Genomic DNA, 115,343 nt, shown 5'->3' with positions numbered 1-115,343 from the left:
GGGTACCCGGGTTATTGTATGGGATATTCGTTTGCCTTATGCCCTGATGGCGGTGGTGATTGGTTTGTCACTGGGCCTTGCCGGTGCTGAGATGCAAACCATCCTGAATAACCCGCTGGCCAGCCCCTTTACCTTGGGCGTGTCCTCCGCTGCGGCATTTGGTGCCGCACTGGCGATTGTCTCGGGGATTGGTATTCCGGGTGTACCTGATCAGTGGTTTATCTCCGTTAACGCCTTTATTTTTGCCCTGTTTGCCGCGCTAATGCTCGACGGAATCACGCGCTGGACACGAGTTGCGACATCGGGTGTGGTGCTATTTGGTATCGCGCTGGTCTTTACCTTTAATGCGCTGGTCTCAATGATGCAGTTCATTGCCAGTGAAGATACGCTACAAGGTCTGGTGTTCTGGACGATGGGCAGCCTGGCACGCGCTTCATGGACCAAACTTGGCGTCATGCTGGCAGTGTTTGTCCTGATGCTACCTTTGTCGATGATGAGCTCGTGGAAGCTGACGGCACTGCGCTTAGGTGAAGACCGGGCAATCAGTTTTGGTATTGATGTTCGCCGCCTGCGGTTGGGAACATTGTTGCGCATCAGTATGTTATCGGCGCTGGCTGTGGCTTTTGTTGGCCCGATTGGATTTATCGGGTTAGTTGCCCCCCATATTGCGCGCATGATTTTTGGTGAGGATCACCGTTTCTATCTACCTGCCAGCGCCCTAATTGGTGCGCTAGTGCTATCCATGGCATCAATAGCGTCGAAAAACCTGATCCCTGGTGTCATCATTCCGGTCGGGATTGTCACCTCGCTGGTCGGCGTGCCGTTCTTCCTGAGCATTATTTTGCGCCATAGGGGGAATGTATGACTTCTGGTTTATGTATTAAGCATTTTAATGCCGGCTACCCGAAACGCCCGGTGATTGAGAATTTGACGGTACCCTTGCTACCGCGTGGCAAGATTACGGTACTGCTTGGGCCGAATGGCAGCGGGAAGTCAACACTGTTGCGCTCAATGGCGGGTTTAAACCGTGCTCAAGGGCAGTTGTGGTTGGATAATGACGATTTGATGCAGATGCCATTTGCCAAGCGCGCCGAGAAAGTGGTGTATTTGCCGCAATCATTGCCGGCGGGTGTACATCTCCATGTGTTGGAGTCGATTATTGTGGCCCAACGGGCGTCGGGCGGGCGCAGCAATGCCAGCAGTGAGGCCGAAGTAATGACGTTGCTCGAACAACTGGGGATTGCCCACTTGGCATTGAGCTATCTGGATCAGCTTTCGGGGGGGGCAGAAACAGTTAGTGGGCTTGGCGCAATCGCTTATTCGCCAGCCATCACTGTTATTGCTGGATGAGCCACTCAGTGCACTGGATCTGAATTATCAATTTCATGTGATGGACTTGGTACGCAAGGAAACTCGCAAACGCAATATTATTACCGTGGTGGTGGTGCATGACATCAATATAGCCTTGCGTCATGGCGACCATGTGCTGATGTTGCAAAACGGTTCGCTGATTGCGGATGGTTTGCCGGAAGTGGTGATTACGCCGCAAAGTCTGGCCAAGGTCTATGGTGTGAAAGGGCGCATTGAGCGCTGTTCACAAGGGACGCCCCAAGTATTAATTGATGGGTTGGTGACGGAGCCAACTATTTAGTCAATATTTTTGATGCCTTATTATTGCTGTGGTTAATAGATATCCTAGGACGTAAGGCATCTGTTTCAGAAGTAACAGTTTTTTATAAAATAATAATTATGTATTAAGTGGAAATCGTTGGAAGCGCTATTTCTGCTTTGGTGAGCTATTGCCCGTTATTTATAAAAATAATATTTATCACCTGCCCGTCAGGCGGCATCGTTACAGGCAAAAGAACCTGATGGAAAAGGAACTGAATAAGTTTATACCTCATGGAGAAAGAACAATGACTTTCAAAAAATCGCATTCTGCGGTGTTAGTTATAGCGACAATTATCTCATCTCAGGCATCTGCTGCTGAAACCAATACCACTGCAACAGAGACTATGGTGGTAACAGCAACTGGCTTCCAACAACGTATTCAAGACTCGGCGGCGTCTATTTCGGTTGTGACCCGTGAACAAATCGAGAATAAAGCCTATACCGATATTACCGATGCGCTGAAAGATGTACCGGGGGTGGTTGTCACCGGCGGCGGCAGTCACAGTGATATCAGTATTCGCGGTATGTCGGCGAAATACACCCTGATTCTGGTGGATGGTAAGCGGGTTGATACTCGTGGCACGCGGCCAAACAGTGACGGCTCGGGCATTGAGCAGGGGTGGTTACCACCACTGGCGGCTATTGAGCGTATTGAAGTGGTGCGCGGCCCAATGTCTTCTTTATATGGTTCGGACGCCATGGGCGGGGTCATTAACGTGATTACCCGTAAAGTAGGTAAAGAGTGGCACGGCACCGTGCGTGCAGATGCCACCTTGCAGGAAGATTCTAATTCCGGCGATATTTATCAAACCAATGCCTACGCCTCTGGCCCATTAATTGACGGTTTATTGGGATTAAAAGTCAGCGGTCTGCTGTCTCATCGCAGCGAAGATAAAATTATCGATGGCTATAATGAGCAACGCCTGAGAAATGGGGCGGCGACATTTACCTTAACACCGGATGATAAAAACGAATTTGATTTTGATATTGGCCATTATGTGCAAGATAGAAATTCAACGCCCGGGCGTTCAGTGGCATTGAATGGTAAAAGCAGTGATGTGCAATATGACCGTAATAATTATGCGATGACTCACCACGGTTATTATGATTTTGGTAATTCAACCAGCTATATTCAGCGCGACGAAACTCGTAACCCATCGCGCCAAATGAAAAGCGTCGATAATGTCTTTAATAGCCAAACCTCCTTCCTGTTTGATAGCCACACGTTAATTCTTGGCGGCCAATATCGCTATGAAGAGTTATCTGATAAAGGTAATCAGTTAGCTTCAGCTAAAGATCTCACCAAATTAACGCGCTGGAGTTGGGCATTATTTGCTGAAGACGAATGGCAAATGACCAATGATTTCGCCCTGACCGGTGGTATTCGTATGGATCAGGACGAAAACTATGGTACTCACTGGACGCCACGGATGTACGGTGTTTGGCATTTAGCTGAACAATGGACATTAAAAGGTGGGGTATCCGGTGGTTATCGCTCACCTGATTTGCGTCAGGCAACTGATAATTGGGGGCAAATCACCGGCGGCAAAGGCGATCCAGCCATTATCGTCGGCAATGCCAACCTAAAACCCGAAAGAAGTATCAGCCAGGAAATCGGCATTCTCTGGGATGACCAGGAGGGTATGAATGCGGGAGTGACACTGTTTAACACTGATTTTAAAGATAAAATCACCGAAGTGCGCCGCTGTACGGATACCACCGGCAATGCATCAGGCCAATGCACTATCAATGGCACTCCTTACAAGTTTATCAGTGACCGCACCAACGTGGATAAAGCCATCACTCGCGGTGTGGAAGCGACATTTGGTTGGGATATCAATAAAGACTGGTCACTGACCTCAAACTATACTTTTACTCAATCTGAGCAAAAGAGCGGGCAGTTTTCCGGTCAACCATTGAACCAGATGCCAAAACACATGTTAAACGGCACGCTGAACTGGCAAGCCAATGAAGAGCTGGCAACCTGGGTCCGGGCTAACTACCGGGGTAAAACCTCGGAATACCTTAATCGTACCAGTATGGGAAAAACCACACCGTCATATACCTTTGTTGATGTAGGCGCTAACTATCAACTAACGAAAGAAGTTCGTTTGATGGGCGGTGTCTATAACGTGCTGGATAAGCGAGTGGATATAGAAGTGAATGATAAAGTTCTGGATGGTCGCCGTTATATGGTGGGAGCCAGCTACGATTTCTAATCTCCTTCGCACTTGAAGCCGCAGGGGTGTTGGCTGCGTTCACTTACCCGAATTACTTACTTGCGTAAGCTCATCGGGATGCGTTCGCTGGCCGCCTACCTGCGACTCCAATTGCTTTGGAGATAGGTTTTGTACTTGAAGCCGCAGGGTGAGCTAACGTAGCCCACCCTGTTTAATTAACTCAGCCCAATATCAATGACTTTCTGGAATGCCGCTCTTTCGGTCAGATGTTGATACCAACGCTGTAAGTGCGGTAATTCTGGGCGCTCGAGGGATAGATTGAACCAGGCATACGCCAGACAGCCTAATGGAATATCGCCGATGCCGAATTTATCGCCCGAAAGATAGGTTTGTTTGCTCAGGGTTTCATCGGCAATCGCCATTAATGTATTCCATTGCACAATACCCTGAGCAATTTGGGCTTGATCCTGTAATTCCGGCGCAGTGCGCACCAGCCCAATAAACACGGTCTTAAACGGGGCCGCTATATTGGATGTTGCCCAATCCATCCACTTTTCAGCGGCAGCCCGCTGTTTTGCATCCGGCAGGTAAAGCGAATTAGTGCCATATTGTGCCGCCAGATAGCGCACAATAGTGTTGGACTCCCACAGAATAAAATCATCATCTTGCAAGCAAGGGATCAGGCCATTCGGATTCAGTGATCGGTATAGTGGATCATTCAACTTGCCATATTGACCGCCAACATCTATTCGCTCATAGCTGATACCCAACTCTTCCAGACACCAAAGCACCTTTTTCACATTGGTCGAATTATTTCGACCCCAGACTGTCAGCATATCACTTCCCCTCCCAACACATGGTTAACGTCGTTGCCAATGATGGATATCCCAGTCATGTAAAATCGCCAAGTCTACCAATTCAGTACCCGGATTGATCACTGCGGCACGATCAACATATTCCAATAACGGTTTGTCATTGATTGAGTCACTGTAACCATAGGTGCGTTGGAAGTCTAACTGGGGTGATTCCGCTAGCCACTGTTTTAGCCGCTCGACTTTACCCTCGCGGTAAGTCAGGGTGCCGTAGGTCTTGCCGGTATAGCGATTATCTTCCACCGCAACGCCGATGGCCAATGCTGCATTAGCCGAAAAACACTGTGCAATGGGGTTAACTAAATGCTCGCCGGTGGCGGAAATAATGACAATGTAATCCCCTCGGTCACGGTGCCAGGCCAACAGTTTCCTGGCTTGAGGATAAATACGCGGCAAAATATCGCGCGCGATAAAGCGCTCAACCCAACCCGCCACTTCGACCGTATGTTTCCCAACCAAGGGCGATAAAGTCGATTCCATATAGCAGGACATCGATAAGTTCCCTTGATAATACTGTTTCATTAGATACTGTTCTTGTTCTGCCAGTTCAGGGGGCGCAAGCCCCTCATCCACCAGCCAGCGCAGCCATAAGCCAGAACTGTCATCGCTTATCAGCGTTTCATCGAGATCAAACAGGGCCAAATCCATTAAGCCACCCCCAGGTCGGTAAATCGATTGAAGCGAAACTTAACAGTGCGAGTGCTGGGCATCGGGTAATTCCCCACCGGAATAACGGGTATCAGTAGTTAAGCTAATACTTTCCACCCAAATAGGAAAGCGAATCAGCCTAGCGATTAAATAAGACAAAATAATGAAAGAAATAACATAGAACGGATTGATATTGGTGTGCTGCGGAGTTTCGGTGTTAATTATTTATATCGTTTGGATATAAATTGTTAAGTATCTAGTCGAGAATGCTCTTAAAAGTTTTTTAATGGCCCTAATAGCTCTAAATAATTCGAACTGTAGAAAAGCAACCAACGCACATGCAGCTTGAAGTATGACGGGTATTTAAGGCCACAGAGAGAGTGTTGTCGACTGTCTGCTTTCACCCCACAGCTCAGGAGCTGAATATGCTGATTATTCGTTTGTATGGTTGTCCAGTTTTCATTGGTTCTGAGCAGAAAAAACAGCCCACTGAACATTCTGGAGTGAAAAATGAGTCACCAAAACTTAAACAGTCCATTCCCGGTTAATGCCGATATCTTACCTTTATTGGATCTTTCATTGCTCAATGGCAGTGAGGCTGAACGTCAGGAATTTTTAGCCAATTTGCGCCATGCCGCACGAGATATTGGATTCTTTTATCTTACCGGGCATGGGATTGACCCCGCGTTATTACAGCAAATCCAAACTCTTTCACGTGAGTTTTTTGCTCTACCTGATGACGAGAAGCTGGCGGTTGCTATGGTGCGTTCGCCACATTTTCGTGGCTACAACCGTGCGGCCTCAGAACTTACTCGCGGTCAGCCAGATTGGCGCGAACAGTTCGATATTGGCGCTGAACGCGCTCCATTACCTCAAACACCTGGTACGCCAAGCTGGGCGCGGTTGCAAGGCCCAAATCAGTGGCCTGAAGCTCTACCTGAATTAAAACCGACCTTACTGCAATGGCAGCGGGAAATGACCGGCATGGCACTGCGCTTACTGCGGGCCTTTGCTGTGGCATTGGATCTGGATGAAAACGCCTTTGACGAGCTATACGGTGATAAACCCAACGAACATATCAAACTGATCCGCTATCCGGGGCGAGAAACCACTCAAAGCGGGCAGGGGGTTGGCGCACATAAAGACTCCGGTTTCCTCAGCTTCTTATTGCAAGACCAGCAGCGCGGTTTGCAGGTTGAGGTAGAAGAGGGGCGCTGGATTGATGCAGTGCCACGACCAGACACTTTTGTGGTGAATATCGGCGAATTGCTGGAGTTGGCCAGTAATGGCTATTTGCGTGCCACGGTGCATCGGGTGGAAACCCCACCTGCGGGGATTGACCGCTTGTCTATTGCCTTTTTCCTCGGCGCGCGTTTAGACGCGGTGGTGCCGTTGTACCCATTAACCGCAAAACTGGCTGCAGAGGCCCGTGGCCCAGCAAGTGACCCGCATAACCCGCTGTTCCGTGATGTCGGATTGAATTATCTCAAAGGGCGTTTGCGCTCTCATCCGGATGTTGCCGAACGTTATTATCCGGACGTGATTTCGCTATCAGAAACACCGGTGGAATATAGTTCAACTTATTGATTTTAAACTGTAAAAACTTATTTTTGGGATAATAATTATGACAAAGACAATAATGACTAAAACACGTGTTTCTGGCTTGGTGCGCGCAGCATTGTTGGCCGCTCTGGCCTCTACTTTCACTTTATCGGCACAAGCGGCTGAAGCACTGCGGGTGGCGGCAGACCCGATTCCGCATACAGAAATCCTGCAATTTGTGCAAAAGCTAGACCCGTCATTGAATCTAAAAATCATTGAAATCACCAATGGTGTGAACTCGAATGAGTTGTTAGCGCACGGTGATGTCGATGCTAACTACTTCCAGCATGTTCCTTATCTGCGTTCTCAAGAGCAAGCTCTGGGACAGAAGTTTGCTGTAGCGGCTACCGTGCACGTTGAGCCGCTGGGCATCTATTCTCATAAACATAAAACCTTTGCTGATGTGCCGGATAAAGGCACGATCGCCGTGCCAAATAACGTCACTAACCTCAGCCGTGCGCTCTATTTATTGCAAGATCAGGGCTTGATTACCTTAAAACCGGGCTTTACTGACCCGGCGCAACATCAGGCCACACCTAAGGATATCGCCGGTAATCCAAAACACCTGAAAATCCTGGAGATTGAATCACCGCAGATCCCTCGATCACTGGATGATGTTGATTTAGCTGTGATTAATGGTAACTATGCATTGGAGGCGGGGTTAAATCCGGCAAAAGATGCATTGGGACTGGAGAAAGCGGCCGGTAACCCTTATGCCAATATTCTGGTGACCACACCCGCGCTGGAAAATGACCCGCGCATCAAGCAGTTGGCGAAAGATTTGCAGTCACCTGAAGTGGCGAAGTTTATTACTGAGAAATATGCCGGTTCCGTTATCCCAGTAGCAGGCACTAAATCATGATTAGCATCGAACGCCTGAGTAAAACCTATGCGCAAGGGGGGCTGCCGATGGTGGCTCTGGAGGAGGTCTCGCTGGAGATCCCAACCGGCTCGGTGTTCGGTATTATTGGCCGCAGCGGAGCAGGTAAAAGTACCTTAATCCGCTGCTTGAACTTACTGGAACGGCCCACTTCGGGCCGTATTCAAGTAGATGGCCGCGAATTAACCACCCTGTCTGATCGCGAATTACGTCTGCAACGACAAAATATCGGCATGATTTTCCAGAATTTCCACTTACTACATTCACGTAATGTATGGGACAACATTGCTGTTGGGCTGGAAATTAAAGGTATTCCGAAAGCACAACGCCAAAAACGGGTGGCAGAGTTACTGGATTTAGTCGGATTAACGGATAAAGCCCAAGCTTTTCCCTCGCAATTATCGGGTGGGCAAAAACAGCGGGTCGGTATCGCCCGAGCGCTGGCGGCCAAACCGGCTTATTTATTATCTGATGAAGCGACCAGTGCGCTGGACCCAGAAACCACCGCCTCAATATTGGCGCTGCTTCGCGATATTAATCGCCAATTGGGGTTAACCATCGTGTTGATTACCCATGAGCTGGATGTGGTGAAATCCATCTGCGATACCGCCGCCTTATTGGAACGTGGGCGGGTGGTTGAAACCGGTGCGATAGCGGATTTACTCTCTTCTCCTCACTCCCGTTTAGGACGGGCATTGCTACCTGCGCGCGGCCCCGCGTCATTATCCGGCACCCCGGTGGCGGAGCTGACTTTCTTTGATACGCTAGCGGCCTCACCGGTACTCAGTGAATTAGCACAGCAACATGCGGTCGGAGTCACCCTGCTGGGAGGTGGGGTTGAATCTATCGCGGGTCAACGAGTCGGGCGTTTACAAGTTGATTTCAGCCACCCAGACGGCGGGTTGAATTTAACGGAAGTCTTACAATTCTTGAATGAGCGTGGTGTGAGGGCTGAACTGATATGAGCAGCGGCATGAGTTGGCAGGATCTATTGGAGTTGGTGGTCAATGCGACCGGTGAAACCATTTATATGGTAGTGGTTGCCACCTTTTTCACGGTATTGATTGGTCTGCCATTGGGGGTCTTATTATTTGTTTCGCGCCCTAATGGGGTGCTACCGGCTCCCCGCGTGAATACATTGGTCGGTGCCATGGTGAATTTGGGGCGCTCAATGCCTTTTGTGGTATTGCTGATTGCGCTCATTCCTATCACTCGTTGGATTATCGGCACGACATTGGGCAGCACCGCCGCCATCGTGCCCATCACTTTAGGGGCTATCCCATTTTTTGCTCGAGTGGTCGAAACAGCTTTGGATGAAGTTGATAAAGGGCGGATTGAGGCCATTTTATCTATGGGAGGGTCCGCGTGGCATGTGATTCAAAAAGTGTTATTGCCGGAAGCTTTGCCCGCTTTATTAGCTGGGGTGACATTAACTGTGGTGATGCTGGTGGGGTTCTCATCCATGGCCGGTGTTATTGGCGGTGGCGGTTTGGGAGATTTGGCTATTCGTTATGGTTATCAGCGATTTAATAATGAAGTGATGGTCGCAACATTAGTCATTTTAGTTATTTTAGTACAAGGCGTACAAAGCCTGGGCGACAGATGGGTGAGGTCATTAGCGCATCGGCGCTAAAATTTGTGGCTCTATAATGACAAATTAGCATTGAAGCTACAGGAGTGATTCCCCCTGTAGCTTTATTTTGCAAAGAACGGAACTCAAAAATAAGATAATTAGCCGTTCAATGCGTGAGCTAAGTCTGCAATCAAATCGTCGGTATCTTCAATCCCGACAGATAAACGCAAGAGCTGCGGAGTAATTCCGTGTTTTAAGCGGGTTTCCAGTGGGATTGATGCATGGGTCATGCTGTAGGGCTGGCTGATTAAGCTTTCGACGCCGCCAAGACTTTCGGCCAGAGTAAACAAATGCGAGCGCTTAATAACAGCGCGAGCAAACTCATCATCACCTTTCAGTCGCACTGAAATCATACCACCAAAACCGGCCATCTGTTTGGCTGCCAGTGCGTGTTGTGGGTGGCTTTTCAGCCCCGGATAATACACATTTTCCACCTGCGGCTGTTGCTCTAACCATTCTGCGATGCGCTGAGCGCTGTTATTATGTCGCGCCATGCGCAAAGCTAAAGTGCGCAAACCGCGTAATGTCAGGAAGCTACTGAAAGGGTCTAAAATCCCGCCAACCGCATTGTGTAAAAAGCCCAATTGTTCTGCCAGTTCAGGGTTATTCCCCACGGCGGCGACACCGGCAACCACATCGGAGTGACCATTCAGGTATTTGGTGGCTGAATGCACCACAATATCAAACCCTAAATCTAGCGGGCGCTGAATATAAGGAGAGGCAAAAGTATTATCTGCCACACTAATCAGTTGATACTTTTTAGCAATAGCGGCAATGGCAGCCAGATCTGTCAGTTTTAACAATGGGTTAGTTGGCGTCTCCACCCAGATCATTTTGGTCTCTGGCAAAATGGCTTGTTCCAATGCGGCGGTGTCCGCAGGTGAGACATAAGTGACTCGCAAACCGGCGGTGCGGCTGCGCACTTTCTCCAGCAGGCGGTAGGTGCCGCCGTATAAATCATCCACGGCAATGATATGGCTGCCTTGATCCAGCAGTTCCAGCACTGTTGAGCAGGCGGCCAGGCCGGAGGCAAAGGCATAACCGCGAATGCCGCCTTCCAATTCTGCAATCGCCTTTTCCAACGCGGTACGAGTAGGGTTGCCACTACGGGAATATTCATACCCGGTGTGCTCGCCGGGAGCGGGTTGCGCGAAAGTGGAGGTCGCATAAATTGCGGGCATCACTGCACCGGTGCTATCTGGGGTATAACCGGCATGGACGGTTAGGGTATCGAACTTTGCCATGATAAAAATCCTTAATAAGAGAGAATCAAGCCAGCTTTTGACGCCAGATATTCAAAACATCGGTGCGAGTAATCAGGCCGAGGAATCGCTCGCCATCCAGCACTACTGCTACATGACCATCATTAAAAGTTGCCAGTAGAGAGCGATAATCGGCCTCTTTCTGCAACGTATTCACCTGACGAGTCATCGCGCTGCTGACTGGGTGTTTGAAATGGGAAGCATCGGCTTGTACCGCATTCAATAAATCCCATTCGTCGATAAGCCCGACGACCTTTTCGCTGTCTAATACGGGTAACTGGGAGATGTCATACAGGCGCATCCGCGCATGAGCAACCGCCAGAGTGTCTTGCGGTGAAACCGAAATTGTCGCCCCATCCTCATGGCTATAAGTGATGTAATCGCGTAAATCGCCATGTTGAGGTTTGCTCAGTAGCCCTTGCTCCAGCAGCCAGTAGTCATTGAACATTTTGGACAGGTATTTATTGCCACTGTCACAGACAAAGGTGACTACCCGTTTGGGTGTGGTTTGCTCGCGGCAATAGCGTAATGCCGCCGCCAGCAAAGTACCGGTTGAAGAACCCGCCAGTACCCCCTCTTCGCGTAACAGGGTGCGCGCGGTGCTGAAAGCTTCAGCATCATCAATGCGGTAGGATTTTTTTACCTGCGAGAAGTTACTCAGCGGCGGGATAAAATCCTCGCCAATCCCTTCGACCAGCCAACTACCGGCATCGCCAATGTGGTCGCTATCGACAAAATCCGCCAAAATGGAACCGGCGGGGTCTGCCAGCACAAATTCAGTTGTCGGTGAAACTTCGGCGAAATAGTGGCTCAGGCCACTCAGGGTGCCGCTGGAGCCGACGCCCACCACGATGGCATCAATGTGTTCGCCCATTTGCTGCCAGAGCTCCGGGCCAGTTGAGGTGCGGTGTGCCGCAGGGTTAGCCGGGTTATTGAACTGGTCAATATAGAAAGATCCCGGCGTCTCCTGCGCCAGTCGCAGAGCATAATCTTGATAGTAGGCCGGGTGCCCTTTGCCCACATCGGAGCGAGTCAGCAACACTTGCGCACCTAGCGCCCGCAGATGGAAAATTTTCTCTTGGCTCATTTTATCCGGCACTACCAACATCAGCTTGTAGCCTTTTAGCGCGGCGACCAAGGCCAGCCCCAGGCCGGTATTCCCCGCGGTGGCTTCAATGATGGTGCCGCCCGGTTGTAGCAAGCCATCTTTTTCTGCCTGTTCAATCATCGAAAGCGCGACCCGGTCTTTAATCGAACCGCCGGGGTTTTGGTTTTCCAACTTCACAAATAATTGGCACGGGCCGGTATCAAAGCGGGTCAGTTCCAAAAGTGGGGTATGGCCGATAAGGTCAAGCACCGAGCGTGGGATAGCCATTATTGACTCCAGTAAAAATTGAGTTAACAGAATGAGTTTGGTTAACAACCTTGGCGGCGATAATAGCGCTAGCAGCTTACACACTAAAAAGAACAAATAACCCATCTATATTCCTTTTTGGAATATGTTTATGAGTCTTTAGACGTTTAGGTGCTTAGGTGTCGGGACGTTCAGACAGGAAGATGGTTAGCCGTATAGCCATCAATATTCAGTGAAAACAGCGTCTTTACAAAACAAAACGTAAAACTATGCCCAATTGGTGTGGCAATGGGATAAATTTAGAAAAGGGACTGGAATATAGTTAAGCTATTATTTCGGTGTTAGTTAAAAACGTGACTGTTTCGCTAATTGGACAGTGGTTTTTTCTGGGAATACCACTTATTTCCGATTACTTGCAAGGATACTCTGGCCACCTCATGATGAAATTTATCCTCCCGTTCAAGCTAAAAAAGCTGACTTTCAGTGCTGGTTTATTGTTCTTGTCACTGCCTTATGCACATGCCGCTGACTCTCCGGTGCCGCCTGCAATAGATGCCAAAGCCTATGTATTGATGGATTACAATAGTGGAAAAGTGCTAGCTGAGGGGAACAGTGACCAGCGCCTTGACCCGGCCAGCCTGACAAAAATCATGTCCAGCTATGTGATTGGGCAGGCGATTAAAGCGGGTAAAGTGCATCCGGACGATTTAGTGACTGTCGGTAAAGATGCCTGGGCCACGGGTAACCCGGCATTACGCGGTTCCTCATTGATGTTTTTGAAACCGGGCGATCAAGTAAAATTGTCCGATTTGAATAAAGGCATTGTTATTCAGTCTGGTAATGATGCCAGTATTGCGTTGGCTGATTATATTGCCGGCAGTCAGGACAGTTTTGTTGGTTTGATGAATAAGTACGCCAAAGCGCTCGGCTTGAATAACACCAATTTTATGACAGTGCATGGCCTGGATGCTCCGGGGCAGTACAGTACTGCGCATGATATGGCGGTATTGGGGCAGGCGCTAATCCGCGATGTTCCGGACGAATATGCGCTGCATAAAGAGAAAGAATTTACCTTTAATAAAATCCGCCAAATAAACCGTAATCGGCTGTTATGGAACACCAATATTAACGTCGATGGCATGAAAACCGGTTATACCACCGGTGCCGGACATAATCTGGTGGCTTCAGCGACTGACGGGCCGATGCGGTTGATTTCTGTCGTGCTCGGCGCACCCAGTGACCGAGTGCGTTTCAGTGAAAGTGAGAAACTGCTGACTTGGGGTTTCCGTTTCTATGAAACCGTGGTGCCGATTAAGGCCACGAAGCCTTTTGTGACGCAGAAAGTTTGGTTTGGTGATACTGGGCAGGTTGAGCTGGGTGTGGCCGAAGATGCCGCCATCACTATCCCTAAAGGGCAGATGAAAAACCTGAAAGCCAGTTATAAACTGAATGAAACTGAATTGCGCGCTCCGCTGGCGAAGCATCAGGTAGTCGGGACTATTGATTTCCAACTGAATGGGCAAACTATTGATCAGCGCCCGCTGGTGGTATTAAACGAAGTCAAAGAGGGCGGGTTCTTCAGCCGCATCTGGGATTTCGTAATGATGAAAATCAGCCAGTTATTTAGCTAGTTTTTAAAGTTATTGATTAATAAGAGAAAGGGCGGCTCGTCAGCCGCTTTCAGACAACTGATAGAGTCAATTGAAAGGGAAACGTGCCGTTGGGGCCGTAACGGCATGAGCCGTCGGAGCGCCCCGAGGTGCGGTCAACCTTTCATTCACTAAGTTATAACTCGCTTTATCCATAAGTTAAGGGCGACTATCAAGTCGCCCTTACTTTTCTATCCTAATAGCAATCAGTGGCAGACCACGATCAGTTACAGGCTACAATCTTGATGGCCAGGCCACCACGAGAGGTTTCGCGGTATTTTGAGTTCATATCTTTGCCGGTTTCATACATCGTTTCGATGACTTTATCCAGACAGACACTTGGCTCACTGGTGCGGCGCAATGCCATCCGTGCCGAGTTGACGGCTTGCACGGCAGAAATAGCGTTACGCTCAATACATGGCACCTGAACTTGCCCGGCCACCGGGTCACAGGTCAGCCCCAAGTTATGTTCCATGGCGATTTCAGCCGCGATACAGACTTGAGCCGGGCTACCCCCCATCAATTCAGCCAGACCCGCTGCGGCCATGGAACAGGCTACACCGACTTCCCCTTGGCAACCGACTTCAGCGCCAGAAATGGATGCGTTCATTTTATACAACGCACCAATGACACCTGAAACCAGGAAATAGCGACTGTAAGAGTTCTCATTCACTGGGCGAATGAATTTATCATAGTAAGCCAGTACCGCTGGGATAATCCCGCAAGCCCCGTTAGTGGGTGCTGTTACCACGCGCCCGCCAGCGGCGTTTTCTTCATTGACGGCCAAGGCATACATATTGATCCAATCGACAACCATCATCGGGTCGGCATTATGTTTGTCTGTAGTGACCAGCATACGGCGCAATGCCGCGGCGCGGCGCGGGACTTTCATTGGGCCGGGCAATAGTCCCTCAGTATTAATACCGCGCTCAATACCGGCCTGCATGACATCCCAAATAGCAGCAAAGTGTGCGCTTATCTCGGCTTTACTGTGCAAAGCCAGCTCATTTTGCATCACTAAGCCCGATAAAGATAAACCGGTATCTTTACAGTGCTTTTGCAAATCACGTGCAGAATTGAAGGGGTAGGGCACAGCAACCGCATTGCTGTCTTGCTGATTAAAATGAGTTTCATCGACAATGAACCCGCCGCCGATGGAGTAATAAGTTTTGCTGAAAATACATTCATCACCGGCGTGTGCGCTGATGGTCATGCCATTTTCATGCAGCGGCAAGTTGGTTTCATGAAAGTTCATCCCGCCATTTGTCGGGAAATCAACTTCATGGTGACCCTTTGCCAATAACAGGCGCTCGCGTGCTGCGACATCACGAATAAAGGCAGGAATGGCATCAATATCAACGGTATCCGGCATATTCCCTGCCAGACCCATAATGATGGCGATATCGGTATGGTGACCTTTACCGGTCAGAGACAAAGAGCCGTAGACATCAACAGTGATTCGGGTGACGGCAGAAAGATGCCCCAGTGTGATTAAATCATCGGTAAACAGCTTGCCAGCTTTCATTGGGCCGACGGTATGAGAGCTGGAAGGACCAATACCAATCTTGAAAATGTCAAAAACGCTGACCATATATTAGCCTCTTAAAGGTTCTAATTATTAAATTGCTTACATTGCAGTGGAATAGAATTTCAGTGGAATAGAGCCGGCGCGGGCGCACCAGCTTTTGAAACGATTATCAGTGGATGATAATTCGCTGGCCGTGGAGGTTGGCCAGCGTCAGTATCACTTACCGAACAGGCTGAACAAGATTGCAGAGATAGCAATAAGGCCCATGATGACGACGAATACGTTACTGACTTTACCGCTGTATTTGCGCATCGCTGGAACTTTATGGATGGCGTACATTGGCATCAGGAACAACAGCATCGCGATGATTGGGCCGCCCAGTGTTTCAATCATGCCCAGAATACTTGGGTTCATGGTTGCTACGATCCAGGTGGTGACCAGCATGAACACCGCAGTAATACGGTTCAGTTTGTCATGATTGATCTCTTTGCCTTTGCTGCGCAGAGATTTGATCATCATGCCATTGAAGCCTTCACGTGCACCCAGATAGTGGCCCAGGAAAGATTTGGTGATAGCAATAAAGGCAATGACCGGTGCCATGTAGGCAATCATTGGGGTATTAAAGTGGTTAGCCAGGTAAGACAAAATGGAGATGTTTTGGCTTTTCGCTTCTGCTAAGTCCGCTGGAGACAAGCTCAGGACACAGCTGAATACGAAGAACATGACGGTAACAACCATCATGATGTGAGCAAAAGCTAAAATGCGGGAGCATTTTTTTCTCAGCATCAACACCATATTCTTCGCGTTTTGCTACAGCAAAGGCGGAGATAATTGGGGAGTGGTTGAATGAGAACACCATCACCGGAATGACCAGCCACAGTGTCATCCACAGGCCGCTACCGGTGCCGTTGCCATCAATGGATACATGCTCAAAAATTGCACTTGACCAGTTAGGGATCAGGTAAACAGCCAGCAGCATCAATACCGCAACAAACGGGAAGACCAGAATACTCATTGCTTTCACAATGGCGTGCTCACCAAAACGCACGATAGTCATCAGGCCGATGATAAGGATCAGCGACAGAATGGCGCGTGGTGGTGATGGCAGATGCATCTGGTGGGTAATAAAGCTATCAACGGTGTTGGTAATCGCAACACTGTAGACCAATAAAATTGGATAGATAGCGAAGAAGTAAAGCAGAGTAATCAGCTTACCGGCGCCTTGACCAAAATGTTCTTCAACCACTTCAGTGATGTCTTCACCGGGATTTTTACCTGACAGCACGAAACGGCACAGGCCGCGGTGCGCGTAAAATGTCATCGGGAAAGCAATGATAGCCATAACAATGAGCGGCAGCAGGCCACCGATACCGGCATTGATTGGCAGGAACAAAACGCCCGCACCGATGGCTGTACCGTACAGACCCAGCATCCACATGGTGTCACTTTTACGCCATGTGCTTGATGAAGTTTTTCCCGTGGAGGCAATGGTGCCCGCTTGAGTAGTGTCCATGAAAAATCTCCAATGTGAACACGTTAATTTAAAATTAAGAACCGAAAGTTAAGTCCCTGTAATGCCTTATTTAGCGACACTATCAGGTAAAAAATTCAGTCAAAAACGATTTGTTTAAAATGGGTGCCCTGGTTATTACTTGGTGTCGTCGTTGTGATTTAACTCTAAACGTTAAAGTGCAAAATTTAACCGATTTTAAGTGAGTGAATTCGCTTCATCGGCTATTTTTGTTGTTCTGAGAGGAACAGTAGTTTTTGCTGGCGGCAAGATAACGATTTGTAGTGAAAACTACCGTGATCATGCTCGCAAATGCTCAATAAACTCGCCTTCCGTGATTTGTTGCGAATTTACAACTGATTGTTAGGTGAATGTTTAAAATTTATCAATAAGAGTAATAAAACGCGTTTTTTCTTATTGAACAATAAACAAACAACTATTTTTTTCATCCCCTCTTTCTTGGTGGGCAATATATTTTAACCACGCTTGTGAATCTAGTGAAAATCAAGTTTTTCACTGATTTATTGATGAATGTCATTAACGAAAAATAATCAATTTCAATTAACTTATTGATATTTATGGTTTTTGTATTTTGTTTTGATGCGCGCTGACAACAGGAATTTATGGTGATATAAACGAAGAAATAAGAATATAACAATATGTCTCATTACTCGGCAGAATAAATCAGAGGATGACTATTGGTACTTTATGATTTATTTGTCATATGAAAAATGACAGTGGGTAATTTGTCTGACAATAAGATAACGTTATTCTTTTACTCGAGCATATTAAAATAACACCAAATGTTAAATTAATTTACCTTAAACTAAAATATTATCGGATATTAATTCTACAATGGAATTGTGTTTTGAAAATATTATAAGTAAAAATGCCATATAACCATAAGTAAAGCATGGTTATTTTGCTTAAATATAATTCAGTTTTTATGTGAGTCATGTGCGGGGCGGATTACCCGCCCGGTGTTTAAGCGGCTAAGATTTTTGCTACCACATCAAGCCTAACAGTGGATTTTGATATTATGCTGCAAAAAAAACTGGCTAAACTCACTATCAGGTTGACGGTTGGTCACGACAGAGTCAAACAGTGTTAATGCGCCGATGCTGGCGGGTTTTATTTTGCCAAACTTACTGTGGTCAGCCACCAGGATTTTATGCTGAGATTTGGCAATGGCGCGGTGCTTCACCAGGATTTCGTCGAAGTTGAAACAGGTAGCGCCATACTCAATGGAAATGCCAGCTGCGGAGATAAACGCTTTGTTTGGGCAAGCATTATCCAGCTCATTATGCTGGCTGATAGGCGTGAAAATGTAGTTATTAGGCTTGAACTCACCACCACATAAAATCACTTTGCAATGAGGCTTATCTTGTAGGGACAGGAAAGTATTAAGGGAGTAACAGATGGCGGTAAAATGCAGTTCTTCGTCTATCTCGTCGATTATCGAAGGAATTGTAGTGCCACAGTCAAAAAAAACGGTGTCATTTTCCACGATAAGAGGTGCCGCCAACTGGCCGATTCGACGTTTTTCTTCGATTTGTTTGGCTTGCTGGTCAGAGACAAAATAGTTATTGGCATTGTTACTCTTGGGATCCATCACCACATAACCACCGAGTAAAATGACGGAGGTGGGCTCAGCACTCAGATCTCGCCGAATCGTCATTTCTGAAACATGCAGCAGATTGGCAGCGTCTTTCAGATGGATTTTGTCGGAACGCTTAAGGGCCTGACTAAGTTTATTGATGCGTTCTGCACGGCGAGTTTCCATAGCTTTCCCTGACGAGTTATTTTCAAGACCATTCAATGTAAAACAAAGAGTGCCAGACAGTGGATGACAAATACAGTACATCGCCAATAAATAAGCCCGGTAAAAACCGGGCTGATATCCATCATCGTTCAAGTTGCTAGCTTATTGACCGCCGCGTGCCAGCACCTTGAAATCCAATAGATATAGAATAAGTTAGTAGCTTGATGCGGATGCTTGCTGGCCTGAGACGATTGCCACCCCAGAGCTGGTGCCAATTCGTGTCGCTCCTGCTGTAATCATTGTTTCTGCTGTAGCGCGATCGCGCACTGCGCCGGAGGCTTTAACACCCATTACTGGGCCTACTGTGGCGCGCATCAATTTGACATGATCTTCTTTAGCACCACCGGTGCTGAAACCTGTTGAGGTTTTAACAAAGGCGACATCAAGCTCACGGCACATTTCACATACTTGTACGATTTGTGCGTCGCTGAGCAGGCAAGTTTCTAATATTACCTTCAACGGAGTGGAGGCACAATTATCGCGCACGGCCTTGATGTCAGCTTTCACCTCGGCGATTTTGCCACTTTTCAACCAACCGACATTGATAACCATATCAATCTCTTGCGCACCGGCTTTGATAGCCGCCTGAGCTTCAAAGGCTTTTGCTTCGGTCAGGCCAGCCCCCAGCGGGAACCCAATGACTGAGCACACTTTAACCGAAGTCCCCGCTAACTGCTGAGCCGCGACGGGAACATACCCAGAGTTAACACATACTGCATAAAAATGGTGCTGTTTAGCTTCTTCACACAGCTTAATAATTTGTTCTTCGGTGGCATCCATTGCCAGCAGGGTATGGTCAATATAATTAGCGTAATTGATCGTCATGATTATTATCCTTTATTTATCTGTAAGTTGGCTCTTCTGTTATAATAGTAACATTTACAGTAAAAAACAAAGCTATTTTCACATAATTAGCTGTTTTTGGATTTATTTTGTTATTTAAGTTACATTTATGAGCAATTAGCTAGCGTGTGAATATATTGGAAATGAATGTAATGAATTGTTTTTAATCAGAATTCTGGGCGGGCATTGCCAGCATTTAAGCTGCTGGCAATGTGAGATGAATAACGCGAAAGTATTAGCTTCTGACCCATCCCCTGCGGATAGGCATGGCAAAAAACACATAATAAATGCGCTTCAGCCCATCTGAAATAGCTTCGCCGAACAAGTTCCACACCAACTGTGCGAACAGGCAGCCGACAATTCCCAGCAATAATCCACCCACCATATCTAATGGCCAATGCACACCCAAATAAATACGTGACCATGCAATTGCGACGGCGATAATCATCATGCTGACAGCGGACCATAGTTTGTGCCAGAACACAAAGGCGAGAGCAAAAGTGAAAATGGCGGTGCCGTGATCACTGGGGAAAGAGCTATCAGGTGCATGGCTCAGAAAGTTATAGCCAAAACCGACGACAAACGGCCGGTCATGAGGAATAAGCATCCCGATGCAAGCGGCTGAAAGCATAGAAAAAGCCAGTGCGATGGCGGTTTTGGTCACTAAGGCTCGCTGTGAATCCATGGCGCTTTTCGGCCCCCATAACCACAATCCCACCAATGATATGGGGATAATCATAATCAAATCGCGTGCGATAAAAGTCGCAAAAGAAATCATCCATGGTGATGATGCTGGAGTCGCATTTATCATGGAAAAGAAAAAGTAATTTATTTGTTCAATCATTCTCTACCCTTAGCACGGTTGTAATAACCGCTTATCATCCAATACACAGCCAACTGACTAAGCCAAACCCACCAACCTGCCCACAAGTTATGGCTAAGAAAATGCGCTCCGCGCATGATTTGCCCAAAACCCATTAACATCCCAAGACTCACACCGGCGAACCAACACAATAAAGCCCACCGTGGACGCTCGGGGTAAAACAAGAAAAACAATGCCATTACTGCAAAACCACTGGATGCATGGCCGCCAGGAAAACAGTGACCAGGGCCAGCACCGACCGGCGCAGTCCCCATCAGCAGATAACTGAGGGATTTACCGCCATATTCCACCAGATCCCAAGGGCAGGAGTGCGCGCTGGTGGCTTTTAGAATCCCTATCACCAGCGGACCGACGCCACATAACAGCATCGCGGTCACTAAGCGCCTATTACGGTGATAAAGGCCCCCTAACAATGTGATGATGGCAGCACTGATAAGGGCGATTTTCAATAACCGATGATTCAGTAAATCCAGCCAATAATTATTTTCCCATGGAAAATGTTGTGAGGCAGGATCAAACCAATAATTACTGATAAGCCAATCCAACTGCTCGTTGCGGGATAACCAGAGAAACAGTAATCCACTGATCAACAATGCAAAAGCCTGCCAAAAATAAAAGGATAAGGGCAGCGAGTAAAGGGAGTTTGTCTTAATTGTCAGTGCTGTTGAGGTATTATTTAATGTCGACGCAATGACATCAGATTGAGAGGCGGATTTGTTAATCTTCACAAAATAGCCCAGAGCAGAAGTAGTGAGGGTCGTACTGTAATAATTTTGTCTTAAGAAAGCCTTAAGGGGGATGAATACGGGGGGACTCAAATTCCAGACAAGAAAAAACCCGATAGTCTAATTACTCTATACAAAACAACAATATACAATAAATACAATGAGTTGATTAGTTATTGAGGGGTAGTAAATACTAGGGAGGGGTAACCTCCGCCGCCACTTTGTCGCCAGCTTTCATGGTGGTTAGCGGGTTGAACTGTACAGCGGTTTCTAGGTGCTCTGGCGCGAAGTGAGCATAACGCATTGTCATCTGAATATCACTGTGGCCGAGGATGCGCTGCAATACCAGAATGTTGCCCCCGGACATCATAAAGTGAGCGGCAAAGGTATGGCGCAAAACGTGCGTAAGCTGGCCAGCGGGTAACTTAATATCTGTAGTGTTGATTGCGGCCATAAAGCGGAAATAACACTCACTGAAAAGACGGTCTCCCTCTAACGCAACTAACTCGTCATGAAGTTCTTTGCTGATTGGCACGCTACGGTTCTTTTTCCCTTTTGTTCTGATAAAGGTAATTTTATTCGGGCTGACCTGTGAGCGGGTGAGTTTCTCCGCTTCATTCCATCGCGCCCCGGTACTGAGACAAACTTTTACCACCATCGGCAAATCTGCCCGACCAGAACTACATGCGGCCAATAGCGTTTTAATCTGCTCATGAGTGAGCCACGCCATCTCTTTTTCTGCCACGGCGTACTTGCGCAGATTGTCTAATGGGTTCGGTAAGTTCCATTCACCTAATCTGGCCAGCTCGCTAAACATACCGCTCAAAAAACTTTGTTCCAGATTCACTGTTACCGGTTTTGCGCCTTTCTTCCATTTTTCAGAGAAGTAAATCTCGCCAGATAAACGCTTAGAGCGATAGTGAGCAAAATCTTTGCCACTCAAACTGTGAGCGGGGGGATTACCTAGCGCAGCAACTATCAATTTCAGTTTCTTATAAACCTTTTCACCGGCTGCCAGAGAACGACCATGCAGGTTGTACCAAAGTTCGGCAACCTCGCTTAACGTGCGGCGGTCTGGTGCGTCTCCTAACCAAGGTTTATTACTTACCTGATCCATGGTGTAACGTTCAAAGGCTAGGGCTTCACCTTTAGTCGCAAACATTTTTCTTACCCGGCGACCTGTACGGCCAGCCGGGTAGCACTCACATAACCATTGGCCTGTTGGTTGTTTGCGCACTGACATTGAGAACCCCCTTGGAAGATAAGGGAGTATTTAACTGTATGAATGAACAGTGGTCAATGTTTTGTTTCATGGTATCAAACATATAACATTGAAATTCATCCTTTAAAAATAGTTTGCTGACGTAAATATTCTGAGCCTAGTTCTCCGTTTAAATTAGTTGATATGCGATACCCTGTATTTTCTTTTGTAGCCAGTGTTTGCGTAAAGACTTCTTCGAAATAGTAGTAGTCGTTATTGGAAATTGCAGAATATATTACTGATGTAATGTTTATTTCTATTTCTATATTAATTATTAAACATACTTTCTTTATAAAGTAAAAAACAGAAGCTAAATATTTTTTTAATTCATTTTCATTATGATAAAAAGTGATTATTCTAGCTACTTTTTTATCATCCATTGCATATTTTACTATGTTATCATTGTCAGGGAATCTATTGGTTATAGCTAAGAAACTAGTTAGTTCTACAATGGATTTAATTAGCTTGTTAAGTTTCTTTATTTTTATAGTATCGCTAGTGGATTTTTCAGAAGCATTTTTTATTTCAGTGTTCACGTCATCTAATAACGTAATTATTTCATTGCGTGCAATGTTTATTCGTGATGTATTAACGCCATCATCATAAGATGATTCTTTGAAGAAAATATTATAAATCTGAAAAGGATCTTCAATTTTTAATTCACAGTATTTATTTGAAATTTTGACTTTCCTTGGTGCTACTTTTGTTAATGCGTCAGTAATGAATTTATGATGAGAAAAAAAACTATCAGCTATGTTTTTCTTTCTGGCTGCATTTAACTGTTCAGCAGTTTGAATTGTTCTATGAATATGTGCGACTATTGCAACTAATGGAATGGATAATGATAACACCCCGATTGGGAGTCTGTATATCGATAGGAATTTATTATAACCATTTGCCGAAATATCTAGGGTTGTATCTACCCACAAAGGAATGCTTAATAAAATTGAAATAATTAATGGGGAAAAAATAGAAATCCAAAATGGCCATTGTTTTGAAAGTCGGTCATGATCCAACTTGCATAAATTAGATGTAAATTTACGAAAAGCTAAATAATTTTTTGAAGACCTAGTAGCTTCAGTGGCTTCAGTTGATATTATTTTTTTCATGGTTTGAATCAAACGACCTCAGTTAGCAAATTTTGATAATAGTTATTCTTTACTCAATGATTTCATTGATACTAAGTTTTTGATTAATTGAGTTGGTAATGCTTCTTCTAATGCTTTTTGCAGTATGGCTTTGTTAGAATCTGACGATTCAGGTTTTGTGTGAAAAGCTGAATTAGAACTAATATTCCAGTTTTCAAATATATCTTTAAACTCTTGGCTTGAGACACTGTGGCCATAAATTTTCAGATAAACTTCCCCAAGACTTATTGCATGAATTCGATCACTCAGTTTCAATGATTCGTGCATATATGCTTTGGACAGGTTAAGGGCATAAGCAGCAACGCCGAAAAGTATCATTAATAAGCACGCTCCTTTTATCAATCCGAATGAAATCCACATCCATGTTATTTTTTCTGTGGGTAGTGCTGAAAATTCTTTATATCCCCAAACGATAGAAATTAATGAAAATATCACAGATAAAAAGAGTGAAACAAACCCAACCCAGCTCCATATGGTTGCGGTTTTTTTTAATCTAGATTCTTTCTCTGTTAACTGAGTTGTAGCATTTTCAACGTAATCAGGAACATTATTTTTTACTTTTTCTTGAATTTCTTTTTTATGTTTTTCCTGTAATTCATTAATTTGAAAATTAATTTTATCATTTATTTTTTTAAATTCTCTAGTTCTTCTACTCAATTCAGCTTGAAGTTTTTCATTTTCAATTTTTAACATTTCTAAGTGCGAAGTTAGATTGAAATTATTTTCAATATTACTATTTTTGTATTCGTCCCATGATAAGTTTTTATTTACTTCGTGATCAGTAAGATCTGAATCAGATAGAGATAATATATTGTCAATTGCACTATAATCACCTTCACGGATTAACTTTCTCAAATAATTATGATGAGATGCGGATATACGCTTTCTTTTCAATAAAGAGTCTATCTTTGTACTTAGCTCTGATTGGTACATCGCGTCTTGCATTGGTTGCTCCCAGATTAATTATTATTAACTTTTAAATTTGAAACAACTAACACAATGCTATGAATGAAGTTAATTTCATTAAGCAAACAATCAAAAGCAAACTTCCCGCCCTCAGCTCGCACTTTACCACCCGGAATACGAATAATGTCTCGCACACTAACCTTTCCCTCTATATCAACAACCCATTTGCCGTCCTGTACTTCATCGAACTTACGATCGGCAATATAGGTGGTATCACCATCAAGGATAACAACCGGGTCTTTCAATCCATCAGGCAAGAACGCCTTATCGAACATATAGAAATTTGAATCGTAGAGTTTGCCGTCTAACAATTTTTGGCGAGGAATCTGCACGATATCAAGCTGTTTAGCATTTTCGTACATCGCGCCCTCACCAGTAGTTAACCAACGCAGTGATGCGCCAGTCTCTAAAGCACACTGAATCACGAGGTCTGCGGGAAAAGTATCACGTAGATAACGGTTGGCTAATGTACTGGCAGATATGCCTAATTGCTCACATAAAGCCTGCTTTGTACTGAAGCCATAAGCCTCCAGCATCCGGTCAATTGCCGCTTGGCCACCACGTCGAAGATCCATGTTTATCTCGAAAAGTGAAGTTTATTGATTGACATTCACTTTTCGAGAGACTAAATTTATCTCGGAAAGTGAATAACCACCCGTTATTAATCTTTACTACCGCTCACCACAAGCGAATAGGGGATGTTGCATCATGAGACCTAATATTTCAATCACTCTTCTAACTCCTCACGTCACAGTTGAGAGATACGCCGAGTTAACCGGTCTGGATTCAGAAACTATCAAAGCGATGTTGGCCGATGGCCGTTTAACCCGTCATCGCCTCAGGAAAGATAAAGATATGAAGCGCGAAAAAGTCATGATCAACATGGCCGCACTTACCGTAGATGCTCTCTCGAATTGTGATATTGCAATCGCCTAGTTCGATATTGCGTTATTGGGAGGGTATCGACCATGTTTGATTTCCAGCTTTCTAAACACCCGCGCTTTGATATGTCATGCCGTGCTTTTGCCCGGAATAACAATTTAACGGCGGTTGCCGAGCAAATCGGTATGAAGCCGCAAATGCTGCGTAACAAACTTAACCCTGACCAGCCACACCAGTTGAGTTGCATCGAACTGTTGACGCTCACTGACATTACCGAAGATCCAACGCTGTTAGATGGCTTGCTGTCTCAACTGCAATGCTTGCCAGCGGTACCGGTTAATGAAGCCAATCCCGCTAATTTACCTATTCATACCCTGAGCGCTACGGCGGCAATCGGTGCTATTGCCGGTGAAACCGTAACAGCTGGGCCTATGACTCAATCCCGTAGAAACGCCATTCTTGACCGTGCGAATCAGGCCATTCGTGACCTGTCGCTGATTGTTGTATCGGTTGAAGCGCGTTTCCAATCCACGCCAGCTCTGGCCGCAGCGGTTGATTTTATCAGCGCCAGCGGGCTGGTTCCGGGCCTGAACTGAGGAACTTATGTATGAAAGTATTCGCTAACTACCTGAAACAACAATCACCCAGCCAACAATTAAACCATTTTGGCCACGGCTGGATTGAATTACCAAACGGCCAGCGCTGGCAACCTTGTACCAGCCGAGTGACGTTTCTAGGGGAATCACGTAAGCCCATTTTTAAAGGTAAACGCCGCCGGTGGTGGTTCCGTTTGATGGGTTTAAGGGGGTAAGCATGTCAGCCAATAACAGCAAATGGATAGCCATTATCCGCAACAAAGTGACCGGCAGTCACAGCCGGGCAAGGGTGATATGGGAAAAGCTCCCGGCACAGCACCGGGGAATTTTACTCCACTCCGCAGGTATGAAGTCAGAGCACTGCCGGTATCTGTGGGATGATTTTTCCCGTGAAGAATTACATCAGTTGCAGCGAGGGATTCAGCGACTACGGGCGTTGGTAGATACATTTGGCCAAGTCGGTACGTTGGATTTTGTGAAAGAGAGCAACAGTAGCCGGAAATCGCACAATCAACCGGCACCGGTAAAAACGTACGGCCCGGAAATGATTGCAGCCCAATCGATGGCCAATATGCATTACACCGATAATTAAGGGAACACGATGAAAGCAATAGCGGTAGATAGAAATGGCCTGTTAGACGACTTTAACCATTGGGGCGTAGCCCATAATTACGCGCAATTCTTCTTGGGTAAATGTCGTTTGGCGGGAAACAACGTCGAATTACAGCCAATTATGTTTAATGACACCATTCATCTGACCAACCCACACCAATGGTTTTCTGCTCATGCCGCATTTTGGTGTCGGGCATACCGTGAGGCTGAATCAAATAGTGATCAGGTCGAAGCGCTGGCCTCTATTCGCGCCATTTATCATATGTCCGGTTGGCTGGGATTAGGCTCTTTAACCTGCATGATTAATAACTGGTGGAATAGAACCATTGAGATCCACGGCTTGACGCAAATTAACCACTCTTGTGCATCAGCCAGCACTACCCAACAACTGCATTAATTAACCCAACACCATAAATACCAACGGCTTCCCATCGGTGGCCGGGGATTTTTATTACCTAAATTCGGAGCAAACAACATGAAAGTGAAACGTAATGATTTAAAAGAAGCACCTGCGTGCAAATTCAGCCTGACAGAAATGCTCAATAATGCCCGCCATGAGGGAATGCGCCTTGTTGCTGATAAGTGCTCATCCCGGTTAGATCGTCTGGCTGCTGAGGCGGCAAATAATAGAATGACGGCGACTGAAATAGTTGAGTTATTGCGACAAGAGTCGGAGTTCCTGAACAGCCAAGGCGGTGCAGCATGGAACTGACTCGTACTGTGCTTAAATGGGCTGGAAGTAAAGCCGGAATAATGGCTAAACTGCGGCCTCATTTACCTATTACCGCTCGGCTGGTTGAACCGTTTGCCGGTTCTTGTTCCGTGATGATGAATACGGATTACCCGGCTTATTTAATTGCCGATGCTAATCCAGATCTCATTGGCTTGTATCAGGTGCTAAAAGAAAGGCCGGATGAGTTTATTCATATGGCCCGTTCATTGTTTATTACTGCTAATACCGCAGAACAATACTACGCAATTCGACAGATGTTTAATTCATCAATTAACTCCTGCCCATTGTTCCGTGCGGTTATTTTCTTTTACCTGAACCGTCATTGTTATAACGGGCTGTGTCGTTACAACCAGTCCGGCAAATTTAATACCCCTTATGGGAAATACAAAAAGCCGTATTTTCCCGAAGCAGAAATCCGCGCATTTGCTGCTAAAGCAAAGCGGGCCACTTTTATCTGCGCCAGCTTTGAGGAATCGCTGGATATGGTGCAGCCCGGTGATGGTATCTATTGTGATCCGCCGTACTTGTCCGCTGATTCTCACGCAGATGAATTTACGGCCTATCACAGTGAAAAATTTGGTTATGACCAGCATCATCTATTGGCTTATAAGCTGCGTGGCTTGTCGGCGCGTGGTTTCCATGTTGTCGCATCCAACAATGACAATCATCTGGTACGAGATCTTTATCACGACTTCTTTAAAATCCCGGTCACTGCCCGCCGTAGTTGTGGCGGCAAAGCGGATAGCCGTAAGTCTGCGGAAGAGTTAATTCTAGGCAGAATACCCGAATCACTTATTTGGCTTGGTGTTGATTTTGCTGATGCTGTGGCTTGCGAATGACCGCCACCATCCAGCGCCCGGTAAATGACTTTATGGACGGGGATATTTTATCCCTGTCTTTACCTTTTAATGGCGAGTTCAGCCGGGAGCCGGAGGGGTTACGCCGCCCGCAAGATATCAGCATCACCGAAGACGAACTCTTTGTTCAGAACCCAACCGATCACCAATGGCGCAGCCAGTATTTAGGGGGGATGCCCCAATTTCTGGCCCGTTATTTTGGTGATCGCTACTCCAATCTGTACCAATCAAAAGGCCGTCGCCATGCCAATACATTCTTACGCACTACGGTGGGCGAGAATGTATTGCCACGTCTACAGATGGTTAACCGCCAGTATCAGCCGGTAATCAAAGCGCCCGGCTTTTTGCCATGGCCCTTTGTCGATGATTTAGAACGTCTGCCATCGTTTGGCCGGGATGAGTTACGCAACCTGTCCCACCGGGTGGCTGATTTTATGTCTGAAAGTTTTACCGACTATATCGAACGTAATTTCACAGGGCAAAGTAGCGACCCAAAAGAACTCTGGAAGCGTACCCAACGCGCTTATATCTGCCTTGTAAAACTCAGCAAGCAAGTGGGAACTGAACCGCCGTACTGGCGCGAATTCACTTCCAGCCGCAAGACAATCAACCCGCGAAAAATTGAATCTGGTCTGTTGCGCATGATGTCGCCGGATTGGTGGCGTGTGCGGTTAAAACGCCTGCGCGATGTGCGCCGGGAACATATGGCCATTGCGGTGGGGCAAGTACAGAAATCAGCGTCAGCCTATGTTAGCCGGTCAACCATGGCCGAATGGGTGGAACAGAAGCGGCGCAACCGTGAGTTTTTCAAAGCGTTTGAGCTGGAAAATCAGGACGGTGAACGGGTTTCGTTAGAAGACATGGTGAATGGCAGCAACGCCAATCCCGCAATACGGAGATGTGAACTGATGGTCAGAATGCGAGGTTTTGAAGATTTAGCCAATGAAATGGGCTGTGTGGGGGAGTTCTACACCATCACTGCGCCGTCTAAATATCATGCGGTGTATCACGGTGGCGGTTTTGTCACCAACTGGAATGGGGCCAGCCCACGGCAGACCCAAAAATACTTATGCAGCGTATGGGCCAAATCACGTGCCGCCATTGCCCGCGCCGGGATTAATGTCTTTGGTTTCCGGGTGGTAGAGCCGCATCACGATGGCACCCCACACTGGCATGTATTGCTGTTTATGTTGCCGCAGCACGTTGATCAGGTGCGCGACATTCTTTGCTATTACGCCCGGCTGGAAGATTCAGAAACATTACAAAGCCCCGAAGCACTGAAAGCCCGTTTCCATGCTGAACCCATTGATCCGGCCAAAGGCAGTGCAACCGGCTATATCGCGAAATATATCTCAAAGAATATCGACGGTTACGCGCTGGGCGAGGAAGAAGACGGCGAGACAGGCGGCAGTGCGCGGGATATGGCCAAAGCCGTTACTGCATGGGCCAGCCGTTGGCGTATCCGGCAGTTTCAGCAAATCGGTGGTGCGCCGGTCACTGTCTGGCGCGAGTTACGCCGCTTGCCCGGAGACGGGCAAATACTCCCGGATCAGGATATGGATAACGTGCGTTTTGCCGCTGATGTGGGCAACTGGTACGCCTACACCGAGTTTCAGGGCGGGCCGATGGTGAGCCGGGATTGTTTGACCGTGCGCCTGTCATATGAAATCACCGAAATGGGCAACATCTACGCCGAAGACGTTAAACGGGTTTTGGGTATCTATTCGCCGTTACTGGGAGAGGACTCTGCTGTTTGCACCCGTCTGGTTAAGTGGCAGATTGTACCGAAGTTGGCCGAAAGCGCAGCGCAGGCCGGGGGTTTGGCTTTTTCTGGCGGCAACGCCGCCGCTAGGAGTTCTGTCAATAACTGTACGCCGGAGTACCGGCAACGATTAACGCAGGAATTACGCAGTCGGGGTTTTGTTGGTGATGAGCAAGAAATAGCGATACTGGAACGGGGCAGCAGCCTGAAAGTTTACGGTGACCGCTCAGTAAGGCTAAATAATGGTCGGTTAGAAGAAGTAGCCCCACGGCCAGAACACCAGCGCGGGCCGGGCTGGAATTGATTTCGCTCATGAAATTCTGAGGAAACAGGCAGTTAGCTGTTTCCTATTTTCTTAATTTTATTATACTGTATATAAACACAGTATAAACATAATGAGTGGAGGGAGTCGTGACGGATTTATTTTTTGAATCTTTAGCGTTGCAGCGTATTGATTTGGTTGCAAGGTTGGTCACGAATAACCAGTGCAATGAAGAGGACAGGGATTTGGCATTAGTTTGGATTGCCGAAATGACTACCGCATTGACCATTGAACTGGATAAGCAGCAACAAAAAGGCCTCCATATTGGAGGCCAGTAGTCAGGCGGCTGATGCGCTACCTTGCAATAGGTTAAGCATCATTTGCCGCTGCTGTGGATTCATTGAATCGACAACGGTTTTAATCAGTTTATCCCCGGTTTTGGCGCTGGGGCTAATGGTATGTGAAAAGGTCACATTCATCACGAAAGTGTGACCACATTCCACATCATTACAGGCGCAATATAAATCTGAAATTTGCCGGTGTTTACGGTTGGTTTTCCGGATAATGGCCGCGCCACCGCATTCAGGGCATAAGACTTTCATCACTCGCATGTTTCTGGCTCCAAAAGTGGCGAACTTCTGGAATTTTAACGTGTTTCTGCTCATAACGCACCCGATTGTGTATCTTCAATGTCGAATTTAACGTGTAAATGTGCAGGGATCTGCGGGTCACTGTTGATAGCGTCCATAATCATGCGTTGCAGCGGAATAACTTCATCTTTTCGGTAGGTTGCCCGCGCCTTTTCCGGGTCACCCAATCCCGCGCTATTACTGGGAATAATGCCCGCCAGCCCTGCCGGGTAGCGGTGAGCGGTCAAAATATCCTGCGCACTGATATTTTTGATATTGGCAAATTCATCTTTGGCGCTGATATCGCCAATTGGGATAAATTTAATCCCCTCCGGGTCACCTTTCGGGATGTTCACAAATAAGGTGCTGAAATTGCCGATCCCCTTGCTCTGTTCCAGACTTTTTATAATCTCGTCTTCCACTTCGGTGCTGAGATTCGGGTCATTGGTGTAGATAATCCCGCCGGTGTGCGCCCCGTTGTGATAGTAACGGCGGCGAAAAATGGTGGCTTCGGAGTTAAGCAGGGCGGCATGGATACCGCCGATATAATCGGGCAGGCCATAAACTTGCTGCTGCGGGTCATACTGTTTGAGGTAAATCACATCCTCCTGGCTGTAAACCAGCGGCTCCCCTTTCTGCAAAATCACAATGCTGTCATCTTTACGCACCCGCAAATAAAGTGAGGGCAGCGGGGCCAGCGCCACCACGTCACCCCAGCCGTTACGCACTTTGGCAATGGCCACATCACCAAAGGTCAGATAATCGAACACCCCGGCTTTCAGTTCTTCATGGGTCAGACCGCCCCCCACGTAGTCAGCCGCCACCATATTACGCCGGGCATAGAGAACGCCGCCGTGCTGGCCATTGAGATTAACCAGTTGGGCAAGGGCCAGCCGGTCAATAGGTTGGCTGTAGTGGTCAAAATCACTGTCATACCAGATGTCTTGATAATCGGTACCCGTGGTTAAAACCGGTTCTGGCTTGCCCAAACTGATAATGCTCATTTTGCTGGAGGTATGGGTTACTGGGGCGCGGCGATACTGTTTTTTCTTCTTCATGCGGCTTTGCTCGTCTTCCATGTGGATTTACGTTTGTGCTCAAAGTTGAGCGGTTCGTTATCTATTGCGTGGGCGATGGCGAAAAACACATCGGCATGGCCGGTTTCTTTGGTACGGTCTGCGACAAAGGTCATGCCGCCGCCTTTGGCGGTACTGGTGCGGCGAATGGCCAGAAATGACGCCGGGATCTCTTTGGCTTCGGCGTCCCATTCAATGCGCTGGCTTTCAATCACATCTACCATTTTCATCACCAGCCGGTTCTTACTTTCCAGCCCGTAGTGAATGGCCACCGCTTGGCGCATGGCAAAGTTCTGTACCAGTTCAAACACGCCGTTGCCGATCCCGGTGATATCCACGCCGATGTAGGTCATGTTGTAGCGCTGAAACAGTTCTTTTATCTGGTTGGCCTGATAGTTAAAGTTAAGCCCTTGCCAGTAGAACGTGGCCAGCACCCGGAAGCGCTCCCCCTCAAACTGCGGTGGGGCAATAATGACAAAGGTTGAGGTATCACCGCTGCGGGCCGGGTCAAAGCCGCCCCACACCTCGCGGTTACCGAATGGCCGTGGCGCACTGAAATCATGGTCTTGCCACATCTCAATATCGACGCCGCATTTTTCCAGCATATGGAACTTAAATACGCTGTCGCCGCTGTCCACAAACACACACATATAGAGCATGTTAAAGGTGTCGCGGTTGTACTTATTGCGCAGGCGCTCGATATTGGCCAGATTAAAACCGCCGTCTATCGCGTCCTCTAACGTAATGACATAACGCCACTGGCCATCCGGGCAGAGCCGCCCGCCATCGCGGTACTCGTCGAATTCAGGGAACGTGATTTTGCTGCGCTGTTTGTCGCCTTGCTTCCACTCATCACCCGTCCAGAACGGATAGCCCTGATGAGTCTTGGCGCTGGGTGTGGAGAAATAAGTGGTGCGCCATTTATCATGGGTGGCCATGGCGCTGGCCGCTTCATTTAATTTGGCAAAATTCGGTACCCACAAATATTCATCGCAATACAGGTGGCCGCTGTAGGATTGGGCGGTGTTCTTGTTGGTAGACAGGAAACGTAACTCTGCGCCGTTACTGAGGCGTATTGGGTTACCGGTCAGCGTCACCCCAAAGAACTGCTGCGCGATATTGACGATATACGAGCGGAATACTTCGGCCTGCGCACGGGAAGCAGACAGGAATATTTGTGGGTTGCCGCTGATAATCGCGTCTTCCAGTGCTTCAAAGGAGAAATACCACGTTGCCCCAATCTGGCGGCTTTTCAGGATATTGCGGATAGCGTGGTGTTTATTGGCCCGCAGGTATTGCTGATAGAAAAACAGCGTTTCCCCGGCAAACAGTTCCAGCTCTTCCTGTTGAATGCCTGAAATATCATTTTTGCGGTATTTGCGTTTACCACCGCCATTCTCATCACGCGCGGCAGCTTCTTCACCGCTGGCATAACTGACCTGTGTCTGTGCTTTAATCGCCGCGAGTTTTTCAGCGTGTTTACTTTTCTGCGCCATTAATTTGCAGTGCTGGGCGATTAAGCTATCGACTTCTTTTAATTCCAGCTCGTTTTTATTATCGCGATTGGCCAGCACCAATATGCGGCGGTTGATTGCCTCCTCAATACTTTCATGACTGAGCATGTCAGCCCAATGCCATTTTTGTGCCCAATAGTAAATAATCCGCGCATTCGGCAGATTTAATTCGTTGGCGATTTCTTTCGGTGTCCACCTTTGCAAATAAAGTGAACGCGCCACACCGATAATAGTTTGAGAGTGTTTAGCCATGAATATCATTATGCGGGCTTTATTTTGGATAAACGTTATTAATAAACCGGTTGTGTTCGGCTAAAGGGTTATATCCGAATTGTACCGAAATAAGGTCAGTGCGCTAATTTAAATAATCCGCAATACTGCATATCTCGAAACAAACACAATATTTAAAAGTAGGGTTATGTCTAATTCACATTTAATGACTGGCTGGATTTGTGTTTGCGCTGAGGGGGAAACCGTTGATGGGCGTGAAATTAAACGAAAATTGCTTACTGACGCCGCAGAAACCTATAACCCGCAATTGTATACCGCATTGTTGTGGCCTGAGCATTCCCGCAATTTTGGGAATATGGGGCAGGTACTGGAATTAATGAGTGAGGAAGACGGCGAGGGCATTATGCGACTTTACGCCCGCCTCTGTCCTAACCTCTCTCTTATGCAGGCCAATGTGGCCGGACAACTGATTTTCTGTTCCGCTGAGTTTACGCCTGACGGCAACTTTCGAGGAACGGGAAAAAGTTATCTGGAAGGGTTAGGGGTGACAGATGAACCCGCCAGTGTTTACACCGAAAGAATGCGTTTTAACAGCCGTAATAAAAACAAACGTTATGGTGCGCTAAAGCCATTAGTTATTGATGAAGTCACACCGATTAAAGAGGCTAGAGAAATGGCAGCAGGTAAAAATAAAAGTAAATGGCGCAGTCTGTTTAATATTCAGGACGATGAACAGCCGGGCGAGGAAGCAGCCACAGCGCCAGACGATAAGATCCAAGTATTGGCACAGGCAGTTGCTGATTTAGAAGCACGAGTGTTGTCACTGGAAAATAAAACAGATGCGACGGACACCGCAGTAGAAGATGTTGTTGCCGATGTTGAAGTAGTAAAGGAAGTGGTGGATACCGAAGATTTTGCAAAATTGCGTAATAATCTTCCGGGTATTATTAAGAACTTTGGCAAACTGGAAAATAAAATCACTACATTGCCAAAACGTTCGCCTAATGGTGACGGTAAAAAACCGTTTAAGCACCTTATTTAATTTATACCACCTTTTAGAAAACATTTTATTTCACCGTAAAGGTGGGGGATAGCTATGCAATTAAATCAAAGGGCGCGTCAATATATTGACTCATACAGCGCTCAATTATCGCAGTCCTATAACGTCAATGATACGTCGCGTTATTTTTCACTCACCGATCCGAAAGAAACGCTGTTGCGGGATGCATTACTGGAGCGGGCCGATTTTCTGAACATGATCACCGTGGTCGATGTTGACCAGCTTCAGGGGCAAGTCGTCGCCGTAGGGAATCCGGGGATTTTTACCGGGCGTACAGAGGGTGGCCGTTTTATCCGTCCAACAGGTGTATCCGGTAACGAATATAAGCTGGTTGAAACAGACTCCGGTGCCGCACTGACGTGGGCCATGCTGTCCGTTTGGGCTAACGCCGGTGATGAAAACGAATTTTTCCAACGTATGCAGGATTTTACTAATCAGTCCTTTGCACTGGATATGTTGCGTATCGGTTTTAACGGCAAGAGTGTGGCCAAGTCTACCGATCCCACCGCGAACCCTAATGGGGAAGACGTCAACTACGGCTGGCATGAGTTGGTGCGTAAATACAAAGAGGGCCAGCAAATCATTTCGACGCCGGTCACATTGGATGAGCAGGGCGATTACAAATCTTTGGATGCGATGGCTTCCGACTTGATTAACACCAAAATTCCGCAGCAGTACCGTAATGACCCTCGTTTAGTGGTGCTGGTCGGGGCTGATTTGGTGGCGGCAGAGCAGTATCGACTGTATCAAAAAGCCGATCGCCCCACCGAGAAAATCGCCGCGCAGATGCTGTCTGACTCTATCGCCGGACGTCCGGCAATGGTACCGCCGTTTATGCCGGGTAAACGAATGACGGTAACCACGCTGGCCAACTTACATATTTATACTCAACGTGGCACACGTCAGCGCAAAGCTGAATTTGTGGAAGACCGTAAGCAGTTTGAAAACAAATACCTGCGTAATGAGGGCTATGCGGTTGAGTACCCAGAGTTGTACGCCGCAATTGATGAATCCGCCGTAACCATCGGTGAAATTAAAGAGCCAAGTGATCCGAAAGTAGGCGAGTAAGGGGGCAATCATGGCTTTATCACCGGCCCAGCGTCATACGGCCATGATTGAGGCGCAGCGCAAGCTAAACAATCATGAGGCACTGGCCGGTGTGGCCAGTATGCACCTGCAAAAGATGGCCATTGATAATGATGCCCAACGGCTGCACGGGCTGACTCTGGCTGAGAAAGTGCAGTTGAAACGCCGGGAACTGCTGCCCCGCTGGTTACCCAGTGTGGAAACCTATCTGGCGGCGGGTGAGGTCTACAGCAATCCAGTATTCACTTACTGCATTGCCTGGCTGTTTGATATCGGGGACTTTGATCAGGCGTTGGACTGGGCAGACATTGCGATAGGGCAGCGACAAATTACGCCTTTTGGCAAGCGGCGCAGCATTGCCCATTTTGTGGCTGATAGCATGTTGGCGTGGTCTGAGGCCAGCGCGGAACAGGGCCAGAGTATTGAGCCGTATTTCTCGCGGGTATTTGAGAACGTGCGCGATAACTGGCGTATCCCGGAGCAGGCCAGTGCCAAGTGGTTCAAGTTTGCCGGGCTGATGCTGCTGCGCAATGACAAGGGCGAGCCGTTACCCAGTGCCATACAGGATGTGGCCACGTTGCGGCAGGCTGATGCACTACTGGCACAAGCGAATACATTCCATTCGGGGTGTGGCGTCAAAACCCATCGGCAACGGATTGCCGCCCGGTTACGGGTGCTAGAGAAAGAACAATAACGACTACCGAGAGCCAAAGCGGGCGCGGTGGAGGCTGCAACATTCGTTCGCAGGCCGTGGAAACCGGTCTGCCCGCTTTTTTCGGGAGCTGTATGTTTAACGGAAAAGAAATTGATTATCAGGATGTTGAACTGACCAATGACGGATTTTGGCCAGACATCAATTTAAGCGAGTTTCAGCGTAACCGCAGTATTCCGGCTGATATTGATGCCGATACGCAAGCCGATGCGTTGCTGGCCAGCGTGGCAGAGGTGAATTTAGACTTGCGCCAGTTAGCGGCGGGTTATGTGGCCAAGGGATACCAACAGGCTATCGATGTGCCGGGCGTGGCGATGAACGGGCAAACGGCACTGATTAGCCAGTATAAAAAGGCGGTCTTTGCCCGTGCCAAAGCTGATTTACTGGGGGAGTATTCGACGCAGTTTAGCCGGGTACCCAATACCGGGCAGGAAAACCCCGAAACCCGCAGCCGTTTGCTGGCAGAGGCCAGCTCGGTACTGCGCAATATGAAAGGTGTGGGCCGCTGCACCGTGAGGCAGATATGAGCCAATTACAGTCATTAACCGCCTTTGTGCAGGGCAACTTGCCGGAACGGCTGCGCAAGCTGGAATTTAACAGCGACATGGACGAGTTGCGCTTTATTCCGGCGCAGCGAGATTTAGGGCTGGATCAGTATCAACTGGCGTTGATGCAGTTTGATGCGGTGCTGTCATGGGGCCGCTTCCCTTACCGTGATTATGACCCGCGCAATCTGTGCGCCTTGTTGCTGGTGTGGATGATTGAGAATGCCCCTGACCACGGCCCGGAGCCAGAATTGCCGAGCATTGATATCGATGTGATCGACGGTAAAACCGCCGTGGTGGTGGTATCGATGGGCCTCACGGAATCACTGAGCATTAAGAAAGATGAGGCCGGGGATATTCCCTTTATGGGGGCTAAATACCGGCTGACTGATCCGGAGTTATGGCTGGCTACCGAGGGCGCGATATTTGGCGCAGATGCGCAGGGTGCGCCGATTGGTGAACACGGATGATTATCAACGGTGAGCTGAGTAAAAAACAGTTAACCGAGCTGCAACAGGCACTTAAGCGGCTGGAGTTGCCGCCCCAAAAACGCCAGCGGTTGTTATGGCGGCTGGCCAAGTACGGGGTGATTGTTGCGGCCAAGCGCAATGTGCGTAATCAGCAATCACCGGACGGCACCCCGTGGCAGGGACGGCAGACCAACCAGCGCGGCAAGATGCTGCGCAACATGCCGAAGTTACTGCATATCCGTGAAATGCCGGAGATTAGCGCGGTCAGGTTGTATTTACAGGGCGGTGGCTACCGTAACGGTGAAAAACCGGTGCCGGCAGGTGTGGTGGGATATGGCCAGCAAAATGGTATGCACGTGACCATTAACCGCAGCGCAGTGGCTAAATCAGTCCCCCCGGAGCGGCCCGCCACTATCAAGCAGGCTAAGAAATTGCGGGCCTTGGGCTACCGGGTGAAAAAGGGTAAGCGCTGGCGCAAGCCACCTTACAAAGAAATTATCGAAAACATGCGTTCCGCCCAAGCGGGTTTGCTGATTAAAAAACTGAGTGGCAAGGCGGCTAAATCAGCGTGGACAGTGGACGTCCCGGCGCGTGAGTTCTTGGGCATGAGCGACGACGATTTTAACAAAGCCTTAGCGCGTCAGTTACAGGCCATCGGGTTTGGCTGGGACGTCAAAGCACAGGATATGAAGAGGTAACGATGAGTTGGCCACAAGTCAATGTTGACCAAAAAAACCAGCTACAGGGCGAAACCAAAGAGATTGAACGGGCCGTGCTGTACATCGGTACCGGCAAGGTGAACACCGGGAAAACGCTGGCTGTGAACACGCAGACCGATTTTGATGTATTGCTGGGAACGGACGCCAGCGCGATAAAAAGCTGCACTACGGCGGCGATGCTCAATGCGGGCCAGAACTGGAACGGTTTTGTGCATGTGCTGGCAGAGCCCGCGAAAGATGCCGAACTTGATCCACTGGCATGGGTGGAGGCCGTCAGAGCCGCCCAATTGGTGGCCAGTGTTGAGGGGGTGGTGGTGGTGTTACCCACCGATAAAGCCACCCTAACCGCCGCCGCCAGTTTGCGGGCTGAATTGCTGGCCAAGTTTGGGCGCTGGGTGTGGTTTGTGCTGGCCGTTGATGGCCCACAGGCTGATGAGGGCTGGCCGGAGTATTTAGCCCGTCTGGCAGCATTACAACAGGGTGTTGCCGCGTCTGCGGTGCAACTGGTGCCACGGTTATGGGGCAATGAGCCGGGGGTGTTGGCCGGGCGTCTGTGTAACCGCGCCGTGACCATTGCTGACAGTCCGGCCCGCGTGGCCACTGGCCCGCTTCTGGACATGGGCAGCGATGCGCAACCGGTGGACGGTAAAGGCGTGGCGCTGGATTTGGCTACCTTGCAAGCGCTGGAAACCCTGCGCTACAGCGTCCCGATGTGGTACCCGGACTATGACGGCATGTACTGGTCAGATGGCCGCACACTGGATGTGGAGGGCGGGGATTATCAGGCAATTGAGAGTCTGCGGATTGTCGATAAAGCGGCCCGCCGTATTCGCTTGCAGGCGATTGCCAAGATTGCAGATCGTTCGCTCAACAGTACCCCCGGCAGCATTGCCGCGCATAAAACCTATTTTTCCAAGGTGTTGCGCGAAATGGCCCGCAGTACGCAGATTAACGGCATTACATTCCCCGGCGAAGTAAAACCGCCGAAAGAGGGGGATGTGGTGATTACGTGGCGCACTGCCACCAAAGTGGAGATTTATATTGTGGTTCGCCCGTATGAATGCCCGAAAGGTATCACTGTCAGTCTGATGCTGGATACCGCGCTGGAGGATAGCCAATGAGTACCCGTATTTCTGGTCAGTCGGTTGATGTGAATATGGACGGTGACCTGATCCATGTGGAAAAAATGGGGCTGACAATTACCGACAACAGCGGTCCGGCACAAACCAATGGCGTGCCGGATGGGGATGTGAAAGGCGATGTTGGCGGTGAGGGGGATATTGAAGTCAGTACCAAGGTGCTGCAACAGTTGACCGCCAAAGCCTCACGCGCCGGTTCATGGCGTGGTATCCCGCCGTTTGACGTGTTGTTCTACGCCAAGGCTGGGGACGAAGAGTTAAAGGTGGAAGTGTTCGGCGTGAAATTGAAGTTTGATTCCATTCTGGATGTTGACCCGAAAGGCGGCGCGGTACTGACCCATAAAATTAAGTATTTCATTACCAGCCCGGATTTTGTGCGTATTAACGGCATTCCTTATTTGGAATCGGAAGCCACGCGCAATCTGATCGGCTAGGGGGCAAGGATGCAGGAACATGAAAAAGCCATTATTTCGCTGGGGGTTATCGGTGCCTTACTGGCTTTAGGCAAGATTCTGGCCAGCGATGAGCCGATCACCGCCCGGCTGTTTATTGGTCGCGTTATTTTGGGTTCGGGTACCTCAATGGCGGCAGCGGCGGCACTGGTCTGGGTGCCGGGCTTGTCACCGCTGGCCATCAACGGATTGGGGGCTGCGCTGGGCATTGCCGGTTATCAGGCGGTTGAGGTGTGGTTGCGCCGCCGGGGCAGCAGTTTGCTAAAGGGAAAGAAATCATGACATTAAGTGAGAAACAGCAGTTATTTACCCAACTGATTGCGCAGTTAATTAGTTGGGCTGGGGAACGGGGCTACCGTCTGACTTTTGGTGAAGCCTACCGCACCCCGGAGCAGGCCAAACTGAATGCCAAGGCGGGAAGCGGTATCAGTAACAGTCTGCATACCTCGCGGCTGGCAGTGGATTTTAATCTGTTTATCAACGGGGTGTATCAGACCAAAACCGAAGCTTACACCCCTTTGGGTGAATACTGGGAAAAGTTGGGCGGCAGTTGGGGCGGGCGTTTTAAATCCAATCCCGATGGCAACCATTTCAGCCTTGAGCATAACGGGGTTCGCTGATGGCCAAGATATTGGCGCTGATTGCAGCGGCATTTGTTGCCGGGTGGTATCTCAATGATTTGCAGCATGATCGTTTGGAACTGAGTATTACCCGCGCAGCCAACACAGCGGCAGAACAGGGCCGGACAATTTCGGAGGGCATAGCCAGTGATTCAGCCCGGCAACTGGAAGATAAGCTGGAAGCGTTGCGCCAGCAGGGGGATAAATACCAGCCGGTTATTCACACGGAAATTATTAAGCCGGTGTTTACTAACGTGTGTGCTACTGATGAATATGTCCGGCTGTTCAACGAAAGTAGTAATGCCGCCGAACGTGCCCTATCAGGAAAATCAGCTCACTAAATGCAGCACCCTTTTACCCCGATTAACCGGCACGACCGGTAATGATTTTGATAACGCATTACGCGCCTATCGCAGTATTTATACTTTATGCGCGGCGCGACACAATCAACTGATTAATGAAATATATCTGAGACAAGGAAATAAATAACATGGCTGACAAAAGCAAGATTGTATTAGTGGTAGGTGGCGTTGAACTTATTTTCGAACCGAACACTACCGCTTATAACGGTTTTATTAATGAAGTGGGGATGGAAAATAAAATTGCCCCGGCATTTAAATACCTGCGCCGTATTATCAGTAAAGAAACCAAAGAAGCCTTGGACGAGATTTTAAAAGCACCGGGTGCGGCGCTGCAATTAATTGAAAAGGTCAATAAGGTTTACGCGCCAGAGCTGGAAATCGAAGTAAAAAACTAACCCAACGGTTACGGGCGATTGAAAATAATTCTATTGAGCAGTTTCTTATTCTGCGCCGTCATTATTTACCACATGAAAATGACGATATAGAAAGTCTGGCCCGTGCCGTTTGGCTGGATAACCGTTATTGGGAAAATACCCGAATATCAACCGCCAATGGTATTGGCTTGGCATTTAAAGGCGATTAATGAAACACCTCGATTTTACTTTAAGCATGATTGATAAAATCACGCGCCCATTAAAGCAGGTGCAATCCTCTGTGAAAGGGTTCGCGGATTCATCACAGGCCGCTTTCGGTAAAATCTTGGTGGGCGGTGCGGCGTTATTTGGTGTGGTGCAGGGCCTCAAGGGGTCACTGGGGCCTGCGGCTGAATTTGCCGGGGCGCTCAATGAGGCCAGCGCCAAGGGGGTGAGTGATAGCGCCTTGCAAAAGATGAGCACTGACGCCCTGAAATTCAGTATGCAGTATGGGCGCAGCGCGGTGGATGTGGTGCGCTCAAGTGCTGATGTGCGCAGTGCCATTGGCACGCTGTCTGACCGTGATTTGCCCCGTTTTACGCTGGCCACCAATGTGCTGGCCGCAGGCATGAAAACCACCGGTAGCGAAGCCGCCGCCTACATGGGGCAAATGTATAACCAGTTTGACGGCTACGCAGACCGCATAGGCAAAGTGAAGTTTGCCGAAGAGGTAGCCGGTAAAACGGCGTACATGGTGCAGGCCTTTGGCGTCAATATGCAGACTATGGCTGACCTGATGCAGGGTTCCAAGGGGGGTGGCGCTAACTATGGCGTGGGCATGGATGAACAATTTGCCGTGTTGGGCCAGTTGCAAAAAACCTTGGGAACCGAAGCCAGCGGCAGCTATGAAACATTCATGAAAGGGGCGGCGTCCGGGGCCAAAACCCTTGGCCTGAGTTTTGTGAATGCTTCCGGCCAGATGTTGACCATGCCGCAAATGCTGGAAAAATTACAGGGGCGTTACGGGAAAACCATTGAGGGCAATTTAAAGGCACAGGCCGAGCTGGATAAAGCCTTTGGTGACGGGGCGAATGTCATTAAACAGCTTTATGGCAATGTCGATTTGCTGAAACGCAATATTACTGAGTTGGGCAGTAATGACGGTATGAAGCGGGCCGGTGAGATGGCCAAGAAAATGGCTGATCCGTGGGAACGGCTGATGGCTATCTGGACAGGGATGCGGGTCATTTTGGGCTTAACCCTGTTACCGGTGCTGTATCCGATCATGAACCGGGTGTCTGAAATTGGCGAGAAATTCGCCCGCTGGATGCAGCTATTCCCCAATATCGCCCGGTTGATCGGCTATGCCATGTTGGCGCTGTTGAGTTTTGCTGCCGCCGGTGCCATCGCCAATATGGTTGTGGGGATCAGCATGTTTATCTGGATGGGGCTAAAACTGCTGTGGGGTGCATTGTGTGCCGTAACCCAAATCCACACCGCTGCTATCTGGCTGTATAACAAGGCGATTATCGCTGCCAATGCCACCATGCGCATTATGCGCGGGGTATTACTGGCGCTACGGATGGCGGCAATCTCTGCCGGGATTTCATTTAGTTTTCTGACGTGGCCAGTGTTGTTAGTGATTGTGGCCATTGCCACGTTGGCGGCGGGTATCTATTACCTGATTAAGTATTGGGATGAGATAACCGCGGCCATTGCCGATACCGCCGCTTTCCAGTGGTTATCTGAAGTGGTAACCGCTGTGGGGGACGTGTTCAACGGGGTATGGCAAAAGATTGTATCCGGCTGGCAATGGCTGGTATCGGCTATTACGGGGTTATCGCCGCTGGCTGGGTTCAGTGCCATGGCTGACAGCATCGGCAATGTGTTCAGTGGATTATGGGACTGGCTGAAAAGTACCTTTGCCGAAACCTATAATTGGATCATCGATAAGCTGAATTATATTCCCGGTGTCAGTATTGAGGCGAAAACAATTGGGGCTGATCCGATGATGGCCCCGGCTTATAAAATGGCTTCCCCTGTGGATAATCCGATAATGGCCCCGGCCTATAAAATGGTTTCCCCTATGGATAATCCGATGATGGCCCCGGCCTATAAAATGGCTCCCCCTGTGGATAATCCGATGATATCCCCAGCGTATCAAATGCCATTACCCGCTGATAACCCGCTTAATTCAGCCAATAACTTATTAACCGGTGGCCAGATGCGGAATATTGAAAAAGGCGGAATTAATAAAGAAATTAATGATAATTCAAAATCGGTCACGGATAACAGCAAACGCATTGAGAATGTACATATTAGTATGCCGGGTGGCATGACGCCGGGTGATTTAATGGAATGGCAGGAATTAAATTAATGACGGAATTAATGTATATCGACCTGCTGATAAAAGACGGCGACTTTGTATTAAATACCGGTAATGAGCCAATATTGTGTAATAACCGGATTAGCATTGGTCAGGATTGTATCCATGCCATTATTGAAAGTGGCTTAACCACCCAATTAATTGCTGAACGTAGCCCGACATTACGCGCTGATGTTATCACCCAATTAATTATGTTGATTGAAGATGATGAACGCATTATTCCCGGCACGGTGTTAGTGAATGAAGAAAGCGCTACCCGGCTATGGGTCACGGCGGATACCTACGATTTCGGCCCCATTACGGTAAGTGCGGATTATGAATAATAAGCCTGAAATAGATTACGAACAGGTATTAAAAGACAGCGGGATGCCGACCACTGAAACAGATATTCGGCTGAAATTTGACGAACTGGTAGAAGAAGAGGGGTTAATTACCAATACCTCCGGCATGTCGCCGTTCTGGCGGCTGATTAAAACCATTGTCACCCGCCCGGTGCTGTGGCTCAACGAGGTGTTAATCAATACCGTGCTGGCCAATATGTATCTGGCCACTGCCAGCGGCTCTTTTTTGGATGTGTTTGGCTGGGGCGTCAATGCCAGTCGTAAACCGGCCACCGCTGCACAGGGCATAATCCGCTTCTATAAATCCGATACTCAGCAAGATGTGGTGATACCGGCCGGGACGATTATTCAGACCGAACGCATTAACGGCAAGGTCTACAGCGTGGTGGTGAGCAGTGAAACCCTCATTACAGCCGGTAGCGCCAGTGGACTGGTACCGGTGAACGCGGCGGAGGTGGGCGGGGCGTTTAATCTGGCTCCCGGCTATTACCGAATTTTGCCGCAAGCGGTACCGGGCATTGAACGCGCCCAAAGCGAGGGCAACTGGTTGACGGTGCCGGGCGCTGATAAAGAGTCAGATGATGATTTTCGCGACAGGTGCCGTAACCAGTTCAATCTGGTTGGCAATTATCACACCGATGCGGTGTACCGCAGCATGATAGCCGGGGTGGTGGGGTTATCCATTGACCGGATTTATTTTTTGCATGATGCGCCACGCGGGCCGGGTACCGCCAACGCCTATTTACTGCTGGACAGTGGCGAGATATCCCAACCGTTTATTGATGCGGTCAATGACCATATCACCAATCAGGGCCACCACGGCCATGGTGATGATATGCAGTGTATGCCATTGCCGGAAAGCCAGCATGATTTGCGCGTCACGTTGTATATCAATAACAAAGAGAACCTGAGCGCGAATGAACTGACCGGGCTACACAACGGTTGTGAAAACCTGATCCGTTGCGCTTTTCGTCAAAACAGTCATTACAAAGTGCTTAAGACGTGGCCCTATTCCCGTTACTCATTTTCTAATCTGGGGCGGGAGCTGCACAAGGCGTTTTCGCTGATTGAGTCGGTGAGTTTTTCACTGACCGATATTGTCAGTGGCCTGAGTGTGCCACGCCTGAAAAGTTTAACGGTGGTAATAGAAAATGCCTGATTTCATCACCCGCTTAAAAAGACTGCGTTTGCCCTCTTGGATGGACAAAGGCGAACCCAACAAGTTACTGCGTATTTGCCGTCGGTGGTGGCAATGGGTGCATGGCTGGCTGAGTTGGCCGCTTAATCAGTTGGATGCTGCCACTTGCACGGTGCCATTGCTTAACGTGCTGGCCTATCAGCGGGATATCAGCCGTTTTAACGGCGAGCCGTTGAGCTTATACCGCAAGCGGGTGCAGTACGCCTTTATTAACGCCGCTGACGCCGGTTCGGTAGCAGGTTTTATTGCCATCTTTGAGCGCTTAGGCATTGGGTATGTGGAATTGCTGGAGCGCCAGCCGGACATTGACTGGGACGTGATTCTGGTGCGCGTCAGTGATGGTCAGATAGCCAGTAACAGCGATTTGTTGATGCAGATTATTCGCCAGTACGGCAAAACCTGCCGCCGTTATCGCTTTGAAGTGATCACAGTCTTAGGGCTGCGTATTCGCGCTGGCTGGATGGGCAATGAATATGTGTGTTACAGCGCCAGCAGTGGCGTGGCAACCAGTGCCGCCGCAGCGGCCACCACTTTCACCGCCTCATTAACAGGGAAGAAATGATGTCACAATCGATTATCACCACCGCTTTTGAGCAGTGGAAAGCGCAGGAAGCCGCAGGCGGTAACACCGTGGTGGTGGATGAATTTGTATTGGCTTTTGTGCCGGGGTTAAATCCGAATACTCCCATCAATCGCAGCGAGGGGTTACCCCCTGCCGGGCAGATTGTTCACCGTCAGGCGGTGAATAAAACCGGGGTGGTTAATCAAAATGCGGTGGTGTACTCGGTCACTATCGGTACCGAAATAGGGGACTTTGATTTTAACTGGATTGGTCTGGTGAATAAAGCCAGCGGCACGGTGGCCATGATTGTTCATGCGCCGACCCAGCGCAAAATTGCCAATGCCAATGGCCAGCAGGGCAATGCCTTAACCCGCAGTTTTTTAATGGAATATGACGGTGCTGCCAGTGAAACGGGTATCACGGTTCCGGCAGAAACATGGCAGATTGATTTTACCGCCCGGCTGACCGGCATTGATGAGCGGCAACGCATGATTAACATTGACCACTACGGCCCCGGTGCATTCTTCGGTAATGGCTTTTTGGTGGCCAAGACCGGCCAGCAATATTACGTGACCGCCGGTAATGCATATGTGGGCGGGCTGCGGGCTGTGCTGGCGGCAAACAAAAATATTACGGTGTCGGCCAAGCCGGTGAAAGTGTGGGCAGACGTGAGTTTGCAGGGCAATGTGGTCAGTCAGTGGGAAAGCGTGGTATCCGTGAGCGTGGCGACAACACTGGCAGATTATCAGGACAATGCCGGGTTTATGCATCGGGTGTTTGCGGTGGCCAGCATTGATGCGGCGGGTAATATTACCGACCTGCGCCCGCAAGGTTCATTGACTGACGATGCGTTAGCAAAACATGAGAAATCCCGTAATCACCCGGACGGAACGCTGGCAGAAAAAGGTTTTGTCAAACTGAGCAGCGCGACAGATAGCAACAGCGAAACATTGGCCGCAACGCCGAAAGCGGTCAAGGCAGTGATGGACAGTGCCAGCAACAGCTTGGATCTGCATGAGAAATCGCGTGATCACCCGGACGGGACGCTGTTATATAAGGGGTTTGTCCAGTTAGCCAGCGCAACGGATAGTACCAGCGAAACACTGGCCGCCACGCCGAAAGCGGTAAAAATCGCCATGGATAATGCCAACGCACGGCTGGCAAAAGACCGGAACGGCGCGGATATTCCCAACGTGCCACTGTTCCGGCAAAACCTTGCGCTGAAAGGCGCGGCGCTGGTTGATATCGGTAAAACGGCCGGTACCGTTGCCGCAGGTGACGATAGTCGCATTGTGAATGCATTACCCAAAACTGGTGGGACGGTGACGGGTTGGCTGGCAGTCACCGGAATATTAGACGGGCCAATCGGCCCCGGTGGATATAAAAGTAATATTCTTGTTGGTACTGCGGGCGGTAACGGCGCGATAACGAACGCCGGGGGGACTGGGTTCGGTTTACATGCGAGCAATGTTATTTACTTCTGGAATGACAATTCCGGTTATGCAATGAGTATTAGCCCAACAATCCTCTCAGTGAATAGGCCGATTAGTATCTTAAGCGGTGCGGGTGCGGCGCTTTCAATAAAATCACAGAATGAAGGTGACGTGTGTTACATCATGTCTGTAAGCGATACTGCATCGAAATCAAAATGGTACATCGGCAATACTCAGGAAAATAACACCTCGTTTGATCTCGTTAATAGTAAAGCCGGTGTTGCATTGAAAATTAACGATACGATATCAACTACAGCCCCTTTTAGCGCATCAAAACTCACAAGTGCTGGCGATGTAATTGCCGGTGGCGGAGCCACAACATATCAAGCAAATGGAGATATTAAAGGCGCAGCATGGGCCAACGGGTTGCTATCAACGTACATCAACGCGATGCGCAGTACATCAGCGTTGAGCGGAAATGGGTGGTGGCGTGACCCGGTATCAAAAATGATTATCCAGTGGTGTACCGGCCCCGCGATTATTCATGAAACGCTGAATGTGGTGACTAAATTCCCCATTCCTTTTCCATCAGCCTGTTTAATGGCGCATGTGTCCACCAAAAACCCCGCGCAGGATATAAATAGTGATGTCTGGTATCAGGTCGCAAGCTGGGATAACACCAGCGCAACGTGCATATTGCAGCGGCCCGGCGGCGGTACAGCCGGTGCAGCAGTTTACCCGCTATTTATTGCGATTGGTTTTTGACAGGAGGTCACTATGTATTGTTTTTCAGCTACAACCCTGAGTTTTTACCCCAAAGAGTTGCTTGATGTTTATACAGACGCCGGGACATTACCGAGTGACTTGATCGAGATTGGCGATGATATTTATGCGCAATTTGCCGCGCAACAGCCAGCCGGGAAAATGCGCGGTGCAGATAAAAAAGGTAAGCCGGTATGGGTGAATGTTCCTGCTCCCGTGGTTACGGCTGATGCTGTAGCAGCGACGGCCCGCCGCTATCGTGATGCATTTATTACGGCAACCGATGCCATGACTATCATTGATTATTCAATTGATGATAAGCCTCTGACAGATGCACAGCGCAGTGAGTTAATGGCCATTCGTGCCGCTTATCGCGCATGGCCAACACTGGCCAACTGGCCATTAATCGAGTTGCCAGAATTACCGCAATGGCTTTTGATTGAAGCGGTAAATCAGGGCTATCGGGTGCCGGTATGGCCAGAGGTGCGGGATGTGGCGTAAAGCAACATTATCTATCCCCGGTAATATGGCCGCAGTCAATTGCGCCATGCTGCCGGTGCATCCGTGGGTTTATGGCGTAGGCCGTAGCGAGGAATCGGGCAGTTACCTTAGCCCGCAGAACGCCGTGGATCATCTGGCGGGAAAACTGGCAGGCAGCGGTGGCCAGCAGTCGGTGGTGGTATTTATGGTCTGCGCCGCTGACCATCCCACCTTTATGCAGGTGCTCACGCAATTCTCTGCGGTGCTGCCGTTGCCGGTGTTCTCGCAAGTGGCCCGCATGGCCAGCACAGCGGCCACACTGGCCACCACAAAAATGCAGTTACCGGCCAGTGCCGGAAACGGTTTACCGCTGCCGCAGCCGTTATCCACCGCAACCAGCCGCATGGCCATCAATGCGAAGCGTATTGCACAAGCCAAAGATGCCGCCGGGGCGGGGGCTAGCATGGCTGGATTGGGATCGGTGTTATCCGGTTTTGCCAGTGCCAAAGCGGCGGCACTGGCCAGTGTGGAAAATGCGTTAAATGGCTTACTGGCAGGCAGTGCGCAGGCATGGGTATTTACCGCCAACGGCAGCGCGGCCACGGTGGCCAGCGAAATGAAAAAGAACGTACCGCAGCAGGATGCTGTTTTTACTCTAGCCACCTTGTTTGCCGGAGAGGATTTAACCACGCTGGAGGCGATGATAAATGACACAGATAGTCATGCTGGCACTGGACGGTGAAGCCATCCCGTTAAAGGGGCTGACGGTAACCCCTACCATGCAATTTCAGGAAAAAGACCAATCCGGGCAGACATCGAGCACCGCCACGGCAGAGCAGGGTATCAAGGCAAAAGAGCTGCGCGTATCCGGGATGGTGCCATTCAGTACCCCGGAGGTATTAACCCGCATTTTTGCACTGGCTGAATCCAAAGACGCAGGCGGTGCACTGAAAAAATATCGGGTGGCCAATCAGGTGGCGCAGGCGATTAATTTCCGGCTGGCCACATTTACCGGGGCGATTGATGCGCCAAAACAGGATGGGAAAATGGCGTGGCTGGTGACTTTCACCTTGAAAGAATTTTTGAGTGTGTCAGAAAAACGCGAGGCCCGCGCCGGTGGCAAGACCGCCACTAAAAAACAAACGGCAGGCGGTACCGCTGCCGGTGGCAGTGAAGCGGGAGAGGATGCCGATAAATTAAGCTGGTTTGAGCGCAAGGTGTTGAAGCCGGTCAATGATGCTCTGGGGCCAGCCTCATGAAACCGATCCGCAGACTGATGCTGTCTGGCGATACGGTGCCACTGGTTGATGCCAATCTGGTGCTGGAGCTGAACGCCTGCGGGCGCGGCTTTATCACCGCTGAAACCACCACAGATTACACCGGCAAACTGGTGCGGCTGGATGCCGGTTACCCTGAATTGATATTGCGCTGGTTCACTGGTTATGTGGAACGTTCGCAACCGGCAGAGAACGGCGCTCAACGGCTTTTTGTACGTGAGTTAACCGGCGTTTTCGAGCGCATGTGGCCGGTATCGATGCAACACCCGACCCTGCGCCAGTTGGCGGAATGGCTGACTGACAACAGCGGGTTAACGTTCCAGCTTGCCGCCAGTGCTGACTATAACGACAAGCCAATACCGCATTTTACCCACAGCGGCAGCGGCTATCAGTTGTTGGCCAATATCGGCAGCGCCTTTGATATTGCGGATTATGTCTGGTACCAGTTGCCGGATGGCGCGGTCTATGTGGGCAGTTGGCAGCATTCATTATTTGCCGGTAAGCCAGTGGCTATCCCGCCTGAATTTAGCACCGCAGCGGCGGCAGGCAATACCATGACCGTGCCTATGATCCAATCGGTGCGCCCCGGTGTGGAATTGAATGGCCAGCGGTTAACCACCGTTCGGCTGAATAATGATGATTTGGTCTTAACGTGGACGCAGCGCAATAAAACCACCGGCAAGCCGTTGCAGAAAACCCCGATGCAGCGACAAATTGATAATGCTTACCCTGAGCTATCCGCCGGGTTACATCTGCCGAAAATGGCCCGTGTTGAGGGGCCAAGCGAGGCGGTGACCAGTGGTGATATGGCCGACCCGTTCAGGCCCCGCTATGCGGTGAATCTGCAATTGTTGGATGATGATGGCAAGGCCGCAGCAGATACGCCGGTTTATCCTGCGGTACCGTTACCTCTGCCAATGGCCGGGGCCGAGTCGGGCATGTTCCAGTTCCCCCCGGCAGGTACCTTGGTGGAAGTGGGCTTTACTGGCGGCAGGCCGGATAAGCCGTTTGTGCGTCAAACCTTATCACAGGGCAATAACCTGCCCACGGTGCAGCCGGGTGAGCAACTACAGCAACAGCGTGATGGGGTATCGCAGCGGGTGACGGTGGCGGGGGACTGGGAGCGTAAAACCGATCAGGTTATTCGTGAAGAATCCATGAGCCGGGTGATTACTGCTGACGATGAAACCCGCACACTGGTGGCCCGCGAAACCACCGTTCAGGCCACCGATAAAACCACGGTACTGGGAACGGCCACCTTACTGGCCGGTGCTATCCAGCAGATTAGCGAGGGAGACTACAGTCTGGCCACCCAAGCTAGTTACATGGCCAAAGTGGGCAAAACTTTAACCACCGATGTGGGGCAGGATTTGATAGAGAAGATAGGTAATATCCGCAGCAGCATAGCCGCCGTCCGGCAGGAGGTGATAGCGCCGGTGGTGTGGATTGGTAGCCAGCAGATTAACGTGATGGCCCTCATGCTGGATACGCTGGATGTGGTGAAAGAGCTGGCGCAGTTGACCGCAGCACATACCCATACCAATACCGGCGGCCCGCTCAATGCCGGGAGCATCACTGCCACTGGCACCAAGTCAGACGGACTACGCAGTAAATATTCCCCTGTGATCGGTTAATCGATCTCGCCCAATATGCCCGCCGCGCGCGGGCTTTTTTACGCCCATCTAAAAGCACTGCCAGCGGCCCAACACACCCCGCGATAAACTCACCACCACACCGCAATGCTCAAAATGGATCACGCTCGCCACGGCCCGCGCACGTAGCGGAACATGCCACGAAAGAAACGTCATCATGACGGAAACGGCACTACACCGCACCCGCCTGCACACTTTGCGTTATAAAGTTTTTTCAGTTTTAATTTTCTACAAAACACCCCGCCATCCCGCGCCGTGGCTGGGGCTTTGCGGCAACTCGCCAACTGAAAAGATTGAAAAGAATTTCAGCGTTTTTCAGTTTTTGGATCTCGAAGCGGATCGCGGGAAAATGTTAGTGCATTGAATTTAAAAGGGATTATGTGAATTACGTGGGTTTTGTGGATCTCTCTATGTGTTTGGGGGCGTAAGTAAAAAGGGGATAAGGCCAGCATTGATGCAGGTTCAAAAAAATATTACTTATTAGATGAACTGAAAAAGGGAAAACAGAAGCTTTCTGTAAAAGCCTTTTATTCGACCTTAAAGATAACAGCAAAAAGCGGAGCATTGCCCCGCAGAGGTATAGTTTCTTATTTTTTAGGTGGGTAATCATAACCACCATTCGGTGGCCTGCACCTATAAATTCTGGCTAGGCCTAGCTTCCAACCAGTAATAAACCCAAAACGTTTTAGAGAGATTAAAGTGTATTTAGAACATGATGGTGTGTGGCGGCATCGATCACGGATTTGCATCGGTGCATAGGCACGATAAAGCAGAACGAATCTAATACTTAGCCATTTGAGCACGTTACACTTCTTTCCTAAAAGTAATTACATAGTAATGCGTTAGTGTTGATTTATTTCCACCAAAACAGCCCGGTTTCTCATCAATACCTATGGTATCAACGCGCTGGAATTCCCAGCCCTTAGCGGCCCAAGAGTTCACAACCTCTTCAAGATACTGAGCAGCAATACCATTTTTGTTAGCTTTGGCAGTGACGGAAATATTTGGCGGAATTTGTACCATCTTGTAAGTAAACATTTGAACATCCCTATAGATAAGAGGGTTAAATACTAGGTGACTAAACCTAAAATTCAAGCATTCAAATGAAAAACTTCTTAGTGCTGCCGCCATTTCATCGCCAATGGCTATGCGAATCGGTTGTAAGGTATTGATAGGTAACGGCTTGAATTCCAGACAAGAAAAAACCCGATTAGTCTTGAACCTAAGAAGGCGGGACTATCGGGCTCCTCAATATGGGGACATCAAAGAAAAGCAGTGGCATTAAATCAGACCCCAGTCTAGTCAGAAAGTTCTAGGGAAATGAAAAAAGGTTAAAATAATGTTTAGCTTTGTCTTGAATGCCTCTTTTAGTACATTAGCCTAATATTCCCGGCCAGATGATGACGATTAACGAGCCAGCTAATGTCAGTAACACGTTCGCAATGGCATAAGTACCGGCATAGCCCAGTGCGGGGATGTTACTGCGAGCAGTATCACTGATGATATCCATGGCCGGTGCGCAGGTACGCGCGCCCATGATAGCGCCGAAAAGCAGAGCACGGTTCATGCGCAATACATAAGCGCCGAAGATAAAACAGATAACCACCGGCACTAAACTCACAATCAAGCCGGAAATCAGCATTTGCCCGCCCACGGCCCCCAGGCTGCTATTAATGCCGCCACCTGCGCTTAACCCGACGCCCGCCATAAAGACCATTAAGCCGAACTCTTTCACCATATTGAGCGCCCCTTGCGGGATATAGCCGAAAGTCGGGTGGTTGGCACGTAAGAAGCCTAGCATGATGCCCGCCATTAACAGGCCGGCGGCATTACCAATACCAAAGCTGAAGTTACTGAATTGGAAGGTAATCAGGCCAATCATTAATCCCAAAATAAAGAAAGCGCAGAATGCCAGCAGATCGGTGACTTGGCTATGAATGGAGATAAAGCCAATTTTTTCTGCCACGCTTTTGACGCGCCGTGCATCACCACTGACTTGCAATACATCGCCTTTATTCAACACCACATTGTCATCAATCGGCATTTCAATCTGGCTGCGGATTACGCGGTTAAGGAAGCAGCCGTGGTCGGTCAGTTTTAAATGGCTGAGGCGTTTGCCGACGGCATTGCTGTTTTTGACTACAATCTCTTCGGTAACAATGCGCATGTCCAGCAAGTCACGGTCGAACACTTCTTTCCCATTACGAAAACTGGGGTCAAGGCGGGAATGGGCATCTGGATAGCCGACCAGCGAGATCTCATCGCCAACTTGCAGTACCGCGTCACCATCTGGGTTCGCCAAGATGCCATTGCGGCGAATACGCTCAATATAGCAGCCAGTTTGGCGATAAATCCCTAATTCACGGAGATTTTTACCGTCGGCCCACGCCACTAATTCCGGGCCAACTCGATAGGCGCGGATCACCGGCAAATAGACTTTGCGCTGGCTGTCAGTGTCGAGGCCGCGCTCACGAGCAATTTGTTGGGCACTGGTCGGCAAGTCTTGGTGTTGAAGTTTGGGTAAATATCGCGCGCCTAAAATCAGGCTGACCAGCCCGATAAGATAGGTCAGGGCGTAACCCAGGCTGAGGTTATCTTGGGCGTGTTGCAGCGCCGGGTTATTGGCGATGGTATGGCGCAGGGTATCGCCAGCCCCCACCAACACGGGAGTAGAGGTCATGGAGCCAGCCAGCATCCCGGCCGTCAGACCAATGTCCCAGCCAAATAACTTGCCAAGCCCCAGTGCCAGCACCATCGCGCTGCTCACCATGACCAAAGCCAGCATCAGGTAGTTTTTGCCGTCACGGAAGAAAATAGAGAAAAAGTTTGGGCCAGCTTCGACACCAACACAAAAAATAAACAGCATAAAGCCCAGATTCAGGGCTTCGGTATTGATGGTAAAGTGCTGCTGCCCAAGCAACAGTGAGACCACCAACACCCCAATAGCGTTACCTAATTGAATCGGCCCTAATCGCAGTTTACCCAGGCATAATCCCAGCGCTAAAACCACGAATAACAGCAAGATGTAGTTGCCGTTTAACAAATTTGCGACGTTTATATTCACGAGTATGACTTTCTATTCAGCCAGGATAATCCACGATGTATATCCGTCATACTTCAAGCCGCATGTGCGTTGGCTACGTTCAATCACCCGAATCACTTATTCATTAAGCTCATCGGGACTCTCTCACTTGCCGCCTTCCTGCAACTCGAATTATTTTGGGTATATACACCCTTAATGTTAAATCAGAGCGACACATATCTTTTAATTTAAAAAGTTATCGCCGACAGGATATCAATGTAGGCAATAGCGTGGGTTATTCTAGTCGGTCTGCTGCGAGACAGCCAGTAGTAAGCGGGAAGTTTGGTGTGGCTGGTGGGATATACTTGATTGTTGGATAAATGAGGTGTTATGTGCTGCAAATAAGCAGCATAAAGTGATTTTGGTAGAGTGCGACGACTGCGTTGATATCAATGAGCGGTAAGAAAAAAGGGTGGCAAGCACCCTTTTTCGCATAAAACTTATCATTTCTGGCTTCGCCGCTGTTAGCTAGCGTGGCCCGTTAATAGATGAGTTTGTCAGCCGATTACTTGAACAGGCTCAGATTTTCTTTAGCATAGGCTTCGAAATCTGTGCAACCGCCAATGTGCTTCTCATCAATAAAGATTTGTGGCACGGTTTCTACCGGTTTGCCGACGGTTTTTTCCAGATCAGCTTTGGTGATCCCTTCCGCGTGAATATCGATGTAACGGAATTTAAAATCGTCGCGTTCAGTTTCCAGTTTTTCCGCCAGTTCTTTGGCACGAACACAGTAAGGACATCCAGGACGCCCAAAAATCACAGCAAACATGTAAAACTCCTTGATTAAATTGAGGTTTCCCGTCACCTTTCAAGCTGCAGGTGTGTTGGCTGTACTCGTTCACTCGGGTCACTGACTTGGGTCAGTTCGTCGAGATTCTCTTGCTTGCCGCCTTCCTGAATCTTGAAATCTATTGGGTGTAATCACTTCGCTAACAGTTCCTGATATATTCAACTGTTAAATAACTTCTAGCGTATTACTCACTCTCACTTGGGTCTACTATGCCCTGTGGTGGAGTGAAAAAAAAGCAGGATTTACCTGTTAATCTGATTAATCCTACCTATTTGCATCTTGATACTGTTACAAATAATGGGGATTCAATACACTAGTAAAAGTTTATATAGCCAAAGAACGGGGAGTTGCAGCCAGACGGCAAGCAAGAGAACCTTGATGAGCTTACATAAGTAAGTGATCCGGGTTATTGAGCGTCGCCAACATCCCTGCGGCTTCAAGTACTAAGGGTCGAGCCTATCGGAGGTAAAGATGCGCTCATTAGGAGATATGCCCCGTATTGTTATCGTGGCAGAAGTGCTGGGGATGCTGTTACTGGTTATTGCCTATTTAAGTATTAATGATTATTTGTCACTGCCAGGCTCCATTGGTACACCGGCAGTTGCCATCATAATGATTTTTATCGGAATTGCTCTGATGATCCCGGCGGCTGCTTGTATTGTTTGGCGCGTAGCCCATGGTTTTGGTCCGCTATTAGGCAGTGCTGATAGAATATCCAGGCCACAATCAAAGAAAGAGTTAGAACAAGCGCGAACCAAAAAAGAGAATGAATCTGAGTAAGCTCATGATTGAGTCTTATTGAGGACATTAAATTAGTCGGGATTGAAGTGGCGCTGTCGGCCAATATTCCGTAAGCTATTCCACTTTTCATATTATGAGAATCGTGAGGTAGGTAGTTATGGATTCACTCATCGTCCCGGATTTAGCCTTATTACGGCGTTGGCTGGATCAACTCGGTATCTCATTTTTTGAGTGCGATTCCTGTCAGGCACTGCATTTACCACATATGCAAAATTTTGAAGGGGTGTTTGATGCCAAAATTGATTTGGTTGATAACATCATCCTGTTTTCAGCGCTGGCCGAAGTGCGGCCGACCGCCTTAATCCCGCTGGTTGCGGATCTTAGCCAAATCAACGCCAGCTCACTGACGGTGAAGGCTTTTATTGATATTCAGGACGATAATTTGCCAAAACTGATTGTCTGCCAGTCACTGACTGTAGAGGTTGGGGTGACATTCGCGCAATTTGGTTATTTTATGCAGCAGTGCGAAGAGCAGATTTCGATGATCATTCTGGAGGCGCGCGCTAACGACTTACTGTTTATCGGTAACAGTGATGACGATGAGTTGCCGCAAACCGCCACTGCTTACCCTGTCATACATTAATTGACTCCCGTGCATCAATAATCAGAGTGCTGCTGATCATCAGCGGCACACTGTCATTCCCCCCCGTAAACCATAAGATATTCTGCTTTTTACCCTCCTTTGCCAGATATTTATCGCCGTTTATGCCATTAGTGGCGCATTACATAGATAGAATATGCATAAAAAATCGATAAAAGGCGTTTTTTACCCTAGAGTCTGGTGTGGATTGCGAACTGCGGTTATGCTGCTGTTTCTGCAAAGGGCATAATATTCCTCCGCAAAAGAAGTGATTATCCTTGTTGGATTAATCATCACTCTCGGTGCATAGTCATGCATCTGGTGTTTGTGGCAATCGCGCTCGGCAGGGCAAAGGCGTTGTATCCTACGGATGCAAATTTATCGCACCAATTTACCCCCTATTCTGGAGGAGTTAACGGATGTTCACCCAACGTAAAAAGTGGTTATCGGGTGTTGCTGCTGGCCTATTAATGGCTGCGTCCGTCTCAGCATCTGCTGAAGAAAAAACACTGCACATTTACAACTGGTCTGATTATATTGCGCCAGATACGCTGGCAAATTTCCAAAAAGAAACTGGCATTAAAGTTGTCTATGATGTGTTTGACTCCAACGAGGTGTTGGAAGGTAAATTGATGGCGGGGAGTACCGGGTTTGACTTGGTGGTGCCGTCAGCCAGTTTCCTCGAACGCCAATTGTCTGCGGGCGTATTCAAGCCGCTGGATAAAAGTAAATTACCGAATGATAAAAATCTTGATCCCGAGTTGTTGACCTTGGTCGGCAAGCACGATCCGGATAATAAATACGCCATTCCGTATCTGTGGGCGACCACCGGTATTGGCTATAACGTCGAGAAAGTTAAAGCGGCGTTGGGGAAAGATGCCCCGGTAAACAGTTGGGATCTGGTGCTAAAACCCGAAAATCTTGAGAAGCTAAAAAGTTGTGGCGTTTCCTTCCTGGATGCACCGAGCGAGATTTTTGCCACCGTGCTCAATTACTTGGGCAAAGATCCCAACAGTATTCAGGCCACAGATTACACCGGTCCGGCCACGGAATTGTTATTAAAATTACGCCCCAATATCCGCTATTTCCACTCTTCACAATACATAAATGACCTGGCAAACGGGGATATCTGTGTCGCTGTGGGTTGGGCTGGCGACATCATGCAGGCCTCTAATCGCGCCAAAGAAGCCAAAAATGGTGTTAATGTGGCTTACAGTATTCCGAAAGAGGGGGCATTAGCTTTCTTTGATGTCTTTGCCATGCCCGCTGATGCTAAAAATCAGGACGAAGCTTATCAATTCCTGAATTATCTGATGCGCCCTGATGTGATTGCCAATATCAGCAATCACGTGTTTTATGCCAATGCGAATAAAGCAGCGACCCCGCTGGTGAATGCAGAAGTCCGTGATAATCCAGGTATTTATCCGCCAGCTGATGTGCGAGCCAAAATGTTCACATTAAAAGTACAAGATCCCAAAATTGATCGCGTGATCACCCGGGCTTGGACCAAAGTGAAAAGTGGTAAATAAACCATTGGCGGAAATCAGCTTCAGGTGATGAGCTTGTCACTGATAATACACTGATGGATAAGTAAAATAGACTATGGTAGGGACAGGGAGGCATCTTCCTGTTCCTGTTTTTTTATTGCGCCGCAGCTTGAATGCGGCCTGTTCTGCTTTTACGGAGAGCACGCTGAGTGAATGATGTAATTCCCCGCCCGCAGCCAAAATCTCAGAAGGTGTTCACACCCTTGCTGGAGATTCGCAACTTAACCAAATCATTTGATGGGCAGGCCGCGGTAGATGATGTCAATTTGACTATCTACAAAGGCGAAATCTTTGCGCTGTTAGGGGCTTCAGGTTGTGGGAAGTCCACCCTATTGCGCATGCTGGCCGGTTTTGAACAGCCGACTCAAGGTCAGATTGTTCTCGATGGGCAGGATTTGTCGCACGTGCCGCCTTATCAGCGCCCAATCAATATGATGTTCCAGTCGTATGCATTGTTCCCGCATATGACTGTTGAGCAAAATATCGCGTTTGGTTTGAAGCAGGACAAATTGCCGGCTAACGAAATCAAAAGCCGAGTGGCAGAGATGCTGACACTGGTGCACATGCAAGAGTTTGCCAAGCGCAAGCCGCATCAGTTATCCGGCGGTCAGCGTCAACGGGTAGCATTGGCACGTAGCCTGGCTAAACGGCCAAAATTGCTGTTGTTGGACGAGCCGATGGGCGCGTTGGACAAAAAACTGCGCGACCGCATGCAACTCGAAGTGGTGGATATTCTGGAGCGCGTGGGGGCAACTTGCGTGATGGTGACCCACGACCAGGAAGAGGCCATGACCATGGCCGGGCGTATTGCCATAATGAACCGTGGCAAATTCGTGCAAATTGGTGAGCCTGAAGAGATTTATGAGCATCCGAACAGCAGATTTAGCGCGGAATTTATCGGCTCAGTAAATGTGTTTGAAGGCGTATTAAAAGAGCGACTGGATGATGCGCTGGTTATCGATAGCCCCGGCCTACGCCATCCACTGAAGGTGGATTCGGATGCTTCTGTGGTTGACGGCGTGCCTGTTTTTGTCGCCCTGCGGCCAGAGAAAGTGATGTTATGCGAACAGGTGCCGGAAGATGGCTGTAACTTTGCCGTCGGTGAAGTGGTGCACATTGCTTATTTGGGCGATTTATCCATTTATCACGTGAAATTACACAGCGGGCAGATGCTCACCGCACAGCTACAGAATGGCCACCGTTACCGTAAAGGGATGCCAACCTGGGGTGATGAAGTGCAACTCTGCTGGGATGCCGACAGCTGTGTTGTCTTGAGTAACTGATGACTTGGGTAACTTATAGCTTGGGTTGCTGATCGTTTGGGGAGCAAACATATTGTGATACCAGAATCCACCCGTGGGGCAGCAGAACCACCGACCCGAGCTGTAGGGCCGGTAAAAGTGCTGATCCAACGTTTCCAAATGTCGCATGGCCGGAAATGGGTCATTGGCATCCCTTATTTATGGTTATTCTTGCTGTTTATGCTGCCGTTCCTGATTGTTTTCAAAATCAGCCTGGCAGAGATGGCGCGCGCAGTTCCGCCTTATACCGACCTGGTGACTTGGCTGGACGGTAAGCTGGATATTTCGCTCAATCTGGGCAACTATCTGCAACTGCTTGATGATCCACTGTATATCGATGCTTACCTGCAATCATTGCAAGTGGCGGGGGTATCCACCTTATGCTGTCTGATTATCGGCTATCCATTGGCTTGGGCGATTGCCCATAGTAAATCATCCACGCGAAATATTTTATTGCTGCTGGTGATTCTGCCGTCATGGACATCATTTCTGATTCGGGTGTATGCCTGGATGGGGATCCTGAAAAATAATGGCATTTTGAATAACTTCCTGATGTGGACCGGGATTATTGATCAGCCGCTGATTATTCTGCATACCAATTTGGCGGTCTATATTGGCGTGGTGTATTCCTACCTACCTTTCATGGTGTTGCCTATCTATACCGCGCTGACCCGATTGGACTACTCGTTGGTCGAAGCAGCACTGGATCTGGGTGCTAAGCCCTTTAAAACCTTTGTCAGTGTGATTGTCCCCTTGACCAAAGGGGGGATCGTGGCCGGTTCCATGTTGGTCTTTATTCCGGCAGTGGGCGAGTTTGTTATTCCTGAACTGCTCGGCGGGCCGGACAGCATCATGATTGGCCGTATTTTATGGCAAGAATTCTTTAACAACCGCGACTGGCCAGTAGCCTCCGCCGTCGCGACAGTGATGTTAGTGTTACTGATCGTGCCGATTATTTGGTTCCACAAGCACCAAAATAAAGCAGCAGGAGGCGCGGTATGAATAACTTACCGGAAGTGCGCTCGGTCTGGCGTCGAGTTATCTTGATTGTCGGCTATACCTTCTTGTATGCGCCGATGTTGATGCTGGTTATCTACTCGTTTAACAGTTCGAAGCTGGTCACTGTGTGGGCGGGGTGGTCTATCCGCTGGTATATAGAGCTGTTCAATGATTCGGCGATGATATCAGCGGTGGGGTTGAGCCTCACTATCGCCGCGGCTTCTGCCACCATGGCGGTGGTGTTGGGGACGATAGCGGCGGTGGTCATGGTGCGCTTTGGCCGTTTTCGCGGCTCGACCGGTTTTGCTTTTATGCTGACAGCCCCATTGGTGATGCCGGACGTCATTACTGGTTTATCATTATTATTGCTGTTTGTCGCCATGGGCCATGCGATTGGCTGGCCAGCTGAGCGCGGTATGTTCACCATCTGGCTGGCACATGTGACCTTCTGTACTGCCTATGTGACCGTGGTTATTAGCTCCCGCTTACGCGAATTAGACCGATCAATCGAAGAAGCCGCTATGGATTTGGGGGCAACCCCATTGAAAGTGTTCTTTGTGATTACCGTGCCGATGATTGCTCCAGCATTAATCTCTGGCTGGCTACTGGCCTTTACTCTGTCGCTGGATGATTTAGTGATCGCCAGTTTTGTCGCCGGGCCGGGCGCAACAACCTTACCGATGTTGGTGTTCTCCAGTGTGCGTATGGGGGTGAACCCGGAGATAAATGCGCTAGCGACTCTGATTTTGCTGGTGGTCGGGATTATCGGCTTAATTGCGTGGTGGTTTATGTCCCGTTCGGAAAAACAGCGGTTGCGCGAATTACGCAAAGCTGCCCGCAGTTGATTATGAATGAATGGCTAATTGTTAATTAGTGGATAATTGTTAATAAATAGCTGATTAGCCTGAAAACTGTTAGTCTTTCATTATCTTTTGATGCCGCTTTCGAGCGGCATTATTATCAGGGATAACATTAGGTTACAAAACCCGAATCGGGAGACAAACTGGGCAATATGAGACTGTTATTTTCATCCGCAGCGTTTTCATCAGCCGCCACCACTCCCGTCCCGGTGTTAATCGCCGGAATCGCCATTATTGCGACCCGTTTCCTCGGCGTAATCCTCTTGGTGGCGACGTTGGGCTGGAGAGGCACTGGCAGTTTTATCGCTGAAAGCCTGCAATACTGGGATTCTGCCCTGATATTTATTGCCAGCATTTTGATCCTGTTGCTGGAAATAGTTTGTGGCGTAGCCGTCTGTTTGCGGCAAAATTGGGCACGCTGGTGCTATCTGGCTTGCCAATGGGTGGCCAGCATCTATTTGCTGATGGCGTCACTGGACTGGTTAGAGCTGGATGTCGATGTCTTCCGCATTGATGGCGCTACCGGAGCTGAAATTTTGCATAGCCTGCTGCTACAAAAAATCCCCGATGTGGTGATTCTCGGTTTGTTGTTTTTCCCTTGGCATCGCTATTTCCGCTCGTCAAAATGAGTGTTTAACGTCACACAGTGCTACAATTCGCCCTATCAACAGCCTCGGCTGCACATTCAATTTAATGTCTCAGAACGTTAATATCTAAGAACGGTTAATTATTAATGCATTGCGCACAATATACGGCGGGTAGCTGCCGTTCCTGTCAGTGGTTGGATAAACCTTATCCGCAACAACTGGCTGATAAACAACATCATTTAGAGAATCTGTTATCCGGTCACGCCGTCACTCAATGGCTATCGCCGGCTTTCGGACAGGAAAGTGCTTTTCGTAATAAAGCCAAAATGGTGGTCAGCGGCAGTGTTGAGCGCCCATTATTAGGAATGTTGCATCGCGATGGCACCCCGGTTGATTTATGTGAGTGTCCACTTTATCCAGTCAGTTTTGCCCCCGTTTTTGCGGTGCTGAAATCCTTTATTGCGCGTGCGGGTCTAACGCCTTATAACGTTGCGCGCAAGCGTGGTGAGCTTAAATTCCTGTTATTAACTGAAAGCACTTATCGCGGCGAGTTAATGCTGCGCTTTGTGCTGCGCTCATCCACTAAATTGGCACAGCTACAGGCGGCCTTGCCGTGGTTACAGCAACAATTACCTCAACTTGCCGTTATCTCGGCCAATATTCAGCCGGTGCATATGGCGATTTTGGAAGGGGAGCAGGAAATCCCATTAACTGAGCAACAGACACTGCCCGAGAGTTTTAATCAGGTACCGTTGTTCATCCGCCCACAAAGTTTTTTCCAGACAAATCCGCAAGTTGCAGCATCACTGTATGCCACTGCGCGCCAATGGGTGCGAGAGCTAAATATCAATAGCATGTGGGATTTATTCTGTGGGGTGGGGGGGTTTGGTTTGCATTGTGCGGATCCTGAAACTCAGCTTACCGGCATTGAAATCAGCGCCGAAGCTATTGCCTGTGCGCGTCAGTCAGCGAGTCAATTGGGGTTAAAAAATGTCAATTTTGCTGCGCTAGATTCGACGCGTTTTGCCACCGCCGAAACTCAAGTGCCGCAATTGGTCTTGGTTAACCCACCCAGGCGAGGAATAGGTGCCGAACTGTGTGAGTATCTCAGCCAAATGGCCCCTGAATTTATTCTCTATTCAAGCTGTAATGCCGAGACAATGGCGAAAGATATCAATTTGTTAGCGGACTATCACATTGAGCGGGTGCAGTTGTTTGATATGTTTCCGCATACCGCACATTATGAAGTTTTATCCTTACTTATTAAGCGCTAAACCCAAAGTCATTGGCGTTGCAGGTAGGCAGCCAACAAACGAATCCCGATGAACTTACACAGGTAAGTTCATCGGGTTCGTGAGTGCAGCGAACACCCCTGCAACGTCAAGTACAAAGGGTGGTATTACTGCGGGAACCACTTATCATTGATGGTTTTATATGTCCCGTCAGCTTTCACTGCTTCAATGGCTTTATTCAATTTCTCCAGCAACGCGGTGTTATCCGGGCGCACCGCAATACCAAGGCCAGTGCCGAAGTATTGTGGATCAGTCACATGTTCGCCCACTGATGCCAGATTTGGATTGGTTTTCAGCCACTCATTCACTACCGCTGTGTCACCAAACACCCCGTCAATACGGCCATTTTTTAGGTCAATAATGGCATTTTGGTAGCTGTCATAAGCCACGGTTTGAATTTCTGGATGTTTATCCTGCAAATATTTCTGGTGTGTGGTGCCGTTTTCCATCCCGATTTTCTTGCCTTTCAGGTCGGCGAAAGCAGTGAATTTACCTTTCGGGGCAATCACAATGGCCGAGTTGGCATAGTAGGGCTGGGTAAATGCTACCTGCTTACTACGTTCCGGTGTGATATCCATACCAGAGATAACAGCATCATAACGTTTAAATTTTAGCGCCGGGATCAGGCTATCAAAGGCTTGATTGGTGAATGTACAGTTGGCTTCCATCTGCTTACATAATGCTTTTGCCAAATCCATATCAAAGCCGACGATTTCATTATTGGCACCGATGGATTCAAAAGGCGGGTAGGTTGCTGAGGCAGCGAAACGGATGGTTTCTGCGGCCGTTGCACTGAACACCATACCACTTAACATTGTCGCCAATAGTAACTTTTTCATGCTTAAACTCCTGTCTGAATTTTTTTAATAGAATATGTTCTTAATTATTGATTTTATTATGGCTTATGATTCTTCATCACGATTTATTCGGATGAATGATGAGGTTTACATTGCCATTTTATGAATTTATATGCAAGTAATGTGATTAAAAATTTAGTTTTTTTATTTTATTTACAGGAAGGACAAACTAGAGGTTTGGGTTTAGCTGACAGAAAGTCTGATCTAGTTTCGGTTGATAGAGCTTCATTGCTTCCCTGACCTCCGCAGCCTCAACCGAGCAGGAGGGCAAGCTGCCCCTCCTGCTCAAGCGCGCTTTTCGCCGCCGTTCATGGCGGCTCACTCGTACTATCGTCTTTGTCGGTAATATTCCTGATTGCGCTCAAGGTCAAAAGAGAAAATCAGAGCCATGGTTTTGATCTTGATGTTAAAAGCACATTTGAGCAGCCGAGTGAAGAGTGAAGGTAGGACGGGAGGCATGGATGCCGAGCGAGTCGTGCTTGAGCAGGAGCGAATCACGGCGTTCCGTCAGCGAAATGATGAGTCGAGGGCACCTGCGAAGCAGGCTAGCGATACGTGCGCAAGCGCAGGGGATCCAAGGGGGTTACGCGCTTGTAACCCCTTTGGCGGTTGAGGTATCAGAGGTCAGGTGAGCACAAGTTTCATGTCAACCGAACCTTATAACTAAACTAGCATCAACCAAAAACAATAATCCGAACTGGGTATTTAACCCTTAATTACGCCGCTCAAACGCCAGCGCCTTGCGCTCGACCAACCGCATCAGCAGTGTCAGCAAGCCATTTACCACCAGATAAACAATCCCCGCAGCACCAAATACCATCACATCATAGGTCCGGCCATACATCAATTGGCTGTAACCCATTACTTCCATCAATGTAATGGTGTAAGCCAGTGAGGTACTTTTGAACACCAACACCACTTCGTTGGAATAGGATGACAGCGCGCGTTTAAAAGCAAATGGCAGCAAGATGCGCAATGACTGGGCCTTAGACATTCCTAGTGCTTCACAAGATTGCCATTGACCCGCTGGAATGGCGCGCACAGCACCATAGAATAACTGAGTGGTATAGGCCGCGCTGTTCAATGCCAAGGCAATCATTGCGCACAGCCATGGTTGTGACAGCAGATTCCATAACCACGGATATTCACGAATAGCAGGGAACTGCCCTGGGCCGTAATAGATCAAAAAAATCTGGACTAACAGCGGGGTGCCAGTGAACAGCGTGATATAAATTTTAACCAGTGGCGTGACAATCGGGGTTTTCAGCGTCAATACAATGGTAAACAGCAATGACAGCACCAATGCGACCAACAAGGAGGCAATAGTCAATGTCAGGCTGGTATGGAGACCTTTCAGGATCTCAGGTAAGAATTCCAGCATTAGGATGGGCTCCGTTCAAAACGGGTCGTTCGGAGTTCAATCCACTTAAGCACATACTGGCTAAGTAGGGTCACCACCAGATAAATAGCTGCGGCAATCATATACCAAGTAAAGGGTTCTTGAGTTCGGGTGGCAATGCTTTTGGTTTGCAGCATCAAATCATTGACACTGATAAGCGATACTAGCGCGGTATCTTTCAGCAACACCAACCATTGGTTACCCAAGCCGGGTAGGGCATGACGCCACATCTGCGGCATAATCAAGCGGAAGAAAATAGCCGTTTGACTCAAACCCAATGCTTGGCCTGACTCCCACTGCCCGATAGGCACGGCTTTCAGTGCACCGCGTAACGTCTGTGATGCATAAGCCGAATAAAGCAGGGCCAGCGCAATAACACCACACAGGAATGGGCTGACCTCAAAATCATCAATATTGAGCTTAATCGGCAGCTCAAACAGATACAGATTTAAGGTAAAACCGTCTGACAGCATCATCAACAGCTGAGAGGAGCCAAAATAGATAAACAGCACCACCAGAATCTCTGGTAGCCCGCGTAAAATGGTGACCCAGCCAGTTGTCAGGTAACTGACGACTTTCCATCGTGATGATTCACAGACGGCGAACAGCATCGCCAGAACCAGACCGAGGACCAGTGCACAAACGGCAAGGCCGACGGTCATGCCGGCGGCGCTTGCTAAAGGTTGAAATTCATTCATGGGTGCTTAAATTACTGCTGGAACCATTTTTTATAAATTGTCTGATAGGTGCCATCGGCTTTAACTTTTGCCAGCGCAGCATCTAACTTACCCTGTAATTCGGTGTTGTTCTGACGAACGGCAATACCTAAACCTGTGCCGAAATAGTCAGCGTCAGTGACTTTATCACCCACCGCAGCCAATTGATTATTCTGCTTCAACCATTCATTGACCACGGCTGTGTCACCAAATACTGCATCCAGACGGCCATTTTTCAGATCAAGAATGGCATTCTGATAGCTGTCATAAGGGACGGCGGTAATTTCAGGATGTTTTTCCATCAGGTATTTTTGATGAGTAGAACCATTTTGCATCCCCACACGTTTGCCTTTCAGGGCGGCTAAATCAGCCACTTTACCTTTCTCGGCAATAAACAGCGCAGAGTTATCATAATAAGGCTGGGTAAAAGCCACTTGCTTTTGGCGCTCAGGGGTAATGTCCATCCCAGAGATAACCGCATCAAAACGCTTGAATTTTAAACTTGGAATCAAACTGTCGAAAGCTTGATTGGTAAAGGTACATTCGGCTTGCATCTCTTTACACAGCGCATTAGCCAGATCGATATCAAAGCCCTGCATTTTATTATTGGCATCAATAAATTCGAAAGGCGGGTAAGTCGCTTCAGCAGCGAAACGGACAGTTTCAGCGGCAGAGGCGGACAAACTGATACTGGCGAGGACGGCAGCAATTATTAATTTTTTCATCGCAAATTCCCAAATAGATATCAATGTGACAGATAGCTGGCAAAAGCTTCAGTTGTAGGTTGTGCAAAGTGGCTGGCATCGCCTTGCTCGACTACGTGGCCGTTTTCCATGTAAACCACGCGGCTGGCCGTTTTACGGGCGACTTCAACCTCATGGGTTACAATCACTTGAGTGATGCCGGTTCCTGCCAGTTCACGGATAATACTGACGATTTGTGCTGTAATTTCTGGATCAAGTGCTGCGGTTGGTTCGTCAAACAGCAAAACTTGCGGCTCCATCATTAACGCGCGGGCAATGGCCACACGTTGTTGCTGCCCCCCCGAAAGGTGTAGCGGGAAGCGGTCAACAAAATCAGTCAAACGCAGGCGGGTCAGTAATTTTTGCGCCCGCGCCATAGCTTCATCTTTTGACAGACCCAGCACGCGGCAAGGGGCTTCAATCAGGTTTTGCACCACAGTGAGGTGCGGCCAAAGATTATATTGCTGGAAGACCATCCCCACATTCTGGCGTAATTCGCGAATAGCTTTCGCGCCCGGAGCTTGGGAAAAATCGAAGTGATTGCCCGCTATTTGCAAAGCCCCTGAACGCGGCATCTCTAGCAAATTAAGTACGCGCAGCAATGAGCTTTTACCCGCACCACTTGGCCCTAATAACACTAAGGTTTCGCCCGCAGGACAGTCTAATGTAATGTCGAACAGCGCTTGATGTGCGCCGTAGTAACAGTTAATTCCGTTAAGTTGAATACTCATGCGCCAAATCTGAATAGCCAATGATGCCGTGAATGGTAACTTCCGCGGCATACTTATGCAATCTTTGTGCGTTAAAATTTATTAATAACCAGCATTAGGGGCAAAAAATAGCATAACATTTGGATTTGAATGCCATCACAGGGAATTTGTCATGCGATGAATAAATCTGACAGAGCAACTGCTGGGGTAGGTTGAAAAATAGCCAAAATGAGAATGTGTTTGCAAATCAAAGAGTACCGGTTTACTGGAACAAAACCGGTACATAGTCGTCATTGTTCAAATTGCAGGGGTTAGTGATCACCCAGAAGTTGACGCAAGCTGCTGGCCGGGGCTGAAACACCCATAAAGCGGATGTCATCGACAACCCAACAGGTTCCTTCGCGGATCATCAACACTTCGTCTTGCCACATCACTGACGGCCCACTTGCCGATTGGTGCGTCAAATTGACGCGTAATGGAATATTACGGGCATCAGTATTGGGAATGGTTGAAGCGCTGGCAACATCCGCGCTGGTGTTGCCTTCACGCAAACTGGTGAAAATATCACCATTGATGGTTTGTGTGGCATTCGCTGTAGCTGCCGGGCGATGGCCCGCTTGCTTTCTCGCTGTTTGAATTTGTTCATAAAGTGCCTGGCTCAGATAAGGGCGAAATTGAGCAGACAAATTATCATCGGGCAAGCCACTTTTATTGCCAATTTGCTGAATCCGCAGGTCATAGAATTTTTGCGCTACTGTGTCCGGCCCGCCGTCAATACAAGGCGAGGTGCGGCTGCTGATATCCTTGAATGCCGGGCTGACATTGCTGGTACAGGCACTCAATAAAATGGCAAGAGGAAGAATCAGGGCAATATTTTTCTTTTTCATATGATGACCTTAAGTGAAAGAATCTGTTATGAAAGCGATGGTAGTTATTAACGTTATATTAGTATAAACCTATTTTCCCCACAGCCTGATGCGGCAATTAATACGTTAAATAGTCAGTTATTGTTAATATTAATCTGAGATTTATATTTTTTGCTGGGTTTACCTTGCAAACCACTGATCCCAGCGGATGGATCTTTTCGGGCATAGCTGACAATTTTAGTGGCTGAATTTAGCCGCGCACTCCCTGCCATGACGGATTGATCTTTACCACATGCATGACAAATAGTGGTATTGGCCATATTCATGGAGCCACAAAAGGGGCACTTTATTTCCGGCAGATGTTTCTTAAGGTCTTTGTTAGATATTTCACCTAATGGCGCAACATCTGCAGATACTGACCAAACTAAAGCGGCGGCCCAGCCGATTAATGTCCAGCCAAACAGTAGGTTAGCTAAAAAAATAGATCCGGTTTTATTATGCTTGCGAGTTTTGGCGATAATAAAAGGGATAAAATAAAGAATAATAAGTATCAAGCTGTTGGTGATAGAAGACATAGTTTTAACGCCCAGAGTTTTATTATCTATTTAGTCACTTACCTTATCAGAGAAAGCTTGCGATGAATAAGTGTTGGCCCCCGTTATAACCACGGGGGAGGAATAAGCAATAACATGAGTCATGTGGGGTAAGGACAAACCCTGCGGGTTAAATTCGGGTATTATCCACGTAATTTACCGTGCTCTTTCAACCAGCGGGCGGTGCGAATAATCCCTTCATCCAATGATACCAACGGGCGGTAACCTAATTCTAATTCTGCCCGCTGGGTATCCAGTGTCAGGTCAAAATTAAGTTTAGCGACCCCATAATGGGTCAATATTGGCTCTTTTTCGGCTTTATTACCCAATTTCTCCATAGCTCGGGCCATGATATCCATCATTGGGTAGGGCACTGAGCGAATACGGCAGGGCATATCCAACTCTTCCAGCAGATGTTGCACGATGGTGCGCAGTGGGCGAGGTTGTTGATTGGTAATATTATAGGCTCTGCCAGACGGTGTATTTTGGCTTTGAGTCGCCAGCCACATGGCATGCACCGCATTTTCCAGATAGGTCATGTCCACCAGAGCATCACCACCACGGGGCAGCAGCAGGGTGCCATAATATTTAATCATTTGTAGCAGGCGCGGCAGCATCACAGTGTCGTGCGGGCCGAATAAGCCTTGCGGGCGCAAAATAGTAAAATGGGTTTGCGGATTAGACAGCGCTAATTGCTGAATAACCTCCTCGCCAGCGGCTTTGCTGCGCGCGAACTCATTGGCAAAACGGACTGGGCGGAAGTCTTCCTGAATATTTCGATGGTGGTGATAATCGAAATAAATGGCGGGTGAAGAAATATGAATGAAATTCTCCACACCATATGCGGCGGCCCATTCACCTAAACGGCGTGTCGCGCGGACATTGGCCAGTTCAAAAGTTTGCTCAGTGCCCCAGGGCGAAGTAAAACTGGAGCAGTGCCACAGTGTATCGACACCGGCCAGCATGGCTTTTGCCTGCGAGGAAACCAGATTCGTCAGGTCGGCATGAATAAATTCAGCGCCTATCTTTGTCAATAATGCGCCCATCGCCGGATTATTGCCGGTGGCGATGACTTTGATACCCTGACGACGGAGATATTCAACGGCATTTCGGCCTAACCCACAGGTTGCACCGGTGACCAATATCTTCATAACGAATTCGGTTCCCACCAAAAATCAGAATGCTAGAACTTTGAATTATTCGTCCAGCAAATAATATGCCATTCTTTCGTGAAATGCAGCGCTATGCAATCAGAAAGGGCTGACTAAATATAACAAATGTTGCAGTTGGCCGACAAATAACCGTTATTTATCGGCCTTTTGGTGTATTTCCCTACGGGTATTAAGCCTCTGACTTGGCATTTTGCTCGGGTGTGGGCAATTTCTGTTCATGAATAGATTGCTGTTCGCGATCATATTGCACCGCCAAAGTGGCAATACGTTTCGCCATACCCCGAAAAATAAACAGGTGTGCGGGCATCATCACAAACCAATACAGTAATCCGTTAAAGCCCGCCGGATGCCACCATGCCCGGACATCAAAGCTGCGGCGACCACCTAACTCCTTGATAGTAAAAGTGAGCCGCCCAAGCCCCGGCGCTTTCATGCCGAACATCATGGCTAACTGACGTAATGGTTTGAGAGTGATAACTTTCCAGCCATCAATCAGGTCACCCAATTCCAGCGTTTCTCTTTCCGGGCGGCCATAAACCACACCGCCACCGGCCAGATCATCCATCCAGGCGCGGGTTTTCCATAGCGGATTGCCATAGAAATAACCTTCTTTGCCGCCAATTTGCTGGACGACATGCCACAGCGCCTCGCTGGAAGCGGAGGTATAAAGTGTGCAACCCGCCTGTTTGGGATAAAAACCGTAACCCGGTCGCCAACGGGCGCGAGCTTCGGGGTCATAGCCCCAGTCGGGCGAATCCACCACTTCATCCTCGCGGCGCAATGTCTCTTTAACGGCATCATCAAAACTAATGAGTGATTGGGGAATTAGCGCCTGTAAAGCTTGGCCATCAGCCGGTAAATCGTGATTCAGCCCCTCAATCAAAGCACTGGCAATTGGCGTCGGGACTGAGGTCACCATATTGATGAAATAAACCGAGATAAAGCGGGTTGGGAGCGGAATAGGAATCAGCCAGCGCCGTTTACCACTGATTGCAATAAACCGCTCGAACATGGTTTGATAGCTAATATATTCCGGCCCGGCGACATCAAATATGCGATTTTCTGCTGATGGGTGCTTGAGCAATTCTGTTAAGTAAATCAGTAAATTTTCCAGCGCGACCGGGGATGATTTTGAGCGCACCCAGCGCGGCGGCGTCAGAATCGGCAGGTTATAAACCATATCGCGCATCACTTCAAAAGCGGCAGAGCCGGGGCCGACAATGATACTGGCGCGCAGTTCGGTCACCGGAATACCACTTTGGCGCAGCAGGTCACCGGTTAGTTTGCGGGCAATCAGATGAGGGGAACTGTTATCATCGGGTTGTAATGCGCTCAGGTAAATGATCTGCTTGACCGACGGGCTCTGTTGGAGCGCGGTTTTCATATTGGTGGCAGCCAGGCGCTCCTGCTCAATCAAATCCTGCCCGTCGCCCATGCCATGTACCAGATAATAGACGACATCAATATCTTGTAGCGCGGCGATAAGGGTTGAGGGCTGATAAAGATCGACAAAACGGCACTCGACCCCCGGCCATGGCTGCTCTTTTAACCACTCGATACGGCGTGCGGCGGCAGTGACAGCATGCCCTTGCTGGCGTAGTTTTGGCACCAGATGTTGGCCAATATAGCCACTGGCGCCCAGTACCAATATCCGTTGCGGTGTCATGAGCGCTGCTCGGTTAAAAACTCGCGCCATAACGCCACCACTTTTTCCAGGTCACTGCGGCTGATATTAAGGTGAGTAATCATTCTGGTGATTGGCCCAGCACTGATTAATACGCCATGCTCGCGCATCCAAGGGCCAAGTTTAGCGGCGGCCTCGACAGATTGCTGAATATACAGCACATTCGTTTGCGCCCCCGGAGCCACTATCTGCACACCTAATGAGCGCAGTTGTTGCTCCAGCCAGAGGGCATTATCGTGGTCATCTTTTAACCGGGCGACATTGTGCTCTAGTGCATACAGCCCCGCCGCCGCCAAAATTCCCGCCTGGCGCATACCACCGCCGGTCATTTTACGCCAACGGCGTGCGCGTTTAATGTATTCTGCACTGCCACATAATAGCGAGCCAACTGGGGTTCCCAACCCTTTTGATAGACAAATTGTCAGGGTATCGCAATATTGGGTAATGTCACTCAGGGGGACATTCAGCGCTACAGCAGCATTAAAAATACGAGCACCATCAATATGTAACGCCAGTTTTTTCTCGCGGGTCAATGCCCATGCTTGCTGCAAGTAACTCAGTGGCAAGACTTTGCCGCTGTGGGTATTTTCCAGACTCAACAGCCGGGTTTGGGCAAAATGAATATCATCGGGCTTGATAGCCGCCAAGACTTTATCCAGAGGCAAAGTACCGTCATCATTTGCATCAATAGGTTGTGGCTGGATACTGCCAAGCACTGCGGCACCACCGGCTTCATACAGATAATTATGCGCTTTTTGGCCGACGATATACTCTTCGCCGCGCTGACAGTGAGTTAACAGTGCGACCAGATTCGCTTGTGTGCCCGTCGGCAGAAATAATGCGGCTTCTTTGCCGGATAACCTGGCGGCCAAAGCCTCTAAAGCATTCACCGTCGGGTCATCGCCGTACACATCATCACCGACTTCGGCATTGGCCATGGCATTGCGCATCGCGACATCAGGTTGTGTGACTGTGTCACTGCGTAAATCGATCAGCATAATTTTCTCGCAGGTTGGAAAAGAGTGGCTTTATCATAGCGAGAATAGTGAAACAAAAAAGCCCAAGAATATATTATTCATTTAATTCCATGCGCAATGGCCAGTGCTTTATTCAGTTTCCCGAGTGATTTCCCTTGTTTATTAGTGAAAAAACGCTGCTCCAGAATGTTGGCATCTGCTTCGTCATACAGCTTTATATGGTATTTATTGAGAAATGTCGGCAAGCTCCCTTTTTCGATGCCAAAAACCCAGTGCTCACCGATATTTTTTAATCCTTCGAAAACCTCTATCGAACCATATGATGTGTTCTCGCCGGCGAGGACATCGGAATAGACATAATCGAAAATGATTTCACTGCCAGTAGGAGCATAAGTGCCGATGGCTGAAAAGATACGGTCTACCGTGTTGGACGAGAGATACATAATTAGCCCCTCCAGTATAAATAGGTTTTTTTCTCCTTTTTTGACGGGTAAATTTTGTAAGATATCGGTCAAATCCTGTTGATTAAAATCAATGGGAATATAATGTAAGTTTTGTGGGGTTGGGATACTAAGTTCTTGTAGTTTTTCTTTTTTATTGCTCTGGGATACTGGGTGGTCAAGCTCATAAACCCGGCTTTGCTGTAGTTGATTCTGAAAGCGAATAGCCCTGGAGTCAAAACCGGCCCCCAGAATAAAAATGTTGGAGAATTCACTGGCACGTAATTGAAAGAATTCATCAATGTATTTTATTCGGCTAATTAAAAATTCATAGCTGCCCGCAGGTATCTGCGGTGAGAGAATATTGCCTGGCATCAAAAATGATTTTTGTGTCATGGAAAAGAATGAGGTTAAAGAGTGTGAAATTAATAGCGAGATATAATCATCTGTTTTGTATCCTTCTCTTTTTTCACCATAAGATTTTGCTCTGAGTATGCAGATTAGCTCAGCCGAGGGTGAGAAATCTGACATAGTATTTTTTGTCATTTCATTTATCCCCAATACAAATTCGATTTTATTATAAATTTACGCCGTACATTATGAATGAGGATTTAAATAAAACAGTCCCATGCACTTGCTTAATTTTTATCTGTATATGATGTAAAAACTGTTAAGTGGATGGGAAAAACACAAGAATTATTGGCCTCAGAGACCGGTACAAAACCGGTCTCTGGAGTAGGGGATTGAGGTTTTTTGGCAGAATGAACAGTATGTTATTAACGCAGCCAGTTAGTTTTCGCCAATTCTACTACTTCATCACCTCGGCCATTAATTATAGCTCTAAGCATATAAAGGCTGAATCCTTTAGCTTGCTCAAACTTGATTTGTGGTGGCATCGACAACTCTTGCTTGGCAGTGACCACATCTAGCAAGACCGGCCCTGGGTGGGCAAAAGCACTTTCCAGTGCGATATCCAGCTCGGAGGCTTTTTCTACCCGAATGCCTTTAATACCCGCCGCATTGGCGATAGCGGCAAAGTCTGGATTATGTAGGTCGGTACCATCCGTCAAATAACCACCGGCTTTCATTTCCATCGCGACAAAGCCCAGCACACTATTATTAAACACCACAATCTTCACCGGCAATTTTAGTTGTGCCAGAGTGAGGAAATCCCCCATTAACATGGTGAAACCGCCGTCTCCGCATAATGCCACAACTTGCCTATTCAAATCAGTTGCTTGTGCGCCGATAGCTTGTGGCATGGCGTTGGCCATCGAACCGTGGTTAAACGAGCCGAGCAAACGGCGCTTTCCATTCATCTCCAGATAGCGAGCGGCCCACACGGTTGGGGTGCCAACATCACAGGTAAAAATGGCGTCATCGGTGGCATGGCGGCTGATTTGTTGCGCCAGATATTGTGGATGAATTGGCTGATTGTCATTGGCGGTTGCCAGCCCGTCGAGATCTTTGCGGGTGGTACGATAGTGCTCAAGCGCTTTGGTCAAAAACGTATTATCACTTTTAGCGTCTAATTGCGGTAACAGTGCGCCGAGGGTGGTTTTGATATCCCCGACCAGCGCCATATTGACCGGGCAGTGAGCGCCGATGCTGCCGGGGTTGATATCAATCTGGATGATGTTTGCATGGGTGGGATAAAATGCGCGGTAAGGGAATTGAGTCCCTAGTAGCACCAAGGTATCGGCATTCATCATGGCATGATAACCGGAGGCGAAACCAATCAGCCCGGTCATGCCCACACTGTAAGGATTGTCCCACTCAATATGTTCTTTACCCCGCAGGGCATGTACCACAGGGGCTTGCAGCATTTCAGCCAATTTTACCACTTCATCATGGGCATCTGCGCAACCACTGCCGCACATTAGCGTGATATTTTTGGCTTTGTTCAATGTTTCAGCCAATATATTCAACTCACTCATTAGTGGCTGAACCAACGGCAGTTTAGGGGTTTGCCACACCACGGCGGCGTCTTCTGGGGCGGGCTGGAGCGCGACATCGCCCGGCAGCACAATCACGGAAACACCGCGGTTAAGAATGGCTTTGCGCATGGCAATTTCTAAGACGCGCGGCAATTGTTCAGGATTCGAAACCAATTCACAGTAATGACTGCATTCGCGGAACAGTTCTTGTGGGTGGGTTTCTTGAAAATACCCGCTGCCAATTTCACTCGAGGGAATATGCGCGGCGATTGCCAGCACCGGAACATGATTACGATGGCAATCAAATAAACCATTAATCAGATGTAAGTTTCCAGGGCCACAGGACCCTGCGCAGACCGCGAGTTGCCCGGTGAGCTGTGCTTCAGCGCCCGCAGCAAAAGCGGCCACTTCTTCATGGCGAGTTCCCAACCACTCGATTGTTCCCATGCGGTGTAAGCTATCACTCAACCCATTGAGTGAGTCGCCGGTGACACCCCAAATGCGCTTAACACCTGCTTGCTCCAACGTTTTTGCGACCAGTGTTGCCACGGTTTGCTTCATAGTTGTTCCCTCAAGGATTAATAGCGAGTCATTATTCTATACCCGTCATACTTCAAGCTGCTGGTGTGTTGGCTGCTTTCGCTCACCCTGGTTACTTACTTATGTAAGCTCCCAGGGACTTGCTCAGTTGCCGCCTTCCTGCAACTCGAATTATTTAGGGTATATGAGGTCAAAGTATGGCGCGTTTGACGATTCCTGCCCTATTAACAACATGAATAGAGCAAGAATAATTCTATTAAGCCAGTTGGACATTTCCGTGTAACTGGCAACTGCAAGCCAGAACATAACCTTGGGCAATTTCGTCGGTTGTCAGGGTCATGGAGCTGGTGGTGGTGTATTCGCCGTGCAAAATACGGGTTTTACACGAGCCACAAACCCCCGCACGGCAAGCCGCCATCACTGGTACTTGGTGTTGTTCCAGTGCAAATAACAGTGAAGTGCCAACGGGAACTTTCACACTGCGAAGTGGGTGACTGATAGTCATCGTCAGTTCATTGCTGGTATCGATAACTTCATCAGAGGGTCGGAATTGCTCTCTCTGGAAATGGTGACTCGGAACAGCTTGTTCGCGGCAATACTGCTCAACCCAATCCATATAAGGCGCAGGCCCGCAAGTCATTACTCGGCGGTGAGCAATATCTGGAGCGACCTGTTGCATGATCTGAGCATTAATTCGTCCGGCAATAAATCCCTCCGTTGCACCTGATTCAGCCATCAATGTCAGTTGTAATTGCTGTGGATAGCGCTGTAACAACTGTTGCCAGGCATCTGCAAAAATCACATCTGCTGGTGAACGAACATTAAAAATCACGCGGATATCGGCTTTAGGGCGCTGAGCCAATAGATAGCGGCACATTGACATCACGGGCGTAACACCGCAGCCAGCGGCAAGCATCAGGTAGTGGTCATCATCAAAATTGGCGCAGGTAAACTCGCCCTGAGCATCCGAAAGCCACAGATAATCCCCCTTTTTGAGCTGCTGAGTCAGCCATTGTGAGCCTTCGCCACCGCTTAAGCAGCGCACGGTGAGTTGGATAAATGGCGTTAAACCGGGCGTAGAGGAAAGTGTATACGCACGCAAGGTTTCATCACTGTTACGAATGCTGACCAAAGCATATTGCCCCGGTAAATAAGGGTAAAAATCATGATTAATCAACAGCAAGCTCCACACATCAGGAGTTTCTTGCACCATGGAGTGAACTTGCATGCGGTTGGGGCAGAGGGCGGTTGGGCAATCAGTAGGGATAAAGTCAGTCATCGGAGCCTCACAACAAATCAGGTCATTTCTGGCAAAAATAGGATTGATGCCCAGCCAGTGGTAATAAAGCGCATTGGCTGGACATCAGGCGGTAACTTAATGACCCAGAATTGCGTTCATATCCTGTTCTACTGTGGTAATTGGGCGCATACCAAATTTCTCATAGAGGATTGCCATCAGATTGTCGGTCAAGAAACCCGGCGCAGTCGGGCCGGTGTAAATATTCTTCACACCCAATGACAACAAAGTCAGCAGAATAACAATGGCTTTTTGCTCAAACCATGACAGCACCAGGCTGAGTGGCAGGTCATTGACAGTGCAACCCAGTTTTTCTGACAACTTAACCGCCAGCATAATGGCAGAATAAGCATCATTGCATTGGCCGACATCCAGCAGGCGCGGCAACCCTTCTAAAGTCCCAAAATCCAGTTTATTGAAGCGATACTTCCCACAAGCTAAGGTCATGATGATGCAATCTTGCGGAACACTGCGGGCAAAATCAGTGAAATAGCTACGTTCTGTGCGGCTACCATCACAGCCACCGACCAAAAAGACATGGCGCAGTTTTTTCGTGGCAACCAGATCAATGACAGTATCCGCGGCATTGAGTAAGGTTTGGCGACCAAAGCCGACAGTAATCAGGTGTTCCAGCTCATTGTATGGGAACCCCGCCATACCCAGTGCTTGTTCAATAACGGGGGCGAAATCCTCACCTTCCAAGTGATTGACACCCGGCCAGCCAACAATACTACGAGTCCAAATGCGGTCTCCGTAATTCCCCACATTCGGGTCAATAATACAGTTGGATGTCATCAGGATTGGGCCGGGGAATTTAGCAAACTCTGTTTGCTGGTTCTGCCAGCCACTGCCGTAGTTACCGACCAGATGTGAGTAGCGTTTTAACTCTGGGTAACCGTGAGCGGGCAGCATTTCGCCGTGAGTATAAATATTCACCCCGGTTCCCTGAGTCTGCTCCAGTAACATTTGTAAGTCTTTGAGATCATGCCCCGAAATCAGAATAGCTTTACCGGCTACCGGGCGCACGTTAACGGCGGTTGGTTGCGGATCGCCGTAAGCTTGAGTTTCGCCGTGATCCAAAATAGCCATGACATTGAAGTTCATTTTGCCAATGCCCATGGCGTTATTCAGTAAGGTATCGACATCACGCGGTTGGGTACCTAACCAAGCCATATAGGCATGATAATCCGCATAAATTTGTTCATCAAACTGGCCCAATACATGGGCGTGTTCCATATAAGCCGCTGCTCCTTTTAGGCCATATAAACACAACATTCGCAGACCATGAATATCATCACCGACCTCGGCTTTATCAGTATTAAGAGCAAATTGCTGCGCTTGTTGTTGCAGGGTCGGGATATCGTCAGATAACAGTTGCAGTTCGGCCAACGGGTGATCGACCGCAATCTGGTGGTCAATGAGACGGCAGCGAATAGCTAATGATTGGCGTAATAAAATGGCTTCTTTGGCATAACCGACGATGCGGTCTGAGTCAAAGTTCACATTGGTCAGTGTGGAGAAAAAGGCTCTGGGTGCAAAACTGTCAATCTCATGGTCAATAATGCCCAGCTCGCGGGCGGTTAATGCCCAAGCTGAAAGGCCTTGCAACACAGCGACTAATAAGTCTTGTAAATCAGAGGTTTCGGCGGTTTTTCCGCACATCCCTTGCGCGTAGGAGCAGCCATTAGCCGCAGGTGTTCGGATGGTTTGTTCACATTGCACACAGAACATAATTATTTTTCCTTTTAAAGTTGCATTTGTAATGCGTGTTTAAAAGCATAGATGCGGACAGGAGGTTTAAAAAGGCTTTTTTAATGCAACTTTAACTTGTTTTGATTTGGCGCAACTTTTGCTGCGAATGAGAATTTATTCACAATGGGGTAGTGGAGTGCGCAGTAAACTCCGTGGCTCACTGCGCACAAGAAGATTAGGAAGAGAAGAAAGCAATCAATATTGGGGCGAGTAAACTCAGTAAAAAACCGTGTACGATAGCTGCTGGCACCATTTCCAGCCCACCACTGCGCTGCAATACCGGCAGAGTGAAGTCCATTGAGGTCGCGCCGCATAAGCCCAACGCGGTAGAACGACTGCTGCGCACCAGCGTTGGAATCAGCATGATGGCCACCAGTTCACGCGCCAAATCATTGAAGAATGCAGCACTCCCAATTACTGGGCCGAATGAATCAGTCAATAAAATTCCTGATAGTGAATACCAGCCAAAACCAGAGGCCATCGCCAGTCCGGTCTTAATCGGTAAATCCATCAATACTGCAGCAAGTATTCCGCCAGCCAATGCACTAAATGCCACGACAAAGGCCACAATAGCGCCACGGCGGTTCAATACAATCTGGCGTAGCGTCATACCACTGTTACGCAATTGAATTCCGACTAAGAAAAGTAACAAGATCAGCGCCAATTCACTGCCTTTCGCGGCAAATTGCAACCACTCCCATTGGCTCAATCCCAATAAGAAGCCGACAATCACTACGCCGCATAATTTCAATGATTCCAGCGCCATATGCAGGCGCGACGGTAATACTTCCTGGCGGTGGGTATTTTTCCAAGGTGCCTTGCGCTCAAGTAAAAATAGCGCCAATAAATTGGCACAAAAAATACACAGGAAAAAGACGCCGGTATATTGGAAAATAAGCAATAGATTCGCACTCAGGTTTTCCAGAAACGCCAGGCTGATACCCATAAAGAATAAAATAACGTAGACCATCCAGCTTAATAAGCGGTTGATCAATTGAATTAATGTTTTGCGGCTGAGTGGGATCAGATAACCCAAAATTAACGGCAAAAGAATGATCAACAATCCTGAATACACGAGTTATACCGTCCTGCTTTGCAGCTAAAGAAACACCCTTTTTGGGTATCATGAGCAGATGAATAATGGGCTGTGGCGCAATAAACTATCTAAAATCAAGGAAAGAGTAAAGCATACACACCTCCGTATTATTTGACCTATAAGGTTTTTTTGTCTCAGATAATCAAGTAATAGATTAACTCTGTAATCTGATAGTATCAGTATGAATAAATTCGCACCGGAGGCGTAGCATGTATCTTGAGCGTGTAGATATTGTCGGTTTTCGCGGTATTAACCGTATTTCATTGAACCTTGATGATAATACAGTGCTGATCGGTGAGAATGCCTGGGGTAAATCCAGCTTATTAGATGCTCTTACATTACTTTTGTCCCCCGAACCTCAACTTTATCATTTTACCTCGCAGGATTTTTATCATCCGGCAGGTGATGAGAATGCTAAAGAACGTCATTTACAAATTATTTTCACCTTTTGCGAGAAAGATATTGGCCATTGGCGCGCCCCCCGCTATCGCCAGTTAGCCCCGCTATGGATAAAAAATGACGATGATTTACACCGTATTTATTACCGTATTGAAGGTGAATTAGCTGACGATGGCACAGTGTGTACCTGGCGTACTTTCCTTGATTTAGACGGGCGTCCACTGGAGTTACACGATATCGAAAAGCTGGCGCGTGGGGTGATTCGGATTCATCCGGTATTACGCCTGCGAGATGCGCGTTTTATCCGCCGGTTGCGTAGCACTGCCACTGAAAATAACCATCAGCCGGATAAAGTAAATCAGCCGGATAAAGTGGCGTTGAACCAGCAATTGGACCAATTAAGCCGCGAACTGGTTCGTCGCCCACAGAAATTGACGAATGCCGAACTGCGCCAGGGCTTGGAGGCGATGCGCCAACTGCTAGAACACTATTTTGCCGAACAAGGTTCGCAGTCTGTGGGGCTGCGTAATCCTCATCGCCCGCAACCTGAACGCGAAGCCTGGCTCGCTCTCGATAGTATTAACCGTATGGTGGCTGAGCCAAACAGCCGCAGTATGCGATTGATACTTCTAGGAATGTTTTCAACCTTACTGCAAGCAAAAGGGCCATTGAGCCTTGATCCCCATGCCCGTCCATTACTGCTGGTGGAAGACCCGGAAACGCGTCTACACCCGATTATGTTGTCCGTCGCTTGGGGATTACTCAGCCAACTTCCCCTCCAGCGCATCACCACGACAAATTCGGGAGAGTTAATTTCATTAGTACCGGTAGAGAGTATTTGTCGATTGGTGCGCGAATCGTCCAGGGTTGCCACTTACCGCATTGGCCCTCGCGGTATGAGTGCCGAAGATAGCCGCCGCATTGCTTTTCATATTCGTTTCAATCGTCCCTCCGCTTTGTTTGCCCGTTGTTGGCTGATGGTTGAGGGAGAAACTGAAATTTGGTTGCTTAATGATCTTGCTCGCCAATGTGGCTATCACTTTGAAGCGGAAGGTGTAAAAGTGATTGAGTTTGCTCAGAGCGGCCTGCGTCCGTTACTGAAGTTTGCCAACAGAATGGGAATACAATGGCATGCCCTGACTGATGGCGATGATGCAGGGAAAAAGTATGCGGCAACTGTACGGACGATGGCGGATGATGGGCGCGATCACGAGCGGGATCGTTTGACCATTTTACCCGCCCCGGATATGGAGCACTTTTTATATCGCTCAGGTTTTGATGAGGTATATCACCGGATTTCCGGTATTCCGGCAAATGCTAAAATGCAGCCACGCAGAGTGATCGAAAAAGCCATTCATCGCACTTCGAAGCCGGATTTAGCCATTGAAGTGACCAGCTATGCCAGAGAGCGGGGCGTTGAGTTTATCCCTCCGCTGCTGAAAAAAATGTTTTCCCGCGTAGTCTGGCTGGCGCGTGGCCGAGCTGACTAGCGGGGGCATTTTAGACGTCTCTAGCCGCGCGGAAAATGCGTGGCTAAGCCCTGTTCGAGTTGCTCAAGGAGTTGATAACGGCGACGATATTCCGCGCGTTTTTTACTTGGAATATCCTCAATCGGCTTACGTGCAATTCTGGCGGGCAAATTGAAATAGCCTTCTGCGCTTTGTTCTCCGCCCAGAGAGAGCCAGAAATTGTCGTAATCAGCATGTAATTTATCTTTCTTTTTCGCCCGATAGCGCCAATTCTGATAAATATGCGTGCCGTTACCTACAGCCATAATCTGTGTTATCCCCATCAATTCTGCCAAGTAGCAAGTTGCCTCCAAGACTAAACGTTTCGGGAATAAACCATGACAAGCTTTAGTGCAGACCTGAATTTCGCTGTGTGGCGTTTCATGGTCCGCCCCCTGCAACCCACCGATAAACACTGTTTTTTTGTTTTGATAATAAGTGAGGCTGAATGTGAGTAATGCCAGGGTTTGTTGTTGCTCATTAGCGAGCATCAGCGTAATTTCACCCTCTTTATTGAGTTTGGGAATAACGCCCAAATAAAGGGCATACTTTTCCTCATTCTTGCCCGTTAACTCAGTGAGTTTATACGGCGAATGGTGTAGATAGTTGCGGCGTAATAATTCTGGCATACACTGATTTTCCAACTGGAAATGATCCTGTAGTACAGCCAGTTTTTGCCTATTATTTAGCGTGTTAGCCAAATAAGGGCGGTGCAATTTGCAAGGTAAATCCGGTTGAGCACGCAGGATGCTATTGAGAAACGGTTGCTTCACCAATACACCTAGCAAGCTAAAGGTCAGTTTGGGGCTGATTAAGGCACGGGCGATGAATTTAAGCCGAAACTGAGATTCTTGCCACGAACCGCCCAGCGCTTGATTGCCTTTGAATAGCAATGCGATTAACCCCCAACGGTTAATATTATCAGGGATTAATGCGGTGTTATTAATGTTGTGCATGATTAAGTCCGTTATATCAATGTATTTCCCGTGCTATTGGAACAAACGGGAACTAAACAGAGTCTCAATGCATCTTAGATTCCGACTGTAGCCCGGTGGGTGTTTATATGTTGTTTAGTTAAATGAACATTACCGATGCTATTTTCAGCAGGTGGATAATTTACAATTTAAGGAAGGTAATTGATTTGATGCAGTTTAGTAGACGTCAGCGCCGATGGCTTATCGCAATTACCGTTTTCATTATTGGCGGTTTTTTCCTTATTAGGCACCTCATGGCGCCAATACCGGTTGAATTTCAAACGGTAAAAGTTGCTAACCGTGATCTGCAACAGAATGTATTGGCAACCGGTAAACTTGATGCGGTACGCAAAGTTGATGTGGGTGCTCAGGTCAGTGGCCAGTTGGAAAAGCTGTATGTGGAAATTGGCGATCAAGTCAAGCAAGGGCAATTGCTGGCCATGATCGACCCGCAACAGGCGCAGAACCAAATCAAAGAAGTGGAAGCGACGTTGCAGGATTTGAATGCGCAATTAGGGCAGGCGAAAGCTGAGCTGCAATTGGCTGCGGTCACCCTACGCCGTCAGCAAGATTTGGCGAAATTGCAGGCGGTATCACGTCAGGATTTGGACCAGGCGAGCACCACACTGGCGGTGAAAAAAGCGCAAGTTGAGACTATTAATGCGCAAATTAATAAAGCTAAAGCCAGTTTAGATACTGCCAATATTAATTTGGATTACACCAAAATTTCGGCTCCGATGGACGGCGATGTGGTGCAAATCACCACTTTACAAGGCCAAACCGTCATTGCCGCGCAGCAAGCGCCGAATATTCTGACGCTAGCGGATATGAGTACGATGCTGGTGAATGCACAAGTTTCAGAAGCAGATGTGATTCACTTAAAACCCGGCATGAAAGCTTCATTTACTGTCTTGGGTGATCCTGGAAAGCACTTTGATGGTGTACTAAAAGACATCCAGCCCACACCGGAAAAAGTCAATGACGCGATTTTCTATTCAGCGCGTTTTGAAGTGCCTAACCCGGATCGATTATTGCGATTGCAAATGACTGCGCAAGTATCAATTCAGTTGGCTAATGTTCCGCAGGCGATAGTTATCCCTTTATCGGCATTAGGTGATGAACTGGGGACGAATCGCTATCAAGTTGCGGTACTGAAAGACGGCAAAGAAGAAAAACGCGAGGTGACTATTGGCATCCGTAATAACGTCGATGCGCAGGTTGTCTCAGGTTTGAACGTGGGTGAGGAAGTCATCGTTAGCCGCGGTGGCACGGAGGATGCGTAATGACGGCATTGCTTGAATTAAAAGGCATCCGTCGTAGCTATCAGTACGGCGAAGAAACTGTTGATGTATTGCAGGATGTCTCACTGACCATCAATGCGGGTGAGCTGGTGGCGATTATTGGCGCTTCTGGCTCAGGTAAATCGACACTGATGAACATCCTCGGTTGTCTGGACAAACCGAGCGCAGGGGTTTATCGGGTGGCCGGGCAAGATGTTGCAGCCTTAGATAACGACGCACTGGCAGCACTGCGCCGTGAGCATTTCGGTTTCATTTTCCAGCGCTATCACCTGCTACCTCATTTGAGTGCGGCCCATAATGTTGAAGTTCCGGCGGTCTATGCGGGGTTGGGTAAAAATGAACGCCGCGAGCGAGCGAACATGTTGTTAACCCGGCTGGGGCTAGGGGAGCGAGTCAGTTATCAGCCCAATCAATTATCGGGCGGGCAACAACAGCGCGTCAGTATTGCCCGAGCCTTGATGAATGGTGGCCAGGTTATTCTTGCCGATGAGCCAACAGGGGCGCTGGATAGCCATTCCAGTGTTGAAGTCATGGCCATATTAAAACAGCTTCAGCAGCAGGGGCACACGGTCATTATTGTTACCCATGACCCCACTGTTGCGGCTCAGGCTGAGCGGATTATTGAAATCAAAGATGGCCGCATTATGGCCGATTCTGGTTCGAAAACCACGTCAAACGTTGGCACTTCCGATGCAATTAGCCTGACACCACCGGCACCTTCATGGCAACAATTAGCGGGGCGTTTCCGTGAGGCGCTATTAATGGCCTGGCGCGCAATGTCGGCCAACAAAATGCGTACCGCCCTGACTATGTTAGGCATCATTATTGGTATTGCCTCGGTTGTTTCCATCTTGGTGGTTGGGGACGCGGCTAAACAGCTGGTACTGGCGGATATCAGAGCTATCGGCACCAACACGATTGATATTTATCCCGGTAAAGACTTTGGTGACGACGACCCCAGTACGCGGCAGGCATTGGTTTATGACGATATGACTGCGCTAAAAGCACAATCATACGTCAGCGCGGTGTCCCCGACTATCGCGGGTAGTATGCGGTTGCGCTATGGCAATATTGATGTGGCAGCCAGTGTCTCGGGGGTGAGTGAACAATATTTCCGGGTATATGGCATGAAGCTTGAACAAGGTACTGCCATCACCCGCGAGCAGGTTGAGCGTCAGTCACAAGTGGTGGTCATTGACCGCAATACGCAACGCCGGCTGTTTCCTCACCTCAAAGAGGTGGTGGGGCAAGTGATATTGATTGGCAATATGCCCGCTACAATCGTGGGTGTGGTGGAAGAAAAACAATCCATGTTTGGCAGCAGCAAAGCGCTGCGGGTATGGGTGCCCTATAGCACCATGGCGAGCCGGCTGATGGGCCGTTCCTACTTTGATTCGATCACTATTCGGATTAAAGAGGGCTATAGTAGTAAAGAAGCTGAACAGCAGTTGGTCAGATTGCTCACTATGCGCCATGGCAAAAAAGACATATTTACCTACAACATGGATAGCTTACTGAAAACTGCGGAGCAAACTACCCGCACCATGCAGTTGTTCCTCACATTAGTGGCGGTTATTTCACTGGTGGTCGGTGGGATTGGTGTGATGAATATCATGTTGGTCTCGGTCACTGAGCGTACCCGAGAAATAGGGATCCGCATGGCGGTGGGCGCGCGATCCAGTGATGTTATGCAGCAATTTCTCATTGAAGCTATTTTGGTCTGCCTGGTAGGAGGCGCACTCGGTATCTCGCTATCATTTGCCATTGGCTTGATTGTGGAGATGTTTTTACCTAACTGGCAAATTGCTTTCCCACCAGTGGCATTGTTCAGTGCGTTTTTGTGTTCAACTGTGATTGGCGTTGTATTCGGCTATTTACCGGCGCGCAGCGCTGCTCGGTTAAACCCTATTGATGCATTAGCGCGTGAATAGATTAGTCAGAGGATTGATCTTGGTTTATTTGGCCGCATATTAGAAGTGTTATACCCGTCATACTTCAAGCTGCATGTGCGTTAGCTGCTTTCGTTCACCCCAGTCACTTACTCGTGTAAGCTCTTGGGGATTTGCTCAATTGCTGCCTTCCTGCAACTCGAATTATTTAGGGTATGGAAATAAAAATGCCAGTCATTATTTGGCTGGCATTTTGAATCGTCATCGATGTTGCAATGCAACAAGCCGCGTTGCAAATACCTTTAGCACCATAGCGTTAGGTGATGATATGGCCAAGATGCTCTGGAAGATAAGTGCGCAGCTTTAGGCCAATGCAGCGAGTTCCTGCGGTACGGCTTCTTGCAATACTACATCTAACCCGAGTGGAACAATCAGGCTGGCATGGTTCCCTTTTGGCCCCTCATGGACATCAAAGTTAACCATCTGGCCCGCTTTTAACGTTCGGTAGCCATCCATCTGGATAGTTGAATAGTGAGCGAATATATCTTCGCCGCCGCCCTCAGGGCAAATGAAGCCAAAACCTTTGGCATTGTTGAACCATTTAACAGTACCCGTCTCCATACTTCTACGTTCCTCGCAAGGCTATTTTAGTTCGAGATGAGGTAATCACTGGTTAAAGTGAGCGCGAATTGGTTAAAACTCCAACAGCTCACGAAAATACACTCTAGTGGAAATGGCCTTAACGTCAAGAGGGCGGCTTTTGTCAACGTGGGGCAGTTCTTCAAAGTTTGATGCAGCTAACGCTATTATCTTTATTTGGATACAATTTAACTTTTATTAAAGTGAAAAGACCGACTTCTTTCTCTGGCGGCGTTATGGCATAAGTGATGTTAAAATAATAATAGATATCTGCATGAAATGGTCTTATAACCGGAGTGAGGTATTGCTCCTGTGTGGTTCAGTGAAACGATGGGCAGGCAATGGGTAAGAACAACGACTGGCTGAATTTTGAACATTTAGTCAAAGATAAACAAATCGAGGCGCTCAAACCGCCATCTATGTATAAAGTGATACTTAACAACGACGATTACACACCGATGGAATTTGTGATTGACGTTCTGCAAAAGTTCTTTTCTTATGATATTGAACGCGCAACACAACTGATGCTCAATGTGCATTATCAAGGAAAGGCGATTTGTGGTGTTTTTACTGCCGAGGTGGCGGAAACCAAAGTCGCGCATGTAAATCAATACGCCAGGGAGAACGAGCATCCGTTGCTTTGTACGCTGGAAAAAGCCTGATTAAGGCAACTATTGGGAGGTGCCTATGCTCAATCAAGAACTTGAACTCAGTCTCAACATGGCTTTCGCCAGAGCGCGTGAGCACAGACACGAGTTTATGACCGTGGAGCACCTGTTGCTGGCATTGCTAAGCAATCCAGCCGCGCGGGAAGCGCTGGAGGCGTGTACGGTTGATCTGGTGGCCTTACGCCAGGAACTGGAAGCGTTTATCGAACAAACCACACCGACCTTGCCGGTGAGTGAAGAAGAGCGCGACACCCAGCCGACGCTCAGTTTCCAACGTGTGCTACAGCGTGCGGTCTTCCACGTCCAATCGTCAGGGCGCAATGAAGTTTCTGGTGCCAACGTATTGGTTGCCATCTTCAGTGAACAAGAGTCTCAGGCGGCTTATCTACTACGTAAGCATGATGTTAGCCGTCTGGATGTAGTGAACTTTATTTCCCACGGCGCCCGTAAGGACGAACCGGGTCAGGCACCGAATGCAGAAAATCCGGTGAATGAAGAACAGGTAGGAGGGGAAGACCGTATGGAGAACTTCACCACCAATCTGAACCAACTGGCCCGCGTTGGCGGCATTGACCCACTTATCGGTCGTGATAAAGAGTTAGAACGTGCGATTCAGGTATTGTGCCGCCGGCGTAAAAATAACCCGCTACTCGTGGGGGAGTCTGGTGTCGGTAAAACCGCCATTGCTGAAGGTTTGGCTTGGCGTATCGTGCAGGGCGATGTTCCTGAAGTCATGTCAGAGTGCACATTATATTCCTTGGATATTGGGTCACTTCTGGCTGGCACCAAATATCGTGGCGATTTTGAAAAACGTTTCAAGGCGCTGCTGAAACAGTTGGAAAATGACAAAGATAGCATCCTGTTTATTGATGAAATTCATACGATTATCGGTGCGGGAGCCGCATCTGGTGGGCAAGTAGATGCCGCTAACCTGATTAAACCCCTGCTTTCCAGCGGTAAAATTCGGGTCATTGGTTCCACTACCTATCAGGAATTCAGCAATATCTTTGAAAAAGATCGTGCGCTGGCTCGGCGTTTCCAGAAAATTGATATTACTGAGCCGACGCCAGAAGAAACTGTTCAGATTATCAACGGCCTGAAAACGAAATATGAAGCGCATCATGATGTGCGTTATACCGCTAAAGCGATACGCGCAGCGGTGGAGTTATCGGTTAAATATATTAATGATCGTCACTTACCAGATAAAGCCATTGATGTGATTGATGAGGCTGGGGCTCGTAGCCGTTTAATGCCAGTCAACAAACGCAAGAAAACGGTTAATGTGTCGGATATCGAATCTGTGGTTGCCCGTATCGCCCGTATTCCGGAAAAAACGGTGTCTGCCAGTGACCGCGATGTGCTGAAAAACCTGAGCGACCGCTTGAATATGTTGGTGTTCGGTCAGGATAAGGCCATCGATGCGTTGTCTGAAGCGATTAAAATGAGCCGCGCGGGTTTGGGGCATGAACACAAACCTGTCGGGTCATTCCTGTTTGCTGGCCCAACTGGGGTCGGGAAAACAGAAGTCACGGTGCAATTGGCCAAAGCGCTCGACATTGAACTGCTGCGCTTTGATATGTCTGAATATATGGAGCGTCATACAGTTAGCCGCTTGATTGGTGCGCCTCCGGGATATGTTGGTTACGATCAAGGTGGTTTGTTGACCGATGCGGTTATCAAACATCCTCATGCAGTTTTGCTGTTGGATGAAATTGAAAAGGCGCACCCGGATGTATTTAACCTGCTATTGCAGGTGATGGATAACGGGACACTGACGGATAACAATGGTCGTAAAGCCGATTTCCGTAACGTTATTCTGGTGATGACTACCAATGCTGGTGTGCGCGAAACACAGCGTACTTCCATTGGTTTTAAACAGCAGGATAACAGTACTGACGCGCTGGAAGAGATCAAAAAAGTGTTTACTCCGGAGTTCCGTAACCGGTTGGATAACATCATTTGGTTCAACCACCTGTCTCCAGCAGTTATCCAGCAAGTCGTTGATAAATTTATTGTTGAGTTGCAGGCGCAATTAGATGCTAAAGGTGTGTCACTGGAAGTCAGTGAAGAAGCACGTAATTGGTTATCTGATAAAGGCTACGACAAGGCGATGGGCGCGCGGCCAATGGCTCGAGTGATTCAGGAAAACCTGAAAAAACCACTGGCAAACGAGTTGTTGTTCGGCTCTTTGGTTGATGGCGGTTCGGTCACTGTTGGGCTGGATAAAGAAAAACAGCAGTTGGCTTATGAGTTCCAAAGTGCGCAAAAACGCAAAACTGAAGGTGCCGTTCACTAAGTTAGCCAGTCGCTAGCTTTGCGGGAACTTCAAATTAAGAGCGAAATAAAGGGCGATAAGCTAATTTAGCTATCGCCCTTTTTATTTCTTTGCACATTTTACTTTTGTTTGTATGGTGAATAAATGCACTAAATAGACAAATAAAAGAAAACGCAAAACGCCCTAGCCATAAATGGGAAGGGCGCCGGAGGGGGGACTACATCCTCAGAGCTCGCCAGTCTTAAACTGGCGACAGATTAGCCGATTAACGGCTACGGAAGACAATGCGGCCTTTGCTCAGGTCGTACGGGGTCAGCTCTACAGTGACTTTGTCACCCGTCAGGATGCGGATATAGTTTTTACGCATTTTACCGGAGATATGAGCGGTTACCACGTGCCCGTTTTCCAATTCAACGCGGAACATGGTGTTCGGCAGCGTATCAAGAACGGTGCCCTGCATTTCAATATTGTCTTCTTTGGCCATCGAATCCTCTAGGTGTAACTACCTTAGTTTTTAACCGGCAAGATAATGCCGAAAAACCCACATTATGTAAAGAAGTGTTGGCGGTCATCGCACCATTTCAGCAAAATTAGTCTGCCGGTAAGAGGGGATAAAGCCTAATGTGGGGTTCTTTTCAACGGTTGAGCTTTACTGCATCGCGGATGAAAAATTCAACGATTGCGGTAACCAGCATTCAGCCGGTAGTGGACTAAACTGGAGTTGACTCAACTGCTGCAAAAAAAAGTTTCGTGGGATCTCAATCGCACCCAGCGACGCAGTGTGAGCGTTGAGGACCTGACAGTCAATCAGTTCTCCACCATGATGGGTAAAATGATGGCAAAAAACCATTAAAGCGCTCTTTGAGGCATTATTAGCCCGACTAAACATGGATTCACCACAAAAGAGTGAGCCCACAGAGATACCGTACAAACCACCAACCAGTTCATTTTCCAACCAAACCTCTACGGAATGAGCATTGCCCAGCGTATGTAAGTGGCAATAGGCTTGCTGTACATCATCGCCAATCCAGGTTCCTTCATTACGCTGAGTAGCACAGGCGCGAACAACATCTTCAAAAGCATGGTTGATTGTAAATTGATAAGGGCAGTGGCGTAGAAAACGCCGCATACTCCGGCTGATATGTAAATCTTCTGGGTACAATACAGCGCGGGGGTCGGGTGACCACCATAAAATCATTTCCCCTGGACTGAACCAAGGGAAAATTCCCCGTTCATAGGCTGCCAGCAAACGAGGAGGAGATAAATCCCCTCCTAAGGCCAACAATCCGTTTGGTTCGCGTAGCGCCAGCTCAGGTGAGGGGAATGCAAATGATTGAGAAGAGAGTTGTGTGATACGCATAAATCCCCTTGGTGACTCTATACAGGCCCAGCTGGGCAGACTCTGGTACTTGACGTCGCATTGTTGCTAGCAATACTCGTTACTCGGCCCATCTGCAAATTTCACTCTTACAAGGCCTTTGTAACTCATATTTAAATTGGCTGTTGGCGCTAAGTGTCAATAAGAAGTTATCACCCGAGTCTCTTGGCTGTTCAAGTCTATCGAGATTAATCAGCCACAATGTTAACCCATCAGGTTTGAAACCCACCAAGGATGGTATATACACCGTCCCAATCGATTTATCGTCTGTTTGGTATGACTACAACTTCAATGACTTTGTATATAATTATCTATAACAAGTCAGACTGCTTTGCTTTCAGTTTTTTACTTAATATTAGCTATGAATTGGTCGATTATCTGCCATTATTCAGTCGCATTACTCACAAAGAATCTTTGTATTAATGCCTTTGATGGAATTGGTAGTAGCGCCCCTTGTTTTGCAATAAGCTCTGATGGTCGCCTTGTTCAACTATCTTCCCGCCATCCATCACACAAATCCGATCCATATATTCCAACCCATACAAGCGATGAGTGACAATAATTAAGCTTTTATGCTGACAGTGCTGACGCAATAACATCAGAATCTGTTGTTCGGTTTCCGCATCTAACCCTTCGGTAGGTTCATCAAGGAGTAGCAGTGGCGCTGGATGTAGCAATGCGCGGGCAATTCCCAAACGGCGTTGTTCACCACCAGATAATGGGCGGCCACCATCCCCCAGCCAGGCATTCAGTCCTTCGCTATTATCTAACAAATTAGCCAAACCAACTTGCTCCAAAACAACTTTGAGTTGAGCATCGGATGCAGCAGGGTGGGCCAGTAGCAGGTTTTCCCGCAATGTACTGCTAAAAATATGCACCCGTTGGCTGACGACTGTCATCATTTGGCGTAGTACAGTTTCATCATAGTTGGCTAAAGGTTTCCCATTCAGTGAGATGATACCTTCATTTGCGTCCCATGCTCGGGTTAATAACTGCAACAGTGTAGATTTACCACAGCCAGTACGGCCCAATAGCGCAATATGCTCCCCTGCGGCTAGTGACAGCGATATATTTTGTAAAACGGGTAAAGGTTGCTGTGGGTAAGTAAAACTCAGCCCTGTCACTTCTAGCGCAGCTTGTTGGGCTACTGCCGGGCCGGTAACTGGGAATGTCACTTCGGGCTTTTGTTCCATTAACTGACCAACACGGGTTGCTGACGCGATAACTTGCCCCAAGTGTTGGAAAGCGCCTGCTACAGGTAACAGAGCTTCAAAAGCTGCTAATGATGTGAAAACAAACAGGGCCAATAATGCCCCTGGCTGGCTGTTACCATTTATCCCCGCAGCAGCGAGCCATAAAATTAATGTTACTGTCAGGCCTGAAGCGAGAATCATTAAAGCTTGGGCTAAACCAGCCAGGGATGCTTGCTGCTTCTGACGGATCATCCAGCGCTGTTCGATGTCCTCCAATGAAGCGCGAAAGCGTTGTAATGCGCCGAAAACCAACAGTTCGGCCTGGCCTTGTAGCCAAGAGGTTAGCTGTGAACGATAAAGGCCGCGCAGATCTGTTAAATCACGGCCAATAGGCTTACCGGCACGATAGAAAATCAATGGCACTAACAATAATAACCCAAGCAGAATGGCACCGAGTGTCAGGGCTAAACTGGCATCAATGTAACTCAGGCCAAATGTTACTGTTGCTATGATAACAATCGCGGCAACCAGCGGTGAGATGACTCGCAGATAGAGATGATCGAGTGTATCGACATCGGCAACCAGGCGATTCAGCAATTCGCTTTGGCGAAAGCGAGCAATACCAGCAGGGGAGAGGGGTAATATTTTCTGGAATGCAAAGATCCGCAGATGTGCCAGTACTCGGAATGTCGCGTCATGGCTGACAACTCGCTCGGCATAACGGCCGGCTGTTCGGATAATCGCAGCGCCTCGAACACCGGCGGCAGGTAGCAGATAGTTAAATGTATACAACCCCGCTGGGCCTGCAATCGCGGTCCCAGCCAGGAACCAGCCTGATAATGTGAGTAACCCTATACTGGCCAGTAATGTGATGATGGCCAACACAATACCCAGACAAATCAGGAACCAATGACGGCGATACAACGCCAGGAAGGGGAGAAGTACTCGCATGATTAAAGCTCCTCACTGCGGTGGGACAGCAGGTTGGCAAATGAACCGGCAGATTGACTCAGGCTGGAGTAATCACCTTGCTGAATTAATAAGCCATTATCCATCACCCATATTTGATCATACCCCAGCGTATCTTCCAACTGATGGGTGACCAGCAATGTGGTCTGCTTACGGGAGGCTTCCTCCAGCGCTTTCATAACTAACTGTTCGCTATGGGCATCCAAACTGGCAGTGGGTTCGTCTAGTAGCAAAAGTCGGCATGGGTTGAGTAATGCTCTGGCAACCGCCACTCGCTGGGCTTGCCCAACAGAAAGACGTGCCGAATGGTCACCGACTTCAGTATCTAATCCTTGTGGTAAGTCATTGAGGAATTCATTGATATATGCGCGCTCAATGGTCAGCTGCAGTTGGTTATTGTCAGCATTAGGTTGGCCTAGCAAAATATTGGCGACTAGCGTCTGTTCCGGTAAGTGCGGATTTTGGCCGACCCAACTTAACTGATTTCGCCAAACTTGCGGATCCAGGTCACGCAATTCAATGCTGTTGACTTTTAATGAGCCACGATAAGGTAAAAATCCCAATAACAAATTCAGCAAGGAGCTTTTACCCGCCCCACTTAAACCAACAATAGCAACTCGTTTGCCCGCAGAGAGAGAGAATGTTAATGGCCCAGCCAAGCGAGTCCCCGTGGGGGACAGAATTTCCAGCGCGTCAGCTTCAAGAGTGATGGCATCAGTGCCATCCAGAACTTTATCGCCACGACCAATAGTTTCACTTTCGCTACTTAAAAATGTTACCAATGATTCAGCAGCACCAACAGCTTGTGCTTTGGCGTGGTAAAACGTACCTAAGTCTCGTAGCGGCTGGAAGAATTCAGGTGCCAAAATTAAAACCAGAAAACCAGAGAATAGGGTGACACCAAGGCCGTAGCTACCAAAATTCAATTCACCTAAATAGGAAAAACCAAAGTAGACGGCAACCACTGCGATGGATATTGCCGCGAAAAATTCCAATACAGCGGAAGAGAGGAAAGCCATACGCAGAACTTCCATGGTGCGGCGACGGAAATCTTCTGAGGATTCACGAATTTGGTCTGTTTCTGCTTTGGCGCGGTTAAATAACCGTAAAGTGTCCAGACCCCGCAAACGGTCGAGAAAGTTGCCACTCAGACGCGCTAGTGCGACAAAATTACGCCGGTTAGCATCGGCAGCGCCCATTCCGACCAGCACCATAAACAAAGGGATCAGTGGTGCAGTGACAAATAAAATTAAACCTGCTGCCCAGTTGATAGGGAAGACAGCAATCAAAATAAGCACTGGAATAAAGACAGCCAAGTACATCTGCGGCAGATAGCGAGAATAGTAATCCTGCATATCTTCAATCTGTTCCAAGATAATCGTTGCCCAACTTCCGGCGGGTTTGCCTTTTACCCACGCAGGGCCGAGTTGCTCTAATCGGTCTAACACGATTTTGCGAATCTGTTGACGTACTTTCATGCCGCAAATAAACCCTACTCGCTCACGTAACCAGCTGATCACGGCGCGCACGGCGAAGGTTCCGGCTAGCAAACCAAAATCAGTGATTAATTCCGTGCGCGGGACTTTGTCAATGATCAGCGCTTGCAGCAAGGTGGCCAATAACCAAGCCTGAGTAATAATCAGTAACCCACTGAGGAGGCCTAGTAGCATAGACAGGCGGAGCCAACGTTGCGCGGGGGCGCTTTGTTTTTTCAGCCAACGAATCAACTCATACTGTCGTGTTTTATTCATCGGATAATTTTCTGCGCAAGGTACGGGAAAGCTTCAAAAAATATTTGTCACCTTTGAAGATGGCAAACCAGCGAGGGGCAATATTACCTCGTCAAGCCATGAGGGGAAACCATAATGCTTGTGATAGTCGCCGCATTAGTCGATATCTATAATTTGCTGTTTTTCATTGACATGCCGATATGCAAAATAAAGGGCCAACAGAAATTAAAAACGGGCGGCTCACATATCTGTTAGCTGCCCGTCTGTATTAGGTGAAATGGTGATATCAATATCAATGTGGATTATTTGTCGTTAACTAATCCATCCAGATAGCGTTCTGCATCCAGCGCGGCCATACAGCCGGTGCCGGCGGAGGTGATTGCCTGGCGATAGATATGGTCCATAACATCACCTGCAGCAAACACACCAGGAATTGAGGTTTGTGTTGCATTGCCCTGAATACCGGACTGCACTTTAATGTAACCATTTTCCAATGCTAATTGATCACCAAAAATGGCAGTGTTAGGGCTATGACCAATAGCAATGAAGACACCGGCTACCGCTAACTCTTCAGTTTCGCTATTTTTGGTGGATTTCAGGCGCACACCTGTGACGCCCATATTGTCTCCCAGCACTTCGTCCAAGGTGCGGTCAGTATGGAGCACAATATTACCGTTCTTCACTTTTTCCATCAGACGGTCGATCAGAATTTTTTCTGAGCGGAAGCTATCTCTGCGGTGAATCAGATGAACTTCCTCGGCAATATTTGCCAGATACAACGCTTCTTCAACGGCAGTATTGCCACCGCCGACCACAGCAACTTTTTGGTTGCGATAGAAGAAACCATCGCAAGTTGCACAGGCGGAAACCCCTTTGCCCTTGAATGCTTCTTCCGATTCCATCCCAAGATAACGCGCAGATGCGCCGGTTGCGATGATCAGTGCATCACAAGTGTATTCAGCACTATCACCAAACAAGCGGAATGGGCGGTTTTGTAGGTCGACTTTATTGATGTGGTCGAACAGAATTTCTGTTTGGAATTTTTCTGCATGTGCATGCATCCGTTCCATCAGCGCCGGGCCAGTGAGGCCTTCTGGGTCACCAGGCCAGTTTTCGACATCGGTAGTGGTGGTCAATTGACCGCCTTTTTCCATTCCTGTAATCAATACGGGACTCAGGTTGGCACGTGCCGCATACACTGCTGCGGTATAACCCGCAGGACCAGAACCCAAAATAATCAATTTGCTATGTTTAGCGGTGCTCATGAATACCTCTTTCCCATATGACGGACAATGTTAACGATTGTAGGGAAGTTCGAGCATTAAAAAAAGCAGACAAAAATGTTGTTAGCGATTTGTTTGATAGGTAATGCCTATTTAATACACTAAATGTATCAAGAACCAGCAGTTAGGGGCAAAACGAAGTCGAGCTGAGTGCAAATGAGATAGAAATATCTTTTCAGGTGACGAGAAAGACAGCCTTAAAAATCTTTGACCCTATAAAAAATGTGGCTTGCAGAGCGATCGTTAAAAAAATATCAACAATTTAGATACATTATTTTGCATCATTTTATAGCATTTTTAGGATGAAAAAATAGCGAAGAGAAGCGCTCCTGATTTTTAATTCTGGCATGTTGTACTGATTTAACTTCTTTTACTTTGACAATCGGCTGTGCATTTGCGAAAACATCATAGGAAGAAGAAATTATCTGCGCGCCATAATTTCAGATTTGGTGTCAGTGATACCAAGCGAAAACCCTGGAATGTTTTCGATTAATGCTGGATGGCATGTGGAGTATGTTCTCGGATAACTGCAGGGGGGAGTTTCTGTTGTTGTTCGTGATGCGCTATCTCTTCCTCAACGCTAATAATCATCGAGTACCTCGCATACAGTTGGACAGACAGGGTGTGAGATAACAACGTGTTGATATATTTGCATAAAACAGGCTGCGGGTCGTGTCTGTAGCAGGCTCAAAATTTATAGTCAATGAGAGCATGTCGCAGACTCAAGGAAATTAAGAGAGATTATAAGATGATAGATAATAAAAAACGCCCGGGGAAAGAGCTCGATCGTATAGATCGTAACATCCTGAATGAATTACAAAAGGATGGGCGTATTTCTAACGTTGAGCTTTCAAAACGAGTAGGGTTATCCCCAACACCATGTCTGGAACGGGTTCGCCGCTTAGAGCGTCAGGGCTTCATTCATGGCTATACCGCACTGCTTAATCCACAATATTTGGATGCATCACTGCTGGTTATTGTTGAGATTACTCTGAATCGTGGCGCTCCGGATGTGTTTGAGCAATTTAATGCCGCTGTAAAAAATCTTGAGGAAATTCAAGAGTGTCACCTGGTTTCCGGTGATTTCGACTATTTGTTGAAAACTCGTGTACCTGACATGTCTGCTTACCGTACATTACTCGGTGAGACCTTGCTTCGCCTACCGGGAGTCAACGACACCCGCACTTATGTGGTCATGGAAGAAGTGAAGCAGAGTAACCGCCTTGTTATTAAAACGCGGTAAACAGGCAGGTGCAAAACCTGAGTAATTTGGTTACACTCCTGTTTATTCATACAGTTTCAACGCCGGGAGGGTTCTCGGCGTTGCTACTCATACCAGTTAACAGGAACCTGGAGAGCCTTTCTTGAGCCAGGAATATACAGAAGATAAAGAAGTTACTTTGAAAAAACTCAGCAGTGGGCGCCGTTTGCTTGAGGCTGTTTTGATTGTGGTAACGATTTTGGCAGCCTTCCTAATGGCCGCGCTGCTCAGTTTCAACCCTTCAGACCCGAGTTGGTCGCAAACCTCATGGCATGAGCCGATCCATAATCTTGGTGGAAGTGTGGGCGCTTGGATGGCCGACACATTGTTCTTCACTTTCGGCGTCTTGGCTTATGCAATTCCTGCCATCATGGTGATGTTGTGCTGGGCAGCATTTCGTCAGCGTGATGCCAGTGAGCATGTCGATTATTTTGCACTCTCGCTGCGATTGATCGGCACATTAGCCCTAATTTTAACGTCATGTGGTTTAGCTGCATTAAATATTGATGATCTTTACTATTTCGCCTCTGGCGGAGTGATCGGCAGTCTCTTTAGTAATGCCATGTTGCCATGGTTTAACGGCGTGGGGGCAACCCTGACATTGCTCTGTATCTGGGCTGTTGGCCTGACGCTCTTTACCGGTTGGTCATGGTTGGTTATTGCTGAAAAAATTGGTGGGGTAGTCTTAGGCTCGTTGACATTTATGACTAATCGTTCACGTCGAGAAGAACATTATGACGATGAAGATTACCACATTGATGAGGCGATGACTGCTGACCAAGACAAAGGTGTGACGCCGAATAAATCAGTTGCAGGCGTAACCGCGGCTACGGCGCTGGCGGCAAACTCTGCCCATGCTGATGACGATGACGTATTGTTCTCGGCACCATCTGTAACAGACGCGCCTGTCAGCCCGACATTGGATAGGGCAACACTGACTAGCGAAGTACCAACTGAAACTGAAGAGAACGATGAAGCATTAAATAACCATGACCCATTATTGAGTACATTACGTGCAACAAATAATGATGAGCAGTCTGGATTATCTCCTGCGGGTCCTTCGTCCGAACCTGTTATCAGTCACAGTACAGCACCGATGGCAGATAATATGGCCGCAATACCGCCGCTCTATTCTTTTGAAATTCCACAAGAAGCGACGTCTCCTGCGCCAACACGTGTAGCACCTCCGGTTGAAAGGCCTGAGCCTCAACTGGGTTCATGGGATAAACCAGCAACACCCGCTAGCCATTCTCCCTTTGATTTTTCAGCGGCGCAGCGTCATAGCGATCAGATAGAAAGTACGCCTTATATGAACCCTGGAATAGGCACAGATAGTGATGGTCTGGCCCCTATGGGTTCGCCAAGTCGCCCTGCGTCTACGGTCGGAATAGTGGCAGCCAGTGTCGCCACAGCCACGTTTATGCCCGCATTTACCGCTACCAGTGATAGCAGTTCGCAGGTTAAACAAGGTATTGGCCCTGAATTACCCCGGCCTAATCCTGTTCGAATCCCGACACGGCGTGAGCTTGCTTCCTACGGTATTAAACTACCGTCTCAGCGTATGGCAGAGCAGGAACAGCGAGAGCAAGAAGCACAAGCACCTCAAGTTACTGAAACGTTATTTACAGCGGCGGTTGCGTCTGAAGATGATGATGCATTACAGCAGGCAATCTTGCGTAAAGCTTTTGCTGACCAACAATCAGAGCGTTACGGGCAATCAGCCGATGAGGGAGTGAATACTTTCTCCGCAGCAGAGCCAGAAGATGAACAAGCTTTGCAAGAGGCGGCATTGCGACAAGCCTTTGCAGCGCAACAGCAACATCGTTATGGTTCTTCGGGTGATGAAAATCATGATGCTAGCGAATATAAAGATGCCGTTGTTGAAGAAACGCAACCCGTAGATACCCGGAGCGCCTTTACGTTCTCACCGGTTGCCGATCTGGTCGATGAAAGCCCACGTGAGCCTCTGTTCACGTTGTCGCCGTATGTTGACGAAGCTGCACAATCAACAACGGTGCAAAGTACTTCGGCAATTATGCAAAGTACTTCAGCACCTGAGCAGACTTCGGCTTATCAGCCATCACAAGCAAATCAAGCGTATTCAGGTCAATCAATACCAGCACAGCCGACGGTACCAGTACAGCCACAGCCAGTGCCACCAGCGCAGCCAACTCCGGCTATGGACAGTTTGATTCACCCCTTCCTGATGCGTAATGATCAGCCTTTGGTCAAACCGACAACACCATTGCCAACATTGGATCTCCTTTCTTCTCCGCCAGAGGAAGAGGAACCGGTTGATATGTTTGCTTTGGAGCAAACTGCTCGCTTGGTCGAAGCGCGGTTAGGTGATTATCGGGTGAAAGCAGAGGTGGTGGGCATTTCTCCGGGGCCGGTCATTACCCGCTTTGAGCTTGATTTAGCGCCGGGAGTCAAAGCTTCGCGCATTTCTAATCTTTCTCGCGATTTGGCTCGATCTCTTTCGGCTATTGCTGTGCGTGTGGTGGAAGTGATTCCAGGCAAACCTTATGTCGGGCTTGAACTGCCAAATAAACATCGTCAGACGGTTTATCTACGCGAAGTCCTCGATTGCGCCAAATTCCGCGATAATCCGTCGCCATTAGCTATCGTGCTAGGTAAGGATATTGCTGGTCAACCAGTTGTGGCCGATCTCGCTAAAATGCCCCACTTACTGGTGGCGGGTACCACTGGTTCAGGTAAATCGGTGGGCGTTAACGCCATGATCCTCAGCATCTTGTATAAAGCCACACCAGAAGATGTGCGCTTTATCATGATTGACCCGAAAATGCTGGAGTTGTCAGTGTATGAAGGCATTCCTCATCTGTTAACCGAAGTGGTTACTGATATGAAGGATGCGGCGAATGCATTGCGTTGGTGTGTCGGCGAAATGGAACGGCGCTATAAGCTGATGTCTGCATTGGGTGTGCGTAACCTTGCGGGATATAACGAACGAGTTGCTCAAGCTGAAGCTATGGGGCGTCCAATCCCCGATCCATTCTGGAAACCCTCTGATAGTATGGATATCTCACCGCCAATGTTGGTGAAATTGCCTTATATCGTGGTGATGGTGGATGAGTTTGCTGATCTGATGATGACAGTGGGCAAGAAAGTTGAGGAATTAATTGCTCGTTTGGCGCAAAAAGCCCGAGCTGCTGGGATTCATTTAGTCCTCGCAACTCAGCGCCCGTCGGTGGATGTGATTACTGGCCTCATTAAAGCCAATATCCCGACCCGCATCGCATTTACGGTTTCTAGCAAGATAGATTCGCGAACTATCCTTGATCAGGGCGGCGCAGAATCGCTACTGGGTATGGGGGATATGCTGTATATGGCACCTAACTCCTCAATTCCGGTACGTGTTCACGGCGCTTTTGTCCGAGATCAGGAAGTGCATGCCGTGGTTAATGATTGGAAAGCTCGCGGTCGTCCTCAATATATTGAGAGTATTCTCAGTGGTAGTGAGGAAGGTGAGGGCGGTAGCCTTGGTTTGGATAGCGACGAAGAATTGGACCCACTGTTTGATCAGGCAGTGAACTTTGTTCTGGAGAAACGCCGTGCGTCTATCTCCGGTGTGCAGCGTCAATTCCGTATCGGCTATAACCGTGCCGCACGGATTATTGAGCAGATGGAAGCTCAGCAGATTGTCAGTACACCGGGCCATAATGGTAATCGTGAGGTCTTGGCTCCGCCGCCACATGAATAGTCATATTTTGCTCTGGGGCAGTTAACATAGATAGGGCCGCTTTGCGGCCCTTATGCAAAGAAGCGTAAACCCCAGATTTATCAGATTAATATACTAACGCAACGGAAATGCTTCAGCTAAAGTGGACAGGTTTATGATGTGCATTCAGCTTACCGGTCATAGACTTAAACGGCACATAGAGTGACAATATAACTCGATCACTGAATTCGCCTTTGTGGCAGCCCGATTAGGGTGCATGAATTTTATAAGGTATTTAGAATAATGAAAAAACTGCTTGTTGCTTGCTGTCTTTTATCGGGTTTAATTTCAGCTCACGCGCTGGCAGATGCCAGTTCCGACTTACAAGGTCGCCTGAGCAAGGTAAATAGTTTCCACGCTAACTTCTCGCAAAAAGTGACCAGCTCAGAAGGGACTGCGATACAAGAGGGTGAGGGGGAGTTGTGGGTGAAACGGCCAAATCTATTTAACTGGCATATGACATCCCCTGACGAGAGTGTCTTGATTTCTGATGGCGAAACGCTGTGGTTCTATAACCCGTTTGTTGAACAGGCCACAGCGACCTGGTTGAAAAATGCTACAGGTAACACTCCATTTATGCTGATTACCCGCAACAATCCGGATGACTGGAAACAGTATAATGTGAAGCAAAAAGGCGATGATTTTGAACTGACGCCAAAGAGCGCCAGTGGCAATTTGAAGCAATTTGCTATCACAGTGACGCCAACGGGCACTATCAAAAGCTTTACTGCGGTTGAGCAAGATGGGCAGCGCAGCGCTTATACGCTGAAAGGTCAGCAAAATAGCTCTGCGGATGCCAGTAAATTTAAATTTACCCTACCAAAAGGCGTGACGCTGGACGACCAGCGGCAGTGAGGTCAGTGTGAGTAATATGTCCCTCGATTTTTCCCAGAATGAGTTTCAACCATTGGCTGCGCGGATGCGGCCTTTGACGTTGGAGCAGTATATTGGTCAGCAACATTTGCTGGCTCCGGGTAAACCGTTACCACGGGCAATCGTTGCTGGACAATTACACTCAATGATCCTTTGGGGGCCACCGGGAACCGGCAAAACCACCCTAGCCGAAATTATTGGTCGCTATGGACAGGCAGATGTCGAACGTATTTCTGCGGTGACTTCCGGCATTAAAGAGATTCGCGAAGCTATTGAGCGCGCGCGGCAAAACCGTGATGCGGGTCGGCGGACAATTTTATTTGTCGATGAAGTCCATCGCTTCAATAAAAGTCAGCAAGATGCATTTTTACCCCATATTGAAGATGGCACTATCACTTTCATTGGCGCCACAACAGAAAACCCGTCATTTGAACTGAATTCGGCGTTGCTCTCTAGAGCTCGGGTCTATTTGCTGAAAGCTCTCACCGCTGCCGATATTGAAAAAGTTATTGAGCAAGCAATGTCAGACAGCAGCCGGGGCTATGGTGGGCAGAATATAAAACTGCCAGATGAAACTCGCCGTATGATGTCTGAATTGGTGGGAGGCGATGCGCGCAGGGCCCTGAACAGCCTTGAAATGATGGCAGATATGGCAGAAATAGATGCCAATGGGGTGCGGGTATTGACCCCAGACCTACTGAAAGAAGTGTCTGGCGAACGTAGTGCGCGCTTTGATAATAAAGGCGATCGTTATTATGACCTTATCTCGGCAGTCCATAAGTCTATTCGTGGGTCCGCACCAGATGCCGCTTTGTATTGGTATGCGCGAATTATTACGGCGGGCGGCGATCCGCTCTATGTGGCCCGGCGTTTATTAGCCATTGCATCAGAAGATATCGGTAATGCCGATCCTCGCGCGATGCAAGTGGCTATATCAGCGTGGGACTGTTTTACCCGTGTTGGTCCGGCGGAAGGTGAGCGAGCCATTGCTCAGGCAATTGTTTATCTGGCTTGTGCGCCGAAAAGTAATGCAGTTTACACGGCGTTTAAAGCAGCCATGCAGGATGCGCGTGATAAACCTGATTTTGATGTGCCGGAACATCTGCGCAATGCGCCAACCAAACTCATGAAAGAAATGGGGCTAGGGGCTGAATACCGTTATGCCCATGATGAACAACATGCTTATGCTGCTGGTGAGAACTATTTCCCGCCAGAAATGGCCGCAACTCGCTACTATTTACCGTCATCCCGAGGTCTGGAAGGCAAAATTGGTGAAAAGCTGGCATGGCTGGCTGAGCAGGATCAAAATAGCCCGATAAAACGCTACCGCTAGCCTTGCTGTTGCGGTAAGGTTAGCGCTATATAGAACGGCTAAGCGGCTGTTTATGCTACTTACGTCGTTAAATTCTTTTCAATAACCATTTATACCCCCAAACCATGGCGTTGCTAACAACATTGCAATTCCAGTTCAAGGGTATAACCATAACTACAAGCACAGGACTAGCATGCTCGATCCCAATATGCTGCGCAATGAGCTAGACGCAGTCGCCGAAAGACTGGCTCGCAGAGGTTTTAAACTTGATGTTGAGATGTTGCGCCAACAAGAAGAGCGCCGCAAAGTTTTACAGGTTGAAACAGAAAGTCTGCAAGCAGAACGTAACTCCCGATCGAAATTGATTGGTGCGGCCAAGGCGCGTGGCGAAGATATTGAACCATTACGCTTGGAAGTTAATGTTTTGGGTGAAAAGCTGGATGCAGCGAAGGCCGAGCTGGACAAGTTGCAAAACGAAATCCGCGATCTGGCATTGTCCATTCCTAACCTGCCGGATGATTCTGTCCCAGTGGGTAAAGACGAAAACGATAATCTTGAAGTCAGCCGTTGGGGTGAACCTCGCAAGTATGACTTTGAGGTAAGAGATCACGTTTCTCTCGGCGAAATGGCCGGTGGGCTTGATTTTGCCGCCGCAGTGAAACTGACTGGCGCGCGTTTTGTGGTGATGAAAGGGCAAATCGCCCGGATGCACCGCGCATTAGCACAGTTCATGCTCGATCTGCACACAGAAAAACACGGTTACTTGGAAACCTATGTTCCTTATCTGGTTAACCATGCGACCCTCTATGGTACTGGCCAGTTGCCTAAGTTTGGTGGTGATCTTTTCCATACCAAACCATTGGAAGAAGAATCTGACAGCAGCACCTATGCATTGATTCCGACGGCGGAAGTGCCAGTGACCAACCTGGTACGTGATGAGATTCTGGAAGAAGAGTCTCTGCCATTGAAAATGACGGCACATACACCTTGTTTCCGTTCTGAAGCCGGTTCCTATGGGCGAGATACCCGTGGTTTGATCCGTATGCATCAGTTCGACAAAGTTGAGATGGTGCAGATAACTCGCCCGGAAGATTCTATGGCGGCGTTGGAAGAGCTAACCGGTCATGCAGAGAAAGTGCTGCAATTACTGGAGTTACCTTACCGTAAAGTGCTGTTATGTACTGGCGATATGGGTTTTGGCTCCAGCAAAACTTACGACTTGGAAGTGTGGCTGCCAGCGCAGGATACTTATCGTGAAATCTCCTCATGTTCCAATATGTGGGATTTCCAGGCGCGCCGCATGCAAGCACGTTGCCGTAACAAAACTGACAGAAAAACCCGTCTGGTTCATACTCTGAATGGTTCTGGTCTGGCAGTTGGGCGTACCTTGGTTGCCGTGCTGGAAAACTACCAGCAGGCTGATGGCCGTATTCAGGTGCCCGAAGTTTTACGCCCGTACATGGGCGGTTTAGAATTTATTGGCTAATAGCCGCGAGTCAATTTATCTCGCTTAGTTATCAGGCAGTTATAAAGCCCCCTCGGGGGCTTTTTCTTTTTGCGATTATCAGCGAATACCCGGGATAAGGGCGTAGAGATTTATCCAACAACATATCGTGCTATCCACTCTCGTGATGTAATTGACTTTTTTATCACCAGTGGCATGATGCGCTCACTTTCCTTGTCCCGACGGTTTCTGTCTTATTATGTCCGTATATTCTCGCCCGGTGCTGCTTTTGCTCTGTGGGCTTTTGCTGTTTACGATTTCTATCGCGGTTTTGAATACATTAGTTCCCTTATGGTTATCCCATCAACAATTGCCGACCTGGCAAGTGGGGATGGTTAGCTCGTCATATTTTAGCGGGAACCTAGTTGGGACATTGATTGCCGGGCGGTTTATCCAGCAATTGGGCTTTAATCGCAGTTACCATTACTCCTGCATTTTATTCGCGCTGGCGACTTGTGGGTTGATGCTGTCGGTTGATTTTTGGAGCTGGCTGGGGTGGCGCTTTTTTGCCGGTGTGGCGTGTGCATTAATTTGGGTCATAGTCGAAAGTGCGCTACTGCGTAGTGGTACGGTAACCAACCGTGGCCAACTACTGGCGGCTTACATGATGATCTACTATCTGGGTACCGTCACTGGGCAATTACTCTTGGGCGTAGTCTCGACTCAACTGCTCAATGTTATTCCGTGGGTCAGTACGTTGGTCATTACTGCCATGCTACCGTTGCTATTTGCGCATTTCTCGCATACAGGAAGCAGTGAGTTACCCCATATTGCCGTTTGGCCGATGTTAAAGCGCCGTAGCGCGCGTTTGGGGATTAATGGCTGCATTATCTCCGGTGTATTATTAGGTTCGCTCTATGGGTTGCTGCCGTTGTATTTATCCCATCAAGGAATGAGTGATGCCAGTGTTGGGTGGTGGATGGCACTGCTGGTCAGTTCAGGAATTATTGGCCAGTGGCCAATAGGTAAAATGGCTGACCGCTATGGCCGTTTGCTGGTGCTGCGCATTCAGGTGTTTGTTGTGATTCTCGGCAGTGTGGCAGTTTTGGGTAACTATGCGCTGGCACCGGCATTGTTTATTTTGGGATGTGCCGGCTTTACCCTTTATCCCGTTGCTATGGCGTGGGCATGTGAAAAAGCCAGTGCTGATGAATTGGTTGCAATGAATCAGGCGCTCCTGATGAGCTATACCATTGGTAGCCTGACGGGCCCAACTATGACGTCATTACTGATGCAGCGCTATTCAGACAATCTATTGTTCATCATGATTGCCGGGGTGGCTTTAGTGTATTTAATGATGTTACTACGCAAACCCGATCAACAAAAAACACCTTACGCAGCGGTATAACCGCCAAAAAAATGCCGCCAGCAGGGTAAACCTTGCATGGCGGCATGATTAAAAATCAACGTGTCATTGATGGCTATTAGTAGATCACTTTGTGACCATAGCTTTCCAGAATACCTTTCACACGATCCATAATTTCTTTGGTTGGGGGTTTTACCCCATCCAATTTGTACTCTTCACCCATGGCAATCCATTTGTGCTTACCCAATTCGTGGTAAGGCAGCAATTCGATTTTCTCGATATTGGTCATGTTCTGAGTAAACTCACCCAGCATATGGGCTGATTTATCATCATCTGACCAACCCGGCACCACCACATAACGGATCCAGGTTTTCTGATTACGTTTTGCCAAATAGCGGGCAAATTCCAACGTTCGGTGATTGGACACCCCAACCAGATTTTGATGCACGCTGTCATCCATCTGTTTTAAATCCAGCATGACTAAATCTGTGGCGTCTAATAGTTCATCAATCACCGGATCATAGCGGCGTACAAAACCATTAGTGTCCAGGCAGGTATGAATACCTTCTTCATGACAAGCACGGAACCAATCACGAACAAATTCTGCTTGCAAGATAGCTTCGCCACCGGAGGCAGTCACACCACCACCAGAAGCATTCATAAAGTGACGATAAGTAACGGCTTCTTTGACCAATTCTTCCACAGTAACTTCTTTACCGCCGTGGGTATCCCAGGTATCACGGTTATGGCAATACAGGCAGCGCATTAAGCAGCCCTGGAAGAACACGATAAATCGAATACCCGGGCCGTCAACGGTGCCACAGGATTCGAATGAGTGAATGCGGCCAAGTACGGACATTGCAGGTTACTCCAATACTGGATAAATAAAGGCCCCACTAAGGTGGAGCCTTTTAGTTTAATCTATTTTAGTTAGAACTTATATTGACTGAGTGAATGTACGTGTAATCACATCCTGCTGCTGTTCTTTAGTCAGCGCATTGAAACGAACAGCGTAACCAGATACACGGATAGTCAACTGCGGATATTTTTCCGGGTTTTCCATCGCGTCTAACAGCATTTCACGGTTCATTACGTTCACGTTCAAGTGTTGACCACCTTCGATGGACGCTTCGTGATGGAAGTAGCCATCCATCAGACCTGCCAGGTTAGCTTTACGAACTTCGTCATCTTTACCCAGTGCATTTGGCACGATAGAGAAGGTGTAAGAAATACCATCTTTCGCGTAAGCAAACGGCAGTTTAGCAACAGAAGTCAGAGAGGCAACAGCACCTTTCTGGTCACGGCCGTGCATTGGGTTAGCACCTGGACCGAATGGAGCACCAGCGCGGCGGCCATCTGGGGTGTTACCGGTTTTCTTACCATAAACCACGTTAGAGGTGATGGTCAGTACAGACTGAGTGGCTACTGCACCACGGTAAGTACGCAGCTTCTGAATTTTCTTCATGAAGCGCTCAACCAGGTCACAGGCGATGTCATCAACACGTGAGTCGTTGTTACCAAACTGTGGATATTCGCCTTCGATGTTGAAGTCGATAGCCAGGCCATCAGCATCACGAATGGTGCTTACTTTGGCATATTTGATAGCAGACAGGGAGTCAGCAGCAACAGACAGACCTGCGATACCACACGCCATAGTACGGTAAACATCACGGTCATGCAGTGCCATCAGCGCAGCTTCATAGCTGTATTTGTCATGCATGTAGTGAATGATGTTCAGCGAGGTAACGTATTGTTTAGCCAGCCAATCCATAAAGTGATCCATGCGATCCATGACTTTGTCATAGTCCAGCACTTCATCCATCATTGGCGCTTCTTTCGGGCCAACCTGGATCTTCATTTTTTCATCAACGCCGCCATTGATTGCGTACAACATGGTTTTCGCCAAGTTGGCACGGGCGCCGAAGAACTGCATTTGTTTACCGACAATCATTGGGCTAACACAACAAGCGATAGCATAGTCATCGTTGTTGAAGTCAGGGCGCATCAGGTCATCGTTTTCATACTGTACAGATGAAGTATCGATAGACACTTTAGCTGCATATTTTTTGAAGTTCAGTGGTAGCTTTTCAGACCACAGAATGGTCATGTTCGGCTCTGGAGACGGCCCCATGGTGTACAGGGTATTCAAGAAGCGGAAGCTGGTTTTGGTCACCAGAGTACGGCCATCAACGCCCATACCGGCCAGTGATTCAGTAGCCCAGATTGGGTCACCAGAGAACAGTTCATCATACTCAGGGGTACGCAGGAAGCGAACCATACGCAGTTTCATGACCAAATGGTCAATCAGTTCCTGCGCTTCGATTTCGGTCAGTTTACCTTCTTTCATGTCACGTTCGATGTAAACGTCAAGGAAAGTCGATACACGGCCGAAGGACATTGCTGCACCGTTCTGAGATTTCACCGCAGCCAGGTAGCCGAAGTAAGTCCACTGTACTGCTTCTTTAGCGTTAGTCGCTGGACCTGAGATATCGCAACCATATTTGGCTGCCATTTCTTTGATTTGACCCAGAGCACGATGCTGTTCAGCAATTTCTTCGCGCAGCTGGATAGTCATTTCCAGGTCTTTACCGTTTTCCAGGTCATCCTGCAGAGAGTTGAACTGAGCCAGTTTGTCTTTCATCAGGAAGTCGATACCGTAAACGGCTACGCGACGATAGTCACCGATGATACGACCGCGACCATAAGCATCTGGCAAACCAGTCAGCACACCAGATTTACGGCAGTTCAGGATGTCTTTGGTATAAACGTCAAACACACCTTGGTTGTGTGTCTTGCGGAAATCGGTGAAGACTTTTTTCAGTTGTGGGTCAAGCTCACGACCATAAACTTTGCAAGAGCCTTCGACCATTTTGATGCCGCCGAATGGGATCAGCGCACGTTTCAATGGTTTTTCAGTCTGCAAACCAACGATGGTTTCCAGATCTTTATCAATATAACCAGCATCATGGGAAGTGATGGTTGCGACTACGTCGGTATCGAAATCAACTGGCGCATGAGTGCGGTTTTCCAGTTTGATACCTTCCATAACCTTCGCCCACAACTTGTCAGTCGCTTCGGTAGAGCCGGCAAGGAAAGATTCATCGCCTTCATAAGGCGTGTAGTTTTTCTGGATGAAGTCACGAACGTTGACTTCGTTCTGCCAATCACCTTGGGTAAAACCTTGCCATGCTTTGGCTAATTTTTCATTAAGTTCGGTCATAATGCATCTACCTTTTAATGTGAATTTCTTCGAAACTTTGTGCGGCCACACTTAGTGTTGCTGGTCACCGCGCAGATAAATTATCCAGTAAGTCAACCCTACCAATAATCCGCCACCAATGATGTTGCCGATAGTGACCGGGATCAGGTTATCAATAATAAAGTTGCTTACGGTTAAGTGAGCAAATTGCTCTGGTGCCGCTCCTACGGATTGCCAAAACTCAGGCGATGCGAAGTTCTTAATCACAATACCCATAGGGATCATAAACATATTTGCAATACTATGCTCAAAGCCGCTGGCAACAAACATCCCCACCGGTAAAATCATCGCAAACATTTTGTCCATTATGGTGCGGCCAGAGTAACTCATCCAAACCGCCAGGCAGACCATCAAGTTAGCCAGAATACCCAAACAGACTGCTTCAACAAAAGTATGGTGCAATTTATGGTCGGCTGTTTGTAAAACATTCAAACCCCATTGACCATTTGCCACCGTATATTGCCCCGCAAACCAAATCAGGCACACGAAAAACAGCGCGCCGCACAGGTTCCCGATATAGACATTAACCCAGTTGCATCCCAGTTGGCGCCAGGTAATACGACCACTGGCTTTGGCTACGGTTGTGAGTACGGTAGAAGTGAAAAGATCACCACCACATACCACCACTAACATTAGCCCCAGGGAGAAACAAATACCACCCACCAACTTGGCAAAGCCGAAAGGCACGCCTGCGGTACCGGTAGTCGCTGTAATATAAAAAACAAACGCAATTGAAATAAACACACCAGCAGTAATCGCTAAATAAAAAGTTTTTAGCGGATGCTTGGTGGCTTTATAGACACCGGCATCTTCGGCTACTTTAGCCATTGCCGCAGGTAATAATGCATCGAAGGGGTTGTCAGCTTTCACACTAACTCTCTCTTAAGGGTTAATAAAGCACAACGAGATACTAGCAAAGCAGTATAGCGTGAAAATTGATATGGATCATATTGCGAGAGTTTAGTTCACTTTAAAACACTACAAAATGTGTGCTTAATGTAGTTAACTTTTTGATTTTTAAAATAAAAAAATATTTTAAGATTTACAAATATTTTTGATTGCACTGTTTTAAAGCCGTTGAGAACGTTAAATAAAAACAGTTTTTGTGCTATTTTTATTTACCACCGTCATTAAAAATTAACTATTTATTCACCTATTTATCTGTTTTATCTAATTGGCAAATAATGTTTGTTTAAAGGTGCTGTTTTTTACCCCAAGCGGCGTCAGAAAATAACGTTTTTTTATGACAAAAACAATTGTTGGTTGGTGTCATTGGTATTTATTTGGGTTGGGAATAATTGCAGAAATTAATAGCCGGAAAATTTGCGATAAAAAAGCGGCGAAATGCCGCTTGAGGTTAATGACAAAGTTGCTGGTAGTTCAGTGAGTGAAGGGTTTACCGCTCCTAGGGGCACTCCGGCGACTTACGTCGCTGCGACCCCAACGGCACGATTCCCCTTCAATTGGCTTTGTCAGCTCCGACAGATAATTAACTGAAATCTATAGGGCCAAGGAGTTACTCGCTTTTTGCCCAATAACGGCGTTTCGCCGCCTGCAATTTAGCGTAAGCACCCAGCAGCGCTTGGTGTGCTGGCAGGGCTTTGAGATCTTCATCGACACTGAACAGGCCATTAAAGCGCTCTTCACCGGCGATCGCCGCGGATGCAGCCTCTACAGCTTCCTGACCATACATTTTCACAAAAGCGCCATAATACTGAGCCGCATCACGCTCTGGTTCTTGGGTCAGCAACAGCAGAGTTTGCAGGCAACGGTAATAATTCGCCTGTTTAGCGGTGAAGACAGAAGAGTTGAAATCTTGTGTCCACTCGACCCAAATCAGCGCTTGCTCTAAATCACCGCCCGCCAAGGCCAGCATAGATTTCAACTCACCCACCCGCAGTGTGTACCAGCCGTTATCTTTACCGGAGGCAATACCCAACAACTCACGGACTCGGGCGAAATCATCCAAACCCTCATCATCCAAAGTCTGAATGAGTTCCAGATATTGTGCTGGTTGCCAATCAGTGTCCGGCAAGGCCAGTAAAGTGCTACGCAGATGTACACCCATGGTGTTGTTTGCCATCAACAAATCTTCGGCAGGGTAGATATCTGACCAGCCTGGCACCAGAATGCGGCAGGCATAGACACTTAAATGTTCATAATCAGCGATATACACTTCAGCATCTTCTTGCTTGAAGATAGCCATCAAGGTGGCGAACTCTTCTTCAGTGGTGCCTTTAAAGCTCCAATCCACGAAAGGATAATCAGCTTGTTGTTTAAACATATCCCAACTGATTAAGCCGCTTGAATCGATAAAGTGTGTTTCCAGATTGGTATGCTCAGCGACTTCTTCATCATCAAAGGTTGGCGCGGTAAACACATCCAAGTCTTTGAGGCTACGACCTTGTAATAACTCAGTCACTGTACGCTCAAGGGCCACACCGAAATCCGGGTGCGCACCAAATGAAGCAAAGCAAGTCCCGTTGGATGGGTTAAACAGCACCACACAAATGACCGGATAAGCGCCGCCTAAAGAGGCATCGTAAGACAGGATCGGGAAACCTTCCTCCTCCAGTTTGGCGATAGCTTCTACCACACCCGGATAGCGGTTTAACACCTCGGCCGGGATTTCTGGCAAGCTGATAGATTCGGCGATAATACGATTTTTCACTGAACGTTCAAACACTTCAGACAATGCTTGCACACGGGCTTCATTGGCGGTATTGCCCGCAGACATGCCGTTTGAAACATACAGATTGCCGATAATATTCATTGGAATATAGACGGTTTCTAAATCTGACTGGCGGATGAATGGCAGAGAGCAGATACCGCGCGCCGCATTACCTGACTGCAAATCCACCAGGTCACTACTCACCAGCTCATTTTCTGGATCGTAAAACGTCAACAGGCGCTCATCCAGAATACCTTCCGGCAACAAGTCATCTTCAGGGATGGGGAACCATTTTTCATTCGGATAATGAACAAAGTCACCTTCCGCAATGCCTTTGCCCAGATAGAAGTCCGCAAAGAAATAGTTAGTAGATAAACGTTCGAAATATTCACCCAAGGCCGAAGCCAATGCGGCTTTCTTGCTAGCGCCTTTGCCATTAGTAAAGCACAGCGGACAGTCACGATCGCGGATATGTACCGACCAAACGTGAGGAACCGGATTCAGCCAAGAGGCTTCTTCAATATTAAAACCGAGGTCGCTCAGTTTTTGCTGAAAGCGGGAGATGGAGTCTTCCAGCGCGGCGTCTTTGCCGGGAATAAAAGTTTGGGTCATTGTCTTCACTTTTTGGCGGTACTAAAAACGCGCAATCATACGGGGTTTTAGTTAATAGCTCCATGTATTCCGAAAGCGCAGTAAATGTCACAGTTTTGATATGGATATTCCGGATAATTCGCTAGCTCATAAATGATGGAGTCATAATATGAAGTCTATAAAGCTAACTGTCTTAGCCGGAATCTTAGCAGGGATTAGTGGTTCTGCCTTTGCTCTACCGAATATCACCTTGTTGGCGACTGGGGGAACTATCGCCGGTGGCGGTGACTCAGCGACTAAATCAAACTATACCGCCGGAAAACTGGGCGTGGATGCCTTGGTCAACGCCGTGCCGGAAATGAAAAAACTCGCCAATATTCAAGGTGAGCAAGTGGTGAATATCGGTTCTCAGGATATGAATGATGAGGTTTGGTTGACGTTGGCAAAAAAAATTAATGCCGATTGCGCTAAAACCGACGGATTCGTGATTACTCATGGGACGGATACTTTGGAAGAAACCGCCTATTTTCTCGATTTAACCGTCAATTGTGATAAGCCGGTCGTGATAGTGGGGGCAATGCGTCCAGCGACAGCCCTGGGCGCAGATGGTCCGTTGAATCTCTACAATGCCGTCGTGGTGGCCAGTGATGCCAACTCCGCCAAACGCGGTGTCCTGGTCGCCATGAATGATCAGGTTTTGACGGGCCGTGATGTGATGAAAACCAATACCACCTCGGTGCAAACCTTCCAGTCACCTAATACTGGCCCACTGGGCTATATCTATGATGGTAAAGTGAATTATCTGCATCAGCCCGCACCAAGGCAACCAGCTTTTGATATCAGTAAGCTGAATGAGTTACCCAAAGTGGGCATTATTTATAACTATGCTAATGCCTCTGATTTGCCAGCTAAGGCTTTGATTGCTGATGGTTATCAAGGAATTGTCAGTGCCGGTGTGGGCAACGGCAACCTTTACCATACTGTGTTCGATACATTGGCAACCGCCGCCCATAATGGCGTTGCCGTGGTGCGCTCATCCCGTGTACCCACGGGCTCGACCACTGAAGATGCTGAAGTGGATGATACAAAATATGGGTTTGTTGCCTCTGGCTCACTTAATCCACAAAAGGCGCGGGTATTGTTGCAATTGGCCTTAACCCAAACACAAAAACCACAAGAAATTCAAAAGTTGTTCCACAGGTATTGATCTAGCCAAACTCTGCGGGGGCTTCGGCCTCCGTATCTTTTATTACCTGTAATCTGAATCTGAAATAAAAATGCAAATACCTTCAACCAGCTACCTTTAATAGGTAGCGTGACACGTGTTGACCTTTTTTAGACGGTAGGATAACAAGAAATGAAAACTTTTGATTTCAACCGGATGGCACTGGATAAATTCCCGATTGAATTTTTAGCAGAAGTGGGATTTCGGTGTTTATTGACCTTTGTGTTGGTTTTTTTATTTCTTAAGCTGAGTGGCCGCCGTGGTGTACGGCAAATGTCGTTATTTGAAGTGGTTATTATTCTGACTCTCGGTTCAGCCGCCGGTGATGTCACTTTTTATGAAGATGTGCCAATACTGCCGGTGGTTATGGTCTTCATCAGCATTATGCTTTTGTATCGACTGGCCACTTTCCTCATGTCGCGCAGCGAAAAAATCCAACAATGGATGGAAGGGGATCCACTCATTATTATCAGCGATGGAGTCTTTGTTTGGAAAACCTTGCAGCAGGAAAATATTACACACGATGAATTTTTTATGGAGTTGCGCCAACAAGGTGTAGAGCATCTCGGTCAGGTGCGGCTAGCTATTCTGGAGGTTAATGGGGCTATCAGTGTCTTTTTCTTCAGTACCGACAAGGTTAAGCCCGGCCTGCCTGTACTGCCAAAAAACTGCATTAAACCATTAATTAAGATAGAGAAAACGGGGGGGTACGCTTGTAACCAATGTGGCCTGATGATGACTTTATCTGGTGGTTCACATGCTACTTGCCAATGTTGCGGTCACCACCACTGGGTCGAGGCTTTGCATCATCCGCGGGAAAAATGAGTTATCTATCATGTAACAAGGTCATGATTGAGCCATTTTTAGCGAATAATTTCAAATAAGTGACAAGATAACGCACAGCCTGCTGTGGAAGAGAGGGCGAGTTTCGCCTTCGTGAGTGAATAACCGTTGCAGCAGGCGGACTCGAATGATAAAACCGAGTCAGGATAATGATGGCAATCTCAGTAGAGTGTGGTGAGGGGAAATGACACAGGTTTATAATTTTAGCGCTGGTCCAGCAATGCTACCGGTTGAAGTTTTACGTCGTGCGGAACAGGAATTGCGTAACTGGCATGGTCTGGGTACGTCGGTGATGGAAATCAGCCACCGCAGTAAAGAATTTATGCAGGTCGCAGAAGAGGCTGAAAAAGATTTACGCGATTTGATGCAGATCCCAGCCAATTATAAAGTGTTATTTTGCCACGGTGGCGCACGCGCACAGTTCGCTGCTGTGCCTCTAAATTTGCTCGGCGACAATAACAGTGCCGATTACATCGACGGCGGCTATTGGGCGCACAGTGCGGTCAATGAGGCACAAAAATACTGTACGCCGAATGTGATTGATGTGAAAACTGATGTTGGCGGCCGAACAGGTATTCAGCCGATGAAACAATGGAAGTTGAGTGATAATGCCGCCTATGTGCATTACTGCCCGAATGAAACCATTGACGGGTTGGCTATCAATGAAGAGCCTGATTTTGGCAGCAAAGTCGTGGTTGCGGATTACTCTTCATCCATTCTCTCCCGCCCTATTGA

The 115,343-nt window shown here is 48.1% G+C and carries 107 protein-coding genes and 2 pseudogenes (2 of these 109 running past the window's edge); 62 read left to right on the top strand and 47 right to left on the bottom strand.

Going from position 1 to position 115,343, the window contains the following annotated elements; all coding sequences use genetic code 11:
• The 3 genes and pseudogenes from DX162_RS20075 to DX162_RS20065 form a co-directional block, all read left to right on the top strand.
• Positions 1 to 865, top strand: the 3' portion of a protein-coding gene (locus DX162_RS20075; RefSeq protein ID WP_004389521.1) for a FecCD family ABC transporter permease. The gene continues 218 nt to the left of window position 1, outside the view; the window shows 865 of its 1,083 coding nt (coding positions 219–1,083); its start codon lies beyond the left edge, outside the window; the stop codon is at positions 863 to 865.
• Positions 862 to 1,651 (top strand): annotated as a pseudogene (locus DX162_RS20070) (ABC transporter ATP-binding protein). The gene DX162_RS20075 and the pseudogene DX162_RS20070 overlap by 4 nt, the downstream one beginning before the upstream one ends.
• A gap of 265 nt (positions 1,652 to 1,916) precedes the next feature.
• Entirely contained in the window at positions 1,917 to 3,890 is a 1,974-nt protein-coding gene (locus DX162_RS20065) for a ligand-gated channel protein (RefSeq protein WP_032819417.1), read from the top strand.
• Between the two features lie 176 nt (positions 3,891 to 4,066).
• Here the strand turns inward: DX162_RS20065 and DX162_RS20060 are convergent, their stop codons facing one another.
• A complete protein-coding gene (locus tag DX162_RS20060; RefSeq protein ID WP_032819418.1) occupies positions 4,067 to 4,687 on the bottom strand; it encodes a glutathione S-transferase family protein in 621 nt (206 codons plus the stop codon).
• Between the two features lie 24 nt (positions 4,688 to 4,711).
• Complete coding sequence (locus DX162_RS20055) at positions 4,712 to 5,371, bottom strand: HAD family hydrolase (protein WP_004389525.1); 660 nt, start codon at positions 5,369 to 5,371, stop codon at positions 4,712 to 4,714.
• A gap of 510 nt (positions 5,372 to 5,881) precedes the next feature.
• Between DX162_RS20055 and DX162_RS20050 the strand changes: the two genes are divergently transcribed.
• Genes DX162_RS20050 through DX162_RS20035 form a run of 4 tightly spaced genes read left to right on the top strand, consistent with a single transcriptional unit; the run spans position 5,882 to position 9,486 of the window.
• On the top strand, positions 5,882 to 6,958 hold the full coding sequence (locus tag DX162_RS20050; protein ID WP_032819419.1) for an isopenicillin N synthase family dioxygenase: 1,077 nt from the start codon (positions 5,882 to 5,884) through the stop codon (positions 6,956 to 6,958).
• Between the two features lie 52 nt (positions 6,959 to 7,010).
• Positions 7,011 to 7,835: a MetQ/NlpA family ABC transporter substrate-binding protein gene (locus tag DX162_RS20045; protein ID WP_004389528.1), complete on the top strand. Its 825-nt coding sequence runs from the start codon at positions 7,011 to 7,013 to the stop codon at positions 7,833 to 7,835.
• Entirely contained in the window at positions 7,832 to 8,818 is a 987-nt protein-coding gene (locus tag DX162_RS20040; protein WP_032819421.1) for a methionine ABC transporter ATP-binding protein, read from the top strand. Before DX162_RS20045 ends, DX162_RS20040 begins: the two co-directional genes overlap by 4 nt.
• Positions 8,815 to 9,486, top strand: a complete 672-nt coding sequence (locus tag DX162_RS20035; RefSeq protein WP_032819423.1) for a methionine ABC transporter permease — start codon at positions 8,815 to 8,817, stop codon at positions 9,484 to 9,486. The genes DX162_RS20040 and DX162_RS20035 overlap by 4 nt, the downstream gene beginning before the upstream one ends.
• A gap of 98 nt (positions 9,487 to 9,584) precedes the next feature.
• Here DX162_RS20035 and DX162_RS20030 read toward each other — a convergent pair whose 3' ends face one another.
• Positions 9,585 to 10,730: a trans-sulfuration enzyme family protein gene (locus DX162_RS20030; RefSeq protein ID WP_004389531.1), complete on the bottom strand. Its 1,146-nt coding sequence runs from the start codon at positions 10,728 to 10,730 to the stop codon at positions 9,585 to 9,587.
• A 25-nt stretch (positions 10,731 to 10,755) separates the two neighbouring features.
• Entirely contained in the window at positions 10,756 to 12,123 is a 1,368-nt protein-coding gene (locus tag DX162_RS20025; protein WP_032819465.1) for a pyridoxal-phosphate dependent enzyme, read from the bottom strand.
• 416 nt (positions 12,124 to 12,539) lie between these two features.
• Between DX162_RS20025 and DX162_RS20020 the strand changes: the two genes are divergently transcribed.
• Positions 12,540 to 13,733 (top strand): serine hydrolase, encoded by a 1,194-nt coding sequence (locus tag DX162_RS20020; RefSeq protein ID WP_004389534.1) that lies wholly within the window; start codon positions 12,540 to 12,542, stop codon positions 13,731 to 13,733.
• A 241-nt stretch (positions 13,734 to 13,974) separates the two neighbouring features.
• Here the strand turns inward: DX162_RS20020 and DX162_RS20015 are convergent, their stop codons facing one another.
• The 10 genes and pseudogenes from DX162_RS20015 to DX162_RS19970 form a co-directional block, all read right to left on the bottom strand.
• Positions 13,975 to 15,342, bottom strand: a complete 1,368-nt coding sequence (locus DX162_RS20015) for an L-serine ammonia-lyase (RefSeq protein WP_115155889.1) — start codon at positions 15,340 to 15,342, stop codon at positions 13,975 to 13,977.
• Between the two features lie 153 nt (positions 15,343 to 15,495).
• A pseudogene (locus DX162_RS20010) lies at positions 15,496 to 16,792 on the bottom strand (HAAAP family serine/threonine permease).
• A gap of 1,015 nt (positions 16,793 to 17,807) precedes the next feature.
• A complete protein-coding gene (gene deoR, locus DX162_RS20005) occupies positions 17,808 to 18,572 on the bottom strand; it encodes a DNA-binding transcriptional repressor DeoR (RefSeq protein ID WP_050094394.1) in 765 nt (254 codons plus the stop codon).
• Positions 18,573 to 18,764: 192 nt separating this feature from the next.
• Positions 18,765 to 19,436: a deoxyribose-phosphate aldolase gene (gene deoC, locus DX162_RS20000; protein ID WP_004389540.1), complete on the bottom strand. Its 672-nt coding sequence runs from the start codon at positions 19,434 to 19,436 to the stop codon at positions 18,765 to 18,767.
• A 253-nt stretch (positions 19,437 to 19,689) separates the two neighbouring features.
• A complete protein-coding gene (gene ybjG / locus DX162_RS19995) occupies positions 19,690 to 20,295 on the bottom strand; it encodes an undecaprenyl-diphosphate phosphatase (protein WP_167310348.1) in 606 nt (201 codons plus the stop codon).
• On the bottom strand, positions 20,295 to 20,966 hold the full coding sequence (locus DX162_RS19990; protein WP_032819466.1) for a phosphatase PAP2 family protein: 672 nt from the start codon (positions 20,964 to 20,966) through the stop codon (positions 20,295 to 20,297). The genes ybjG and DX162_RS19990 overlap by 1 nt, the downstream gene beginning before the upstream one ends.
• 289 nt (positions 20,967 to 21,255) lie before the next feature.
• Entirely contained in the window at positions 21,256 to 22,305 is a 1,050-nt protein-coding gene (locus tag DX162_RS19985) for a phage integrase (protein WP_004389543.1), read from the bottom strand.
• A gap of 95 nt (positions 22,306 to 22,400) precedes the next feature.
• Positions 22,401 to 23,432 (bottom strand): hypothetical protein, encoded by a 1,032-nt coding sequence (locus tag DX162_RS19980; protein WP_004389544.1) that lies wholly within the window; start codon positions 23,430 to 23,432, stop codon positions 22,401 to 22,403.
• Positions 23,433 to 23,474: 42 nt separating this feature from the next.
• On the bottom strand, positions 23,475 to 24,416 hold the full coding sequence (locus tag DX162_RS19975; RefSeq protein WP_032819426.1) for a hypothetical protein: 942 nt from the start codon (positions 24,414 to 24,416) through the stop codon (positions 23,475 to 23,477).
• Between the two features lie 14 nt (positions 24,417 to 24,430).
• Positions 24,431 to 25,012, bottom strand: a complete 582-nt coding sequence (locus DX162_RS19970; protein WP_004389546.1) for a phage repressor protein CI — start codon at positions 25,010 to 25,012, stop codon at positions 24,431 to 24,433.
• A 133-nt stretch (positions 25,013 to 25,145) separates the two neighbouring features.
• On the opposite strand from DX162_RS19970, the gene DX162_RS19965 reads away from it, so the two are divergent.
• From DX162_RS19965 to DX162_RS19925, 9 genes are all read left to right on the top strand, one after another.
• On the top strand, positions 25,146 to 25,373 hold the full coding sequence (locus DX162_RS19965; protein WP_032819427.1) for a hypothetical protein: 228 nt from the start codon (positions 25,146 to 25,148) through the stop codon (positions 25,371 to 25,373).
• Positions 25,374 to 25,405: 32 nt separating this feature from the next.
• On the top strand, positions 25,406 to 25,915 hold the full coding sequence (locus DX162_RS19960; protein ID WP_004389548.1) for a phage regulatory CII family protein: 510 nt from the start codon (positions 25,406 to 25,408) through the stop codon (positions 25,913 to 25,915).
• 11 nt (positions 25,916 to 25,926) lie between these two features.
• Positions 25,927 to 26,130 carry a phage filamentation protein Fil family protein gene (locus DX162_RS19955; protein ID WP_004389549.1) on the top strand — a complete coding sequence of 68 codons (204 nt, stop codon included), beginning with the start codon at positions 25,927 to 25,929 and terminating at the stop codon, positions 26,128 to 26,130.
• A gap of 2 nt (positions 26,131 to 26,132) precedes the next feature.
• On the top strand, positions 26,133 to 26,507 hold the full coding sequence (locus DX162_RS19950; RefSeq protein WP_004389550.1) for a hypothetical protein: 375 nt from the start codon (positions 26,133 to 26,135) through the stop codon (positions 26,505 to 26,507).
• Between the two features lie 9 nt (positions 26,508 to 26,516).
• Positions 26,517 to 26,924, top strand: coding sequence for a hypothetical protein (locus tag DX162_RS19945; RefSeq protein WP_004389551.1), 408 nt, complete (start codon positions 26,517 to 26,519; stop codon positions 26,922 to 26,924).
• Between the two features lie 78 nt (positions 26,925 to 27,002).
• On the top strand, positions 27,003 to 27,239 hold the full coding sequence (locus tag DX162_RS19940) for a DUF2732 family protein (protein ID WP_004389552.1): 237 nt from the start codon (positions 27,003 to 27,005) through the stop codon (positions 27,237 to 27,239).
• Positions 27,230 to 28,099 (top strand): Dam family site-specific DNA-(adenine-N6)-methyltransferase, encoded by an 870-nt coding sequence (locus tag DX162_RS19935; RefSeq protein WP_032819428.1) that lies wholly within the window; start codon positions 27,230 to 27,232, stop codon positions 28,097 to 28,099. Before DX162_RS19940 ends, DX162_RS19935 begins: the two co-directional genes overlap by 10 nt.
• Entirely contained in the window at positions 28,096 to 30,183 is a 2,088-nt protein-coding gene (locus tag DX162_RS19930; protein ID WP_032819430.1) for a replication endonuclease, read from the top strand. Before DX162_RS19935 ends, DX162_RS19930 begins: the two co-directional genes overlap by 4 nt.
• A 107-nt stretch (positions 30,184 to 30,290) precedes the next feature.
• The gene (locus tag DX162_RS19925) at positions 30,291 to 30,479 is read left to right on the top strand and encodes a hypothetical protein (protein WP_004389555.1); all 189 of its coding nucleotides are present in this window, start codon (positions 30,291 to 30,293) and stop codon (positions 30,477 to 30,479) included.
• On the opposite strand, the gene DX162_RS19920 is transcribed toward DX162_RS19925, so the two are convergent.
• From DX162_RS19920 to DX162_RS19910, 3 genes are read right to left on the bottom strand one after another with little or no spacing between them, the layout of a single operon-like run.
• On the bottom strand, positions 30,480 to 30,806 hold the full coding sequence (locus tag DX162_RS19920) for an Ogr/Delta-like zinc finger protein (RefSeq protein WP_050138358.1): 327 nt from the start codon (positions 30,804 to 30,806) through the stop codon (positions 30,480 to 30,482).
• Positions 30,803 to 31,828, bottom strand: a complete 1,026-nt coding sequence (locus DX162_RS19915; RefSeq protein WP_032819431.1) for a phage portal protein — start codon at positions 31,826 to 31,828, stop codon at positions 30,803 to 30,805. The genes DX162_RS19920 and DX162_RS19915 overlap by 4 nt, the downstream gene beginning before the upstream one ends.
• The gene (locus DX162_RS19910) at positions 31,825 to 33,612 is read right to left on the bottom strand and encodes a terminase large subunit domain-containing protein (RefSeq protein ID WP_004389558.1); all 1,788 of its coding nucleotides are present in this window, start codon (positions 33,610 to 33,612) and stop codon (positions 31,825 to 31,827) included. Before DX162_RS19910 ends, DX162_RS19915 begins: the two co-directional genes overlap by 4 nt.
• Positions 33,613 to 33,778: 166 nt before the next feature.
• Here DX162_RS19910 and DX162_RS19905 point away from each other — a divergent pair, with 166 nt between their 5' ends.
• The 23 genes from DX162_RS19905 to DX162_RS19795 all read left to right on the top strand — a co-directional run bounded on the left by DX162_RS19905 (position 33,779) and on the right by DX162_RS19795 (position 51,564).
• The gene (locus DX162_RS19905) at positions 33,779 to 34,633 is read left to right on the top strand and encodes a GPO family capsid scaffolding protein (RefSeq protein ID WP_004389559.1); all 855 of its coding nucleotides are present in this window, start codon (positions 33,779 to 33,781) and stop codon (positions 34,631 to 34,633) included.
• A 54-nt stretch (positions 34,634 to 34,687) separates the two neighbouring features.
• On the top strand, positions 34,688 to 35,719 hold the full coding sequence (locus DX162_RS19900; RefSeq protein ID WP_004389560.1) for a phage major capsid protein, P2 family: 1,032 nt from the start codon (positions 34,688 to 34,690) through the stop codon (positions 35,717 to 35,719).
• Between the two features lie 10 nt (positions 35,720 to 35,729).
• Positions 35,730 to 36,431 carry a phage terminase small subunit gene (gpM, locus tag DX162_RS19895; protein WP_004389561.1) on the top strand — a complete coding sequence of 234 codons (702 nt, stop codon included), beginning with the start codon at positions 35,730 to 35,732 and terminating at the stop codon, positions 36,429 to 36,431.
• Positions 36,432 to 36,523: 92 nt separating this feature from the next.
• Positions 36,524 to 36,976 carry a head completion/stabilization protein gene (locus DX162_RS19890; RefSeq protein ID WP_004389562.1) on the top strand — a complete coding sequence of 151 codons (453 nt, stop codon included), beginning with the start codon at positions 36,524 to 36,526 and terminating at the stop codon, positions 36,974 to 36,976.
• Positions 36,973 to 37,464: a phage tail protein gene (locus tag DX162_RS19885; protein ID WP_032819433.1), complete on the top strand. Its 492-nt coding sequence runs from the start codon at positions 36,973 to 36,975 to the stop codon at positions 37,462 to 37,464. Before DX162_RS19890 ends, DX162_RS19885 begins: the two co-directional genes overlap by 4 nt.
• Positions 37,461 to 38,162, top strand: coding sequence for a phage virion morphogenesis family protein (locus DX162_RS19880; protein WP_032819434.1), 702 nt, complete (start codon positions 37,461 to 37,463; stop codon positions 38,160 to 38,162). Before DX162_RS19885 ends, DX162_RS19880 begins: the two co-directional genes overlap by 4 nt.
• 2 nt (positions 38,163 to 38,164) lie before the next feature.
• Positions 38,165 to 39,304 carry a DUF2586 domain-containing protein gene (locus DX162_RS19875; protein WP_004389566.1) on the top strand — a complete coding sequence of 380 codons (1,140 nt, stop codon included), beginning with the start codon at positions 38,165 to 38,167 and terminating at the stop codon, positions 39,302 to 39,304.
• Positions 39,301 to 39,756, top strand: coding sequence for a phage protein (locus DX162_RS19870; protein ID WP_032819435.1), 456 nt, complete (start codon positions 39,301 to 39,303; stop codon positions 39,754 to 39,756). The genes DX162_RS19875 and DX162_RS19870 overlap by 4 nt, the downstream gene beginning before the upstream one ends.
• Before the next feature lie 9 nt (positions 39,757 to 39,765).
• Positions 39,766 to 40,056 (top strand): phage holin family protein, encoded by a 291-nt coding sequence (locus DX162_RS19865; protein ID WP_004389568.1) that lies wholly within the window; start codon positions 39,766 to 39,768, stop codon positions 40,054 to 40,056.
• On the top strand, positions 40,053 to 40,394 hold the full coding sequence (locus tag DX162_RS19860; protein WP_032819436.1) for a M15 family metallopeptidase: 342 nt from the start codon (positions 40,053 to 40,055) through the stop codon (positions 40,392 to 40,394). The genes DX162_RS19865 and DX162_RS19860 overlap by 4 nt, the downstream gene beginning before the upstream one ends.
• Positions 40,394 to 40,735 (top strand): hypothetical protein, encoded by a 342-nt coding sequence (locus DX162_RS19855; protein WP_004389569.1) that lies wholly within the window; start codon positions 40,394 to 40,396, stop codon positions 40,733 to 40,735. Before DX162_RS19860 ends, DX162_RS19855 begins: the two co-directional genes overlap by 1 nt.
• Before the next feature lie 149 nt (positions 40,736 to 40,884).
• Complete coding sequence (locus DX162_RS19845) at positions 40,885 to 41,151, top strand: putative phage tail assembly chaperone (RefSeq protein WP_004389570.1); 267 nt, start codon at positions 40,885 to 40,887, stop codon at positions 41,149 to 41,151.
• Between the two features lie 17 nt (positions 41,152 to 41,168).
• Complete coding sequence (locus DX162_RS22970) at positions 41,169 to 41,339, top strand: DUF6890 family protein (protein ID WP_373919177.1); 171 nt, start codon at positions 41,169 to 41,171, stop codon at positions 41,337 to 41,339.
• Positions 41,339 to 43,486: a phage tail tape measure protein gene (locus DX162_RS19840; protein WP_032819437.1), complete on the top strand. Its 2,148-nt coding sequence runs from the start codon at positions 41,339 to 41,341 to the stop codon at positions 43,484 to 43,486. Before DX162_RS22970 ends, DX162_RS19840 begins: the two co-directional genes overlap by 1 nt.
• Entirely contained in the window at positions 43,486 to 43,818 is a 333-nt protein-coding gene (locus DX162_RS19835; RefSeq protein WP_032819439.1) for a DUF2590 family protein, read from the top strand. Before DX162_RS19840 ends, DX162_RS19835 begins: the two co-directional genes overlap by 1 nt.
• Positions 43,811 to 44,995, top strand: coding sequence for a baseplate J/gp47 family protein (locus DX162_RS19830; protein ID WP_032819440.1), 1,185 nt, complete (start codon positions 43,811 to 43,813; stop codon positions 44,993 to 44,995). Before DX162_RS19835 ends, DX162_RS19830 begins: the two co-directional genes overlap by 8 nt.
• Entirely contained in the window at positions 44,988 to 45,596 is a 609-nt protein-coding gene (locus tag DX162_RS19825; RefSeq protein ID WP_032819441.1) for a phage tail protein, read from the top strand. The genes DX162_RS19830 and DX162_RS19825 overlap by 8 nt, the downstream gene beginning before the upstream one ends.
• Complete coding sequence (locus tag DX162_RS19820) at positions 45,596 to 47,794, top strand: tail fiber protein (RefSeq protein ID WP_004389574.1); 2,199 nt, start codon at positions 45,596 to 45,598, stop codon at positions 47,792 to 47,794. Before DX162_RS19825 ends, DX162_RS19820 begins: the two co-directional genes overlap by 1 nt.
• Before the next feature lie 12 nt (positions 47,795 to 47,806).
• Positions 47,807 to 48,292 carry a tail fiber assembly protein gene (locus DX162_RS19815; RefSeq protein ID WP_004389575.1) on the top strand — a complete coding sequence of 162 codons (486 nt, stop codon included), beginning with the start codon at positions 47,807 to 47,809 and terminating at the stop codon, positions 48,290 to 48,292.
• Entirely contained in the window at positions 48,282 to 49,013 is a 732-nt protein-coding gene (locus DX162_RS19810) for a hypothetical protein (protein WP_032819443.1), read from the top strand. The genes DX162_RS19815 and DX162_RS19810 overlap by 11 nt, the downstream gene beginning before the upstream one ends.
• Entirely contained in the window at positions 48,979 to 49,530 is a 552-nt protein-coding gene (locus DX162_RS19805) for a baseplate complex protein (protein WP_032819444.1), read from the top strand. The genes DX162_RS19810 and DX162_RS19805 overlap by 35 nt, the downstream gene beginning before the upstream one ends.
• Positions 49,527 to 51,182, top strand: coding sequence for a type VI secretion system Vgr family protein (locus DX162_RS19800; protein WP_032819445.1), 1,656 nt, complete (start codon positions 49,527 to 49,529; stop codon positions 51,180 to 51,182). The genes DX162_RS19805 and DX162_RS19800 overlap by 4 nt, the downstream gene beginning before the upstream one ends.
• A gap of 175 nt (positions 51,183 to 51,357) precedes the next feature.
• Entirely contained in the window at positions 51,358 to 51,564 is a 207-nt protein-coding gene (locus tag DX162_RS19795) for a hypothetical protein (RefSeq protein WP_004389580.1), read from the top strand.
• A 223-nt stretch (positions 51,565 to 51,787) separates the two neighbouring features.
• On the opposite strand, the gene yidD is transcribed toward DX162_RS19795, so the two are convergent.
• The 4 genes from yidD to DX162_RS19770 all read right to left on the bottom strand — a co-directional run bounded on the left by yidD (position 51,788) and on the right by DX162_RS19770 (position 55,051).
• Positions 51,788 to 52,003 (bottom strand): membrane protein insertion efficiency factor YidD, encoded by a 216-nt coding sequence (yidD, locus tag DX162_RS22965; protein ID WP_071777585.1) that lies wholly within the window; start codon positions 52,001 to 52,003, stop codon positions 51,788 to 51,790.
• 1 nt (position 52,004) lies between these two features.
• The gene (locus tag DX162_RS19785; RefSeq protein WP_032819468.1) at positions 52,005 to 52,238 is read right to left on the bottom strand and encodes a hypothetical protein; all 234 of its coding nucleotides are present in this window, start codon (positions 52,236 to 52,238) and stop codon (positions 52,005 to 52,007) included.
• A gap of 337 nt (positions 52,239 to 52,575) precedes the next feature.
• Positions 52,576 to 54,264, bottom strand: a complete 1,689-nt coding sequence (locus tag DX162_RS19780) for an aspartate:alanine antiporter (protein ID WP_032819447.1) — start codon at positions 54,262 to 54,264, stop codon at positions 52,576 to 52,578.
• Between the two features lie 523 nt (positions 54,265 to 54,787).
• Positions 54,788 to 55,051 (bottom strand): GrxA family glutaredoxin, encoded by a 264-nt coding sequence (locus DX162_RS19770; RefSeq protein WP_004389584.1) that lies wholly within the window; start codon positions 55,049 to 55,051, stop codon positions 54,788 to 54,790.
• 492 nt (positions 55,052 to 55,543) lie between these two features.
• Between DX162_RS19770 and DX162_RS19765 the strand changes: the two genes are divergently transcribed.
• The 8 genes from DX162_RS19765 (at position 55,544) to rlmC (ending at position 63,021) form a co-directional block, all read left to right on the top strand.
• Positions 55,544 to 55,852: a YbjC family protein gene (locus tag DX162_RS19765; RefSeq protein ID WP_004389585.1), complete on the top strand. Its 309-nt coding sequence runs from the start codon at positions 55,544 to 55,546 to the stop codon at positions 55,850 to 55,852.
• A 118-nt stretch (positions 55,853 to 55,970) separates the two neighbouring features.
• Entirely contained in the window at positions 55,971 to 56,456 is a 486-nt protein-coding gene (locus DX162_RS19760) for a type III secretion system chaperone family protein (protein WP_004389586.1), read from the top strand.
• 416 nt (positions 56,457 to 56,872) lie between these two features.
• Positions 56,873 to 57,982: a spermidine/putrescine ABC transporter substrate-binding protein PotF gene (gene potF, locus DX162_RS19755; RefSeq protein ID WP_004389587.1), complete on the top strand. Its 1,110-nt coding sequence runs from the start codon at positions 56,873 to 56,875 to the stop codon at positions 57,980 to 57,982.
• 167 nt (positions 57,983 to 58,149) lie between these two features.
• Positions 58,150 to 59,283: a putrescine ABC transporter ATP-binding subunit PotG gene (potG, locus tag DX162_RS19750; RefSeq protein ID WP_032819448.1), complete on the top strand. Its 1,134-nt coding sequence runs from the start codon at positions 58,150 to 58,152 to the stop codon at positions 59,281 to 59,283.
• 54 nt (positions 59,284 to 59,337) lie between these two features.
• Positions 59,338 to 60,303: a putrescine ABC transporter permease PotH gene (potH, locus tag DX162_RS19745; RefSeq protein WP_004389589.1), complete on the top strand. Its 966-nt coding sequence runs from the start codon at positions 59,338 to 59,340 to the stop codon at positions 60,301 to 60,303.
• The gene (gene potI, locus DX162_RS19740; RefSeq protein ID WP_032819449.1) at positions 60,300 to 61,145 is read left to right on the top strand and encodes a putrescine ABC transporter permease PotI; all 846 of its coding nucleotides are present in this window, start codon (positions 60,300 to 60,302) and stop codon (positions 61,143 to 61,145) included. The genes potH and potI overlap by 4 nt, the downstream gene beginning before the upstream one ends.
• 167 nt (positions 61,146 to 61,312) lie before the next feature.
• On the top strand, positions 61,313 to 61,789 hold the full coding sequence (locus DX162_RS19735; protein WP_004389591.1) for a YbjO family protein: 477 nt from the start codon (positions 61,313 to 61,315) through the stop codon (positions 61,787 to 61,789).
• Between the two features lie 104 nt (positions 61,790 to 61,893).
• Complete coding sequence (gene rlmC, locus DX162_RS19730; protein WP_004389592.1) at positions 61,894 to 63,021, top strand: 23S rRNA (uracil(747)-C(5))-methyltransferase RlmC; 1,128 nt, start codon at positions 61,894 to 61,896, stop codon at positions 63,019 to 63,021.
• Positions 63,022 to 63,146: 125 nt separating this feature from the next.
• Here the strand turns inward: rlmC and DX162_RS19725 are convergent, their stop codons facing one another.
• The 15 genes from DX162_RS19725 to DX162_RS19645 all read right to left on the bottom strand — a co-directional run bounded on the left by DX162_RS19725 (position 63,147) and on the right by DX162_RS19645 (position 79,797).
• Entirely contained in the window at positions 63,147 to 63,878 is a 732-nt protein-coding gene (locus DX162_RS19725; RefSeq protein WP_004389593.1) for an arginine ABC transporter substrate-binding protein, read from the bottom strand.
• Between the two features lie 730 nt (positions 63,879 to 64,608).
• Positions 64,609 to 65,277, bottom strand: a complete 669-nt coding sequence (gene artM, locus DX162_RS19715) for an arginine ABC transporter permease ArtM (RefSeq protein ID WP_032819452.1) — start codon at positions 65,275 to 65,277, stop codon at positions 64,609 to 64,611.
• A complete protein-coding gene (gene artQ / locus DX162_RS19710) occupies positions 65,277 to 65,993 on the bottom strand; it encodes an arginine ABC transporter permease ArtQ (RefSeq protein ID WP_004389594.1) in 717 nt (238 codons plus the stop codon). The genes artM and artQ overlap by 1 nt, the downstream gene beginning before the upstream one ends.
• An 11-nt stretch (positions 65,994 to 66,004) precedes the next feature.
• The gene (artJ, locus tag DX162_RS19705; RefSeq protein ID WP_004389595.1) at positions 66,005 to 66,736 is read right to left on the bottom strand and encodes an arginine ABC transporter substrate-binding protein; all 732 of its coding nucleotides are present in this window, start codon (positions 66,734 to 66,736) and stop codon (positions 66,005 to 66,007) included.
• 20 nt (positions 66,737 to 66,756) lie between these two features.
• On the bottom strand, positions 66,757 to 67,485 hold the full coding sequence (artP, locus tag DX162_RS19700) for an arginine ABC transporter ATP-binding protein ArtP (protein ID WP_032819469.1): 729 nt from the start codon (positions 67,483 to 67,485) through the stop codon (positions 66,757 to 66,759).
• Between the two features lie 290 nt (positions 67,486 to 67,775).
• Positions 67,776 to 68,351 carry a lipoprotein gene (locus DX162_RS19695; protein WP_004389597.1) on the bottom strand — a complete coding sequence of 192 codons (576 nt, stop codon included), beginning with the start codon at positions 68,349 to 68,351 and terminating at the stop codon, positions 67,776 to 67,778.
• Positions 68,352 to 68,464: 113 nt separating this feature from the next.
• Complete coding sequence (locus tag DX162_RS19690; protein ID WP_004389598.1) at positions 68,465 to 68,905, bottom strand: superinfection immunity protein; 441 nt, start codon at positions 68,903 to 68,905, stop codon at positions 68,465 to 68,467.
• Positions 68,906 to 69,066: 161 nt separating this feature from the next.
• Positions 69,067 to 70,074 (bottom strand): NAD-dependent epimerase/dehydratase family protein, encoded by a 1,008-nt coding sequence (locus tag DX162_RS19685; protein ID WP_004389599.1) that lies wholly within the window; start codon positions 70,072 to 70,074, stop codon positions 69,067 to 69,069.
• 190 nt (positions 70,075 to 70,264) lie between these two features.
• Positions 70,265 to 71,761, bottom strand: coding sequence for a DUF2867 domain-containing protein (locus tag DX162_RS19680; RefSeq protein ID WP_115155888.1), 1,497 nt, complete (start codon positions 71,759 to 71,761; stop codon positions 70,265 to 70,267).
• Positions 71,758 to 72,777, bottom strand: a complete 1,020-nt coding sequence (gene ltaE / locus DX162_RS19675) for a low-specificity L-threonine aldolase (RefSeq protein WP_004389601.1) — start codon at positions 72,775 to 72,777, stop codon at positions 71,758 to 71,760. The genes DX162_RS19680 and ltaE overlap by 4 nt, the downstream gene beginning before the upstream one ends.
• Positions 72,778 to 72,854: 77 nt before the next feature.
• Positions 72,855 to 73,742 (bottom strand): class I SAM-dependent methyltransferase, encoded by an 888-nt coding sequence (locus tag DX162_RS19670; RefSeq protein ID WP_050118603.1) that lies wholly within the window; start codon positions 73,740 to 73,742, stop codon positions 72,855 to 72,857.
• Positions 73,743 to 73,972: 230 nt separating this feature from the next.
• Complete coding sequence (poxB, locus tag DX162_RS19665) at positions 73,973 to 75,694, bottom strand: ubiquinone-dependent pyruvate dehydrogenase (protein WP_004389604.1); 1,722 nt, start codon at positions 75,692 to 75,694, stop codon at positions 73,973 to 73,975.
• A 235-nt stretch (positions 75,695 to 75,929) separates the two neighbouring features.
• A complete protein-coding gene (gene hcr, locus DX162_RS19655) occupies positions 75,930 to 76,952 on the bottom strand; it encodes an NADH oxidoreductase (RefSeq protein WP_004389605.1) in 1,023 nt (340 codons plus the stop codon).
• Positions 76,953 to 77,048: 96 nt separating this feature from the next.
• Positions 77,049 to 78,701 (bottom strand): hydroxylamine reductase, encoded by a 1,653-nt coding sequence (hcp, locus tag DX162_RS19650; RefSeq protein ID WP_004389606.1) that lies wholly within the window; start codon positions 78,699 to 78,701, stop codon positions 77,049 to 77,051.
• A 196-nt stretch (positions 78,702 to 78,897) separates the two neighbouring features.
• Positions 78,898 to 79,797: a LysO family transporter gene (locus tag DX162_RS19645; RefSeq protein WP_004389607.1), complete on the bottom strand. Its 900-nt coding sequence runs from the start codon at positions 79,795 to 79,797 to the stop codon at positions 78,898 to 78,900.
• A gap of 230 nt (positions 79,798 to 80,027) precedes the next feature.
• Here DX162_RS19645 and DX162_RS19640 point away from each other — a divergent pair, with 230 nt between their 5' ends.
• Positions 80,028 to 81,707 (top strand): ATP-dependent endonuclease, encoded by a 1,680-nt coding sequence (locus DX162_RS19640; protein ID WP_004389608.1) that lies wholly within the window; start codon positions 80,028 to 80,030, stop codon positions 81,705 to 81,707.
• Positions 81,708 to 81,727: 20 nt separating this feature from the next.
• On the opposite strand, the gene DX162_RS19635 is transcribed toward DX162_RS19640, so the two are convergent.
• The gene (locus tag DX162_RS19635; protein WP_004389609.1) at positions 81,728 to 82,681 is read right to left on the bottom strand and encodes a VirK/YbjX family protein; all 954 of its coding nucleotides are present in this window, start codon (positions 82,679 to 82,681) and stop codon (positions 81,728 to 81,730) included.
• 188 nt (positions 82,682 to 82,869) lie between these two features.
• On the opposite strand from DX162_RS19635, the gene macA reads away from it, so the two are divergent.
• Positions 82,870 to 83,982, top strand: a complete 1,113-nt coding sequence (gene macA / locus DX162_RS19630; RefSeq protein WP_032819453.1) for a macrolide transporter subunit MacA — start codon at positions 82,870 to 82,872, stop codon at positions 83,980 to 83,982.
• The gene (gene macB / locus DX162_RS19625) at positions 83,982 to 85,931 is read left to right on the top strand and encodes a macrolide ABC transporter ATP-binding protein/permease MacB (RefSeq protein ID WP_004389610.1); all 1,950 of its coding nucleotides are present in this window, start codon (positions 83,982 to 83,984) and stop codon (positions 85,929 to 85,931) included. Before macA ends, macB begins: the two co-directional genes overlap by 1 nt.
• Before the next feature lie 321 nt (positions 85,932 to 86,252).
• On the opposite strand, the gene cspD is transcribed toward macB, so the two are convergent.
• Complete coding sequence (cspD, locus tag DX162_RS19620) at positions 86,253 to 86,510, bottom strand: cold shock-like protein CspD (RefSeq protein ID WP_004389611.1); 258 nt, start codon at positions 86,508 to 86,510, stop codon at positions 86,253 to 86,255.
• 359 nt (positions 86,511 to 86,869) lie between these two features.
• Between cspD and clpS the strand changes: the two genes are divergently transcribed.
• Positions 86,870 to 87,190 (top strand): ATP-dependent Clp protease adapter ClpS, encoded by a 321-nt coding sequence (clpS, locus tag DX162_RS19615; protein ID WP_004389612.1) that lies wholly within the window; start codon positions 86,870 to 86,872, stop codon positions 87,188 to 87,190.
• A 25-nt stretch (positions 87,191 to 87,215) separates the two neighbouring features.
• Positions 87,216 to 89,492, top strand: a complete 2,277-nt coding sequence (gene clpA / locus DX162_RS19610) for an ATP-dependent Clp protease ATP-binding subunit ClpA (protein ID WP_004389613.1) — start codon at positions 87,216 to 87,218, stop codon at positions 89,490 to 89,492.
• Between the two features lie 244 nt (positions 89,493 to 89,736).
• Here the strand turns inward: clpA and infA are convergent, their stop codons facing one another.
• The 5 genes from infA to trxB form a co-directional block, all read right to left on the bottom strand.
• Complete coding sequence (infA, locus tag DX162_RS19605; RefSeq protein ID WP_002211347.1) at positions 89,737 to 89,955, bottom strand: translation initiation factor IF-1; 219 nt, start codon at positions 89,953 to 89,955, stop codon at positions 89,737 to 89,739.
• A gap of 165 nt (positions 89,956 to 90,120) precedes the next feature.
• On the bottom strand, positions 90,121 to 90,831 hold the full coding sequence (aat, locus tag DX162_RS19600; RefSeq protein ID WP_049556029.1) for a leucyl/phenylalanyl-tRNA--protein transferase: 711 nt from the start codon (positions 90,829 to 90,831) through the stop codon (positions 90,121 to 90,123).
• 437 nt (positions 90,832 to 91,268) lie between these two features.
• Complete coding sequence (gene cydC / locus DX162_RS19595) at positions 91,269 to 92,993, bottom strand: heme ABC transporter ATP-binding protein/permease CydC (RefSeq protein ID WP_004391057.1); 1,725 nt, start codon at positions 92,991 to 92,993, stop codon at positions 91,269 to 91,271.
• A gap of 2 nt (positions 92,994 to 92,995) precedes the next feature.
• Positions 92,996 to 94,762 (bottom strand): heme ABC transporter permease/ATP-binding protein CydD, encoded by a 1,767-nt coding sequence (gene cydD / locus DX162_RS19590; RefSeq protein WP_004391058.1) that lies wholly within the window; start codon positions 94,760 to 94,762, stop codon positions 92,996 to 92,998.
• A gap of 281 nt (positions 94,763 to 95,043) precedes the next feature.
• Positions 95,044 to 96,006 carry a thioredoxin-disulfide reductase gene (gene trxB, locus DX162_RS19585; protein ID WP_004391060.1) on the bottom strand — a complete coding sequence of 321 codons (963 nt, stop codon included), beginning with the start codon at positions 96,004 to 96,006 and terminating at the stop codon, positions 95,044 to 95,046.
• 766 nt (positions 96,007 to 96,772) lie between these two features.
• Here trxB and lrp point away from each other — a divergent pair.
• The 6 genes from lrp to DX162_RS19555 all read left to right on the top strand — a co-directional run bounded on the left by lrp (position 96,773) and on the right by DX162_RS19555 (position 106,061).
• Entirely contained in the window at positions 96,773 to 97,267 is a 495-nt protein-coding gene (gene lrp, locus DX162_RS19580; RefSeq protein ID WP_002211340.1) for a leucine-responsive transcriptional regulator Lrp, read from the top strand.
• A 121-nt stretch (positions 97,268 to 97,388) separates the two neighbouring features.
• A complete protein-coding gene (locus DX162_RS19575) occupies positions 97,389 to 101,006 on the top strand; it encodes a DNA translocase FtsK (RefSeq protein WP_004391062.1) in 3,618 nt (1,205 codons plus the stop codon).
• Between the two features lie 261 nt (positions 101,007 to 101,267).
• On the top strand, positions 101,268 to 101,879 hold the full coding sequence (gene lolA, locus DX162_RS19570) for an outer membrane lipoprotein periplasmic chaperone LolA (protein ID WP_032820028.1): 612 nt from the start codon (positions 101,268 to 101,270) through the stop codon (positions 101,877 to 101,879).
• Between the two features lie 7 nt (positions 101,880 to 101,886).
• Entirely contained in the window at positions 101,887 to 103,230 is a 1,344-nt protein-coding gene (locus DX162_RS19565) for a replication-associated recombination protein A (RefSeq protein ID WP_004391064.1), read from the top strand.
• Between the two features lie 172 nt (positions 103,231 to 103,402).
• Positions 103,403 to 104,695 (top strand): serine--tRNA ligase, encoded by a 1,293-nt coding sequence (gene serS / locus DX162_RS19560; RefSeq protein ID WP_004391065.1) that lies wholly within the window; start codon positions 103,403 to 103,405, stop codon positions 104,693 to 104,695.
• A gap of 217 nt (positions 104,696 to 104,912) precedes the next feature.
• On the top strand, positions 104,913 to 106,061 hold the full coding sequence (locus DX162_RS19555; protein ID WP_004391066.1) for an MFS transporter: 1,149 nt from the start codon (positions 104,913 to 104,915) through the stop codon (positions 106,059 to 106,061).
• A gap of 76 nt (positions 106,062 to 106,137) precedes the next feature.
• Here DX162_RS19555 and pflA read toward each other — a convergent pair whose 3' ends face one another.
• From pflA to ycaO, 4 genes are all read right to left on the bottom strand, one after another.
• Positions 106,138 to 106,878, bottom strand: a complete 741-nt coding sequence (gene pflA, locus DX162_RS19550) for a pyruvate formate lyase 1-activating protein (RefSeq protein WP_004391067.1) — start codon at positions 106,876 to 106,878, stop codon at positions 106,138 to 106,140.
• Between the two features lie 78 nt (positions 106,879 to 106,956).
• Positions 106,957 to 109,239 (bottom strand): formate C-acetyltransferase, encoded by a 2,283-nt coding sequence (gene pflB, locus DX162_RS19545; RefSeq protein WP_004391068.1) that lies wholly within the window; start codon positions 109,237 to 109,239, stop codon positions 106,957 to 106,959.
• A 51-nt stretch (positions 109,240 to 109,290) separates the two neighbouring features.
• Entirely contained in the window at positions 109,291 to 110,148 is an 858-nt protein-coding gene (focA, locus tag DX162_RS19540) for a formate transporter FocA (RefSeq protein ID WP_004391069.1), read from the bottom strand.
• Positions 110,149 to 110,794: 646 nt separating this feature from the next.
• A complete protein-coding gene (gene ycaO / locus DX162_RS19535; protein WP_004391072.1) occupies positions 110,795 to 112,561 on the bottom strand; it encodes a 30S ribosomal protein S12 methylthiotransferase accessory factor YcaO in 1,767 nt (588 codons plus the stop codon).
• 148 nt (positions 112,562 to 112,709) lie between these two features.
• Here ycaO and ansB point away from each other — a divergent pair, with 148 nt between their 5' ends.
• The 3 genes from ansB to serC form a co-directional block, all read left to right on the top strand.
• Positions 112,710 to 113,747, top strand: coding sequence for an L-asparaginase 2 (ansB, locus tag DX162_RS19530; protein WP_032820030.1), 1,038 nt, complete (start codon positions 112,710 to 112,712; stop codon positions 113,745 to 113,747).
• 150 nt (positions 113,748 to 113,897) lie between these two features.
• On the top strand, positions 113,898 to 114,590 hold the full coding sequence (locus DX162_RS19525) for a DUF421 domain-containing protein (RefSeq protein WP_098080902.1): 693 nt from the start codon (positions 113,898 to 113,900) through the stop codon (positions 114,588 to 114,590).
• A 202-nt stretch (positions 114,591 to 114,792) separates the two neighbouring features.
• On the top strand, positions 114,793 to 115,343 hold the 5' portion of the coding sequence (serC, locus tag DX162_RS19520; protein ID WP_032820031.1) for a 3-phosphoserine/phosphohydroxythreonine transaminase. The gene runs 535 nt beyond the window's last position; the window shows 551 of its 1,086 coding nt (coding positions 1–551); its start codon is at positions 114,793 to 114,795; its stop codon lies beyond the right edge, outside the window.

It is taken from the genome of Yersinia kristensenii (assembly GCF_900460525.1).
In the GTDB taxonomy this organism is placed as follows: Bacteria; Pseudomonadota; Gammaproteobacteria; order Enterobacterales; family Enterobacteriaceae; genus Yersinia; species Yersinia kristensenii.
The sequence above is the reverse complement of the archived record's forward strand: the minus strand, read 5'-3'. Positions and strand labels throughout refer to the sequence as shown.

Bases quoted from the DNA above. Each gene is read 5' to 3' on its own strand.
- DX162_RS20065 (WP_032819417.1), top strand. From the start codon at position 1,917: ATGACTTTCAAAAAATCGCATTCTGCGGTGTTAGTTATAGCGACAATT.
- DX162_RS20060 (WP_032819418.1), bottom strand. From the start codon at position 4,687: ATGCTGACAGTCTGGGGTCGAAATAATTCGACCAATGTGAAAAAGGTG.
- DX162_RS20055 (WP_004389525.1), bottom strand. From the start codon at position 5,371: ATGGATTTGGCCCTGTTTGATCTCGATGAAACGCTGATAAGCGATGAC.
- DX162_RS20050 (WP_032819419.1), top strand. From the start codon at position 5,882: ATGAGTCACCAAAACTTAAACAGTCCATTCCCGGTTAATGCCGATATC.
- DX162_RS20045 (WP_004389528.1), top strand. From the start codon at position 7,011: ATGACTAAAACACGTGTTTCTGGCTTGGTGCGCGCAGCATTGTTGGCC.
- DX162_RS20040 (WP_032819421.1), top strand. From the start codon at position 7,832: ATGATTAGCATCGAACGCCTGAGTAAAACCTATGCGCAAGGGGGGCTG.
- DX162_RS20035 (WP_032819423.1), top strand. From the start codon at position 8,815: ATGAGCAGCGGCATGAGTTGGCAGGATCTATTGGAGTTGGTGGTCAAT.
- DX162_RS20030 (WP_004389531.1), bottom strand. From the start codon at position 10,730: ATGGCAAAGTTCGATACCCTAACCGTCCATGCCGGTTATACCCCAGAT.
- DX162_RS20025 (WP_032819465.1), bottom strand. From the start codon at position 12,123: ATGGCTATCCCACGCTCGGTGCTTGACCTTATCGGCCATACCCCACTT.
- DX162_RS20020 (WP_004389534.1), top strand. From the start codon at position 12,540: ATGATGAAATTTATCCTCCCGTTCAAGCTAAAAAAGCTGACTTTCAGT.
- DX162_RS20015 (WP_115155889.1), bottom strand. From the start codon at position 15,342: ATGGTCAGCGTTTTTGACATTTTCAAGATTGGTATTGGTCCTTCCAGC.
- deoR (WP_050094394.1), bottom strand. From the start codon at position 18,572: ATGGAAACTCGCCGTGCAGAACGCATCAATAAACTTAGTCAGGCCCTT.
- deoC (WP_004389540.1), bottom strand. From the start codon at position 19,436: ATGACGATCAATTACGCTAATTATATTGACCATACCCTGCTGGCAATG.
- DX162_RS19985 (WP_004389543.1), bottom strand. From the start codon at position 22,305: ATGTCAGTGCGCAAACAACCAACAGGCCAATGGTTATGTGAGTGCTAC.
- DX162_RS19980 (WP_004389544.1), bottom strand. From the start codon at position 23,432: ATGAAAAAAATAATATCAACTGAAGCCACTGAAGCTACTAGGTCTTCA.
- DX162_RS19975 (WP_032819426.1), bottom strand. From the start codon at position 24,416: ATGCAAGACGCGATGTACCAATCAGAGCTAAGTACAAAGATAGACTCT.
- DX162_RS19970 (WP_004389546.1), bottom strand. From the start codon at position 25,012: ATGGATCTTCGACGTGGTGGCCAAGCGGCAATTGACCGGATGCTGGAG.
- DX162_RS19965 (WP_032819427.1), top strand. From the start codon at position 25,146: ATGAGACCTAATATTTCAATCACTCTTCTAACTCCTCACGTCACAGTT.
- DX162_RS19960 (WP_004389548.1), top strand. From the start codon at position 25,406: ATGTTTGATTTCCAGCTTTCTAAACACCCGCGCTTTGATATGTCATGC.
- DX162_RS19955 (WP_004389549.1), top strand. From the start codon at position 25,927: ATGAAAGTATTCGCTAACTACCTGAAACAACAATCACCCAGCCAACAA.
- DX162_RS19950 (WP_004389550.1), top strand. From the start codon at position 26,133: ATGTCAGCCAATAACAGCAAATGGATAGCCATTATCCGCAACAAAGTG.
- DX162_RS19945 (WP_004389551.1), top strand. From the start codon at position 26,517: ATGAAAGCAATAGCGGTAGATAGAAATGGCCTGTTAGACGACTTTAAC.
- DX162_RS19940 (WP_004389552.1), top strand. From the start codon at position 27,003: ATGAAAGTGAAACGTAATGATTTAAAAGAAGCACCTGCGTGCAAATTC.
- DX162_RS19935 (WP_032819428.1), top strand. From the start codon at position 27,230: ATGGAACTGACTCGTACTGTGCTTAAATGGGCTGGAAGTAAAGCCGGA.
- DX162_RS19930 (WP_032819430.1), top strand. From the start codon at position 28,096: ATGACCGCCACCATCCAGCGCCCGGTAAATGACTTTATGGACGGGGAT.
- DX162_RS19920 (WP_050138358.1), bottom strand. From the start codon at position 30,806: ATGAGCAGAAACACGTTAAAATTCCAGAAGTTCGCCACTTTTGGAGCC.
- DX162_RS19915 (WP_032819431.1), bottom strand. From the start codon at position 31,828: ATGAAGAAGAAAAAACAGTATCGCCGCGCCCCAGTAACCCATACCTCC.
- DX162_RS19910 (WP_004389558.1), bottom strand. From the start codon at position 33,612: ATGGCTAAACACTCTCAAACTATTATCGGTGTGGCGCGTTCACTTTAT.
- DX162_RS19905 (WP_004389559.1), top strand. From the start codon at position 33,779: ATGTCTAATTCACATTTAATGACTGGCTGGATTTGTGTTTGCGCTGAG.
- DX162_RS19900 (WP_004389560.1), top strand. From the start codon at position 34,688: ATGCAATTAAATCAAAGGGCGCGTCAATATATTGACTCATACAGCGCT.
- gpM (WP_004389561.1), top strand. From the start codon at position 35,730: ATGGCTTTATCACCGGCCCAGCGTCATACGGCCATGATTGAGGCGCAG.
- DX162_RS19890 (WP_004389562.1), top strand. From the start codon at position 36,524: ATGTTTAACGGAAAAGAAATTGATTATCAGGATGTTGAACTGACCAAT.
- DX162_RS19885 (WP_032819433.1), top strand. From the start codon at position 36,973: ATGAGCCAATTACAGTCATTAACCGCCTTTGTGCAGGGCAACTTGCCG.
- DX162_RS19880 (WP_032819434.1), top strand. From the start codon at position 37,461: ATGATTATCAACGGTGAGCTGAGTAAAAAACAGTTAACCGAGCTGCAA.
- DX162_RS19875 (WP_004389566.1), top strand. From the start codon at position 38,165: ATGAGTTGGCCACAAGTCAATGTTGACCAAAAAAACCAGCTACAGGGC.
- DX162_RS19870 (WP_032819435.1), top strand. From the start codon at position 39,301: ATGAGTACCCGTATTTCTGGTCAGTCGGTTGATGTGAATATGGACGGT.
- DX162_RS19865 (WP_004389568.1), top strand. From the start codon at position 39,766: ATGCAGGAACATGAAAAAGCCATTATTTCGCTGGGGGTTATCGGTGCC.
- DX162_RS19860 (WP_032819436.1), top strand. From the start codon at position 40,053: ATGACATTAAGTGAGAAACAGCAGTTATTTACCCAACTGATTGCGCAG.
- DX162_RS19855 (WP_004389569.1), top strand. From the start codon at position 40,394: ATGGCCAAGATATTGGCGCTGATTGCAGCGGCATTTGTTGCCGGGTGG.
- DX162_RS19845 (WP_004389570.1), top strand. From the start codon at position 40,885: ATGGCTGACAAAAGCAAGATTGTATTAGTGGTAGGTGGCGTTGAACTT.
- DX162_RS19840 (WP_032819437.1), top strand. From the start codon at position 41,339: ATGAAACACCTCGATTTTACTTTAAGCATGATTGATAAAATCACGCGC.
- DX162_RS19835 (WP_032819439.1), top strand. From the start codon at position 43,486: ATGACGGAATTAATGTATATCGACCTGCTGATAAAAGACGGCGACTTT.
- DX162_RS19830 (WP_032819440.1), top strand. From the start codon at position 43,811: ATGAATAATAAGCCTGAAATAGATTACGAACAGGTATTAAAAGACAGC.
- DX162_RS19825 (WP_032819441.1), top strand. From the start codon at position 44,988: ATGCCTGATTTCATCACCCGCTTAAAAAGACTGCGTTTGCCCTCTTGG.
- DX162_RS19820 (WP_004389574.1), top strand. From the start codon at position 45,596: ATGTCACAATCGATTATCACCACCGCTTTTGAGCAGTGGAAAGCGCAG.
- DX162_RS19815 (WP_004389575.1), top strand. From the start codon at position 47,807: ATGTATTGTTTTTCAGCTACAACCCTGAGTTTTTACCCCAAAGAGTTG.
- DX162_RS19810 (WP_032819443.1), top strand. From the start codon at position 48,282: ATGTGGCGTAAAGCAACATTATCTATCCCCGGTAATATGGCCGCAGTC.
- DX162_RS19805 (WP_032819444.1), top strand. From the start codon at position 48,979: ATGACACAGATAGTCATGCTGGCACTGGACGGTGAAGCCATCCCGTTA.
- DX162_RS19800 (WP_032819445.1), top strand. From the start codon at position 49,527: ATGAAACCGATCCGCAGACTGATGCTGTCTGGCGATACGGTGCCACTG.
- DX162_RS19795 (WP_004389580.1), top strand. From the start codon at position 51,358: ATGACGGAAACGGCACTACACCGCACCCGCCTGCACACTTTGCGTTAT.
- DX162_RS19785 (WP_032819468.1), bottom strand. From the start codon at position 52,238: ATGTTTACTTACAAGATGGTACAAATTCCGCCAAATATTTCCGTCACT.
- DX162_RS19770 (WP_004389584.1), bottom strand. From the start codon at position 55,051: ATGTTTGCTGTGATTTTTGGGCGTCCTGGATGTCCTTACTGTGTTCGT.
- DX162_RS19765 (WP_004389585.1), top strand. From the start codon at position 55,544: ATGCGCTCATTAGGAGATATGCCCCGTATTGTTATCGTGGCAGAAGTG.
- DX162_RS19760 (WP_004389586.1), top strand. From the start codon at position 55,971: ATGGATTCACTCATCGTCCCGGATTTAGCCTTATTACGGCGTTGGCTG.
- potF (WP_004389587.1), top strand. From the start codon at position 56,873: ATGTTCACCCAACGTAAAAAGTGGTTATCGGGTGTTGCTGCTGGCCTA.
- potI (WP_032819449.1), top strand. From the start codon at position 60,300: ATGAATAACTTACCGGAAGTGCGCTCGGTCTGGCGTCGAGTTATCTTG.
- DX162_RS19735 (WP_004389591.1), top strand. From the start codon at position 61,313: ATGAGACTGTTATTTTCATCCGCAGCGTTTTCATCAGCCGCCACCACT.
- rlmC (WP_004389592.1), top strand. From the start codon at position 61,894: ATGCATTGCGCACAATATACGGCGGGTAGCTGCCGTTCCTGTCAGTGG.
- DX162_RS19725 (WP_004389593.1), bottom strand. From the start codon at position 63,878: ATGAAAAAGTTACTATTGGCGACAATGTTAAGTGGTATGGTGTTCAGT.
- artM (WP_032819452.1), bottom strand. From the start codon at position 65,277: ATGCTGGAATTCTTACCTGAGATCCTGAAAGGTCTCCATACCAGCCTG.
- artQ (WP_004389594.1), bottom strand. From the start codon at position 65,993: ATGAATGAATTTCAACCTTTAGCAAGCGCCGCCGGCATGACCGTCGGC.
- artJ (WP_004389595.1), bottom strand. From the start codon at position 66,736: ATGAAAAAATTAATAATTGCTGCCGTCCTCGCCAGTATCAGTTTGTCC.
- artP (WP_032819469.1), bottom strand. From the start codon at position 67,485: ATGAGTATTCAACTTAACGGAATTAACTGTTACTACGGCGCACATCAA.
- DX162_RS19695 (WP_004389597.1), bottom strand. From the start codon at position 68,351: ATGAAAAAGAAAAATATTGCCCTGATTCTTCCTCTTGCCATTTTATTG.
- DX162_RS19690 (WP_004389598.1), bottom strand. From the start codon at position 68,905: ATGTCTTCTATCACCAACAGCTTGATACTTATTATTCTTTATTTTATC.
- DX162_RS19685 (WP_004389599.1), bottom strand. From the start codon at position 70,074: ATGAAGATATTGGTCACCGGTGCAACCTGTGGGTTAGGCCGAAATGCC.
- DX162_RS19680 (WP_115155888.1), bottom strand. From the start codon at position 71,761: ATGACACCGCAACGGATATTGGTACTGGGCGCCAGTGGCTATATTGGC.
- ltaE (WP_004389601.1), bottom strand. From the start codon at position 72,777: ATGCTGATCGATTTACGCAGTGACACAGTCACACAACCTGATGTCGCG.
- DX162_RS19670 (WP_050118603.1), bottom strand. From the start codon at position 73,742: ATGACAAAAAATACTATGTCAGATTTCTCACCCTCGGCTGAGCTAATC.
- poxB (WP_004389604.1), bottom strand. From the start codon at position 75,694: ATGAAGCAAACCGTGGCAACACTGGTCGCAAAAACGTTGGAGCAAGCA.
- hcr (WP_004389605.1), bottom strand. From the start codon at position 76,952: ATGACTGACTTTATCCCTACTGATTGCCCAACCGCCCTCTGCCCCAAC.
- hcp (WP_004389606.1), bottom strand. From the start codon at position 78,701: ATGTTCTGTGTGCAATGTGAACAAACCATCCGAACACCTGCGGCTAAT.
- DX162_RS19640 (WP_004389608.1), top strand. From the start codon at position 80,028: ATGTATCTTGAGCGTGTAGATATTGTCGGTTTTCGCGGTATTAACCGT.
- DX162_RS19635 (WP_004389609.1), bottom strand. From the start codon at position 82,681: ATGCACAACATTAATAACACCGCATTAATCCCTGATAATATTAACCGT.
- macA (WP_032819453.1), top strand. From the start codon at position 82,870: ATGCAGTTTAGTAGACGTCAGCGCCGATGGCTTATCGCAATTACCGTT.
- macB (WP_004389610.1), top strand. From the start codon at position 83,982: ATGACGGCATTGCTTGAATTAAAAGGCATCCGTCGTAGCTATCAGTAC.
- cspD (WP_004389611.1), bottom strand. From the start codon at position 86,510: ATGGAGACGGGTACTGTTAAATGGTTCAACAATGCCAAAGGTTTTGGC.
- clpS (WP_004389612.1), top strand. From the start codon at position 86,870: ATGGGTAAGAACAACGACTGGCTGAATTTTGAACATTTAGTCAAAGAT.
- clpA (WP_004389613.1), top strand. From the start codon at position 87,216: ATGCTCAATCAAGAACTTGAACTCAGTCTCAACATGGCTTTCGCCAGA.
- infA (WP_002211347.1), bottom strand. From the start codon at position 89,955: ATGGCCAAAGAAGACAATATTGAAATGCAGGGCACCGTTCTTGATACG.
- aat (WP_049556029.1), bottom strand. From the start codon at position 90,831: ATGCGTATCACACAACTCTCTTCTCAATCATTTGCATTCCCCTCACCT.
- cydC (WP_004391057.1), bottom strand. From the start codon at position 92,993: ATGCGAGTACTTCTCCCCTTCCTGGCGTTGTATCGCCGTCATTGGTTC.
- cydD (WP_004391058.1), bottom strand. From the start codon at position 94,762: ATGAATAAAACACGACAGTATGAGTTGATTCGTTGGCTGAAAAAACAA.
- trxB (WP_004391060.1), bottom strand. From the start codon at position 96,006: ATGAGCACCGCTAAACATAGCAAATTGATTATTTTGGGTTCTGGTCCT.
- lrp (WP_002211340.1), top strand. From the start codon at position 96,773: ATGATAGATAATAAAAAACGCCCGGGGAAAGAGCTCGATCGTATAGAT.
- lolA (WP_032820028.1), top strand. From the start codon at position 101,268: ATGAAAAAACTGCTTGTTGCTTGCTGTCTTTTATCGGGTTTAATTTCA.
- serS (WP_004391065.1), top strand. From the start codon at position 103,403: ATGCTCGATCCCAATATGCTGCGCAATGAGCTAGACGCAGTCGCCGAA.
- DX162_RS19555 (WP_004391066.1), top strand. From the start codon at position 104,913: ATGTCCGTATATTCTCGCCCGGTGCTGCTTTTGCTCTGTGGGCTTTTG.
- pflA (WP_004391067.1), bottom strand. From the start codon at position 106,878: ATGTCCGTACTTGGCCGCATTCACTCATTCGAATCCTGTGGCACCGTT.
- pflB (WP_004391068.1), bottom strand. From the start codon at position 109,239: ATGACCGAACTTAATGAAAAATTAGCCAAAGCATGGCAAGGTTTTACC.
- ycaO (WP_004391072.1), bottom strand. From the start codon at position 112,561: ATGACCCAAACTTTTATTCCCGGCAAAGACGCCGCGCTGGAAGACTCC.
- ansB (WP_032820030.1), top strand. From the start codon at position 112,710: ATGAAGTCTATAAAGCTAACTGTCTTAGCCGGAATCTTAGCAGGGATT.
- DX162_RS19525 (WP_098080902.1), top strand. From the start codon at position 113,898: ATGAAAACTTTTGATTTCAACCGGATGGCACTGGATAAATTCCCGATT.